Source organism: Hydrogenophaga flava NBRC 102514, assembly GCF_001571145.1.
Taxonomy (GTDB): Bacteria; Pseudomonadota; Gammaproteobacteria; order Burkholderiales; family Burkholderiaceae_C; genus Hydrogenophaga; species Hydrogenophaga flava.
The window spans coordinates 224,367-324,356 of the sequence record NZ_BCTF01000002.1; the positions used below are offsets into that span (position 1 = coordinate 224,367).

General features: G+C 66.2%; 98 protein-coding genes, 1 other RNA gene and 1 pseudogene (1 of these 100 cut by a window edge). 50 read left to right on the plus strand and 50 right to left on the minus strand.

Annotation, left to right across the window (positions count from 1 at the left end; all coding sequences use genetic code 11):
• A protein-coding gene (locus tag HFL01S_RS02820) for an NAD(P)/FAD-dependent oxidoreductase (protein WP_066254352.1) crosses the window boundary here: on the minus strand, positions 1-416 show its start. 853 nt of this gene lie to the left of the window's left edge; only the first 416 of its 1,269 coding nucleotides appear in the window; it begins with the start codon at positions 414-416; its stop codon lies off the left edge, out of view.
• Positions 417-466: 50 nt separating this feature from the next.
• On the opposite strand from HFL01S_RS02820, the gene HFL01S_RS02825 reads away from it, so the two are divergent.
• Positions 467-1,156, plus strand: a complete 690-nt coding sequence (locus tag HFL01S_RS02825) for an aspartate/glutamate racemase family protein (protein WP_066254355.1) — start codon at positions 467-469, stop codon at positions 1,154-1,156.
• A 106-nt stretch (positions 1,157-1,262) separates the two neighbouring features.
• Here HFL01S_RS02825 and lapB read toward each other — a convergent pair whose 3' ends face one another.
• The 9 genes from lapB to gyrA all read right to left on the minus strand — a co-directional run bounded on the left by lapB (position 1,263) and on the right by gyrA (position 12,772).
• Positions 1,263-2,408: a lipopolysaccharide assembly protein LapB gene (gene lapB / locus HFL01S_RS02830; protein WP_066254357.1), complete on the minus strand. Its 1,146-nt coding sequence runs from the start codon at positions 2,406-2,408 to the stop codon at positions 1,263-1,265.
• On the minus strand, positions 2,398-2,700 hold the full coding sequence (locus tag HFL01S_RS02835) for a lipopolysaccharide assembly protein LapA domain-containing protein (protein ID WP_066254362.1): 303 nt from the start codon (positions 2,698-2,700) through the stop codon (positions 2,398-2,400). The genes lapB and HFL01S_RS02835 overlap by 11 nt, the downstream gene beginning before the upstream one ends.
• A gap of 33 nt (positions 2,701-2,733) precedes the next feature.
• On the minus strand, positions 2,734-3,054 hold the full coding sequence (locus HFL01S_RS02840; protein ID WP_066254364.1) for an integration host factor subunit beta: 321 nt from the start codon (positions 3,052-3,054) through the stop codon (positions 2,734-2,736).
• Between the two features lie 84 nt (positions 3,055-3,138).
• Positions 3,139-4,941, minus strand: coding sequence for a 30S ribosomal protein S1 (rpsA, locus tag HFL01S_RS02845; protein ID WP_281179890.1), 1,803 nt, complete (start codon positions 4,939-4,941; stop codon positions 3,139-3,141).
• Between the two features lie 59 nt (positions 4,942-5,000).
• Positions 5,001-7,019, minus strand: coding sequence for a bifunctional 3-phosphoshikimate 1-carboxyvinyltransferase/cytidylate kinase (locus HFL01S_RS02850; RefSeq protein ID WP_066254370.1), 2,019 nt, complete (start codon positions 7,017-7,019; stop codon positions 5,001-5,003).
• Positions 7,020-7,034: 15 nt separating this feature from the next.
• Positions 7,035-7,931, minus strand: a complete 897-nt coding sequence (locus HFL01S_RS02855; protein WP_066254373.1) for a prephenate dehydrogenase — start codon at positions 7,929-7,931, stop codon at positions 7,035-7,037.
• Position 7,932: 1 nt separating this feature from the next.
• Positions 7,933-9,033, minus strand: coding sequence for a prephenate dehydratase (gene pheA / locus HFL01S_RS02860; RefSeq protein WP_066254376.1), 1,101 nt, complete (start codon positions 9,031-9,033; stop codon positions 7,933-7,935).
• Entirely contained in the window at positions 9,030-10,139 is a 1,110-nt protein-coding gene (gene serC, locus HFL01S_RS02865) for a 3-phosphoserine/phosphohydroxythreonine transaminase (protein WP_066254378.1), read from the minus strand. The genes pheA and serC overlap by 4 nt, the downstream gene beginning before the upstream one ends.
• Entirely contained in the window at positions 10,136-12,772 is a 2,637-nt protein-coding gene (gene gyrA / locus HFL01S_RS02870; protein ID WP_066254380.1) for a DNA gyrase subunit A, read from the minus strand. The genes serC and gyrA overlap by 4 nt, the downstream gene beginning before the upstream one ends.
• A 250-nt stretch (positions 12,773-13,022) precedes the next feature.
• Here gyrA and ompA point away from each other — a divergent pair, with 250 nt between their 5' ends.
• The 12 genes from ompA (at position 13,023) to HFL01S_RS02930 (ending at position 22,776) form a co-directional block, all read left to right on the plus strand.
• Positions 13,023-13,691 carry an outer membrane protein OmpA gene (gene ompA / locus HFL01S_RS02875; protein ID WP_066254383.1) on the plus strand — a complete coding sequence of 223 codons (669 nt, stop codon included), beginning with the start codon at positions 13,023-13,025 and terminating at the stop codon, positions 13,689-13,691.
• 554 nt (positions 13,692-14,245) lie between these two features.
• Positions 14,246-15,448: a hypothetical protein gene (locus tag HFL01S_RS02885; protein ID WP_066254390.1), complete on the plus strand. Its 1,203-nt coding sequence runs from the start codon at positions 14,246-14,248 to the stop codon at positions 15,446-15,448.
• Between the two features lie 21 nt (positions 15,449-15,469).
• Positions 15,470-16,174, plus strand: a complete 705-nt coding sequence (gene ubiG / locus HFL01S_RS02890) for a bifunctional 2-polyprenyl-6-hydroxyphenol methylase/3-demethylubiquinol 3-O-methyltransferase UbiG (protein ID WP_066254664.1) — start codon at positions 15,470-15,472, stop codon at positions 16,172-16,174.
• Complete coding sequence (locus HFL01S_RS02895) at positions 16,171-16,842, plus strand: HAD-IA family hydrolase (RefSeq protein ID WP_066254394.1); 672 nt, start codon at positions 16,171-16,173, stop codon at positions 16,840-16,842. Before ubiG ends, HFL01S_RS02895 begins: the two co-directional genes overlap by 4 nt.
• Positions 16,843-16,855: 13 nt before the next feature.
• Positions 16,856-17,244, plus strand: a transfer-messenger RNA (tmRNA) gene (gene ssrA, locus HFL01S_RS02900).
• Between the two features lie 189 nt (positions 17,245-17,433).
• Positions 17,434-18,657 (plus strand): tyrosine-type recombinase/integrase, encoded by a 1,224-nt coding sequence (locus HFL01S_RS02905; protein ID WP_066254395.1) that lies wholly within the window; start codon positions 17,434-17,436, stop codon positions 18,655-18,657.
• A gap of 28 nt (positions 18,658-18,685) precedes the next feature.
• On the plus strand, positions 18,686-19,435 hold the full coding sequence (locus tag HFL01S_RS24975; RefSeq protein WP_157538744.1) for a hypothetical protein: 750 nt from the start codon (positions 18,686-18,688) through the stop codon (positions 19,433-19,435).
• 112 nt (positions 19,436-19,547) lie between these two features.
• Positions 19,548-19,793, plus strand: a complete 246-nt coding sequence (locus HFL01S_RS24555) for a helix-turn-helix transcriptional regulator (RefSeq protein ID WP_084383058.1) — start codon at positions 19,548-19,550, stop codon at positions 19,791-19,793.
• Positions 19,794-19,803: 10 nt separating this feature from the next.
• Positions 19,804-20,097: a helix-turn-helix domain-containing protein gene (locus HFL01S_RS02910; protein ID WP_066254398.1), complete on the plus strand. Its 294-nt coding sequence runs from the start codon at positions 19,804-19,806 to the stop codon at positions 20,095-20,097.
• The gene (locus HFL01S_RS02915) at positions 20,094-20,330 is read left to right on the plus strand and encodes a hypothetical protein (protein ID WP_066254400.1); all 237 of its coding nucleotides are present in this window, start codon (positions 20,094-20,096) and stop codon (positions 20,328-20,330) included. The genes HFL01S_RS02910 and HFL01S_RS02915 overlap by 4 nt, the downstream gene beginning before the upstream one ends.
• Positions 20,317-20,811: a hypothetical protein gene (locus HFL01S_RS02920; protein ID WP_066254403.1), complete on the plus strand. Its 495-nt coding sequence runs from the start codon at positions 20,317-20,319 to the stop codon at positions 20,809-20,811. The genes HFL01S_RS02915 and HFL01S_RS02920 overlap by 14 nt, the downstream gene beginning before the upstream one ends.
• A 1,230-nt stretch (positions 20,812-22,041) precedes the next feature.
• Complete coding sequence (locus HFL01S_RS02930; protein ID WP_066254409.1) at positions 22,042-22,776, plus strand: 16S rRNA pseudouridine(516) synthase; 735 nt, start codon at positions 22,042-22,044, stop codon at positions 22,774-22,776.
• 21 nt (positions 22,777-22,797) lie between these two features.
• Here the strand turns inward: HFL01S_RS02930 and HFL01S_RS02935 are convergent, their stop codons facing one another.
• On the minus strand, positions 22,798-23,529 hold the full coding sequence (locus HFL01S_RS02935) for a DUF2726 domain-containing protein (RefSeq protein WP_066155863.1): 732 nt from the start codon (positions 23,527-23,529) through the stop codon (positions 22,798-22,800).
• Between the two features lie 223 nt (positions 23,530-23,752).
• Positions 23,753-24,568: an alpha/beta fold hydrolase gene (locus HFL01S_RS02940; protein ID WP_066254411.1), complete on the minus strand. Its 816-nt coding sequence runs from the start codon at positions 24,566-24,568 to the stop codon at positions 23,753-23,755.
• Positions 24,569-24,623: 55 nt separating this feature from the next.
• Between HFL01S_RS02940 and HFL01S_RS02945 the strand changes: the two genes are divergently transcribed.
• The 6 genes from HFL01S_RS02945 (at position 24,624) to ntrC (ending at position 31,507) form a co-directional block, all read left to right on the plus strand.
• Positions 24,624-25,514, plus strand: a complete 891-nt coding sequence (locus HFL01S_RS02945; protein ID WP_084383059.1) for an EI24 domain-containing protein — start codon at positions 24,624-24,626, stop codon at positions 25,512-25,514.
• 5 nt (positions 25,515-25,519) lie between these two features.
• Positions 25,520-26,350 carry a competence/damage-inducible protein A gene (locus HFL01S_RS02950; RefSeq protein ID WP_066254414.1) on the plus strand — a complete coding sequence of 277 codons (831 nt, stop codon included), beginning with the start codon at positions 25,520-25,522 and terminating at the stop codon, positions 26,348-26,350.
• A gap of 248 nt (positions 26,351-26,598) precedes the next feature.
• Positions 26,599-28,014 (plus strand): type I glutamate--ammonia ligase, encoded by a 1,416-nt coding sequence (gene glnA / locus HFL01S_RS02955; RefSeq protein WP_066254417.1) that lies wholly within the window; start codon positions 26,599-26,601, stop codon positions 28,012-28,014.
• 180 nt (positions 28,015-28,194) lie between these two features.
• On the plus strand, positions 28,195-28,791 hold the full coding sequence (locus HFL01S_RS02960) for a hypothetical protein (protein ID WP_369407710.1): 597 nt from the start codon (positions 28,195-28,197) through the stop codon (positions 28,789-28,791).
• Between the two features lie 53 nt (positions 28,792-28,844).
• Positions 28,845-29,933, plus strand: coding sequence for a nitrogen regulation protein NR(II) (gene glnL, locus HFL01S_RS02965; RefSeq protein ID WP_066254421.1), 1,089 nt, complete (start codon positions 28,845-28,847; stop codon positions 29,931-29,933).
• Between the two features lie 38 nt (positions 29,934-29,971).
• On the plus strand, positions 29,972-31,507 hold the full coding sequence (ntrC, locus tag HFL01S_RS02970) for a nitrogen regulation protein NR(I) (RefSeq protein WP_066254423.1): 1,536 nt from the start codon (positions 29,972-29,974) through the stop codon (positions 31,505-31,507).
• Between the two features lie 16 nt (positions 31,508-31,523).
• Here the strand turns inward: ntrC and HFL01S_RS02975 are convergent, their stop codons facing one another.
• Positions 31,524-32,288 carry an exodeoxyribonuclease III gene (locus tag HFL01S_RS02975; protein WP_066254666.1) on the minus strand — a complete coding sequence of 255 codons (765 nt, stop codon included), beginning with the start codon at positions 32,286-32,288 and terminating at the stop codon, positions 31,524-31,526.
• Positions 32,289-32,463: 175 nt separating this feature from the next.
• Between HFL01S_RS02975 and HFL01S_RS02980 the strand changes: the two genes are divergently transcribed.
• The 5 genes from HFL01S_RS02980 to HFL01S_RS03000 are packed head-to-tail and all read left to right on the plus strand — an operon-like array spanning position 32,464 to position 36,762.
• Positions 32,464-33,069: a thermostable hemolysin gene (locus HFL01S_RS02980; protein ID WP_084383061.1), complete on the plus strand. Its 606-nt coding sequence runs from the start codon at positions 32,464-32,466 to the stop codon at positions 33,067-33,069.
• A complete protein-coding gene (locus HFL01S_RS02985; protein ID WP_066254428.1) occupies positions 33,066-34,520 on the plus strand; it encodes an AMP-binding protein in 1,455 nt (484 codons plus the stop codon). The genes HFL01S_RS02980 and HFL01S_RS02985 overlap by 4 nt, the downstream gene beginning before the upstream one ends.
• A 19-nt stretch (positions 34,521-34,539) precedes the next feature.
• Positions 34,540-35,232 carry an iron-containing redox enzyme family protein gene (locus HFL01S_RS02990; protein ID WP_066254431.1) on the plus strand — a complete coding sequence of 231 codons (693 nt, stop codon included), beginning with the start codon at positions 34,540-34,542 and terminating at the stop codon, positions 35,230-35,232.
• Positions 35,229-36,050 (plus strand): SDR family oxidoreductase, encoded by an 822-nt coding sequence (locus HFL01S_RS02995; RefSeq protein ID WP_066254437.1) that lies wholly within the window; start codon positions 35,229-35,231, stop codon positions 36,048-36,050. The genes HFL01S_RS02990 and HFL01S_RS02995 overlap by 4 nt, the downstream gene beginning before the upstream one ends.
• A 31-nt stretch (positions 36,051-36,081) precedes the next feature.
• Positions 36,082-36,762, plus strand: a complete 681-nt coding sequence (locus HFL01S_RS03000; protein ID WP_066254440.1) for a tetratricopeptide repeat protein — start codon at positions 36,082-36,084, stop codon at positions 36,760-36,762.
• A 21-nt stretch (positions 36,763-36,783) separates the two neighbouring features.
• Here the strand turns inward: HFL01S_RS03000 and HFL01S_RS03005 are convergent, their stop codons facing one another.
• Genes HFL01S_RS03005 through HFL01S_RS03015 form a run of 3 tightly spaced genes read right to left on the minus strand, consistent with a single transcriptional unit; the run spans position 36,784 to position 39,068 of the window.
• Positions 36,784-37,296: a dihydrofolate reductase gene (locus HFL01S_RS03005; RefSeq protein WP_066254443.1), complete on the minus strand. Its 513-nt coding sequence runs from the start codon at positions 37,294-37,296 to the stop codon at positions 36,784-36,786.
• Positions 37,289-38,203, minus strand: a complete 915-nt coding sequence (locus tag HFL01S_RS03010; protein WP_084383062.1) for a DMT family transporter — start codon at positions 38,201-38,203, stop codon at positions 37,289-37,291. Before HFL01S_RS03010 ends, HFL01S_RS03005 begins: the two co-directional genes overlap by 8 nt.
• Positions 38,204-38,213: 10 nt before the next feature.
• Positions 38,214-39,068, minus strand: coding sequence for a thymidylate synthase (locus HFL01S_RS03015; RefSeq protein ID WP_066254449.1), 855 nt, complete (start codon positions 39,066-39,068; stop codon positions 38,214-38,216).
• Between the two features lie 85 nt (positions 39,069-39,153).
• On the opposite strand from HFL01S_RS03015, the gene HFL01S_RS03020 reads away from it, so the two are divergent.
• A complete protein-coding gene (locus HFL01S_RS03020; RefSeq protein WP_066254452.1) occupies positions 39,154-39,783 on the plus strand; it encodes a glutathione S-transferase family protein in 630 nt (209 codons plus the stop codon).
• A 33-nt stretch (positions 39,784-39,816) separates the two neighbouring features.
• Here the strand turns inward: HFL01S_RS03020 and HFL01S_RS03025 are convergent, their stop codons facing one another.
• Positions 39,817-41,238: an FAD-binding oxidoreductase gene (locus HFL01S_RS03025; protein ID WP_066254457.1), complete on the minus strand. Its 1,422-nt coding sequence runs from the start codon at positions 41,236-41,238 to the stop codon at positions 39,817-39,819.
• On the minus strand, positions 41,235-41,684 hold the full coding sequence (locus tag HFL01S_RS03030) for a DUF2069 domain-containing protein (RefSeq protein ID WP_066254460.1): 450 nt from the start codon (positions 41,682-41,684) through the stop codon (positions 41,235-41,237). The genes HFL01S_RS03025 and HFL01S_RS03030 overlap by 4 nt, the downstream gene beginning before the upstream one ends.
• Before the next feature lie 60 nt (positions 41,685-41,744).
• On the opposite strand from HFL01S_RS03030, the gene HFL01S_RS03035 reads away from it, so the two are divergent.
• Positions 41,745-42,977: a YihY family inner membrane protein gene (locus HFL01S_RS03035; protein WP_066254462.1), complete on the plus strand. Its 1,233-nt coding sequence runs from the start codon at positions 41,745-41,747 to the stop codon at positions 42,975-42,977.
• Here HFL01S_RS03035 and HFL01S_RS03040 read toward each other — a convergent pair whose 3' ends face one another.
• A complete protein-coding gene (locus tag HFL01S_RS03040) occupies positions 42,978-44,267 on the minus strand; it encodes a cytochrome P450 (protein WP_157538745.1) in 1,290 nt (429 codons plus the stop codon).
• 32 nt (positions 44,268-44,299) lie between these two features.
• Positions 44,300-45,799: an aminotransferase-like domain-containing protein gene (locus tag HFL01S_RS03045; RefSeq protein WP_084383064.1), complete on the minus strand. Its 1,500-nt coding sequence runs from the start codon at positions 45,797-45,799 to the stop codon at positions 44,300-44,302.
• Between the two features lie 195 nt (positions 45,800-45,994).
• On the opposite strand from HFL01S_RS03045, the gene HFL01S_RS25350 reads away from it, so the two are divergent.
• On the plus strand, positions 45,995-46,363 hold the full coding sequence (locus tag HFL01S_RS25350; protein ID WP_066254464.1) for a DUF2917 domain-containing protein: 369 nt from the start codon (positions 45,995-45,997) through the stop codon (positions 46,361-46,363).
• Here the strand turns inward: HFL01S_RS25350 and HFL01S_RS03055 are convergent.
• The 3 genes from HFL01S_RS03055 to HFL01S_RS03065 all read right to left on the minus strand — a co-directional run bounded on the left by HFL01S_RS03055 (position 46,347) and on the right by HFL01S_RS03065 (position 51,961).
• Entirely contained in the window at positions 46,347-49,559 is a 3,213-nt protein-coding gene (locus HFL01S_RS03055) for a ligand-binding sensor domain-containing protein (RefSeq protein ID WP_169802304.1), read from the minus strand. The genes HFL01S_RS25350 and HFL01S_RS03055 overlap by 17 nt on opposite strands.
• A 270-nt stretch (positions 49,560-49,829) precedes the next feature.
• Positions 49,830-50,648 carry an alpha/beta fold hydrolase gene (locus HFL01S_RS03060; RefSeq protein WP_066254470.1) on the minus strand — a complete coding sequence of 273 codons (819 nt, stop codon included), beginning with the start codon at positions 50,646-50,648 and terminating at the stop codon, positions 49,830-49,832.
• A 2-nt stretch (positions 50,649-50,650) separates the two neighbouring features.
• Positions 50,651-51,961, minus strand: a complete 1,311-nt coding sequence (locus tag HFL01S_RS03065; RefSeq protein WP_066254472.1) for an O-acetylhomoserine aminocarboxypropyltransferase — start codon at positions 51,959-51,961, stop codon at positions 50,651-50,653.
• A 120-nt stretch (positions 51,962-52,081) separates the two neighbouring features.
• On the opposite strand from HFL01S_RS03065, the gene HFL01S_RS03070 reads away from it, so the two are divergent.
• Complete coding sequence (locus tag HFL01S_RS03070; RefSeq protein WP_066254475.1) at positions 52,082-52,552, plus strand: CBS domain-containing protein; 471 nt, start codon at positions 52,082-52,084, stop codon at positions 52,550-52,552.
• A 60-nt stretch (positions 52,553-52,612) separates the two neighbouring features.
• Here the strand turns inward: HFL01S_RS03070 and HFL01S_RS03075 are convergent, their stop codons facing one another.
• Positions 52,613-53,830 carry a polyhydroxyalkanoate depolymerase gene (locus HFL01S_RS03075; RefSeq protein WP_066254477.1) on the minus strand — a complete coding sequence of 406 codons (1,218 nt, stop codon included), beginning with the start codon at positions 53,828-53,830 and terminating at the stop codon, positions 52,613-52,615.
• A 130-nt stretch (positions 53,831-53,960) separates the two neighbouring features.
• Between HFL01S_RS03075 and HFL01S_RS03080 the strand changes: the two genes are divergently transcribed.
• A complete protein-coding gene (locus HFL01S_RS03080) occupies positions 53,961-54,617 on the plus strand; it encodes a glutathione S-transferase (RefSeq protein WP_066254480.1) in 657 nt (218 codons plus the stop codon).
• Here HFL01S_RS03080 and HFL01S_RS03085 read toward each other — a convergent pair whose 3' ends face one another.
• Positions 54,618-55,052 carry a cupin domain-containing protein gene (locus tag HFL01S_RS03085; protein ID WP_066254482.1) on the minus strand — a complete coding sequence of 145 codons (435 nt, stop codon included), beginning with the start codon at positions 55,050-55,052 and terminating at the stop codon, positions 54,618-54,620.
• A 110-nt stretch (positions 55,053-55,162) separates the two neighbouring features.
• Here HFL01S_RS03085 and aroC point away from each other — a divergent pair, with 110 nt between their 5' ends.
• Positions 55,163-56,263, plus strand: a complete 1,101-nt coding sequence (aroC, locus tag HFL01S_RS03090) for a chorismate synthase (RefSeq protein ID WP_066254487.1) — start codon at positions 55,163-55,165, stop codon at positions 56,261-56,263.
• The gene (locus HFL01S_RS03095) at positions 56,256-57,428 is read left to right on the plus strand and encodes an MFS transporter (RefSeq protein ID WP_066254677.1); all 1,173 of its coding nucleotides are present in this window, start codon (positions 56,256-56,258) and stop codon (positions 57,426-57,428) included. Before aroC ends, HFL01S_RS03095 begins: the two co-directional genes overlap by 8 nt.
• A gap of 6 nt (positions 57,429-57,434) precedes the next feature.
• Here HFL01S_RS03095 and HFL01S_RS03100 read toward each other — a convergent pair whose 3' ends face one another.
• The 9 genes from HFL01S_RS03100 to HFL01S_RS03140 form a co-directional block, all read right to left on the minus strand.
• Complete coding sequence (locus HFL01S_RS03100) at positions 57,435-58,373, minus strand: PDR/VanB family oxidoreductase (RefSeq protein ID WP_066254489.1); 939 nt, start codon at positions 58,371-58,373, stop codon at positions 57,435-57,437.
• On the minus strand, positions 58,373-59,818 hold the full coding sequence (locus tag HFL01S_RS03105; protein ID WP_066254492.1) for an amidohydrolase family protein: 1,446 nt from the start codon (positions 59,816-59,818) through the stop codon (positions 58,373-58,375). Before HFL01S_RS03105 ends, HFL01S_RS03100 begins: the two co-directional genes overlap by 1 nt.
• Positions 59,815-60,609: an ABC transporter permease gene (locus tag HFL01S_RS03110; RefSeq protein ID WP_218008590.1), complete on the minus strand. Its 795-nt coding sequence runs from the start codon at positions 60,607-60,609 to the stop codon at positions 59,815-59,817. Before HFL01S_RS03110 ends, HFL01S_RS03105 begins: the two co-directional genes overlap by 4 nt.
• 12 nt (positions 60,610-60,621) lie before the next feature.
• Positions 60,622-61,452: an ABC transporter ATP-binding protein gene (locus HFL01S_RS03115; RefSeq protein WP_066254679.1), complete on the minus strand. Its 831-nt coding sequence runs from the start codon at positions 61,450-61,452 to the stop codon at positions 60,622-60,624.
• A gap of 20 nt (positions 61,453-61,472) precedes the next feature.
• Entirely contained in the window at positions 61,473-62,495 is a 1,023-nt protein-coding gene (locus HFL01S_RS03120) for an aromatic ring-hydroxylating dioxygenase subunit alpha (protein WP_066254498.1), read from the minus strand.
• The gene (locus HFL01S_RS03125) at positions 62,496-63,563 is read right to left on the minus strand and encodes an aromatic ring-hydroxylating dioxygenase subunit alpha (RefSeq protein ID WP_066254504.1); all 1,068 of its coding nucleotides are present in this window, start codon (positions 63,561-63,563) and stop codon (positions 62,496-62,498) included.
• Between the two features lie 119 nt (positions 63,564-63,682).
• Positions 63,683-64,711, minus strand: a complete 1,029-nt coding sequence (locus HFL01S_RS03130) for an aromatic ring-hydroxylating dioxygenase subunit alpha (protein WP_066254507.1) — start codon at positions 64,709-64,711, stop codon at positions 63,683-63,685.
• Positions 64,712-64,769: 58 nt separating this feature from the next.
• Positions 64,770-65,744, minus strand: a complete 975-nt coding sequence (locus HFL01S_RS03135) for an ABC transporter substrate-binding protein (protein ID WP_066254509.1) — start codon at positions 65,742-65,744, stop codon at positions 64,770-64,772.
• A 345-nt stretch (positions 65,745-66,089) separates the two neighbouring features.
• The gene (locus HFL01S_RS03140; protein WP_066254511.1) at positions 66,090-66,878 is read right to left on the minus strand and encodes an IclR family transcriptional regulator domain-containing protein; all 789 of its coding nucleotides are present in this window, start codon (positions 66,876-66,878) and stop codon (positions 66,090-66,092) included.
• A gap of 162 nt (positions 66,879-67,040) precedes the next feature.
• Here HFL01S_RS03140 and HFL01S_RS03145 point away from each other — a divergent pair, with 162 nt between their 5' ends.
• Positions 67,041-67,961, plus strand: a complete 921-nt coding sequence (locus HFL01S_RS03145; RefSeq protein WP_066254516.1) for a 4-hydroxyphenylpyruvate dioxygenase — start codon at positions 67,041-67,043, stop codon at positions 67,959-67,961.
• Positions 67,962-67,964: 3 nt separating this feature from the next.
• Entirely contained in the window at positions 67,965-68,876 is a 912-nt protein-coding gene (locus HFL01S_RS03150) for a sugar phosphate isomerase/epimerase family protein (RefSeq protein ID WP_066254518.1), read from the plus strand.
• Between the two features lie 7 nt (positions 68,877-68,883).
• Here the strand turns inward: HFL01S_RS03150 and HFL01S_RS03155 are convergent, their stop codons facing one another.
• The gene (locus tag HFL01S_RS03155; RefSeq protein WP_066254521.1) at positions 68,884-70,152 is read right to left on the minus strand and encodes an Hsp70 family protein; all 1,269 of its coding nucleotides are present in this window, start codon (positions 70,150-70,152) and stop codon (positions 68,884-68,886) included.
• 185 nt (positions 70,153-70,337) lie between these two features.
• Here HFL01S_RS03155 and HFL01S_RS03160 point away from each other — a divergent pair, with 185 nt between their 5' ends.
• Complete coding sequence (locus tag HFL01S_RS03160; RefSeq protein WP_066254525.1) at positions 70,338-70,802, plus strand: (2Fe-2S)-binding protein; 465 nt, start codon at positions 70,338-70,340, stop codon at positions 70,800-70,802.
• A 2-nt stretch (positions 70,803-70,804) separates the two neighbouring features.
• Positions 70,805-72,955 (plus strand): xanthine dehydrogenase family protein molybdopterin-binding subunit, encoded by a 2,151-nt coding sequence (locus tag HFL01S_RS03165; protein ID WP_066254527.1) that lies wholly within the window; start codon positions 70,805-70,807, stop codon positions 72,953-72,955.
• Positions 72,956-72,996: 41 nt separating this feature from the next.
• Here HFL01S_RS03165 and HFL01S_RS03170 read toward each other — a convergent pair whose 3' ends face one another.
• The 4 genes from HFL01S_RS03170 to HFL01S_RS03185 form a co-directional block, all read right to left on the minus strand.
• Complete coding sequence (locus HFL01S_RS03170) at positions 72,997-74,055, minus strand: beta-keto acid cleavage family enzyme (RefSeq protein WP_066254529.1); 1,059 nt, start codon at positions 74,053-74,055, stop codon at positions 72,997-72,999.
• Between the two features lie 35 nt (positions 74,056-74,090).
• Positions 74,091-74,939 carry a TauD/TfdA dioxygenase family protein gene (locus HFL01S_RS03175; protein ID WP_066254532.1) on the minus strand — a complete coding sequence of 283 codons (849 nt, stop codon included), beginning with the start codon at positions 74,937-74,939 and terminating at the stop codon, positions 74,091-74,093.
• Between the two features lie 20 nt (positions 74,940-74,959).
• Positions 74,960-75,940: a quinone oxidoreductase family protein gene (locus tag HFL01S_RS03180; protein ID WP_066254536.1), complete on the minus strand. Its 981-nt coding sequence runs from the start codon at positions 75,938-75,940 to the stop codon at positions 74,960-74,962.
• A gap of 119 nt (positions 75,941-76,059) precedes the next feature.
• The gene (locus HFL01S_RS03185) at positions 76,060-77,100 is read right to left on the minus strand and encodes an AraC family transcriptional regulator (protein ID WP_066254539.1); all 1,041 of its coding nucleotides are present in this window, start codon (positions 77,098-77,100) and stop codon (positions 76,060-76,062) included.
• Between the two features lie 139 nt (positions 77,101-77,239).
• Here HFL01S_RS03185 and HFL01S_RS03190 point away from each other — a divergent pair, with 139 nt between their 5' ends.
• From HFL01S_RS03190 to HFL01S_RS03205, 4 genes are read left to right on the plus strand one after another with little or no spacing between them, the layout of a single operon-like run.
• Entirely contained in the window at positions 77,240-78,220 is a 981-nt protein-coding gene (locus HFL01S_RS03190; protein WP_066254540.1) for a Bug family tripartite tricarboxylate transporter substrate binding protein, read from the plus strand.
• A 17-nt stretch (positions 78,221-78,237) separates the two neighbouring features.
• Positions 78,238-79,272 carry a YeiH family protein gene (locus HFL01S_RS03195; protein WP_066254542.1) on the plus strand — a complete coding sequence of 345 codons (1,035 nt, stop codon included), beginning with the start codon at positions 78,238-78,240 and terminating at the stop codon, positions 79,270-79,272.
• A gap of 57 nt (positions 79,273-79,329) precedes the next feature.
• Entirely contained in the window at positions 79,330-80,043 is a 714-nt protein-coding gene (locus HFL01S_RS03200) for a YebC/PmpR family DNA-binding transcriptional regulator (RefSeq protein WP_066254543.1), read from the plus strand.
• Complete coding sequence (locus tag HFL01S_RS03205) at positions 80,043-81,473, plus strand: phospholipase D-like domain-containing protein (RefSeq protein ID WP_066254546.1); 1,431 nt, start codon at positions 80,043-80,045, stop codon at positions 81,471-81,473. The genes HFL01S_RS03200 and HFL01S_RS03205 overlap by 1 nt, the downstream gene beginning before the upstream one ends.
• A gap of 7 nt (positions 81,474-81,480) precedes the next feature.
• On the opposite strand, the gene HFL01S_RS03210 is transcribed toward HFL01S_RS03205, so the two are convergent.
• Together HFL01S_RS03210 and HFL01S_RS03215 are read right to left on the minus strand one after the other, a co-directional pair.
• Positions 81,481-82,365 (minus strand): pirin family protein, encoded by an 885-nt coding sequence (locus HFL01S_RS03210; protein ID WP_066254549.1) that lies wholly within the window; start codon positions 82,363-82,365, stop codon positions 81,481-81,483.
• 67 nt (positions 82,366-82,432) lie between these two features.
• Positions 82,433-83,032, minus strand: coding sequence for an FMN-dependent NADH-azoreductase (locus tag HFL01S_RS03215; protein ID WP_066254552.1), 600 nt, complete (start codon positions 83,030-83,032; stop codon positions 82,433-82,435).
• A 114-nt stretch (positions 83,033-83,146) separates the two neighbouring features.
• Here HFL01S_RS03215 and HFL01S_RS03220 point away from each other — a divergent pair, with 114 nt between their 5' ends.
• Positions 83,147-84,097, plus strand: a complete 951-nt coding sequence (locus tag HFL01S_RS03220; RefSeq protein WP_066254555.1) for a LysR family transcriptional regulator — start codon at positions 83,147-83,149, stop codon at positions 84,095-84,097.
• A gap of 12 nt (positions 84,098-84,109) precedes the next feature.
• Here the strand turns inward: HFL01S_RS03220 and HFL01S_RS03225 are convergent, their stop codons facing one another.
• Positions 84,110-84,901 carry an IclR family transcriptional regulator gene (locus tag HFL01S_RS03225; protein ID WP_066254557.1) on the minus strand — a complete coding sequence of 264 codons (792 nt, stop codon included), beginning with the start codon at positions 84,899-84,901 and terminating at the stop codon, positions 84,110-84,112.
• A gap of 93 nt (positions 84,902-84,994) precedes the next feature.
• Between HFL01S_RS03225 and HFL01S_RS03230 the strand changes: the two genes are divergently transcribed.
• Genes HFL01S_RS03230 through HFL01S_RS03240 form a run of 3 tightly spaced genes read left to right on the plus strand, consistent with a single transcriptional unit; the run spans position 84,995 to position 87,180 of the window.
• Complete coding sequence (locus HFL01S_RS03230) at positions 84,995-85,450, plus strand: type II 3-dehydroquinate dehydratase (protein WP_066254560.1); 456 nt, start codon at positions 84,995-84,997, stop codon at positions 85,448-85,450.
• A 37-nt stretch (positions 85,451-85,487) separates the two neighbouring features.
• Complete coding sequence (gene dctP / locus HFL01S_RS03235; RefSeq protein ID WP_066254563.1) at positions 85,488-86,477, plus strand: TRAP transporter substrate-binding protein DctP; 990 nt, start codon at positions 85,488-85,490, stop codon at positions 86,475-86,477.
• 13 nt (positions 86,478-86,490) lie between these two features.
• On the plus strand, positions 86,491-87,180 hold the full coding sequence (locus tag HFL01S_RS03240; protein WP_066254566.1) for a DUF4286 family protein: 690 nt from the start codon (positions 86,491-86,493) through the stop codon (positions 87,178-87,180).
• 6 nt (positions 87,181-87,186) lie between these two features.
• Here HFL01S_RS03240 and HFL01S_RS03245 read toward each other — a convergent pair whose 3' ends face one another.
• The gene (locus HFL01S_RS03245) at positions 87,187-88,023 is read right to left on the minus strand and encodes a DUF3047 domain-containing protein (protein ID WP_066254568.1); all 837 of its coding nucleotides are present in this window, start codon (positions 88,021-88,023) and stop codon (positions 87,187-87,189) included.
• A gap of 215 nt (positions 88,024-88,238) precedes the next feature.
• Positions 88,239-89,177 carry a LysR family transcriptional regulator gene (locus HFL01S_RS03250; RefSeq protein WP_066254571.1) on the minus strand — a complete coding sequence of 313 codons (939 nt, stop codon included), beginning with the start codon at positions 89,175-89,177 and terminating at the stop codon, positions 88,239-88,241.
• Between the two features lie 95 nt (positions 89,178-89,272).
• Here HFL01S_RS03250 and HFL01S_RS03255 point away from each other — a divergent pair, with 95 nt between their 5' ends.
• Genes HFL01S_RS03255 through HFL01S_RS03270 form a run of 4 tightly spaced genes read left to right on the plus strand, consistent with a single transcriptional unit; the run spans position 89,273 to position 94,274 of the window.
• The gene (locus HFL01S_RS03255) at positions 89,273-91,114 is read left to right on the plus strand and encodes a feruloyl-CoA synthase (protein WP_245644726.1); all 1,842 of its coding nucleotides are present in this window, start codon (positions 89,273-89,275) and stop codon (positions 91,112-91,114) included.
• Positions 91,111-92,175, plus strand: a complete 1,065-nt coding sequence (locus tag HFL01S_RS03260) for an aromatic ring-hydroxylating dioxygenase subunit alpha (protein ID WP_066254573.1) — start codon at positions 91,111-91,113, stop codon at positions 92,173-92,175. Before HFL01S_RS03255 ends, HFL01S_RS03260 begins: the two co-directional genes overlap by 4 nt.
• Positions 92,175-93,140, plus strand: a complete 966-nt coding sequence (locus HFL01S_RS03265) for a PDR/VanB family oxidoreductase (protein ID WP_218008591.1) — start codon at positions 92,175-92,177, stop codon at positions 93,138-93,140. The genes HFL01S_RS03260 and HFL01S_RS03265 overlap by 1 nt, the downstream gene beginning before the upstream one ends.
• An 18-nt stretch (positions 93,141-93,158) precedes the next feature.
• On the plus strand, positions 93,159-94,274 hold the full coding sequence (locus HFL01S_RS03270) for a TRAP transporter substrate-binding protein (RefSeq protein WP_245644727.1): 1,116 nt from the start codon (positions 93,159-93,161) through the stop codon (positions 94,272-94,274).
• A 43-nt stretch (positions 94,275-94,317) separates the two neighbouring features.
• Here the strand turns inward: HFL01S_RS03270 and HFL01S_RS03275 are convergent, their stop codons facing one another.
• Positions 94,318-94,938 (minus strand): NUDIX domain-containing protein, encoded by a 621-nt coding sequence (locus HFL01S_RS03275; RefSeq protein WP_066254579.1) that lies wholly within the window; start codon positions 94,936-94,938, stop codon positions 94,318-94,320.
• 87 nt (positions 94,939-95,025) lie between these two features.
• Between HFL01S_RS03275 and HFL01S_RS03280 the strand changes: the two genes are divergently transcribed.
• A complete protein-coding gene (locus tag HFL01S_RS03280) occupies positions 95,026-95,784 on the plus strand; it encodes a DeoR/GlpR family DNA-binding transcription regulator (protein WP_066254581.1) in 759 nt (252 codons plus the stop codon).
• 26 nt (positions 95,785-95,810) lie between these two features.
• On the opposite strand, the gene HFL01S_RS03285 is transcribed toward HFL01S_RS03280, so the two are convergent.
• Entirely contained in the window at positions 95,811-96,368 is a 558-nt protein-coding gene (locus tag HFL01S_RS03285; protein ID WP_066254583.1) for a dihydrofolate reductase family protein, read from the minus strand.
• Between the two features lie 90 nt (positions 96,369-96,458).
• Entirely contained in the window at positions 96,459-96,803 is a 345-nt protein-coding gene (locus tag HFL01S_RS25970; RefSeq protein WP_369407711.1) for a DUF6547 family protein, read from the minus strand.
• On the opposite strand from HFL01S_RS25970, the gene HFL01S_RS24980 reads away from it, so the two are divergent.
• The gene (locus tag HFL01S_RS24980) at positions 96,797-97,351 is read left to right on the plus strand and encodes a hypothetical protein (RefSeq protein WP_157538747.1); all 555 of its coding nucleotides are present in this window, start codon (positions 96,797-96,799) and stop codon (positions 97,349-97,351) included. The genes HFL01S_RS25970 and HFL01S_RS24980 overlap by 7 nt on opposite strands.
• Positions 97,352-97,425: 74 nt before the next feature.
• On the opposite strand, the gene HFL01S_RS24565 is transcribed toward HFL01S_RS24980, so the two are convergent.
• From HFL01S_RS24565 to HFL01S_RS03305, 3 genes are all read right to left on the minus strand, one after another.
• A complete protein-coding gene (locus HFL01S_RS24565) occupies positions 97,426-97,851 on the minus strand; it encodes a GFA family protein (RefSeq protein ID WP_084383070.1) in 426 nt (141 codons plus the stop codon).
• A 128-nt stretch (positions 97,852-97,979) separates the two neighbouring features.
• Entirely contained in the window at positions 97,980-98,450 is a 471-nt protein-coding gene (locus HFL01S_RS03300; protein ID WP_157538748.1) for a hypothetical protein, read from the minus strand.
• A gap of 15 nt (positions 98,451-98,465) precedes the next feature.
• The gene (locus HFL01S_RS03305) at positions 98,466-99,005 is read right to left on the minus strand and encodes a hypothetical protein (protein ID WP_157538749.1); all 540 of its coding nucleotides are present in this window, start codon (positions 99,003-99,005) and stop codon (positions 98,466-98,468) included.
• Positions 99,006-99,113: 108 nt separating this feature from the next.
• On the opposite strand from HFL01S_RS03305, the pseudogene HFL01S_RS03315 reads away from it, so the two are divergent.
• Positions 99,114-99,990, plus strand: a pseudogene (locus HFL01S_RS03315) (IS3 family transposase); the annotation flags it as partial.

Genomic DNA, 99,990 nt, shown 5'->3' on the forward strand with positions numbered 1-99,990 from the left:
CGGCGGCGGTTTGCGATGCCCGCCTCGGCCATCCAGCGCCGGTGGACGGTGCCCGAGTGGCGGATCAGGGCATCCAGCGCGGTGGTGGTTTCCTCGAAGTCGGCTGCCCGCGCATGTCCCAGGAACGACAGACCCCAGCGCCACTGGCCCAGCACCCACGGCAGGTGGTAGCGAAAGCCCGGGTTCTTGCCGCGCAGCAGCGCCGGCAACTGGGCCCACAGCCCCGGGTGGTTGAATGGCATCAGTGAGCTGCGTGCGAGCACGCCCGCGTTGCCGTGCGAGGTGGCAGCGCCGGGACCCAGCGGGTCGAGCACCGTGACGGTCATGGCCCGCTGGCGCAGCGAGAGGGCACAGGCGATGCCCACCATGCCGGCGCCCAGCACCACCACGCGCTGCCCTGGTCTGGCCTGGGTCATGCTTCAATCACCTTTTTGTTGCTTCGGATGTGGACGCACAGCTTATCGCCATGAAGGGTTCGGACAGCGGTGAAAAGGCCTTTCTTGGCGTGATCGTGCTCGACACGCGCTTCCCGCGTCCGCCCGGCGACATCGGCTGTCCGCAGACCTGGGCGCGGGCGGGCATCCCGGTGCGCTTGCGCGTCGTGCCAGGAGCGTCGGCACGGCGCGTGGTGCAGGAACAGGACACCGCGCTGCTCGGGCCGTTCATCGACGCGGCACGCGCGCTTGCGGATGAGGGTGCGCGCCTGATCACCACCAGCTGCGGATTCCTGGCCGGGTGGCAGACCGAGCTGCAGGCCGCAGTCCCGGTGCCTGTGATCACCTCCAGCCTGCTGCAGTGTGCCGAGCTGCCTGCGTCGGGCATCGTCACCTTTGACGCGACCTCGCTGCACCCGTCGCTGCTGCGCAAGGCCGGTGTGCCCGCCGGAACACCGGTGCAAGGCCTTGCTCCGGGTTGCGAACTGCAGTCGCGCATCCTCGCCGATGACACGGTCCTGGACCTGGCGCAGGCGCAGCAGGATGTGGTGGCGGCTGCCATGGAGCTGGTGTCGCGGCACCCGCATTTGCAGACCCTGGTACTGGAGTGCACCAACATGCCGCCTTACCGTGCGGCGGTTGAACAGGCGACTGGGCGGCCGGTGCACGACCTGGAGACCTGGCTGCTGGCCAGGTGGAGAGAGCTCCGGGCGAACCTATGACACGCCAAAGGCGGGAAATCCATCCGAGAACGCGGCGGAACTGGCTTCGCCAGGCCGCACCGCGTTGCCCCCTTGAGGGGGGCGCGCGCAGCGCGGCGGGGGTGGGTCAAAGCTCTTCGACCCGGCGGGCTGGGTAGCTGTCCCAGCTCTGGCAACCGGGGCAGTGCCAGAAGTGCTGGCGCGCCTCGAAGCCGCAGGCGGCGCAACGATAGCGCTTGAGCGGCGCGGCTGCATGTTCGAGCGCCGCCTGGACCCGCTTCTGTGCAGCCGGGTCCGACAGGGGCTCGCCGGACAGCCACTGGGTGGCCGCCACCAGCGAAGGCTCCCGCTCCAGGTGGCTGAGGTAGTGGGCCCGGGCCGCTGTTGCGCTGCCGCTGAGCGTGGCCAGCGCCTCGGTGATGTCCAGCGACGGGCCGTGGGCCTGCGCCTCGTTGAGCAATGCGATGGCTTCCTGCTGACGCCCGGTGGCGATCGAAAGATCGGCGATGGGCCGCGCGGCCAGCGGGAACCCCTGCGGCGCATGGCGCACCAGTTGCAGCAGCGTGTCGAACGCACCCTTGGTGTCGCCCTGCTGCGCCTTCAGGGCCGACAGCGCCATCCAGCCGCGGACCATCTGCGGCGCGCGATCCACCGCCTTGTTGAGCAGGCGCTGGGCCTCGGCGGCGTCCCCCTGGCTCATGGCCAGCTCGGCCTCTTCACACAGGTAGTGCGCAAGGCGAGGCGTGAAGCTGCCCTGGTGGGTGTCCTCCAGCCGCTGGGCCAGGATCTGCGCCTGGGGCCAGTCGCGCGAGCGTTCGGCAATCGACAACAGCGCCATCAGGGCTTCGCCCTCGTAGGCGGAACCTTCAAGCTTGTGCAGGGCGGACTCGGCACGGTCCAGCAGGCCTGCCTTGAGGAAGTCCAGCGCCAGCGCATGCTGGGCGCGGTCGCGGTCCTTGCGGCCGATGTCGGCGCGGGCCAGCAGGTGCTCGTGCACCCGCACAGCGCGGTCGTAGTCGCCACGGCGGCGGAACAGGTTGCCCAGCGCGAAGTGCAGCTCGGCGGTGTCGGGGTCTCCCTGCACCGCCTCGATGAAGGCGTCGATGGCCTGGTCCTGCTGTTCGTTGAGCAGGTGGTTCAGGCCCCGAAAATAGGCCTTGGGCGTCTGGCGGCTTTCCATGCGCCACTGACGCAGGTCCAGGCGTGAGGCCAGCCATCCGAGCGCGAAGGCCAGGGGAAGGCCCCAGAGGAGCCAGGTCAGGTCAAGTTCCATTCGGGGGGCGGGACACGGTGGACACCGCATCCGGGACGGCGGGAGGCAAGGATGTTGGTGCAGTCACCGGTCTGGCGGCGGAACGCCGACGCGCCCGCAGCCACAGCGGCAGCATCACCACCACGCCCAGTACCACGCCCACCAGCAAGGCACACAGAAGAATCAGCACCAGCGGGGCCTGCCAGCGCGCCCCGAAGAACAGGTGCATGGTGACCGTGTCCTGATTGTTCAGCGCGAAGGCGAAGAGAACAAAAAAAATGGCTGCATTGAGCAGCCACGTCAGGTATTTCAAATCATCCCCTCTGTGGTGGGACGATTGTAGCGATCAGGCCGTATTTTTCGGCTCTCGACCCAGGATCTCCGCCGTCTTGGCATCGACCTGCTCGCGCAGGGCTTTACCGGGCTTGAAGTGGGGCACCCGCTTCTCGGGAATCATCACGCTCTCGCCCGAACGCGGATTGCGTCCAATGCGGGGCGAGCGGCGGTTGACAGAGAAGCTGCCGAACCCCCGGATCTCGATCCGGTGACCTTTCACCAGGGCATCACCCATGGCGTCCAGGATCGCCTTGACAGCGAACTCGGCGTCGCGGTGGGTGAGCTGGCTGAAACGGCTGGCCAGTGCTTCGACAAGGTCGCTGCGGGTCATGACTGAACTCGGGCGTTGGGGTGTCCGGAACAGCGCCGGGCCCTGCCGGTGCATGAAGCACCGGCAGAAGCCTCAGGCTGGATCTCAGTTGTTGCTGTCCAGCTTGGCCTTGAGCAGGGCGCCCAGGTTGGTCGTGCCGGCGTTGCCCGTGTTCTGGTTCAGGCTGGCCATGGCTTCGTTCTGGTCGGCCATGTCCTTGGCCTTGATCGACAGCTGGATGTTGCGGGTCTTGCGATCCACGTTCACCACCACGGCCGTGACTTCGTCGCCATCCTTGAGCACGTTGCGGGCATCTTCCACGCGATCGCGGGAGATTTCCGAGGCGCGCAGGTAGCCGATGACGTCTTCGCCCAGGTCGATTTCGGCGCCCTTGGCGTCCACGGTCTTGACCTTGCCGGTCACCACGGAACCCTTGTCGTTGACCGACACGAAGGTGGTGAACGGGTCGCCATCAAGCTGCTTGATGCCCAGGGAGATGCGCTCGCGCTCGACGTCGATGGCCAGCACGATGGCTTCGACTTCCTGGCCCTTCTTGAAGTTGCGCACGGCGGCTTCGCCGGCTTCGTTCCAGGACAGATCGGACAGGTGCACCAGGCCGTCGATACCGGCAGCCAGACCCACGAACACGCCGAAGTCGGTGATCGACTTGATCGGGCCCTTGACGCGGTCGCCGCGCTTGGTCTGCTCGGCGAACTCGTGCCAGGGGTTGGCACGGCACTGCTTCATGCCCAGGGAGATGCGACGCTTGTCTTCGTCGATGTCCAGCACCATGACTTCGACTTCGTCACCCAGCGACACCAGCTTGGACGGGGCCACGTTCTTGTTGGTCCAGTCCATTTCGGAGACGTGCACCAGGCCTTCGATGCCCGGCTCGAGTTCCACGAACGCGCCGTAGTCGGCGATGTTGGTGATCTTGCCGAACATGCGCGTGCCTTGCGGGTAGCGGCGGGCCACGCCCATCCACGGGTCGTCGCCCATCTGCTTCAGACCCAGCGAGACGCGGTGCTTCTCGGTGTCGAACTTCAGGATCTTGGCGGTGATTTCCTGGCCAGCCGTCACCACTTCGCTCGGGTGACGGACACGGCGCCAAGCCATGTCGGTGATGTGCAGCAGGCCGTCGATGCCACCCAGGTCCACGAACGCACCGTATTCGGTGATGTTCTTGACCACGCCGTTGACGATGGCGCCTTCCTTGAGGGTGTCCATCAGCTTGGCGCGCTCTTCGCCCATGGAGGCTTCCACCACGGCGCGGCGGCTCAGCACCACGTTGTTGCGCTTGCGGTCGAGCTTGATGACCTTGAATTCCAGGGTCTTGTTCTCGTAGGGGGTCAGATCCTTGGTCGGACGGCTGTCGACCAGCGAGCCCGGCAGGAAGGCGCTGATGCCGTTGACCATGACCTTGAGGCCGCCCTTTACCTTGCTGGAGGTCGTACCGGTGACGAACTCGCCGGACTCCAGGGCCTTTTCCAGGGCCATCCAGGAGGCCAGGCGCTTGGCCTTGTCGCGCGACAGCAGGGTGTCGCCGAAGCCGTTTTCGACGGAGTCGATCGCCACGGACACGAAATCACCGACCTGGACTTCGAGTTCGCCCTGGTCGTTCTTGAATTCGTTCAGAGGCACGTAGGCTTCCGACTTCAGACCGGCGTTGACCACCACATGGTTGTGCTCGATGCGCACGACTTCGGCGGTGATGACTTCACCCGAGCGCATTTCAGCGCGCTTGAGGGACTCTTCGAAGAGGGCGGCAAAAGATTCAGACATTGAGTTTCCTATGGCCACCTGGCGTCGAGGCGCAACCGCATCGCTATGGACGGATGCGCGGGATTTCGACGGTTGGGCGGCGTTGACATGCGGTGCGTGACACCGCGGGTTAAGTGAAAGAACCATCGGGCCTGCGGGCTGTGAACACCCGGCGGGGCCATCTGGGCCATCGTAAAAAAGGCGGGTCAGTTGCCTGGAGCCGCCGCTGTGCCTTCCCACCAGTCAAGAACCAGTTGCACCGAGGCTTCGATGCTCAGGTCCGAGTTGTCCAGCAGCTGGGCGTCTTCGGCGGGCTTCAATGGGGCATGAGTACGGGACATGTCCCGGTGGTCGCGCGCCTTGAGGTCTGCCAAAAGGTCGTCGATGCTAGCAGAAATTCCCTTGGAAATCAATTGTTTATGGCGTCTTTGGGCCCGTTGTTCGGTGCTGGCGGTGAGAAACACCTTCAGGCCTGCGTCCGGGAAGATCACCGTGCCCATGTCGCGGCCATCGGCCACCAGCCCCGGCAGGCGCCGGAAGCTTTGCTGCAGGCCATGCAGCGCCGCCCTCACCGCAGGGTGCTGGGACACCCGGGAGGCCATGCCGCCGGTGGATTCCAGCCGCAACGGATCGGTGATGTCCCGCCCGGCGAGGAATACGCGGTGGTCGCGGAAGGCCAAGGGCAAGTGGGCGGCCAGGCGGGCGAGGGCCGCTTCATCGTCCAGGTCCAGTCCTGCGTCCTGTGCGGCCAGAGCCGTGGCGCGGTAGAGGGCGCCGGAGTCCAGCAGGTGAAACCCCAGCCGTCGGGCAACCTCGGAGGCCAGTGTGCCTTTGCCGGACGCGGTGGGCCCGTCGATGCAGATCACCGGGATGCGCTCTGCCGGCGTTGCACACAGCTCGAACAGGGTTTCGAAGTAGTCCGGGAAGGTCTTGGCCACGCACTTCGGATCTTCAATGCGTACGGTGACGCCATCCGGATTGAAGGCGACCAGCGAAAAGCACATGGCGACGCGGTGGTCGTCGTAGGTGTGGATGCTCGCACCCGTCCAGCGGGCGGGCGGCGTGACGCGGATGAAGTCGGCACCTTCCTCGACCGTCGCGCCCAGCTTGCGGCATTCGATGGCCATGGCCGCAATCCGGTCGGTTTCCTTGACACGCCAGCTCGCAATGTTGCGCAGTGTGGTGGTGCCGTCGGCGTAGAGCGCCATCACCGCGAGCGTCATGGCCGCGTCGGGAATGTGGTTGCAGTCCAGGTCGATGGCCTTCAGGGGCCACTGGCCGCGCCGGATGTGCAGGCGGTTGGCTTCTCCCGTCACCTCGGCACCCATCATCCGGGCCGCCTCGACGAACCGGATGTCGCCCTGTATGGACGACAGACCCACGCCTTCGATGGTCACGCCATCGCAGCCTTCACGGGCAGGCGCCAGGGCACCCAGGGCGATGAAATAGCTCGCCGATGAGGCGTCTCCTTCGACGTGGACCAGCCCGGGAGACACATAGCGGCTGCCGGCGGGGATCGTGAATCTGGACCAGTCGTCGCGCTGTACGCGCACGCCGAACCGCTCCAGGAGGTTGAGCGTGATCTCGATGTACGGTTTGGAGATTAGTTCGCCAACCACGTCGATCACCACCCGGCGCTCGCGCGCCACCAGCGGCAAGGCCAGTAGCAGCGCCGTGAGGAACTGGCTGGAGACATCGCCCCGCACCCGGATCGGCTGGTCGAGTCGGAGCGCAGATGGCGTGCCATTGCCCAGGCGCAAGGGCGGGTAGCCCTCCTGACCAATACAGTCCACCGGACAACCCAGCTGGCGCAGCGCGTCGACGAGGTCACCGATGGGCCGCTCGTGCATGCGAGGGATGCCGCTCAGCTCGAAACGCCCGCCCTGCTCGGCGGCCAGCAGCGCGAGTGCTGCGGTGAGCGGCCGCATGGCGGTGCCGGCGTTGCCCAGGAACAGCGCAGCCTCCCGCACGGGCAGCTGACCGCCCAGGCCGTGCACACGCAGCAGGTTGTCTGGGAGCTGTTCAATGCGGCAACCCAGCTTGTCCAGGGCGGCCAGCATGACGCGGGTGTCGTCCGAATCGAGCAGGTCGGCAATGTCGGTGTGGCCGGCGCTCAGGGCCGAGAGCAGCAGCACGCGGTTGGAAATGCTCTTGGATCCGGGCAGGCGGACGGTACCGCCCGCGCTGGCCAGAGGCGGGATATCGAGATGGGCAATGGCGTACATGCGCGGGGAGGGGGGTCAGCTCTGGGGCTTGTGGGCGCTCATGCGCCACCGCGAGCGGGTCTGGCTGGCTTTGTCGATCAGGGCTTCAAGCGCGTCCGGGTTGCCTGAGGCAATGGCGGACTCGAAGGCATGCAGGGCGCGCTGGAACTGGCGGGACTGTGCGATCAGCTCCTCACGGTTGGACAGCAGGATGTCGCGCCAGACGCTGGGATCGCTGGCGGCGATCCGCGTGAAGTCGCGGAAACCAGGACCAGCGAGGGACAGGAACTGCTTGCCATGTTCGTGGCCTGCAATGGCATTCATGAGTGCAAACGCAATCATGTGCGGCAGGTGGCTGACCGCCGCATAGGCCGCATCGTGTGCTTCGGGCGACATGCGCTGCACATGGCAACCCAGCGCCGTCCAGAGCTGATCCGCCTTCTCCAGTTGGACTGTCTGGGTGCGCTCGATGGGGGTGAGGATGACCTGGCGGCCCTGGTACAGGTCGGCGTCGACGTTCTCGACCCCCGCCAGTTCCTTGCCTGTGATCGGGTGTGCGGGCACGAGCACGCCCACCTGGTCTTTGAGTACGCGCCGCGCCGCGTCGATGACCTCCCGCTTGGTGGAGCCGACGTCCATCACCAGCGTGTCCTTGGTCAGCAGATGGCGGATCGCCTTGAAGGTGGCTTCGGTGGCCGACACCGGGACTGCGACCAGCACCAGATCGGCGCCGGACACGGCCAGAAGGGCAGAGGGCGCCTCGATGTCGATGACACCCATCTGGCGGGCGCGTTCGGTGGTGGATGGCGATTTGCTGTATCCGACGACACGCTTGACCAGCCCGGCCCTCTTCATGGCCAGCGCGAACGATCCGCCCATCAGGCCGCAGCCGATCAGGCCCAGTTGTTCAAATTTGAGAGGGGGGGCGTTCATGTCATTCGCTGACCGGATAGGCACCCAGCACTTTGTAGAACGCGCACAGGCCCTGCAGTTCCTTCAGGGCCGCGGCCACGTTGGGCTGCGAGGGGTGACCCGCGAGGTCGATGTAGAAGTAGTACTCCCACTGGCCGGACTTGGCCGGGCGGGATTCGAACCGGGTCATGGAGACGCCGTTGTTCTTCAGCGGCACGAGCAGGTCGTGCACGGCACCTGGGCGGTTTGGCACCGACACAACCAGACTGGTGCAGTCTCGCCCAGAGGCAGGGGGTGTGGCCAGGGTCTGCGGCAGGCAGATCACCAGGAAGCGCGTGCGGTTGTAGGCCTCGTCCTGGATGGCGTGCGAGACGATGTGCAGACCGAACTGCGCTGCGGCGCGCTCGCTCGCAACGGCCGCCCAGGCCGGGTTGGTGGCAGCGAGCCGCGCGCCTTCGGCGTTGCTGGAGACAGCGCGGCGTTCGGCCCTGGGCAGGTGCTGCGTGAGCCAGCCTTGGCACTGGGCCAGCGCCTGCGGGTGGGCCAGCACCACCTCGACCGCGTCCAGGTTGTTCACCTGGCGCAGCAGGTTGTGGCGCACCAGCAGGCTGACTTCGCCCACCACATGCACCGGAGAACGCAGGAACAGGTCCAGCGAACGGGCCACCACGCCTTCCGTGGAATTCTCGACACCCACCACACCGAATTGGGCGGTGCCCGCCGCGGTTGCGTGGAACACCTCGTCAAAGCTGCTGCAGTAGATCAGGTTGGCGGCGCTGCCGAAGAACTCGATGGCGGCTTGTTCGGTGAAGGTGCCTTCAGGGCCGAGCACGGCCACGCGCTGCGGGGCTTCCAGCGCCAGACAGGCCGACATGATCTCGCGCCAGATGGCCGCCACATGCTGGTTCAGCAGCGGGCCCTGGTTGGCGTGCTGGATCTTGTCGATCACCTGGGCCACACGGTCGGGACGGAAGAAGGGCGAGCCTTCGGCGCGCTTGATCTTGCCCACCTGCTCGGCGACACGGGCGCGCTGGTTCAGAAGAGACAGCAGTTGCTGGTCGATGCTGTCGATCTGCACGCGCAGACCGGCGAGCGCTTCGGGCTGAACGGGTTGCTGGCTCATGCGCAGGTCTTTTCAAAATCGCGCATGTAGTCCAGCAGCGCCTGCACGCCCGCCAGCGGCATGGCGTTGTAGATGCTGGCACGCATGCCACCCACCGACTTGTGGCCTTTGAGTTGCAGCAGGCCACGCTCTTTTGCCCCAGCCAGGAAGGCCTCGTTGCGGCTCTCGTCGCGCAGGAAGAAGGGCACGTTCATGCGCGAACGGCAGTCCATGGCCACTTTGTTCACATAAAACTGGGAACGGTCGATGAAGTTGTAGAGAAGGGTGGCCTTGGCCAGGTTGCGCGCTTCCATGGCTGCGATGCCGGTGAAGTCACCCTCCTTCTGGCGCTTGAGCCACTGGAACACGAGTCCGGCCATGTAGATGCTGTAGGTGGGCGGCGTGTTGTACATGGACGCGTTGTCGGCCACGACGCGGTAGTCGAATGCGCTCGGGCAGATCGACAGGGCATGCCCCAGCAGGTCCTCACGCACCACCACCAGCGTCACACCCGCGGGGCCGAGGTTCTTTTGCGCGCCGCCAAAGGCCAGACCGACGCGCGACCAGTCCACCGGGCGCGACGCCACGTGCGACGAAAAATCGATCACCAGTGGCGCCTGGCTGCCCAGTGCATCGAGATCGGGCAGTTCGTGAAATTCAACGCCGTGGATGGTCTCGTTGCTGCAGATGTGTACGTACTTCGCATCGGCGCTGAGCTGCCAGCTGGCAGGGGGAGGCAGGCTGGTGTGGCCATCGGCTTCGTTGTTGGCGATCACCACCGGAGCGGCATACTTTCGCGCCTCTTTGGCCGACTTCTGGCTCCAGCTGCCGGTCACGACGAAGTCGACAGTCCCTCCGCGAGACAGGTTCATCGGCACGATCGCGTTTTCCGCCAGTCCCCCGCCCTGCATGAACAGGATGCGGAAGTGAGCCGGAACGGCGAGCAGCTCGCGCAGATCTGCCTCTGCCTGTGCCGCGATGGACATGAACTCCTTGCCGCGGTGGCTCATCTCCATCACGCCCATGCCGGAACCGTTCCAGTTCAGCATCTCGGCAGCGGCCTGCTGCAGCACTTCTTCTGGAATCGCGGCCGGACCGGCCGAGAAGTTGTAGGGGCGCTGGGTCATTCGGCGTCACCCGCCACTTCGTCGTTGCCTTCGACCGCTTCGGGCGCATTGGCATCGTTTTCCACGATGCGCTGCAGACCCGACAGCTCGGCCCCTTCGTCCAGCGCGATCAGCGTCACGCCCTGTGTCGCGCGGCCCATCTCGCGAATCTCGCTCACGCGGGTGCGCACCAGCACGCCCTTGTCGGTGATCAGCATGATTTCGTCATCGCTGTGCACCAGCGTGGCTGCGACCACCTTGCCGTTGCGCTCGCTTTGCTGGATGGCGATCATGCCCTTGGTGCCGCGGCCGTGGCGGGTGTATTCGCCGATCGGCGTGCGCTTGCCGTAGCCGTTGACCGTAGCGGTCAGCACGCTCTGCTGCTCGTCCTCGGCCACCAGCATGGCGATCACGCTCTGGCCATCTTCGATCATCATGCCGCGCACGCCGCGCGCGTTGCGGCCCATCGGGCGCACATCGTTTTCATCAAAGCGAACGGCCTTGCCGCCGTCGCTGAAGAGCATCACGTCGTGCTGGCCATCGGTCAGTGCGGCGCCGATCAGGAAATCGCCTTCGTCCAGGTCCACCGCGATGATGCCGGCCTTGCGCGGGTTGCTGAACTCGTCCAGCGAGGTCTTCTTGACCGTGCCCATGCTGGTCGCCATGAACACGAAGCGGTTGTCCGGGAAACTGCGGGCGTCGCCGGTCAGCGGCAGCACCACGTTGATCTTCTCGCCTTCCTGCAGCGGGAACATGTTGACGATGGGACGGCCGCGCGAGCCGCGCGAACCGGCGGGCACTTCCCAGACCTTGAGCCAGTACAGGCGGCCGCGGTTGGAGAAGCAGAGAATGTAGTCGTGCGTGTTGGCGATGAAGAGCTGGTCGATCCAGTCGTCTTCCTTGGTCGCCGTGGCCTGCTTGCCGCGGCCGCCGCGCTTCTGGGCCCGGTATTCGGACAGCGGCTGGCTCTTGATGTAGCCGCTGTGGCTCAGCGTCACCACCATGTCGGTCGGCGTGATCAGGTCCTCGGTCGAGAGGTCCTGTGCGCTGTGTTCGATCTCGCTGCGGCGTGCGCCCAGCTTGGTCTGGCCGAACTCGTTCTTCACCGCCACCAGCTCCTCGCTGATGATGGTCGAGACGCGTTCGGGCTTGGCCAGGATGTCCAGCAGATCGTCGATCTCGGCCATCACATCCTTGTACTCGGCGACGATCTTGTCCTGCTCCAGCCCAGTCAGGCGCTGCAGGCGCATCTGCAGGATTTCCTGGGCCTGCGTCTCGGACAGGCGGTACAGGCCATCACCCTGCATGCCGAACTCGCGCTCCAGGCCCTCGGGGCGGTAGTCGTCGGCGTTCACCGTGCCACCGTCGGCCTTGGCGCGGGTAAGCATCTCGCGCACCAGCTGGCTGTCCCAGCTGCGGGTCATCAACTCGGCCTTGGCCACCGGCGGGGTGGGGCTCTCGCGGATGATTTTGATGAATTCGTCGATGTTGGCCAGCGCCACCGCCAGGCCTTCAAGCACGTGGCCACGATCACGCGCCTTGCGCAGGTTGAACACCGTGCGGCGGGTGACGACCTCGCGGCGGTGCTCCAGAAAGACGGTGATCAGATCCTTGAGGTTGCACAGTTTGGGCTGACCGTCGATCAGTGCCACCATGTTGATGCCGAAGGTGTCCTGCAGCTGCGTCTGCTTGTACAGGTTGTTCAGCACAACCTCGGGCACTTCTCCGCGCTTGAGCTCGATCACCAGGCGCATCCCGGATTTGTCCGACTCGTCCTGGATGTGGCTGATGCCTTCGAGCTTCTTCTCGTGCACCAGCTCGGCGATGCGTTCCTGCAAGGTCTTCTTGTTGACCTGGTAGGGGATCTCGTCAACGATGATCGCCTGGCGCTGGCCCTTGTCGATGTCTTCGAAATGCACCTTGGCGCGCATGACCACCCGGCCGCGTCCTGTGCGGTAGCCGTCCTTGACACCATTGATGCCGTAGATGATGCCGCCGGTGGGGAAGTCCGGCGCCGGGATGATCTCCATCAGCTCGTCGATGGAACATTCCGGGTTTTTGAGCGAGTGCAGGCAGGCGTCCACCACCTCGTTGAGGTTGTGCGGCGGGATGTTGGTGGCCATGCCCACCGCGATACCGCCCGAGCCGTTGACCAGCAGGTTGGGCAGACGGGTCGGCAGCACCAGCGGCTCCTTTTCCGAACCGTCGTAGTTCGGGCCGAAGTCCACCGTTTCCTTGTCGATGTCCGCAAGCATCTCGTGTGCGATCTTGGACATGCGGATTTCGGTGTACCGCATGGCGGCGGCGTTGTCGCCGTCGACCGAGCCGAAGTTGCCCTGACCGTCCACCAGCATGTGGCGCAGAGAGAAGTCCTGCGCCATACGAACGATGGTGTCGTACACCGCGCTGTCGCCGTGCGGGTGGTACTTACCGATCACGTCACCGACGATGCGGGCCGACTTCTTGTAAGGCCGGTTCCAGTCGTTGTTGAGCTCGTGCATTGCATAGAGCACCCGGCGATGCACTGGCTTGAGCCCGTCCCGGGCGTCCGGCAGGGCTCGCCCCACGATCACGCTCATCGCGTAATCGAGATAGCTGCGGCGCATTTCCTCTTCAAGGCTGATCGGCAGGGTTTCTTTGGCGAACTGGGTCATGAGCTTTGAAGGGGTCCGTGACGGAGAGGGAAAGCGAACAATTTTAGTGGACGGGTCGGTCGCAGGTCCGGGCGGCGACATGTTGTGTGTGGGCAACGTCCCGACGGGCGTTGCGGGCGGCCTTGTCCCCGCGCCAACCTTGGTATTCCGGAGGCTTGTGGCACAATGATTTGAGCGTTACAGGTGGTGGTCACCTTGAGCGCGCTCAATCAGAAATCAGCCGTCTGCGGCTTACTCCAAGAGGAAAACCATGAAAAAACTGAACTCAGTGGCAATGCTGTTCGCAACCGCCGCCATGGCATCGGCTGCTTTCGCTGCTCCCTCGAGCGGTACTGCGACGAACGACAACTGGCGCAGCGGCCATGGCAACCTCCAGTGGAAGAACGGTGATGGCACCCTGTGCTGGCGCGATGCCAACTGGACGCCCGCCACTGCAGCCAAGGGCTGTGACGGCGCCATCGTGCCGGCTCCTGCCCCCGCACCCGCCCCGGCTCCCGCACCTGCCGCTGCCCCTGCTCCGGCCCCTGCACCGGCCCCTGCCGCCCCGGCCGCTCCCGCCGCCACCAAGGTGACCTACGCTGCCGACGCCTTCTTCGATTTCGACAAGGCTGTTCTGAAGCCCGAAGGCAAGGCCAAGCTGGATGATCTGGCTGACAAGGTCAAGGGCATCAATCTGGAAGTGGTGATTGCCGTCGGCCACACCGACGCCACCGGCACCGACGGATACAACCAAAAGCTGTCCGTGCGTCGCGCTGAAGCTGTCAAGGCCTATCTGGTGAGCAAGGGCATTGAAAGCAACCGCGTGTACACCGAAGGCAAGGGCGAAGGCCAGCCAGTGGCAGACAACGGCACCAAGGAAGGCCGTGCCAAGAACCGCCGTGTGGAAGTCGAGGTGGTTGGTACCCGTACCAACAAGTAAGACTTGCCCGTCTCGTCTCTTCCGAAAAGCCCCAGGCGTGCAAATGCCTGGGGCTTTTTGCTGGGCGTGCGATGCTGCGTCCTGGGGCTTGCCTGCATCCTGATGACCCCGTTGCGTGCAGGTGAAGCCCTCGTTCTCTCGCCCGAATGCCTCGACGTTGTGGCGCCCTTTGGCTTCCAGCGTCCGATCGTTGTGGCCGTGTTGTCGCCCAGGATGGTCTACAGCATGACCGAATGGCCCCGGATGAGGGCAGCAGCGGAGGCAGAAGGGTTCGATGCCGTCGCCTGGTGGGCGCCAGGCCTGACGGATGGCGAGGGTGCTGTGGCAGCAGAAAAGGCCGGGTGGTCGGCCGACGAGATAGCCCGTCCTGTACGGATGCCGGACGCATGTGCCGGATTGTTGGGGCATGCGAATCACTACCCATACACCAGGGTGCTGGACCGAGGTCGGCTGCACGCTTGGCCGGTCTGGGGCGTGATGCCGAATCAGGCCTGGGTTGATTCCTTGCGCTGGCGTTTGCGGTCTTTGCAGCAGTCCAGGGAGGGGCGCGGCTCATGACGCAGGCGGTGTTGCGGCGAATGGCGGTATGGATCCTGGCCTGCTGCATTGGCCTTGCTTGGTCCGCAGATGTCCCCGGGTCTTCCTGTATTCCTGTGGTCAGCTACCTGCCTCTGGACGCCGAGGCCGTGGGGACCGATTCGAACGGCATACCCGCCTTGGGCACCTATGAACGCATCAGCCCAGACGGGCGGTTCGTGTTGCGTTCGTTTTCGGGCAGACGCCTGGGGGAGGTGTCGCTGATGGAGCTGTCGTCTGGGCCGGATGGTCGTATTCGCGCCTACCGGACGCCTTTGAGCAATGAGGCTTTTCCTGTGCAGGGCAGTTGGCGATACCTCGTGGATGTCGACGGGCGCCACTTTCGTCTGCGCGACGTGCTGCGGTCTGAGGAGGGCGCCAAACCGCTGTTCCAAGGTGGTATGCGCGGCTTCTACGCGGCGGCATCCGAACTGGACGCCCGCCAGGCGCCAGATCCGTCCCTCATCTGGATCAGGTCCATGAGCTGGCCGCAAGGAGACCGGTCCGGTCAGGGCACGGGGCCGCTGCAGGTAAGGACCATTGCAATCCGCGACGATGGCCGGTCTGCAGAGGTCGTGTCCGACACCGGCCCCCAGTTCATTTGTAGCTCGCGACAGGCGGCCGATGGTGGGGTGTACACCCTGCCCATGATCTCGGTGGACGGGCGAGAGTTTGCAGCCATACCCATCAACCCAAGGGTGGGCCAGCCTTCGATGCGCGTGTACGGGCTATCGGCAGTGATTCCTGGTGCTGATCACGGTTGCGAGCCTCGGGTGGACCTCCTGGCCTCACCGGGGAAGGCCGTGTTCGCGTTCCCGGGCCGTGCCTCCGCCATGCTGGCCTACACCGACAACGCCAGCGTGTATTTCGTTGACCGGCGTTCCCCGCTGCAGGACCAGGTGTTTCGCATTGACGACGAGCGCACGCAGGTGCTGGCGAGCGCTTTTCCCGGATTCACTCGCGACGGCCGCATCGTGTTTGGCGCCACCTGGCAGGACTGCACGGCCGACCGTCGGTGTGAAAACCGGGCTGGCTACGTGGTGGCCGACCCGTACCAGAACGCCGACTACCGGCAACAGGTTCAACGCCTCGGTTTGTCGCCGGAGAAGGCCTGCATCACACACGCTGATGTCCAGAGGGAGCGCAGGCACTTCGCGTCCGAACGGGAGCTGGCGCCCTGAGCGCGCGGGACAATGAAGAACATGAACAACGTCAATGCCGACCCGGCCGAACTGGCCAAATTCTCCGATCTGGCTCATCGCTGGTGGGACCCTGACAGCGAGTTCAAGCCCCTGCATCAGATCAACCCCTTGCGACTGGGCTGGATCGATGGCCAGACGTCACTCGCAGGCAAGCGCGTGCTGGACATCGGATGTGGTGGCGGCATCCTGTCCGATTCCATGGCGCGGAAAGGCGCAGACGTCACGGGTATTGATCTCTCAACCAAGGCGTTGAAGGTCGCGCAATTGCATGCGCTGGAAGCCGGAACCCAGAATGTGTCGTATCGCGAGATCAGTGCCGAGGCACTGGCGCAGGAACAGCCCGCCGGCTTCGACGTGGTGACCTGCATGGAGATGCTCGAGCATGTGCCGGACCCCGCTTCGGTGGTCCGTGCGTGTTCCGTGCTCGTAAAGCCTGGTGGCTGGGTCTTCTTCTCGACCATTAACCGCAATCCCAAATCGTTCCTGTTTGCGATCGTCGGCGCCGAGTACCTCTTGCGCATGCTTCCCAAAGGCACGCACGAATACGCCAAGATGATCCGCCCGAGCGAGTTGGCGGCGCATTGCCGCGCAGCGGGCTTGTCTCTGGAGCAAACCCGGGGCATGGAATACAACCCCTTGACCCAGCGCTACTGGCTCAGCAACGACACCAGCGTCAACTACCTGGTGTCCAGCCGCAAGCCATGACGGTTTTTGCGGGCGTCCGGGCGGTGCTGTTCGATCTGGATGGAACCCTGATCGACAGTGCTCCCGATCTGGCGGGCGCGGCGAACGCCATGCGCATCAGCCGCCAACTGTCACCCATTCCCCCGGACCGTTACCGCGCGCATTCTGGCTCTGGTGCGCGCGGCATGTTGCGGGTGGCTTTCGACACCGGGCCTGGCGATCACGCTTTCGAAGACCTCAAGCAGGAGTTTTTCGATCACTACCAGGACCGTTTGCTGCAGCAGACCCGTCCGTTCGAGGGTGTCGACAGGCTGCTGGGTGCGCTGGTGGAGCAGGGCCTTTTCTGGGGTGTGGTGACCAACAAGGGGGAGCGTTTCACTCGGCCGCTGATCCAGTCCATGCCGCTGTTTGCCGGGGTAGCTACCGTTGTCAGCGGCGACACCACGCCACACACAAAACCCCATCCAGCACCCCTGCTGGAAGCGGCCCGCCGCATCGGGGTCCCGCCTGCGGATTGTCTCTACGTGGGCGACGACATTCGCGACATCCAGGCCGGTCGCGCCGCGGGCATGCGCACGGTGGCTGCGATTTACGGCTACCTGGGGCCAGAGGCCGATGTGTCGACCTGGGGTGCGGACGAAATCATTGAAGTGCCCCTTGGGCTCTTGAAATGGCTAGGACTGCCTTAAACTACCGTCTTCAGGGGCTGCACTGGTTTCGACGTGGGTTCGGACACGCAGCAGGGCATGTCGAGGTTCTGTCACCTCGTAAAACAGCAGAAAAAAACTAACTGCAAACGACGAACGTTTCGCACTCGCCGCTTAATTGCCGGTGAGCTTTGCAACAGCAGGCCTATGGGCTGGGCAAGGGTCTGATCGGCGCAAGCTGTGAGGGTCCAGGCTGCAAAGTTATTTACATAGGCTGGTCGCGCGACGGGCAACTTGTCGTGCGGTGAGATCAAAGGTTGCTGGCGTTCTGGGCAGCGTGCCACTGCGCGGCTCAGGGGGTGAGATTCAAAACAGACGGCTACACATGTAGAACTGCTCGAAGAAGGCTTGCGGACGGGGGTTCAAATCCCCCCAGCTCCACCATACCCTCAGACAAAGGCCGCTAGGAACATACACCTAGCGGCCTTTTTCTTTTGAAAATCAACGATCTACGCGGCAAGAACGTACAAAGGCGGCTATTGACAGGCAATCGGGGGTGGGGGAACATCCGGGGGAACAAACCCCGTTTTTTCCCCACATGGGGGAACAAAGGTCGGGGGAACAGGGAAACCCATGCTGACCGACCCCGAGTGCAAGAACGCGACCTGTCCACCAGACAAGCCCCGCAAGCGGCTGGCCGACTCCGGCGGGCTGTACCTGGAGGTAAGCCCCAACGGTTCGCGGCGCTGGTTCTGGAAGTACCGGAAGGACGGCAAGGAAGGGCGCATGGCCCTGGGCAGCTATCCGGCCGTGTCCCTGTCGGCAGCACGCAAGGCGCGCGACGTTGCCAAGCTGACCAAGGCCGGGGGAACAGACCCCGTGCAGGCGCGCAAGGTGGACAAGCTCAAGGCCAGTAACCCGGCGGGCGACTCGTTCCGGGTGGTGGCGCTGGAATGGTTCGACAAGCAGGCGCCCCACTGGAGCGAAGCCCACGCGATCCGGGCCAAACGGCAGTTTGAACGCGATCTGTTCCCGTGGCTGGGGGAGCGGCGGCTGGCAGACATTGAGCCGGTGGAACTGTTGGCGACCTTGCGCAAGGTGGAGCAACGCGGTGCGGTGGAAACCGCAGACCGGGGCTTGATGCTGGCCCGGCAGGTGTGGCGCTATGGGGTGGCAACGGGGCGCGTGCCGCGTGACGTGACGGCCGATCTCAAGGGGGCGCTGTCACCGTACCGGGGCAAGCACTTTGCAGCAATCACGGAGCCGGAAAAGCTGGGGGAACTGATCCGGGCCATCCGGGCATACAAGGGCGGGCCTATCGTGCGCGCTGCCCTGCAACTGGCGCCGATCCTGTTTCAGCGACCGGGGGAACTGCGCGCGGCGGAGTGGTCGGAAATTGACCTGGACGCGGCCCTGTGGACGATCCCGGCGGCGCGAATGAAGCGAACCAAGGACGGCAAGGAAAACGGGGCGCCCCATGTGGTGCCCTTGCCCCGGCAGGCGGTGGAAATCCTGCGCGGCCTACACGGCTACACCGGGCACGGCCGCATGGTGTTTCCGGGGGAACGCAGCCACGACCGGCCCATATCCGAAAACTCGGTGCGTACCGCCTTGATCACGCTGGGCTACACCCCGGACGTGCAAACGTGGCACGGCTTCCGGGCGACGGCGCGCACCATGCTGGCGGAGCGGCTGGAATGTGACCCGCTGGTGATCGAGGCCCAACTGGCGCACTCGGTCAAGGACGCGAACGGGCGGGCCTACAACCGAACGCAGTACATCAAACAGCGGGCCGACATGATGCAGCGATGGGCTGATTTCTTGGATCTTATTGGCAAGATTGAAGCCAGACCTTGATTGATACGAATTCTGTAAGGAGGGTAATGTGAGCAAGTTGTTTAGCCTTCGGGAGTGGTTCTATATTGAAGATGCAATACGCCACATGAGTGCTAGATTTAATGAGCCAATTACAGAAAGGGATCTGTTTGCTCTGGCTATGGATGGGCGAATAACGCTTTCGCTTAGGTTTGGTAGCTCTATACCAGTCCGAAGAGCAGTTGTGGCGGACATACGGCCATTGGGAAGTTGGGGTGCGGATTATTTACATGATGAGCGTTGCTTCTACGTTTTAGATAAAGAAGTCTCTTATGTTGATGGGGTCTTTGATCTTCCGCTTGCACTTGGGAATATGGATGTATTGCGTGCGAGTGAGTGGGATGGAGGTGAATGGTCTTTTTCGTTTAATGAAATGCTTTTGTTGAGTGCCGAAAGCGATCTAGTGGTTCCGGTTCAAGATAAAGGTGATGCTGAGATTGAAATTAAAGGACTTCCTTTCAATGATCACAGAAGGTACTCCTTTCATTATTCGCTCCCTCGTGACTGTAAATGGGTTGTGAAAACTGCGGAAATATGTAAATTGGAGGCCTCTTTGGAGAGAGAGAAAGCGCAAGCTTTAACGAGCCGCGAGCGAACAAATCTCTTAAACATCATTGGTGCTTTGCTTGAGCAGTTAGACCAGAAAGAAACTGCTTTGATCTCGGTTTTGCTTGAGCGCCACGGAGAGAAGCCAGGCATCAAAGAGAGAACGCTGCAGCAGAAATTTGCGGAGGCAAAGCGCAGCCTTCGAGGCTCCTAGTTGCAGCAATTGCGGTCGATGCTGCTGCAGTTGCGGTGCATTGTGGTGGCAGACAGTTGATATTTGACCCGTCGCAGCAACGGCATATCAAGCCGGTTAAGAAGGGTTACAGATGTCAATTCTCAGAATGCCAGCCGTCAAGGCTGAAACGGGGCACCGTTCACATGCAAGCATCTACAACGCGATCCGGGCAGGGCTTTTCACCAAGCCGGTGCCTATTGGGGAGCGCGCGGTAGGTTGGCCCGATAGCGAAGTGCAGGCGATCAATGCCGCGCGCATCGCCGGGAAATCAGAGGCTGAGATTCGGGAGCTGGTGAGCCGTTTGCACGCAAAGCGCGCAGACCTTGCCTCGGTGTAAGGGGTTAGCCATGACAAAAGAAAAGGCCACTTCCCCCGAAAAGAAAGCAGCCCTGGAAACGATCCGATCCGAGTTTAAGGGCAACGGCAGTCGTTCGCAACGCGCGCGATTGCTGGAAGCGCTGTCGCGCTATTCCGTGACCACGTTCGAGGCCATGCGCTATCTGGACGTGTACCACTGCCCGGCGCGCATTCTTCAATTGCGCAAGCAGGGCTACAAGATTGCCACCCACTGGCAAACCGTGGAAACCGAGTCGGGCGAAAAACACCGAGTTGGGCTGTATGTGCTGGAGGGCCAGCCATGAGCACGACGAATGACCTCGACACCCCCACGACCGACCGGGAACGCAAGGGCTTTGCCACGCTGGCGGCACAGTTTGCACTGCTGGGCTACGTGCTGATCAAGGGCGACCCGGCGATTGACGGGCAGGCGCTGTACTACACGATGCGCCTGGGCACGATGCAGCCCCTGGAAACCCTGGAAGCGGCGGCGCTGTACATGGCGGCGCTGGTCGGGGCTGGCGATGGCGGGGGCTAAGTCCCGATACAAGGGCAGCAAATACACCGAGCCGTTCACGGGCATTGTGCGCAGCGTGTTCGAGTGTCCGGCCTTTGCTGCCCTGAGTCCCCACGCTTGCAAGCTGCTGTTGGAGCTGGCCGGGCAGTACCGGGGCGACAACAACGGCAATTTGACGGTGGCGTGGGCGGTGGTGAGCAAACGGGGCTGGCGGTCCAAGACCACGCTTTGGCGCTGCAAGGCGGAGTTGATCAAGGCCGGGTTTGTGTACGTCACGCGCAAAGGGCACATGCCATCAACGTGCGAGCTGCTGGCGCTGACCTGGTTTCCCCTGGACGTGTCACCGAAGTTTGACCCGGAAGCCTTGCACGGTTTCCAGCCTCGCGCCTATCTCGCAAGCAGTCCTTTGCCGGTGGCCCCGATCAAGGAAAAACCGGACTGGACCCTGCCCAACGGTGGACGGAAGCAAACCGAGAAAACGCAGTCCTTTGTCCACGGGTGAAAACATGACCCCTTCCACAAGTCCACGGCGGAAAACATGGCGGACCCTTTTTGCGCTGGCACGTTTCACAGGTGGACTTGTGGCCGGGCTTTGCTGGCCTTCCGGGTTTTCAGAGGTGGACACCCTTATAGAAAAGCCATCCTATGGGAGTTCTTGCCCGGTGCTGGTGGCCTGTGCAGCAAGCAAGGAAGGGTGGATAGCCAAGTGATTTCGTTTTCTGTGGGGTGGGCACCATGAGCCGAGGCGGCGCGCGCTGGGGCGCTGGCAGACCGGGCACCAAAGCCATCGGGGAGAACCTGCAGCGGGTGGACGTGCGTTTGTGGGCGCGGCGCGGATACCTTGACCGGCCGGGGTACTTTGTATGGACGTGGCGCCGGGGTGGCGAACCCTCGGGGGCGGTGTCTGTGTGGGTCACTCCACCCCATGAAGTGACGTTGAAATTCGTTTTGACGGTCAACGGGGTGAAACAAACTCTCACCAACAGAATCGACCTTGTTAACGAGTCTTGCCGGTTCGGTGGGTCGCGCGCCTGGTTTGCCTGTCCGTGTTGTGGGCGCCGGGTCGCTTTGCTCTACCTGCGTCACTTGCGCTTCGCCTGTCGGCACTGCCAGCGGGTGGCCTACGCATCGCAATCCGAGGATGAGCTGGGGCGCCTGTGGCGCAAGCAATCGCGCCTGGAGGCCCGTCTGGGCGATCACTGGACCCGGCCCAAGGGAATGAGGCTCCGAACCTATGAGCGGCTTTTCCGGGCTGTTATGGAATGTGAGCAACGGCGGGAGGCTGCGTGGTTGGTGGTTGCTTCGCGCTTGCTGGGTGTTGACCTGGCAGGGTAGGGGGGCTGCAAAGTCTGCGGCTGGGGCACCCAGGTAACCGGCAGGTTTCCCACGCACGGAAAAAATCGTCCTGTGCGTTTTCAAATTGACATGCCCCGGCGCCCCCGAAAGTCTGGTGATGCGCGGTGGACACCGGGAGGTTATGTCTGTTTCGCTATGTGTCGTGAAAAAAGAGAACGCCGGCCGTGCCTGTTTCTCCCTCGCGTACACTGATGCCTATGGGGTTGCCTGTGAGGGCACCAAATGGAAGGCGGGGGAACAAACGGGGGAACGTTTGATTTTCCTACCTGACAAAACCTAACATTCATGCGGGTTGGCGGGCTTCTTTCAGTAGACCCCAGCACCATCTACCCAACCCCAGCCTTCACCGGCTGGGGTTTTTCATTGCCGTTTTGTCATGCTCGCGTTGCAGGACATCCTTTTCAGTCAGGGTTTCGGAACCCGTCGCGTTTGCTGTGGACTGGTTCAGCAGGGGTTTGTGGACCTGGGCGAGGCTCGGGAGCCCTGCACAGACCCCGGAGTGATGCTGGATGAGGATGGCCTGGTTTTTTGGGTGCAGGGTGTGCGCTGGACTTACCAGGAGTACGCCTACCTGATGCTGCACAAGCCGGCTGGTTTCGAGTGCTCCCAGAAGCCAGGGGCTCATCCCAGTGTGTACACGCTGCTGCCGGCCCCGCTGCGCCAGCGGGGTGGTGGCGCAGCTGCCGGCGTGCAGGCAGTGGGGCGGCTGGATCAGGACACCACGGGCCTGCTGCTGCTGTCCGACGATGGCAAGTTCATCCACCGGATGACATCGCCCAAGCACCATGTGCCCAAGGTGTACCAGGTGCAGGTGAAACATCCGCTCGATGAACGTCAGTCAGAGCGTCTGATGCATGGCGTCGTGCTGGATGATGACCCGAAGCCGGTGCGTGCGGCTGCGTGCCGGGCTCTGGGGCCGAACCAATTGGAGCTGACGCTCACAGAGGGCAAATACCACCAGGTCAAGCGCATGGTGGCCGCTGTCGGGAATCGGGTGGAGGGGCTTCACCGGTCCCGGATCGGGAACATTGAATTGACCGATGAGCTGCCTGTCGGGCATTGGCGATGGCTGACCGCCGACGAAGTTGCGGAGCTGAGCCGAAAACACTGAGTCCCTTGACGGGAGGTGCAGTCAGAGCAGGTCGCCTTTGCGGCTGTCGAGCGGCATCAGGAAGGAGTTGTCCTGCCACTGGGAGCCCAGGTCGCTGACACGCGAGTCGCCTGTGGTGCTGCCAGGCCAGGTCGACAGGGGGCTGAAGTCGCTGTGGCGGGTGCTGCGCTGGCGGTTCAAGGCTGAGCGCAGGTTGGCCTGTGCCGCGATGATGGCCCGTTCTTCCTGCTCGTGCTCACGCATGCTCTGGGCGGTGGGGGTCTCGCCGAGAAACTCACTGCGTACTTCAGAGACTGTGGGCAGGCTGGACGAGCGAACCACCCAGTAGGGGAGCCCACATTGTGTGAGCAGAGAGTGTTTGAGTTGGCGCGTGCTCCTCGGGATACCCGCCCGCCCCGGCACGTCCAGACAGCCGACCACCCGCCCGTCGGACTTGCAGATGGTGAACGTGCAGTAGACGCCACCGAGCAGCCGGTACCAGTCCATTCCTTGCTGCTTCTCCCGGGGCAGGGTGAAGCGGGTGACCGGCAGCTTGATCATCACATGGTGATCGTAGAAGGCCCGGGACAGCCAGTGCCACACCTGCAACTCTTCGGAGTTCGCGATCACCCGGGTATCCAGCGGCCACCTCTTGGGAATCCTGCGCTGGGCCCGGGCTTTGCGGCTTTCCCAGAGGCGATACATCCACGCGCCGGTCACCAGCAGAGCGGGTACCAGCACGGAAAGTAGCCAAGGGTTGTTCCAGGCGATCATGCAAGTTTCAGTGGCGGAGTGTGACCAAATGTAGTTGGATGATCGCGCAAACGGACGGATTTGTCGCAATTTGACACGTCGTTTGCGTGATTTCCTTGGGGATTGGCGCCACTCGCCGACAAGGGCCCGCAGTTGTGAGTGCGCGTTTCACGCCGGTTTCCGGACGGCCAACCCTACATTCTGCCGGTGCTCGAGGTGCGTTGCCATCCCACAAACGGGGGATTCATGGGAGCCCGGACAGAAACTCCCCAATCGCTGTGAGCGCTGCGTCGGGCTGATCCCGATGTGGGCTGTGCCCGCAAGCCTCCAGCACCAGGGTGCTGGCTGCTGCGTCCTTGGGCTGTATGTCCCGTATTTGCTGGAGTGTCCCGTACTCGTCGTTGGCTCCTTGGATGGCCAGCACCGGGCCACGGATGTTCCAGCATTCGCCGCGGATGTCGAAGCTCAGGAATGCGGGGTCGAGCCAGATGTCGTTCCATTGCCAGAACGCGTTGTCGACATTCTTGTGGTGGCGCGCCAGGCGCGACCGCAGGCCCTGTTCCCCGGGTTGCATGTAGGCGTACCTGGCCTGCTCAATGGACCGGATCGAGACCTCCTCCACGAACAAGTGGGGTGCCATGACCACGCAGGCCGTCACCGGATGCCGGCTCGCGTGCAGCAACGCGATGGTGGCGCCATCGGAGTGGCCCACCAGCACGGGCGCGTCGATGTCCAGCGTTCCCAGCAAGGCTGGCAGCACATCCAGGGCTTCTCGGTGCATGTAGTCGGGTTCGTGTCGTCCGGTGTGCCAGAACTCTCCGGCATGGGGTACTCCGCGAACGTCCGGTATAGGGTCGGAGTGCCCATAGCCTCTGCGGGAGTACACCCAGCCGGCCCGTCCGGTGGCGTTGCACAGTTCCAGCGTCCAGTCTCGGCCTCGTTGTGCCCACATGGACACGCTGCCCAGCCCTTCGTGCAGGAACACCAGCGGAGAGCGGCTGGCCGGGCCAGGGATGTGTCGAACCTCCAGACGGGTTCCATGGATGATGACGCTGCCCATCGTGTCTCCCCATCACGCACCGCCGGGCTGGCGGGAAAACCGGTATTCTCGTTGCATGACTCAGCTGTTTGATGCGTTCTGGCGGGCAGTGGCTTACTGCATGCACCCGCGGGTGATCGGTTTGTCGTTTCTGCCCCTGGTGCTGATGGTCGCGCTGTCGTTTGGCTTGGGCTATTTCTTCTGGGACACGTCTGTCGATGCGGTCACGCAGTGGCTGCAGGCGTACGAGCTGGTGCAGGGCTTTCTGGGGTGGCTGGACAGGGTCGGTCTTGGCGCCATGCGGACGGTGTTTGCGCCGCTGGTGGTCCTGGTTCTGGCGACGCCGGTGATTGTGCTGCTGTGCCTGCTGCTTGTGGCGGTGTTCATGACGCCGTCCATGGTTGAACTGGTCGAACAACGGCGCTTTCCGTCGCTCGAACGCAGGCGTGGCGGCTCCTTTGTCCTTGGCCTGTTGTGGTCGCTGGGGTCCACACTGGTGGCCCTGGTGGTGCTGGTCCTTTCCATGCCCCTGTGGCTGGTTCCTCCGCTGGTGCTCATCCTTCCGCCGCTGATCTGGGGCTGGCTCACCTACCGCGTGTTTGCCTACGACGCACTGGCGCAGCATGCCAGCAGCGCAGAGCGCAAGACCATCCTGCGCGAACACCGTGGAAGTCTTCTGGTCATGGGCATCCTCAGCGGCTATCTGGGTGCAGCCCCCAGCCTGCTCTGGGCATCCGGTGCCATGTTTGTGGCGCTGGCGCCGTTGCTGGTGCCGGTGGCTATCTGGATTTACACGCTGGTGTTTGCCTTTGCATCTCTATGGTTCGCGCATTTCACGCTGGCGGCGCTGCAGCGGATGCGAGCCGCGCAGGTGGTGGAGGTGTTGGATCCCGAGCCAGGGGGCCAACCACACATGCCGCTGGAGACCCTGCCGCCCACCACCGTTCTGCCGCCACCCGGCGCCTGACTGCCATGAACACAAGCAAAGAGAGCCTCCCGGCGTTTGGTCTGATCATTGTTGGCGATGAGATCCTGTCGGGCAAACGAGCCGACAAGCATCTGCCGAAGGTGATCGAACTGCTGGCAGAAAGGGGTCTTTCGCTGGCGTGGGTACGGTTCATCGGTGATGACCGCGAGCGCATCACCGACGCGTTGCGAGACGCGTTCGCCAGCAGCGATGTCGTGTTCAGCTGTGGCGGCATCGGGGCCACGCCCGACGACCACACCCGCCAGTGCGCGGCTGTGGCACTGAAGGTGGACCTTGCGCTCCACCCCGAGGCCCGCGAGCTCATCGAGCAGAGGATGAGAGACGTGGCTGTCGAAAAGGGAGAGATCCATGATCCGGCGAGGCCCGACAACGTGCACCGGTTGAACATGGGTGTGTTTCCGGTCGGCGCCCGGATCATTCCCAATCCGTACAACAAAATCCCCGGGTTCAGTTGCGATGGGCCTGGCGGTGGTTCCGTGCACTTTGTCCCGGGGTTTCCCGTGATGGCCTGGCCGATGATCGAAGCGCTCCTGGATGGGGCGTACCGCCACCTGCACCGGCAAGGCGCGTGGCAGGAGCGCTCGGTGGTGGTCATGGGCGCCATGGAGGCCACCTTGACGCCTCTCATGGAAGCCGTCGAGCGCGAGCACCCGGTGAAGGTGTTCAGCCTGCCCAGTGTGGACCACCCGGACTACGGGCGGCACATCGAGCTGGGTGTCAAGGGTGCCCCAGACGCCGTAACCCCGGCGTTTGCGTCGCTGCTTGACGGGCTTGAGCGGTTTGGTGCGAAGCTAGGCCCTGAATTGGTGCGGTAGTTGATAGCTCTGTTTTGGTGCATTTTTCCGGATTGCACCAAAAAAAGGCGAGGCGGGCAGGGCTTTCTGCAACCATCTTGGATGCTCGGGCTTTGCAGGCTGCTGGTGCAGGGCGCTGCGCCATAATCTGCGCCGCCTTGGGGCTTGGCGCGTCGTTGATTCAAACCGACGGCACAACTTTGGCACAGAAACTGCTTCATGCCCTTGTCAAATTCAGTTTTCCACTCACACAGCAACAGGAGTATTTGATGGCCAAGACCGTCGCAGACGTGATGCAAATGGTGAAGGACAACGAAGTCAAGTTCGTTGATTTCCGCTTCACCGACACCCGTGGTGCGCAGCAGCACACCACCGTGCCCGTGTCCCACTTCGATGAAGACAAGTTCGTTTCCGGCCATGCATTCGATGGCTCGTCGATCGCTGGCTGGAAGGGCATTGAAGCTTCTGACATGCAGCTGATTCCCGATCCGAACACGGCCAACATCGACCCGTTCTACGAAGAGACGACGCTGATCCTCACCTGCGACGTCATCGAGCCCACCGATGGCAAGGCCTACGACCGCGATCCCCGCTCCATCGCCAAGCGCGCCGAGGCCTACCTGAAGTCCTCCGGCCTGGGCGACACCGCCTTCTTCGGACCGGAACCCGAGTTCTTCCTGTTCGACGGCGTGCGCTGGAGCACTGCTCCCGGCCACACCTTCTACGAGATCGAAGAGTACGAAGCGCCCTGGAACAAGGGTGCCAAGCTCGAGGGCGGGAACCGCGGCCACCGCCCCACCGTCAAGGGCGGCTACTTCCCCGTGCCCCCGGTCGACAGCACGCAGGACATGCGCGCCGAAATGGCCCTGATCCTCGAATCGTTGGGCATTCCGGTCGAAGTGTTCCACCACGAAGTGGCCGGCGCAGGTCAAAACGAAATCGGCACCCGTTTCAGCACCCTGGTGCAGCGCGCCGACTGGACCGTGCTGCAGAAGTACGTGGTCCACAACGTGGCGAATGCCTATGGCAAGACGGCCACCTTCATGCCCAAGCCCTACGCCGGTGACAACGGTTCCGGCATGCACGTCCACCAGTCGGTCTGGAAGGACGGCAAGAACCTGTTCGCTGGCGACGGCTACGCAGGCCTGAGCGAGTTCGCGCTGTACTACATCGGCGGCATCATCAAGCACGCCCGTGCCCTGAACGCCATCACCAACCCTGGCACGAACTCCTACAAGCGTCTGGTGCCCCATTTCGAAGCCCCGGTGAAGCTGGCCTACTCGGCCAAGAACCGCTCAGCCTCGATCCGCATCCCGTACGTGGCCAATCCGAAGGGCCGTCGCGTGGAAGCCCGCTTCCCCGATCCCCTGATGAACCCGTACCTGGGTTTCTCGGCACTGCTGATGGCTGGTCTGGACGGCGTGGAAAACAAGATCCACCCGGGCGAAGCCGCGACCAAGGACCTCTACCACCTGCCGCCGGAAGAGGACAAGCTGGTCCCGACCGTCTGCCACAGCCTGGACATGGCGCTGGATTACCTGGACAAGGACCGCGCGTTCCTGACCAAGGGTGGTGTGTTCACCGACTCCATGCTGGACGCCTACATCGAACTGAAGATGGGCGAAGTCAACCGCGGCCGCATCGAAGTGGCCCCGGTCGAGTACGACATGTACTACAGCCTGTGATGACGGGCCCGGTGCCCGGGCCTCACTCTGCAGATAAAAAAGGACGGCCCGGCCGTCCTTTTTTTTGGGCCGTTCGGACGAGTGCGCGGGCATCCCGTCATGGCGGATACCATGCGGCCTGTTTTTGGGTCATACTGAAAATTGATTCTCAATGCGCCCACAGCGCCTGGAGCCCACGTGTTGTCGAAGCTGAACGTTGCCCGAAGAACCCATCGCGTCCTGATCCTTTCCATTGCCGCGGTGTGGTCGCTGCCGTCTGTGGCGCAAGAGCGCATCTATCGTTGTGGCAATGAGTACACCAACAACGCCACGGTGGCGAAGGCCCAGGGCTGCAAGTTGATGGAGGGCGGCAACATCACCATCATTCAAGGTCCGCCACCGCAGGCAGCTCCGCGGCCCGCAAGCTCATCGGCGGCGCCCCGCAGCGCGCCTCGCAACGACTCCGCGGAACAGCGTGCGCGCGACAGCGACGCCCGTCAGATCCTCGAGATGGAGTTGAGAAAGGCCGAAGAGCGCCTGGCCCAGGCCCAGAAGGCCTATGCGAACGGGCAGCCCGAGAAGGAGGGCATCGAGTCGCGCAACCATCAGCTCTACCTCGACCGTGTGGCCGAGCTCAAGGCGTCGGTGGGCCGGGCCGAGGCCGATGTGAGTGGTCTGCGGCGTGAACTGGCCCGTATGGGTGGTGCGCCGGTGGCGCCACCAGCGGCGTCTGGCCCTGCGGGACCTGCTCCTGCGATGCCGGGTGCGAGCAGGCCCTCCGAACCTGCCGCAAAATGATCGGCTTGAAAAAGCCGGACCTTTCTCCCACCCTGTCCCGTGTCGCTGCGGCCATGCTGCCGGGCAAGGCTGCGCAGCGCGCGGCTTCGGCGCACGGAAAATTCCATTCGCTTGATCTGCTGGCCACGCTGGTGGCTGTGGTCTCGCTCGACGGGCAGGTGCTCTTTGCCAACGCGGCACTCGAGGATGCCCTGGGCATGTCCCGCCGCAGCATCACGGGCACGCTGCTGCAAGACTGCTTCACCGAACCGCAACTGCTCCAGAACGCGCTCGGCGGTGCCGCGGTCAACGAGTTCGCCGCTTTGCGGTACGACGCCTGGCTGCGGCGCCTGGCCCACGAGCCGCTGCCGGTTCACGTGGTGGTGGCGCAGACCGACACGGCGGGTGAGGTCATTGTCGAGCTGCTCCCTCTGGAGCAGCAGGCCCGGCAGGAACGGGAAGAGCGGCTGATCGACCAGGCCCAGGCGAACAAGGAGCTGATCCGCAACCTGGCCCACGAAATCAAGAACCCGCTGGGCGGGATTCGCGGTGCAGCCCAGTTGCTGGAGCTGGAGCTCGACAACAAGCAGCTGACCGAGTACACGCAGGTCATCATCCACGAGGCCGACCGCCTGCAGTCGCTGGTGGACCGCCTGCTGGCGCCGCACCGCCGGCCTCATGTGGTGGGCGACGTGAACATCCACGAGGTGTGCGAACGTGTGCGCTCGCTGATCGTGGCCGAGTTCCCCCGGGGTCTGAAGGTGGTTCGCGACTACGACACCTCCATCCCCGAGTTCCGCGGCGACAAGGAACAACTGATCCAGGCAGTGCTCAACATCGCCCACAACGCGGCGCAGGCGCTTGCCGAGCGCATCGCGGCGGGTGATGCGCAGATCACCCTGCGCACGCGCGTGGGCCGGCAGGTGACCTTCGGCAAGCAGCGCTACCGCCTGGCACTGGAATTGCATGTGATCGACAACGGGCCTGGCGTGCCCGATGCGATCAAGGACCGCATCTTCTTCCCGCTGGTGTCGGGTCGTGAGGGAGGTTCGGGGCTGGGGCTGACCCTGGCACAAACCTTCGTGCAGCAGCACCATGGACTGATCGAGTGTGAGAGCGCGCCAGGCCACACGGATTTCAAATTGCTGATTCCGTTGCCATGAAACCGAAACGCCTCGCCTGAGGAAGGGAAGACGCACACATGAAGCCGATCTGGATAGTGGATGACGACCAATCGATCCGCTTCGTTCTGGAGAAGGCGCTGTTGAGGGAGAGCCTGCCCACTCGCAGCTTCACCAATCCGCAGGAAGTTCTCAAGGCTTTGGCCGACACGCCCGAGAGCGAAGGGCCGCAGATTCTCGTGAGCGACATCCGCATGCCGGGCGGCTCCGGTCTGGACCTGCTGGAGAAGGTCAAGGAAAAGCTGCCCGGGCTGCCCGTCATCATCATGACCGCCTTCTCCGACCTGGACAGCGCGGTGTCTGCCTTCCAGGGCGGTGCGTTCGAATACCTGCCCAAGCCCTTCGATCTGCCCAAGGCGCTGGAACTCATCCACCGCGCGGTCGAAGAGAGCCAGCGTGAGGAAGTGGCGCAGGAGTCTCTGACGGCGGCGCCCGAGATGCTGGGCCAGGCGCCGGCGATGCAGGACGTGTTCCGCGCCATCGGGCGGCTGTCGCAGAGCAACGTGACCGTGCTGATCACGGGCGAGTCGGGCTCGGGCAAGGAGCTGGTGGCGCGCGCGCTGCACAAGCATTCGCCGCGCGGCGGTGGTCCGTTCGTCGCGATCAACACCGCGGCGATTCCGAAGGACCTGCTGGAGTCCGAGCTGTTCGGTCACGAGCGCGGGGCCTTTACCGGCGCGCAGACCATGCGGCGTGGCCGCTTCGAGCAGGCCGAGGGCGGCACGCTGTTCCTGGACGAAATCGGCGACATGCCGTTCGACCTGCAGACACGCCTGCTGCGCGTGTTGTCCGACGGGCACTTCTACCGCGTCGGTGGGCACAGCGCTGTCAAGGCCAACGTGCGGGTGATCGCCGCGACCCACCAGAACCTGGAGCAGCGCGTCAAGGAAGGCGTGTTCCGCGAGGACCTGTTCCACCGCCTCAACGTGATCCGCCTGCGCCTGCCCGCGCTGCGCGAGCGCCGCGAGGACGTACCGATGCTCACGCGCTTTTTCCTGCAGCAAAGCGCCAAGCAGCTGGGTGTGGAGCCCAAGCGGATTTCCGACGCCGCCCTGCGGCTGCTCAGCGGTTTCGACTTTCCGGGCAACGTGCGGCAGTTGGAAAACGTCTGCCATTGGCTGACCGTGATGGCGCCGGCCCAGATGATTGAGGTGAAGGACCTGCCGCCCGAGGTGCTGTCCGCGGTCGGCGATGTGGTGCCGCCCGAGCTTCCTGCCTTTGCCGAGCCGGTGGCGGTCGCCCCGGCTGCGCCCGCGCTGCAGGTGCCGTCAGCGGAGTGGGTTCCGGCACCCGAGGTGCCAGCCGTCACGGCCTCGGGCGTGCCCGCCGTGCCGGCGCCTGCGGCGGCCTGGGAGCTGGGTCTTCAGGCCGAAGCCCGCTCGCTCCTGGAGGCCGGTCGCACCGATGTCTGGGACGTGCTCACGCGCCGCTTCGAAACCGGCCTGATCCTGACCGCGCTGGCCAACACACGGGGGCGCCGCATCGAGGCCGCCCACAAGCTGGGCATCGGTCGCAACACCATTACCCGCAAGATCCAGGAATTGAATCTGGAATGACCCCTGCGGCGCTGACTCAGTTCAGGGTCAGCACCACCGGCGCGTGGTCGCTGGGTTGCGGGTTCTTGCGGGGTGCGCGGTCGATCTCGCAGGCGGTGGTGCGGGCCTTCAGCGCGTCGCTGATCAGTATGTGGTCGATGCGCAGGCCGCGGTTCTTCTGGAAACCCAGCATGCGGTAGTCCCACCAGCTGAAGGTCTTGGGCGGGTGCTCGAACAGCCGATGGGCGTCGTGCAGTCCGAGGCCGATCAGGCCCTGCAGCTGGGAGCGTTCTTCGGTCGTGCAGTGGATGGTCTCGCGCAGACCCACCGGGTCCCACACGTCGGCGTCGTCGAAGGTGATGTTGTAGTCGCCCATGAGCACCAGCTGCGGATGCTGTTGCAGCTCAGCCCGGACCCACTCGCGCATCGCGTCGAGCCAGCGCATCTTGTATGCGAACTTGTCGCTGCCCGGCTCCTGGCCATTCGGGAAGTAGGCGCCGATCACACGCACGCCGTCGATGGTGGCGCACAGCACGCGCGACTGTTCGTCGTTGAAATCCGGAATGTTTTTGATGACGTCGGCGGCGGGTGTCTTGCTCAGCAGCGCCACGCCGTTGTAGGTCTTCTGTCCGAACCACTGCGCGTGGTAGCCGGCGTCGGTGAAGGCCTGCACCGGGAACTTGTCGTCGGTGAGCTTGAGTTCCTGCAGGGCGAGCACGTCGACCGGGTTGGCGGCCAGCCATGCCAGCACCTGGGGCAGGCGCACGTTGAGGGAGTTGACGTTCCAGGTCGCAAGTTGCATGGCGTGTCCGCGGCGTTCAAAGAGCTGCATTCTAGGGAGTGGGGCCAATATTACGTTTCGCATAAGACTCCCTTAATCTGGTCCGCAGACCATGCGTCCGTGTCTGGCCGAACCGGCTGGAAAAGGAAGCACGATGTCTCTGGCCATTGCCACCACGGGTGGACCATGTGCCCCCATGTTCCCCCCGGCGAACCTGCCGACTTCGCTGTGTGTGTGTACAGAGTCCGATCCAGGGCGCGAAGCCGTTGAGCGCTTTATCCAGCGGGTGTTTGCGCGCCGGTTTGGTGCACGCGTGCAGCGCTTCGCCCCCGAACTGGTGTGCCTGCGCGACCCCGACAGCGGCGACATCGTGGCCGCAGCCGGCTACCGCTTTGCCGACCAGGGGGCCCTGTTTCTGGAGCGTTACCTGGACCGACCCATCGAGCAGTGCCTTGCCGAGCCGGGTCAGCCCGCTGTCGCCCGTGCAGGCATCGTTGAGGTGGGACATCTGGCGTCCGAACGCGCCGGTGAAGGCCGCCGACTGATCGTGCGGCTGGCCCACCACCTGGCCGCGCAGAACACGCAGTGGGTGGTCAGCACGCTGACCGAAGAACTGCGCCACCTGTTCGTGCGCATGGGCATCACGCCGCTGGCCCTGGGCCGGGCGGACGCCACGGCGCTGGGCGAGCAGGCGGGCGAATGGGGCAGCTACTACGAACACCACCCGGTGGTGCTGGCGGGGCAGATGCAGCCGGCGCTGCGCTGGCTGCAGCGCCGCCAGGCCAGGGGGCTGGACGCATGACGGCGCGCGACACCTTGATCGCGCTGGGCAACGGCCGAGCCGGCCTGACCCGCGACGAGCTGAGCACCGAAGTGGCGGCCCTGGCCGCGCGGCTGAAGCACGCCGGCACCCGGGTGCTGGCCACGCTGCTGGACAACGGCATGCCCTGGGTGGTGGCCGACCTGGCCGCTGAGGACGCGGGCGTGGTGCACGTGCCGCTGCCGCTGTTTTTCACGCCCGAGCAGACCGCGCACGCGCTGCAGGCGGCGGGCGTCGACACGCTGCTCACCATCGAACCCCTGGCCGCGCGCTGGCCGCAGGCCCAGAGCAAGCACTGGGTCGTGGCCGGCGAACCGGTGTGCGCGGTGCGCCTGCTGGCGCAGGGCCTGCCTATGCCGCCCGGCACGGCCAAGCTGACCTTCACCTCCGGCACCACCGGCATGCCCAAGGGCGTGTGCCTCGGTGCCGCGGGCCTGCACCGGGTGCGCGACGCGCTGGTGCAGGCACTGGAGCCGCTGGACATCCGCCGCCACCTGTGTGCGCTGCCGCTGGCGGTGCTGCTGGAGAACGTGGCCGGTGTGATGGCACCGCTGGCACGTGGTGCCGAGTGCCTGGTGCCGCCGCTGGCCGAACTGGGGCTGAGTGGTTCGTCGTCTTTTGATCCCGCCGTGTTCAACGCGGCGGTGGAGCGCTATCAGCCGCACAGCCTGATCCTGCTGCCGCAGATGCTGCGCGCGTGGGCCGGCTGGCTGGCCGGGCAGGGCCGCCGGGCACCGCAGGGCTTGCGCATGGTCGCTGTCGGTGGGGCCGCTGTGGGCGCGCCGCTGCTGCACGCCGCGCGCCAGCTGGGCATTCCGGCGCACGAGGGCTACGGCCTGTCCGAAGGTTCTTCGGTGCAGACGCTCAACCTGCCGGGCGCCGACCGGCCCGGCAGCGCCGGACGCGCGCTGCCCCATGCCCGGGTGCGCATCAGCGACCGGGGCGAGATCGAGGTGGCCGGCGGCCTGATGCTCGGTTACCTGGGCCAGCCACCGCTGCAAGGCGACTGGTGGCCCACCGGCGACCTGGGCGAGATCGATGCCGACGGCTTCGTGCACGTGCGTGGGCGCATCAAACACGTGCTGATCACCTCCTTCGGCCGCAATGTCTCGCCCGAGTGGGTCGAGACCGCGCTGCGCAGCGGCCGCACCATTGCGCAGGCGGTGGTGCTGGGCGACGGCGAGCCGGCCCTCAGTGCCGTGGTCTGGCCGGTGAACGATGCGCTGCCCGATTCGGCGATCCAGGCCGAGGTCGACGCCGCCAACGCCTCGCTGCCCGACTACGCCCGCGTGGCCCGCTGGGTGCGGGCGCAGGCGCCGTTCACCGCCGGCAGCGGCATGGCCACCGCCAACGGCCGGCCACGCCGCGACGCCATCCTGACCCTTCATGCCTCTTTGCTCGGTCTCACCGCCCACGACGCGGTGACCGCCTGAGCGTTTCTCTGGAGTCCTCATGTCCTTTCACGCCCAACTGCTGCAACAGACCGAACAGGCCCGCATGGGTCTGCTCTCCGCGCCCATCATCCAGGGCTGCCTGCGCGGCGAAGTCTCGCTGCCCAGCTACATCGCCTTCCTCACCGAGGCCTACCACCACGTCAAGCACACCGTGCCGCTGCTGCAGGCCTGCCAGGCCGCGCTGCCCGCGCACCACGCATGGCTGAAGCCCGCACTGGACGAATATGTGGAAGAGGAGAAGGGCCACGAGGAGTGGATCCTGGACGACATCCGCGCCTGCGGCGGCGACGCCGAGGCGGTGCGCCACGGCCGTCCCGGCCACGCCGCCGAAGTCATGGTGGCCTACGCCTACGACACCATCCAGCGCGGCAACCCGCTGGGCTTCTTCGGCATGGTGCACGTGCTCGAAGGCACCAGCGTCTCGCTGGCCCTGCTGGCGGCCGACAACATCCAGAAGCCGCTGAACCTGCCGGACTCGGCCTTCAGCTACCTGCGCTCGCACGGTACGCTGGACCAGGAGCACACGGCCCACTTCCAGCTGCTGATGGACCAGATCAGCGACCCGCAGGACCAGGCCGACATCGTGCACAGCGCGAAGGCGTTCTTCCGGCTCTACGGCGACGTGTTCCGCGGCCTGCCGCTGCCGCAATTGGCGTCGGCACAGCCCGCGCGCGAGGCGGTGGCCGCATGAAGGCCGCGAACGCGCGTGTGGTGATCACCGGCGCGGCCGGTGGCATCGGTGCCGCCAGTGCCGAGGCGCTGCTCAAGTCCGGCGCGGCGGTGATGCTGGTGGGGCGCTCGGCGTCCCGCCTGGAAGAGCTGGCGAGCCAGCTCGGACGCAGCACCGGCGCCAATCCCGCGCGGGTGGCCTGCCGGGTGGCGGACCTGACGCAGCCGAAAGATCTGGACAGCCTGTCCGCGCAGGCGGCGGTCTGGGGCTGCAACGTGCTGGTGCACAACGCCGGGCTGCCCTCGTTCGGACGGCTGCAGGACCAAACCCCCGAGCAGATCACGGCGGCGCTGCAGACCAACCTGCTGGCGCCCATGTTGCTCACGCGCTGCCTGCTGCCGCACCTGCTGGCCCAGCCGGCATCACAGGTGATGTGCGTCGGCTCGGCGCTGGGGGCCATTGGCCTGCCTGGCTACAGCGTCTACAGCGCGAGCAAGTTCGGTCTGCGCGGCTTTGCGCAGGCGCTGCGCCGCGAGCTGGCCGAGACGCCCGTGACGGCTCAGTACCTGGGCCCGCGCGCCACGAAAACCGCCTTCAACAGCGAGGCCGTGGAGGCCTACAACCGCGCCACTGGCACCGCCAGCGACCGCCCCGAACAGGTGGCCGCCGAGCTGGTGGCCCTGCTGGAGAGCGGGGCGGGGGAGCGCTTTGTCGGCTTTCCCGAGAAGTTCGCTGCGCGCCTCAACGGCCTGGCGCCTGCGCTGCTGGACGGCAGCTTCAAGCGCCACAGCCGACACCTGCAGGCGACCGGCGATGTCCGGCCCGTCCTGAGTTCCTGAATCACCGATGTTCCCTTCCGGAGGTATTGCCATGTCCCTTTCTTCGAACCACACCCTCACCACGTTCTCGCGCCGCCACCTGACCTCTGCCCTGCTGGCGCTCGCCGGCCTGTCCCTGCTGCCGGCGGCCCAGGCCGCCACGGTCGAAGAGTCCGTGACCGAACTGCAGCAGGCCTGGGAGGTCATCAACTACAAGACGCCTGCGGCCGAAAAGGAGAAGAAGTTCGAGGCCCTGGCCGCGCGCGCCCACAAGATCAGCGAGAGCTTTGCGGGCCGCCCCGAACCCCTGGTCTGGGAAGGCATCATCCTCAGCTCCTGGGGCGGCGCCAAGGGCGGCCTGGGCGCGCTCGGCCTGGTCAAGCAGGCCAAGGTGCTGTATGAGCAGGCGATCCAGATCGACGGCAACACGCTCGACGGTTCGGCCTACAACAGCCTGGGCGTGCTGTACTACAAGGTGCCCGGCTGGCCCATCGCCTTCGGCGACAAGGACAAGGCCCGAGACCTGCTGCAGAAGGCGCTGACGATCAACCCCAAGGGCATCGACGCCAACTACTTCTTCGCCGACTACCTGGTGGAGACCGGCGAACCGCAGAAGGCCGTGGCCCACCTGGAGAAGGTGATGCAGGCCGCGCCCCGCGCCGGCCGCCAGATCGCCGACGAAGGCCGCCGCGCCGAGGCGCGCGAGCTGATGGAAAAGATCAAGTCGAAGTGACGTCCGACGGGCGGCGGACGCTCAGGCGTTCGCGCGCCGGTAGGTGACGAAGGCCAAGGGCAGGCCGCTGGCGCTGACCTGCTCGTCCCGCGCGACCTCGCGCCACTCGCCACCCAGCACGGGCGCGAAGGCATCGCCTTCGAAGTCCCGCGCGATCTCGGTCACCACCACCTCGGTGGCCAGCGGCAGGGCCTGCGCATAGATCTGCGCGCCACCGATCACCCAGGCGGTGCCGCCGGCAGGGCAGAGCCCGTGCGCGGCTTCCAGTGAGTGCGCCACGCTCGCGCCCTCGGCGACGAAATCCGTGTCCCGCGTCACCACGATGTTCAGCCGGCCGGGCAGGGGGCGGAACTTCGGCGGCAGCGAGTCCCAGGTCTTGCGGCCCATGATGACCGGGCAGCCCAGGGTGGTGCGCTTGAAGTGCGCCAGGTCCTCGGGCAGATGCCAGGGCAGCCGGTTGTCCTTGCCGATCACGCCGTTGGCGGCGCGGGCATAGATGAGGTGGAGCGAAGCGGGGGCGGTGGTCTCAGGCATCAGGCGATTGTGCCGCGCCCGCCCGCCGCTTGAGCATGCCGGCGGGCAGCAGCACGCTGGCGATCGCCACCATCACGAACACCATCGCCAGCCAGTCCTGCCAGTGCGGCACCTCGCCGGTGATGAAGGTGGCGCTGAGCGTGCCCACCAGCGGGATCGCCATCACGCTCATGGCGCTGGTGGCCGGCGGCAGGTCGCGCGCCATGCCGAACCAGATCAGCTGCGCGAAGCCGTAGTTGATCAGCACGCCGTAAGCGAGACTGATCCACATCATCGGCGTGAAGCTGGCGGGCTGTGGCAGCGGTTCCAGCGACAGCGCCAGGGCCCAGACCACGCCGCTGCCCAGCAGCAGCATCCAGACCGTGACCACCAGCGGCGAGAGCGTGAGGTGGGCGCGGCGAAACATCAAAGTGCCCAGCGCCCAGCAGGCCGCGGCGCCCAGCATCCAGGCCACACCCGCGGGCCGGCCCGAGAGGCGCTGCAGCTCGTGCCACAGCAGCAGGCCGATGGCCAGGCTCACGCACACCACCGCCAGCCGCACGCGCGGCGTGATGCGCTCGCCGAAGAAGGCGGCACCGATCAGCACGGTGAAGATGGGCATGGTGAAGCCCAGGATGGCGGCGCGGCCCGAAGCCAGTTCCTGCACACCGAAGATGGAGAGCGTGTGCCAGCCCAGCACGTTCGGCAACCCCAGCCAGGCGATGGTCAGCCATTCCTTGCCGGCGGGCCGCATGCGCTCCCCTTTGGACGCCACGTAGGCGAACAGCCAGGCCGCGCCCAGCAGCATGGTGCTGGCGCGGAAGTACAGCGGCGAGAGCTGCTGCAGCGAGAGCTTCATCATGGGCCAGTTGACCCCCCACATGAGCGTGAGGGCCAGCAGCGCCCAGAGCTGGCGGCGCGAGATCACAGAAAGATGGTCAGACTGCGACGGGCGCCTTGATGGCCGGGTGGCACTCGTAGCCGACCACCTCGAAGTCCTCGTATTCGTAGTCGAAGATCGAGGCCGGCTTGCGCCTGATGTTCAGCGTCGGGTAGGCGAAGGGCTGGCGGCTGAGCTGCAGCTCCACCTGTTCGTGGTGGTTGCTGTAGATGTGGCAGTCGCCGCCGGTCCAGATGAAGTCACCCACGTCCAGGTCGCATTGCTGCGCCAGCATGTGGGTCAGCAGCGCGTAGCTGGCGATGTTGAACGGCACGCCCAGGAAGATGTCGGCGCTGCGCTGGTACAGCTGGCAGCTGAGCTTGCCGCGGCCACCCGGTTCGGTGGCCGGGGCCACGTAGAACTGGAAGAAGGCGTGGCAGGGCATGAGCGCCATCTGGTCCAGGTCGGCCACGTTCCAGGCGCTGACGATGATGCGGCGGCTGTCGGGGTTGGTCTTAAGATGTTTGACGACTTCGCTGATCTGGTCGATGTGCCCGCGAGAACCGTCGGGATTGGGCTTGGGCCAGTTGCGCCACTGCACGCCGTAGACCGGGCCGAGTTCGCCGTCTTCGCGCGCCCATTCGTCCCAGATGGTGCAGCCGCGCTCCTGCAGCCACTTCACGTTGGAATCGCCGCGCAGGAACCACAGCAGCTCGATGATGATGGCCTTGAGGAAGACCTTCTTGGTCGTCACCAGCGGAAAGCCCTCGTTCAGGTCGAAGCGCATCTGGTGGCCGAACACGCTGCGCGTGCCGGTGCCGGTGCGGTCGCCTTTCTGCACGCCATGCTCATAGACATGGCGCATGAAATCTTCGTACTGGGAGCGGACGGGGCGGGTGGTCGGGGCGGTCATCCCCCCATTTTGCCTGCACGGTTGTGGCCCCAGAGGGCAGCGGCTAGGATCGCCCTTCGCCACCACCGACCACATGAGGAATGCCATGAGCGAGCTGGTCTTCTACACCAACCCCCAGTCCCGGGGCCGCATCGCACACTGGATGATGGAAGAGGTGGGGCAGCCCTACCGCACGGTCTGGCTCGACTACGGGCCCGATATGAAGTCTGCCGAGTACCGTGCGGTCAACCCGATGGGCAAGGTGCCCGCCCTGCGGCACGGTGATGTGGTGGTGACCGAAGCCGCCGCAATCTGCACTTACCTGGCCGATGCCTTTCCAGAGTCCGGTCTGGCGCCCCCGCCGGGCGACCCGATGCGCGGCACCTGGCTGCGCTGGCTGTTTTTCGCTGCGGGGCCGCTGGAACAGGCGATGACGGCCAGGGCGATGGGCTGGCAGGTGCCGCCCGGGCGTGAGCGCATGGCGGGCTTTGGAAGCTATGGCGACACGCTGGACGCGCTGGAGACCGCCCTGCGGCCCGGGCCGTTCATCTGCGGTGAGCGTTTCACCGCGGCCGACGTCTACCTGGGGTCGAGCCTGACCTGGGGCCTGATGTTCGGAACCATTGAGAAGCGCCCCGTGTTTGCCGACTATGTGAAACGGTTGGGCGGGCGCCCGGCGGCACAGCGTGCCGACCGCCTCAACGAAGAACGACTCAAGGCGCAGCCCGCGGGCTGACCCCGCCTGGACTGGCGTGCAGGTGCCGACCGATCAGCGCAGCACCCGGCCGGGGTTGAGGATGTTCTGCGGGTCCAGCGCCTGTTTGATCAAGCGCATCAGCGCCAGCGCCACAGGGTCCTTGTAGTCCGGCAGCTTGTCGACCTTGAGGCTGCCGACGCCGTGTTCGGCGCTGATCGAGCCCTCGAAGCGCGCGACCTGGTCGAACACCAGGTGGTTGACCCGCTCCTCCTTCTCGCGCAGGAAGGTGGCCGGGTCGCCGCCCTCGGGCGCCTGCACGTTGTAGTGCAGGTTGCCGTCGCCAAGGTGGCCGAAGTTCACCAGGCGCACGCCGGGTATCTCGCGCTGCAGCAGCGCGTCGGTCTCGGCGCAGAAGGTGGGAATCTTCGACACCGGGATGCTGATGTCGTGCTTGATGTTCAGGCCCTCTTCGGCCTGTGCCAGCGGAATGCTTTCGCGGATGTGCCACAGGGCGTGGGCCTGCGACAGGCTCTCCGCCACCACCGCGTCGCTGACCACGCCGTTCTCAAAGGCGGTCTCCAGCAGCCGCTCGAACTGGCCGCGCGCGTGGTCTTCGGACTCGCTGTCGCTGTTTTCCAGCAGAACGCAGTAGGGGTGATCGGCCCACAGCGGCACGCGCTGCTGCGCAAAGTGTTTCGCCACCAGTGAAAGGGCGAACTGGCCCATGACTTCGAAGCCGGTCAGACCCGCGCCCAGGTGCCGGTGCGCCAGGCCCAGCAGCTGCACCGCCGCCTCCAGCGAGGGAACGGCGGCCCAGGCGGTGAGCTGCGCGGCCGGCAGCGGGTAGAGCTTCATGGTGGCGGCGGTGATCACGCCCAGCGTGCCTTCGCTGCCGACAAAGAGGTCGCGCAGGTCGTAGCCGGTGTTGTCCTTGCGCAGGCCCGAGAGACCATTCCAGACCTCGCCCTGCGCCGTCACCACCTCCAGGCCCAGGCACAGCTCGCGCGCATTGCCGTAGCGCACCACCTGGGTGCCGCCGGCGTTGGTGGCCAGGTTGCCGCCGATGGTGCAGCTGCCCTCGGCCGCCAGCGAGAGCGGGAACAGGTAGCCGGCCTTCTCGGCGGTGTCCTGCAGCACCTGCAGCACGCAGCCGGCCTCGACCGTCATCGTGAGGTTGTCGCCGTCGATGGCGCGCACGGCGTTCATACGGTTCAGGCTGAGCACCACCTGGGTGCCGCTGCCATCGGGCACCGAGCCGACCACCAGGCCGGTGTTGCCGCCCTGGGGCACGATGCTCGCGCCCGCCGCGGCGCAGGCCTTCACCACCGCCGCCACCTCGGCCGTGTGGCCGGGGCGCACCACCGCGAGGGCGCGGCCGTGCGAGCGCTTGCGCCAGTCCTGTTCCCAGGCCGAGAGGTCGGTGCCCGGGTCGTCGTGTGTCAGCACCTGGGCGTGGCCGACGATGCTGCGCAGGGTGGTGATCAGTTCGTTCATGGCTTCCTCGACGGCGGAACCGGGTCGGCGGCAAAGCCGGCCTCGGCGGCCCGGCGGGCGGCGTCGGCCGCGATGGCCTCCTTGCCCGCGGCGCGCAGCCGGGTGCGGATGTGCCAGGTGCAGGCCACGAAGAGCACCACACACAGCAGCAGCTCGATGCCGGCAAGCAGGGCCGAGAGGGGGTTCTGGTCGCTGGTCAGACGCACTGCGCCTTCGGCCGCGTACAGCCAGACCAGCAGGCTGAGCCAGCGGTAGGTGTACATGCGGTTCTTGAGCAGACCCGCCAGCGGCAAGGTCAGCGGCAGCACCTTGAGCACCAGCCAGGAGCCGCCGGGCCGCAGCGGTGCCAGCCAGAGTTCCCAGGCCAGGCACAGCGCGATCAGCGCCACCAGGCTGCCGACTGCGAGCTGGCGGGAGCGGGCCACGCCCGCGGGAACCGGGGCCATGGCGGTCGCGGGGGAAGAGAGGGAGTGCGGGTCTGTCATGGCGGGTGGCATGATACCGGGATGACTGTTTCCGAGCGCCTTGCCGACGCCCAGACCCTGCTCGCCGAGCTGTGGCAGAACCTGCTGCGTTTCCCCTGGCGCACCACCGCGCTGACCCTGCGCGAGCGCTTCCGCGAAGACCGGCTGGGCGTGACCGCGTCCAGCCTCACCTTCACCACCACCATCTCGCTGGTGCCGCTGTTCACGGTGGCGCTGGCCATCTTCAGCGCCTTCCCCATGTTCGGCCGGTTGCAGATCACGCTGCAGCGCTGGCTGGTCGAGAGCCTGGTGCCCGACAACATCGCCAAGCAGGTGCTGAGCTACCTCAACCAGTTCGCGGCCAAGGCCGGGCAGATCGGCTGGGTGGGGGCGCTGATCCTGCTGGGCACTGCGCTGGCGCTGATCCTCACCATCGACCGCAAGCTCAACGACATCTGGCGCGTGCGCACCTCGCGGCCGCTGACACAGCGTGTGCTGGTCTACTGGGCCGTGCTCACCCTGGGCCCGCTGCTGCTGGCCGCCAGCCTGACCGCCACCTCCTACGCCGTCACCAGCACCGGCGTGACTCGCTCGGGCAGTGTGCGCGTGCTGCTCGACTCGCTGCAGTTTGTGCTGATGACCGGCGGCATGGCCGCGCTCTACCGCTTCGTTCCCAACACCAAGGTGCGCTGGTCGCACGCGCTGGTGGGTGGCCTGTTCACCGCGGGTGCGCTGGAGCTCGCCAAGGGCGTGCTGGCCTGGTACCTGGGCCAGGTGCCGACCTACTCGGTGGTCTACGGCACCTTCGCCACCGTGCCCATCCTGCTGGTCTGGTTCTACGTGGCCTGGGTGATCGTGCTGCTGGGCGCGGTGGTCGCGGCCTACCTGCCCAGCCTGCTTTCGGGCATCGCCCGGCGCGGCAACTACCCGGGCTGGCGCTTCCAGCTGGCGCTGGAGACGCTGGTGCAGCTGCAGCTGGTGCGCGAGGCGCCAGCGCGTGGCTTGAGCCTCGACGCGCTGGCCCAGGCGCTGCAGGTCGATCCGCTGCACCTGGAGGAGCCGATCGGCGCGCTGGTGGCGCTCGACTGGCTGGGCCGGCTGGATGAAGAGGACGAACGTTACGTGCTGCTGCAGGACCCGGCCAATCTGCCGGTGGCCCCGCTGGCCCAGCGCCTGCTGCTGCCCGATTCGCCCAGCACCGAGGCCTTCTGGGCGGTCAGCGGGCTGCGGAACATGACGGTGGCGCAGGCGCTGGCGGCGCCGTCGGTGCCTTGATCAACCTGCGCTGAAAAGCGCCGACAGGAACCCCCGGAACCGCGCCCGCCCACCGCGCACCGGTGGCGCGCTGAGTTCAAAGCGTGGAAAGCGGTCCAGGAAGCGCCCGATGGCGATGCGGCCTTCGAGCCGCGCCAGGCTCAGGCCCGCGCACTGGTGGATGCCGAAGCCGAACGCCAGGTGTTTGTTGCCCTCGCGGCGCAGGTTCAGGGTTTCGGGGTGCTCGTACACCGCGGGGTCGCGGTTGGCGGCGCCGATGCACAGGGTGACCAGTGCGCCGGCGTCCAGCACCTCGCCGCCCACCGTGGCCGCCGTCAGCGCACGCCGGTTGCCCAGCTGGTTGGACGACTCGAAGCGCAGGCATTCGTCCACCGCCAGCGTCAGCACCTGTTCCCGGGCCGCCTCGTTGGTGCCCGTCGCGAGCAGGTCGGCCAGCAGCTGTTCGCGCTGGGCCGGGAACTCCTGCATCAGGATCAGGCCGTTGCCGATCAGGTTGGTGGTGGTTTCGTGGCCGGCGTTGAGCAGGAAGATGCAGTTCTGCAGCAGCTCGACCTCGCTGAGCTTCTCGCCACTGGCCTCGCCCTGGATCAGGCGCGTGAGCACGTCGCGCTCCGGGTCACCCGGGGTCTGGCGCCGCTCGGCCACCAGCGTGCGCAGGTAGGCCAGCATTTCGGTCACGCTGCGGTTGCCGGCCGCGTGCTGTTCGGGCGTGGGCACGGGTTCAAGCGCGCCGAGGATGGCCAGCGACCAGTCGCGCAGCGGGCCGCGGTCGGCGTGCGGAACGCCCAGCAGGTTGCCGATGATCTCGACCGGGATCGCGGAGGCGAAGTCCTCGACCAGATCACCGCCACCCTGCGCCTCGATGCGGTCGAGCAGCTGGTCGACCAGGGTCACCAGGCCCGGTTCCATGTCGGCAATCGCGCGGCGGGTAAGGGCGCCCATGATCAGCTTGCGCACCCGCGTGTGCAGCGGTGGGTCGTTGAACACCAGGCTGGTGGTGTGGTGCTCGTACAGCGGCGAGTCCACGCCGTACTTGGGCGCGAACTCGACGTGCTTGTCGGAGCTGAACACCGCGGCGTCGCGGTACACCGCCATCAAATCGGCGTGGCGCGTGAGGAAGAGCGAATCATCGGGCATGCGCCGCACCGGCTCGTGTTCGCGCAGCAGGGCGTAGACCGGGAACGGATTGGCCAGGAAGTCGGCGGGCAGGGCGCGCAGGTCGAACGTTGCGGTGATCTCGCGCGCGCGCTCGGCGCTCATGGGCGGGGTGATCTGTTGCGGCTGGATCATGGTGCGGCCATTCTGGCGCCGCCGCGCCGCGCTCAGGCGCGCTTCTTCTCGGGGTTTTCCTGCAGCATCTGCCGCGCGATCTCGCCGATGCGCGCCACCGCCTGCATCTCCAGCGTGGTCCAGGGACCGGAGAAGTTCAGGCGCAGGCAGTTCCGGTAGCGGTCGGTGGCGGTGAAGAACCCGCCGGGGCCGAAGGTGATGCCTTCGGCGGCGCAGCGCTGGAACAGTTCCATGGCCGACAGGTCGGGCGCCAGCTCCAGCCAGAGCGTGTCGCCCGACGGCGGGTTGCTCACCTTGGTGCCCGGCGGGAAGTGGTGCGCGATCAGGCGGCGCGCCTCGTTGCGGCGCTGGTTCATGTAGGTGGTCAGGCGCCGCAGGTGGGCCTCGTAGCTGCCCTGGCTCAGCAGGTCGGCCAGGGCTTCCTCCAGCACCACCGGCGTGGCCGCACCCTGCAGCCGCTTGTGCGAGGCCACGCTGTCGCGCCAGCGGCCTGCCTCGACCCAGCCCAGGCGGATGCCGGGTGTGAGCGTCTTGGCAAACGAACCGCAGACCATGACGTTGCCGTCGGTGTCGAAGGACTTGGCGGCTTTGCGGCGCTCGTCGCCGGCCAGCAGGTCGTTGAACACCACATCCTCGATCAGCGGCACCCGCCGCTGCGCCAGCAGCTTCACCAGCTTCTGTTTGGCGCTGATCGGCATCACCGAACCCAGCGGGTTGGACAGCGTGGGCGCGGCCAGCACGGCCTTGACCGGCTGCGTGTCCAGCGCGAGTTCGAGCGCGGGCAGGGACAGGCCGGTGGCGGGGTGCGTGGGGATCTCCAGCACGCGCAGGCCCAGCGACTCGATCAGGTCGAGGTAGCCGAAGAAGGTGGGCGACTCCAGCGCCACCACGTCGCCGGGCTGGGTCACGGCGCGCAGGCAAAGGCTGACGGCCTGGGTGCAGCTGGCGGTGATGACGATGTGCGCCGCGTCCAGCGCGCAGCCCAGGTGCAGCGCGCGCCGCGCGACGGCCTGGCGCAGGGCGGGGCGGCCGGCGTCGGCCTTGTTGTATTCGGTCAGGCTGTGGCGGTGCACGCGCGAGGCGCGGCCGATGGCGACGCGCAGGCGCTCTTCGTCGAACAGCGTGCTCTGTTCGGGCGCGAAGCCGCCGAAGCTGGCGCGGTCGCCCGGCTGGTGCAGCATGGCGAAGCCCTCGGAACGGGTCTGCCGCTCGACCAGAAAGCTGCGCTGCGGCGGCGCGCTCAGGCCGGGCTGGGCGATGCGCTGTGGGCGCCGCACGAAGTAGCCGGCCTTGGGGCGCGCCTGCGCCAGACCCTGTTCTTCGAGCTGGCGGTAGGCCTGCAGCGCGGTGGAGATCGACACGCCGTGTGTCACTGAGGTCTCGCGCACCGAGGGCAGGCGCTGGCCAGCCTTGAGGGTGCCCCCATGAATGAGCTGTGCCAGGGCCTGCGCGATCTGCTGGTACAGCGGCGTGTCGGGGGGCGACACCGGTGGAACCGGGCGCAGCGCGGGGGGCTGGGAGGGCTCGGGCATGGACGGTCCATGCTAACCGAGCGCCGGCGGGCCGGCGCCGCCGGTGGTCTGCCGCCGACCAGCACAGTTGGGTGCCAAGCCGACCACACAGATGCGGATCTGTGTGGTGCTGAGCGGGCATGCTGCTGCCGACCTGTGTCTGTTGCGATGGGACGGAACACCGGACAGTGGGGCCTCATTCACGAAAGGTCCGACATGTCCACCAGCCAGCCCTCCGCCACCCGCCTGTTCCCGCTGCAGACCCGCGTGATCCACGCCAGCGCCGGCATGCGCCTGCGCGTGGTCAGCGGCCGGCTCTGGCTGACGCAGCCGAACATGGCGCAGGACCTGTTCCTGGGCCCGGGCGCGGTGGTCGATCTGCTGCAGGACTGGGTGGTGATCGGCGCCGATGCCGAGCCCAGGCCGCAGGACGGCGCGCCAGAGGCCTACAGCGAATACCTGCTGGTGTCCCTGGTGCCGGCGACACCGCGCCCGCGCATCCTGGCGGCGCTGCGGGACGCCCTGGCGTCGGCAGGCCGCAGGCTCGGCGCGCTGGGGCCGGCCCTGGTCAGGCGCTCTTCGTAGGCAAGGAAAAGTAGAAGGTGGCGCCGAAGTCGATGGCGCCTTCGGCCCACGCCCGGCCGCCGTGCCGGGCCACGATCCTGAACACGGTGGCCAGGCCGACGCCCGTGCCTTCGAAGTCCTCGACGCGATGCAGGCGCTGGAAGACACCGAACAGCTTGTCGCTGTACTTCATGTCGAAGCCCGCGCCGTTGTCGCGCACAAAGATCACCACTTCACCGGACCGCTCGGGCTGACAGCCGATGGTGATCTCCGTCCGCTCGCGCTTGCGGGTGTACTTCAGGGCGTTCGAGACCAGGTTCACCAGGACCACGCGCAGCATCGCCTGGTCACCCTCGACCACCGGCAACTTGGCAATCTCCCAGTGGATGTCCCGGCCGTGTGTTTCCAGCGCCATCTCCGCAAGCACGTCGTTCACCAGCGCCTCCAGGTCGACCGCAGAGCGACTCATCTGCGCGCTTCCCGCCCGCGAGAACGAGAGCAGATCGTCGATCAGCGTGCCCATGCGGCGGGTCGCTCGGGCAATCATGTCGACGTACCGGTGGTCTTCCTCACCGAGCGTGGGGCCGGCGCTGTCGCGCAGCAGCGTGAGGTAGCCGTCGATGTGGCGCAGCGGCGCCCGCAGGTCGTGCGAGACCGACGAGGAGAAGGCCTCCAGCTCCTTGTTCTTGGCGGCCAGTTCTGCGGTCCGTTCGCACACCTGCCGCTCCAGTTGCTGGTTGTAGCGCCGGATGCGGCGCATGCGAAGCCGGTCAACGCCGTACACCAGGCCCGCGAGAAACACCACCACCAGACCCATGAACCACCAGGTGTTCCACCAGGGCGGGGTGATGACAACGGTGAGGTTGGTGCCCAGGGTGTTCCACACGCCGTCCTCGTTCGATCCCTGCGACTGGAACAGGTAGTTGCCCGGCGGCAGGCTGGTGTAGACGGCCAGACGCTCATTGCTGTTGACCTCGCGCCAGCTGGATTCGAAGCCGAGCAGCCGGTAACGGTACCGGTTCTTGGGCGGCGCGACGTAGCTCAGCGCGGCGAACTCGAACGAGAGGCTGTTCTGGAAATGGGGCAGGGTCAGCGAGGACACCCGGTTGATGTTCTTCTCCAGCACCGCCGGCTCGCCACCGACCGGCACAGACTTGCCGAACAGCCGGAAATCGGTGAGCAGCACCGGCGGCACGAACGGGTTGTCCTCCATGCGGGCGGGGTCGAAGACGTTGAAGCCGTTGATGCCGCCGAAGTACATCTCCCCGGTGCGGGCGCTCTTGTGGAAGGCGGTGAAGACGTTGAACTCGTTGCTCTGCAGGCCATCGAGCACGTCGTAGTTCCGGAACGTCTTCGTCTCGGGGTTGAAGCGGGCGAGACCGTTGTTGGTGCTGATCCAGAGGTGGCCCTGCCCGTCCTCCAGGAGGCCTTCGATGGTGTTGTTCGGAAGTCCCTCCTTCTGCGTGTAGACGCTTGTGCAGATGCCACGGGCGCGGTCGAAGGCACACAGGCCGCCGGTGGTGCCCACCCAGAACCGGCCCGCCTGGTCTTCGTGCAGCACCCGCACGGCGTCGTCGGGCAGGCTGGACAGGTCCTTCGGATTGCTCCGGTACCGGGTGAAGGTCTCCGTGGCCGCATCGAAACGGTTGAGACCGCCACCTTCCGTGCCCACCCACAAGGTGCGTGCGCGGTCCTCGTAGATGTCGGTGACCGAACCGCCGCCGAGGCTGCCCGGGTTGCCCGGCTCGTGCCGGTACTGCCGGAACGTTTCCGTCGCACGGTCAAAGCGGTTCAGCCCGTTGTTCCATCCGCCCGCCCAGAGGACGCCGCTGGTGTCGCGGTAGAGCGCACGGATGATGTCGTCGCTGAGGGCCTGGGGGTTGTCCGCGGACGCCCTGTAGGCCTTGAACCGCTGGGTGGCGGGATCGAAGCGGTTCAGCCCGCCGTTGTAGGTGCCGAACCAGAGCGTGCCATCCGGGTCTTCCTGCGTGGCCGTCACCGACCCGTTGGAGATGCTGGCCGGATCGTTCGGGTCGTTGCGATAGGTTCGCCACGTGTTGGCCCCTCGATCCCATCGGTTGAGGGTCCGGTCGTTGCCGATCCACACGATGCCGTTGCGGTCTTCGAAGACAGAGAGGATGAAGTTGTCTGCCACACTGTTGGCGTCTGGCCCGTGCCGGTAGCGGGCGAACTTGGGCGGCCGTGTGGATAGCTTGTTCGCGCCGCCGCCCAGGGTGGCCATCCACAGCGTTCCGGACGGGTCTTGCCAGAACGAGCTGATGAAGTTGTTGCGCAGGCTGTGCGGGTTGCTGGGGTCGTTCCTGTACTGGATGACCTGACCCAGGGCCAGGTCCAGTTTCAAGACCCCCGCGCCTTCCGTGCCCAGCCAGAGGACGCCGTGTGCATCCTCATGGAGGTCCTTGATCGCGTTGAGACTGGCCGCGTCCCGCAGACCGTTCGCGATGGGATGTCGTGTGACACGACCGGTCTGGCGATCCAGCGAGGCCAGGCCCCCGCTGGTCAACACCCAGAACCTTCCGGCCCGGTCTTCGTGGACCGCGTGCACGCGCGGGTTGGGCAGCGAGTGCGGGTCTTCGGGTTGAGCGGTGTACCGGGTGATCCGGCCCGTGGCCGGGTCCAGCCGGTTCAGTCCTGCGTCCGCCGTGCCGATCCAGAGCATCTGTTCCGAATCCTGGTAGACGCTTTCGAGGTTGTTGCTGCCCAGGCTGTTGGCGTTCTGCGGGTCGTGGCGGAAGTAGGTCACGGCACCTGTGCGCAGATCGATCCGGTTGAGGCCGCTGTCGTTGGTGGCCACCCAGAGCACCCCCTGCGGGTCCTCCAGCAGGCCCTTTCTGGAGATGCTGTTGCTGCTCAGGCTGGTGGGGCTGGAAGGGTCGTGGCGATAGTGCGTGAAGGTCTCGGTGGCGGGGTCGAACCGGTCGACCCCGCCACCGGTGGTGCCCAGCCACAACACCCCGTCTCCCCCGGCGTGTATCGCGTGGACGGTGTTGTGTGCAAGGCTGTTGGGGTTGTCCCGGTCGAAGCGGAAGGTCCGCAGGGAATAGCCGTCGTAGCGGCTCAGGCCGTCACCGGTGGCAAACCACAGGAAGCCCTGGGTGTCCTGCGCGATGCCGTACACATTGCCCGAAGGCAGTCCCGATTCGCCTGTCAGTGCCGTGAACTGTGCGTCCCTGCCAGGCACGACGGTCAGTTGCACGACATCCGGGACCCCGCGGGCATGGACTGATGTCGCCACCGAGCCCACGAGCGCCAGCACCGCAAGAAATCGCGTGATCAGCGTTCCCAAGGATGCGCAAGCGTTCATCACTTTTGTCGCCAATCAGGTGCATTTCGATATTTACTTTTCGCTACACATTCTTCAGTATTGCAGGCCTTCCCGTGGTTGACAAATGTCACGGTTCCCGCTGCGGTGTGGACGAAGCCTGTCCGTCGGGTGCGTTTGCGTTGCGTCTGCGCCCTTTCGGCGTCAGCGTGTGAGGAAGTCGCGGATGGCGAACAGGGTCAGGTCGGGGGTTTCGGTCATCTGGTGGTGGCCGACCGGCAGGGTCACCACCTGCACCGTCTTGCCCGCTGCCTGTGCGGCCTTGAACAGCCCCTGTGCGGCCTTGGGCTGGGTCATCTGGTCCACGCCACCGAGCAGGAACAGCACCGGGCAGGTGAGGGCGGCCATGGCCGCTTCACCGCCCGCGTAGCGGTCGCAGGCCACAAAGCCGCGGTGGAACACGTTGACCTTGGGGTTGCTGCGCAGCACGCGCCGGCCCAGCGCCATGCCGGCGCCGTAGACCCAGGTGCCCGGGCCCAGCGCCGAGGGCGGCGCGGCCAGCGTCGAGCGCGAGAACACGTTGACCATGGTCAGCGCCTTCTCGGGTTCGTTGAGCGAGGCTTCGATCAGCGCGGGCGACACCTTCATCAGGAAAGCGGTGCCCACCAGCACCGTGTGCGTCACGCGATCTTTCAGGCGCGCCGCCGCTTCCATGGCGATCAGCGAACCCCAGCTGTGGCCGACCAGCGCGGCTTTCTGCACGCCGGCGGTATCGAGCAGGGCGCCGATGAAGTCGGCCGCTTCTTCGACCGTGGAGGGCGCTTCGCCGGCGCTGCGGCAGTGGCCGGGCAGATCGACAGCCAGCACGTTGAAGCCGTGGTTCGCGAGGTAGCGGCTCTGCAGGATCCAGACGCTGTGGTCGTTGAGCACGCCGTGGATGAAAACGACGGTGGGTTTGGCCGGGTCGAAGGCCTTGCCGCCGGTGTAGCAATAGGTACTGGCGCCGTTGACTTGCAGGTACATGGTCAGGCTCCCGCTTTCTCTGCAGCCTTCAAGGCGCGCTTGAGGTCGTCGATCAGGTCGTCCGCATCCTCCAGCCCGATGGACAGGCGGATGGTGCCGGGGCCGATGCCCGCGCCGGCCAGCGCCTGGTCGCTCATGCGGAAGTGCGTGGTGCTGGCCGGGTGGATCACCAGCGAGCGGCAGTCGCCCACGTTGGCCAGGTGGCTGAAGATCTTGAGCGCTTCGATGAAGGCCTTGCCCTGTTCGCGCGAACCCTTGATGTCGAAGCTGAACACCGAGCCCGCGCCTTTGGCGCCGTGCTTGAGCAGCTTGTTCGCCAGCGCGTGGCTGGGGTGCGATTCGAGCAGCGGGTGGCCGACCCGGCCCACCATCGGGTGGCTGGCGAGGAACTGAACCACCTTCTCGGTGTTGCCCATGTGGCGATCCATCCGCAGCGACAGCGTCTCCAGCCCCTGCAGGATCAGCCAGGCGCTGTGCGGGCTCAGGCAGGCGCCGAAGTCGCGCAGTCCTTCGCGGCGCGCGCGCAGCAGGAAGGCGCCCACGGTGCTTTCTTCGCTGAAGGTCATGCCGTGAAAGCCGTCGTAGGGCTCGGTCAGTTCCGGGAATTTGCCCGAGGCGTCCCAGTCGAAACTGCCCGCATCGACCACCACGCCACCGATGACGGTGCCGTGGCCACTGAGGAACTTGGTGGCCGAGTGGTAGACCAGATCGGCGCCGTGCTCGAAAGGTTTGACGAGGTAGGGTGTGGTCAGCGTGCTGTCCACCAGCAGCGGCACCTGTGCCTCGTGCGCGATCTGCGCCACGGTCGGCATGTCCAGCACGTCCAGGCCCGGGTTGCCCACGGTTTCGCCGAAGAACAGCTTGGTGTTGGGCCGCACGGCGGCTTTCCAGCCGTCGATGTCGCCCGGCTTCACGAAGGTCGTTTCAATGCCGAAGCGGCGCAGCGTGTAGTGCAGCAGGTTCTGGCTGCCACCGTAGAGCGCGGTGCTGGCGACGATGTGCGAGCCGGCGCCCATGAGCGTGGCGATGCTCAGGTGCAGCGCCGCCTGGCCGCTGGCCACCGAAATGGCGCCAATGCCGCCTTCGAGCGCCGCCATGCGCTGCTCGAACACCGCGTTGGTCGGGTTGCTGATGCGGCTGTAGACGTGGCCGGCACGCTCGAGGTTGAACAGGGCGGCGGCGTGGTCGCTGGACTCGAAGACGAACGAGGTCGTCAGGTGGATGGGCACGGCGCGGGCGCCGGTGGTCGGGTCGGGGGTGGCACCGGCGTGCAGCGCCAGGGTGTCGAAGCCGGGGTCGGAATATCCGGGCATGCGTGTGTCTCCGAAGGTCGCGTCCGGGCGAACCCGGTATGTTGTTCGCGCAGATTGTGGGCTATATTCGTTCCCACGCCTGCTCAGCCGGCGACAGCATCCATCCCGAGGAGAAGTGCCATGAAGGTCAGCGACATCCTGCGCGTCAAGGGCAACGCCCTGTACACCGTCACACCCGAGGACAGCCTGGCCGATGCCATCAAGCTCATGGACGAGAAGGACATCGGATCGCTGGTCGTGATGTCCAACGGACTGGTCGTCGGGATGCTCACCTTCCGCGAGGTCATCAAGACGCTGGTCAAGAACGGCGGCCAGCTGGGCGGCACCACCGTCTACCGCGCCATGGACCCCGGCCCGCTGACCTGCACCATGGCCACCGAGATGGACGAGGTCCGCCGCATGATGCTCGACCGCCACGCCCGCTACATGCCGGTGATCGAGAACCGAATGCTCATGGGCGTGATCAGCTTCTACGACGTGGCCAAGGCCGTGGTGGACGCGCAGAATTTCGAGAACAAGATGCTCAAGGCCTACATCCGCGACTGGCCGGAGGAAGAGTCCGAAGGCAAGAGCGAGCCGAACTTCCCCTGATCAGGCTCTTTTCATGCAAAACGCCCCGCTGGTCGGGGCGTTTGTGTTTGCGGGCCAGGTTCAGCCTTGGGCGGCGTGAATATGTTCCCGCACCCTTGGGTAGATCTGCTGGTTCCACTTGCGGCCGCTGAACACGCCGTAGTGGCCCACGCCGGTCTGGATGTGGTGGGTCTTGAGGTAGGGCCGGATGTTGGGGCAGAGGTCCTGCGCGGCCACGGTCTGGCCGACCGAGCAGATGTCGTCGCGCTCGCCTTCCACGGTCATCAGCGCGGTGCGGCGGATGGCGGCCGGGTTCACGGTGCGGCCCCGGTACTGCAGCGCGCCCACCGCTAGGTCGTAGGTCTGGAACACTTTCTCCACCGTCTCCAGGTAGAACTCGGCCGGCAGGTCGTTGACCGCCAGGTACTCGTCGTAGAAGGTCTGGATCGTGCGCGCTTCTTCGGTGCGGCCTTCGACCAGGTGCTCGTAGAGGTGGCGGAACGACTGCTGGTGGCGCTCCAGGTTCATGCTCATGAAGGCCGAGAGCTGCACGAAGCCCGGGTAGACGCGGCGCATCACGCCCTTGTGCGGCAGCGGCACGTGGCTGATCAGGTTCTTCTCGAACCATTCGATGGGTTTGCTGGTGGCCAGGCGGTTGACCTCGGTCGGGTTGACGCGGCAGTCCACCGGTCCGGCCATGAGCGTGAGGCTGCGAGGCGTCGCTGGGTGGTCGTCCTCGGCCATCACGGCGGTGGCGGCCAGGGCCGCCACGCAGGGCTGGCACACAGCGACCACGTGAGCCCCTTCGCCCACCGCTTCGGTGAAACGGATCATGTAGGTGATGTAGTCGTCTAGACCGAAGGCTCCGTGGCGCAGCGACACGTCGCGCGCGTTGTGCCAGTCGGTGATCCAGACCTCGTGGTCCTGCAGCAGGGTGCGCGCCGTCTCGCGCAGCAGGGTGGCGAAGTGGCCCGACAGCGGCGCGACCAGCAACACCTTGGGCTGTTCGGGCAGCGTGGGGTCGTCCCTGCGGAACCGCAGCAGGCTGCCGAAGGGCAGCTTGAGCATGTTTTCCTCGATCACGGGCACGCTGCGTTCGCCGATCTGCACGGTGTCGATGCCGTAGGCAGGCCGGGTGTGGGTCAGGCGCAGGCGGGAGATCACGTCGCACGCGGCGGACACCTGCCGCAGCAGGCTGCGCTCCGTCCGCTGCAGCCAGAGGGTGGCGCTCAGGTGCTGGGCCATCAGGCGCAGCGGGGAACCCAGATCGGTCTGGAGCTGATAGGCCTGGTAGAGCATGGTGGTTCCTTGTGGGATGGGTTCCCAAAGGCAATTCCCGGGCCAGACCGGATTGCACCGCGCCGGTGCGCCCTGGGCACCTGCCCATGGCACAGGGCTTGCGAGACCGCGGTGCACAGAGGAGTTCGACATGGCCAAAGCGGTACTCACGATCAGCAGCAAGAACTACGGCGCCTGGGCCTTGCGCGGCTGGCTCATGTGCAGGCTGGCGAAGCTCGATTTCGACGAGCACGTGATCCCGCCCGACGACCCGGCGATGAAGGCCGAGATGCTGCTGCTGTCGGCGTCCATGCGCGTGCCCTCACTGGACCACGACGGTATCCACGTCTGGGACACGCTGGCCATCGGCGAGTACCTCCACGAAATCAAGCCCAAGGCAGGCCTGCTGCCGGCCGACCGCAAGGCGCGCGCGCACTGCCGCGCGATCTGCGGCGAGATGCACTCGGGCTTCTCGGCTCTGCGCAGCTCGCTGCCCATGAACATCAAGGCCCACTTTCCGGGCTTCAAGGTCTGGTCGCGGGCGCAGGCCGATATCGACCGCATCGAGGCGATCTGGAACGAGTGCCTGGACACCTACGGCGGCCCCTACCTGTTCGGCGACAAGCCCTGCATCGCCGACGCCATGTTCGCGCCGGTGGTGACGCGCTTCATCACCTACGACGTGGCCATCGACCTGCCCTGCGTCGCCTACTGCGAAACCATCATGGCCTTGCCGGCGATGCAGGAGTGGGTGAAGGCCGCCGAGGAAGAACCCGACGAGATCGACGAACTGGATGCCGAGTTCTGATCAGGGTTCGGTCCAGGTTGCTGGTTCCGGGATGTCGCAGACCGGGTCCACGTCCACCGTCTTGAAGTCGGCCGGGGAGACGATCTCCAGGTACTCCATGTCGGGCGAGTAGTCGAACAGGTAGTGGCGGATGCCCGGGCGCTGGTGCACCACGTCGCCGGCCTCGACCAGGGTCACCTGGTCCTCGTACATGAACTTGGCCCAGCCCTTGGTCATGATGACGATCTGGAAGTCGGCCTCGTGGCGGTGCCAGCCGGTGCCGCCGCTGCTCTCCGGCGGCAGGTTGGCCTTCACCAGGTGCGCGATCACCTTGCCGTGCGTCGCCTGGGCCACGCCGAGGTCGCGGTAGAGAAAGAAGTCGCGCAGGCCGCCGCCCTGGAACTGGGTGTCCGTGGGTTTGACGTGCGAGAAGAGGGTGCCTGTCTTGTCCAGCATGGTGCGCTCCTTTCGGTTTTGGGGCAGCCTGGGGCCGCGGGGTGGGGGTGTTGGCTGCGATGCACGAAGCGCGCCAAAGCCCGGCGGGCCCTCGGGGATAATCCCCACCCATGAGCGGCAACACTTTCGGCACCCTGTTTTGCGTCACCAACTTCGGTGAATCCCACGGCCCGGCCATCGGCTGCGTGATCGACGGCTGCCCGCCGGGCATGTCGCTGACCGAAGCCGACATCCAGCACGACCTGGACCGCCGCCGTCCCGGCACCAGCAAGTTCGTGACCCAGCGCAACGAGCCCGACGCCGTCGAAATCCTCAGCGGTGTGTACGAGGGCCAGACCACCGGCACGCCGATTGCGCTGCTGATCCGCAACACCGATCAGCGCAGCAAGGACTACGGCAACATCCTGCAGACCTTCCGCCCCGGCCACGCCGACTACGCCTACTGGCAGAAATACGGCGTGCGCGACCCGCGCGGCGGTGGTCGCAGCTCGGCCCGCCTGACGGCGCCCACGGTGGCGGCCGGCGCGGTGGCCAGGAAGTGGCTCAAGGAAAAGTTCGGCACCACCTTCCATGCCTGCATGACCCAGATCGGCGAAGTGCAGATCGGCTTCGAGAGCTGGGACCATGTGCCGAATAACCCGTTCTTCGCCCCGGTGGCCGATGTGTCGGCGCTGGAGGACTACATGAACGCGCTGCGCAAGAGCGGCGATTCCTGCGGCGCCCGCTTGCGCGTGGTCGCGAAGAACATGCCAGTGGGCCTGGGCCAGCCGCTGTACGACAAGCTGGATGCCGACATCGCCTACGCCATGATGGGCCTGAATGCGGTCAAGGGCGTGGAGATCGGCGCCGGTTTTGCCTCGGTGGCCGACAAGGGCTCCACTCACGGCGACTCGCTGACCCCGCAAGGCTTTGTCGGCAACAGGGCCGGCGGCGTGCTCGGCGGCATCAGCACCGGGCAGGACCTGGATGTGTCCATCGCCATCAAGCCCACCAGCTCCATCCTGGTGCCGCGCGATTCCATCGACGTGGCCGGCCAGCCGACCGAGGTCATCACCAAGGGGCGCCACGACCCCTGCGTCGGCATCCGCGCCGCGCCCATCATGGAAGCGCTGCTGGCCCTGGTGGTGATGGACCACGCGCTGCGCCACCGCGCGCAGTGTGGCGACGTGCACGTGGACACACCGGACATTGCCGCGGCCGGACGTGCCTGAGCAAAGAAGACAGCTGCTGCCCTTCGCTGCCCTGTCCGCGAGCTACTTCGCGCACATCGGCTTCTTCAACCCCTACCTGCCGCTCTGGCTGAAGGACCTGGGGTTCGGGCTGCTGGCCATCAGCGTGCTGACCTCGGTGCAGTCGGCCACGCGCCTGTTCGCGCCCTACGCCTGGGGCACGCTGTCGGATCGCACGGGTGAGCGCGTCAAGCTGCTGCGCTACGGCGCCACCGCGGCGCTCATCTTCTCGCTGGCGCTGTGGTTCCAGCTCGGGCCGGTGGCCCTGTTCGTAGTGCTGCTGCTGATGTTCACCCACACCAGCGCCATGATGCCCATGAGCGAGGCAGCGCTGGCCCACCTGGTCAGCCAGGGCGGGGCGTTCGACGCCAGGCGCTATGGCCGCGTGCGGCTCTGGGGCTCCCTGGGTTTTCTGCTCACGGTCATGGTCGCAGGCTGGTGGTTCGAGCACTTCGGTCTGAACCACTTCCCGGCCTGGACACTGCTGACCCTGGTGGCGGTGGTGGCCAGCGTCTGGTGGCTGCCCGACCACAAGGAGGCAGCGCACCACGAGGACGACCACCCCGCCATCTGGCCGCTGCTCAGGCAACCCGCGGTGCGCTGGTTCTTCGCGTCGGTGTTCTTCCACATCCTGGCGCACATCGCCATCTACGTCTTTTTCTCGCTCTACCTCGACAGCCTGGGCTACAGCAAGACGGTGATCGGTCTGCTCTGGGCGGTGTCGGTGCTGATCGAGATCGGCTGGTTCTTCACCCAGGGGCGCTGGCTGCCGAAGCTGTCGCTCACCGGCTGGCTGGTGCTGGCCTCGGCGCTGATGGCGCTGCGCATGGGGATGACCGCCGGGCTGCCGCAGGCCTGGCCGCTGCTGCTGGCCGCACAGGCGCTGCACGCCATCACCTTCGCGGCCCACCACACGGTCTGCATCGCGCTGATTTCGCACCACTTTCCCGGCCGGTTGCGCGGGCGGGGCCAGGCGCTGTACACCGTGATCGGCTACGGCCTGCCGGGTGTGATCGGCGGGCTGGGCGGCGGCGTGCTGTCGTCGGCGCTCGGGCTAGCCAGCGTGTTCTGGCTGGCGGGTGCGCTGGCCGGGGTGGCCACGCTGTGCGCCTGGCGCCTGCGGACGCTGGAGCGGCCGCCACGGTGATGGCGCTCAGTGGTCGAGCACCAGCCGTGCGCCGCGGCATCGCGAGACGCAGGGCATGATGAGCCGGCCCCCTGCGCGCTCCTCGGGAGAGAGGTAGCTGTCGCGGTGGTCGGGTTCGCCCTCGATCACTTGGCTCAGGCAGGCGCCACAGACCCCCATCTCGCAGGAGCAGGGCAGGTCGATTCCGTGCTGCCGCGCCGCTTCCAGGATGCTCTGCGTGGGCGTCACCGTGAACCGCTGGCCGCTGCGCGCCAACTCGACCGTGAAAGTGTCTGCGTTTCCCTGTGCCAACGCCGGCGCGGCCGAGAACTGTTCGCTGCGCCGCCATTCGGTGGGCACCCCGGCTGCGTCCAAGGCCGCGTCCACAGCGGCCATGAAGGGCGCCGGGCCGCAGTGGTAGAAGCAGGTGGCGTCGCGCCCGGCGTGTTCGCCGACGATTCGACGGAGGGTCTGTGCGGTCGCTTCGCCGTCGAGTCCGAAATGCCATTGCGCATGACCGTCCAGACGGTCGGCGAAGGTGGCGTGCGCCGGGCTGCGGGCAAACACATGCAGGGTTGCGGCGGGGCCACCGCCTGCGCCATGGAACATGGCGTACAGCGGCGTCAGCCCGATGCCTGCGGCCAGCAGCACATGGTGCCTTGCTTCAGGATGCAGCTCGAACAGGTGGCGGGGAGCCTCTACGCGTACTGTTTGGCCGACCTGAAGCGCATGGACGGCACGCGAGCCGCCACGCGACACGGGTTCGAGCTTGACAGCGATGCGGTAGCAGCCGGTTTCCCCAGGGTGGTTGCACAACGAGTAGGCGCGGCGCAGGCCTGGCCCCAGGTGCAGTTCCACATGGGCACCGGGGCGCCATGGGGGAAGCGGCGCGCCATCGGCCATCACCAGTTGCAGCGAGCGCACGTCAGCCGATTCGAGGCGGATACCGCGCACGGTCATGTCCATCACGCCACTCCCGCTGCGGTCTTGAGCGCCTGCACGGCGGCTCGCGCCTGGGCACCGAGTTCGGCCATGTCCAGGCCGGGAATGGCGCCGTCGCGAACGCGTTCCTGGCCGCCGACGTACAGGCGCCGCAGATGGGCCTGCCCACCCGACGCCACGGGTGCGATACCCACGTCGTGCAGGCCGAAGTGGCGCGGATTGCGCGAAAGGTCATAGACGGCGATGTCCGCCGCCTGACCGGTGGCCAGTGTGCCAATGCGGGGCAGACCGAGCACGGCGGCGCCACCGGCGGTGGCCCAGCGCACCACGTCGTCCACGGAGGCCGCATCCGCGCCGGCCTCGCCCTGGCCGCCTCGGCAACGTGCGACGGCGGCCTCGCCGCCTTTGGCGCGCTGCATCAGCCAGGCCGCATGGGTCTCGCTGATCATGTCCGCCGCCTCGTTGGAGGCCGCGCCGTCCACCCCGATGGACACCGGCACACCGGCCGCCTCCAGTGCCTGCAAAGGGGCGATGCCGCTGCCCAGTCGGCCATTGCTTTGCGGGCAGTGCGCAATGCCGGTGCGGGTCGCGCCCAGCAGTGCGATCTCTTCGGCGTCGAGCTTGACGAGGTGGGCGAACCACACGTCCTCGCCCACCCAGTCGACGCTCTCGCAGAACCGCACCGGGCTGGTGGCGTGCTGTGCGAACACACTGTCCTGGTAGCCCACTGTTTCAGACAGGTGCGAATGCAGTCGCAGCCCAAGGCGCCGGGCCAGTGCGGCACATTCGCGCAGCTCTCCAGGGCGCATGGAAAAGGGGGGTGTGGTGGGCGCCACCACCACACGGCGCATCGCGTCGGGCGCTGCATCGTGGTAGCGCGCGGCCAGCCGCTCGATATCGGCCAGGTAGCTGTCCAGCGTTTCGGGGCGCAGCGCCTGTGGCAGATCGGCTTCGAGCTGGCGGGTGATGGTGGCGCCGCCGCGGCACAGAACCATGCGCAGGCCCAGCCGCTCGGCTTCTTCGAACAGGATGGCCGACGTGTCGAAGGGCATGCCCGGGTGGTACAGATAGTTGTGGTCGGCCACGGTGGCGCACCCAGAGAGTGCCAGCTCCACCAGGCCGATGCGTGCGGCCAGACGGAAGTGGTGCTCGTCGAATCCGCTGCGGAAGCGGTAGGGTGTGGCGGCCAGCCAGGGTGTGAGCGTGGCGTTGAGTCCCTGCGGCTCGCCTTTGAGCAGCGACTGGAAAAGGTGGTGGTGCGTGTTGACCCAGGCCGGGTAGATCACGCAACCGCGGGCGTCGACCACATGTTCTCCGGGCAGGGGGTCCAGGGCGCCCAGGGCGGCAATGCGGCCGTCCTCCATGCGCAGGTCCGGCCCCGCGTGCCGAGCTGCGGCACCCGGCAGTCCGGTGAGGATGGCGTCGGCACCCTGGATCAGCACGCTCTGGGCGGTGGCGGGTTCGCTCATGCGGCCTCGCTTTCGTGCCAGTGCGCCAGCGACCGGCGTGCCAGCCAGGCCATGGAGGTGAACAGCAGCACCCCGGTCAGCGAGATCAACACCAGGGCCGCGAACAGGCGCGGAATGTTGAGCTGGAACCCGGCCTGCATGATTTCATAGGCCAGCCCTGCGCCGGTGCCACCCGTGCCTGCCACGAACTCCGCCACCACTGCACCGATGAGTGCCAGGCCACTGGAGATGCGCAGTCCGCCGAAGAAGTAGGGCAGCGCGCTCGGGATGCGCAGCCGCACCAGCGTCTGCCAGCGAGAGGCGCCGTTGAGCCGGAACAGGTTGAGCAGGCCTGGGTTGACGCTGCGCAGCCCCAGCACGGTGTTGGAGATGATCGGGAACAGCGCCACCAGCGTGGCGCACAGCACCAGCGCGGCGGTGGAGTTCTTGACCCAGATGATGATCAGCGGCGCGATGGCCACCACCGGCGTCACCTGCAGCAGGATGGCATAGGGGAACAGGCTGGTTTCGATGACGCGGCTCTGCACGAACAGGAAAGCCGCGCACACGCCCAGCAGCACGGCGACGGCAAAGGCCAGGAACGTGATCTTGAGCGTGGTACCTAGGGCGCGCAGCAGGTCCGGGCCATCGCTCCAGAGGGCGCCGGCCACGTCGGTGGGTTTGGGCACCAGGTAGACGGGCACCTCCCAGGCGGTGCACAGCAGCTGCCACAGGCTGAGCAGGAGCAGACCCACCAGGGCGGGCGCGGCGATCTTGACCGCGGTGGGGTTTTGCAAGAGGGGTGTGTGCATGGTGGACATCCTTCAGGTGTGCTGTTCGCCGCTGGCGGCCAGCAGGCGGATCGACAGGTCGCGGCAATAGGCGGCGAAGGGGTTGGACAGGCGGAACTCCTCGTCGCGCACCGGTTCGGCCACGGGCAGGTCAGCCACCATGCGCCCGGGTCGGGCGGCCATCATGACCACGCGGCTGGAGAGGTAGACCGCCTCCGAGATGCTGTGGGTGACGAACACCACCGACAGGGGCTGGCCACTGCCGTTGCGCTGAGCCCAGAGCGCGCGCAGGTCGGCATCCAGCCGCAGGCGGGTGAACTCGTCGAGCGCGCCGAAAGGTTCGTCCATGAGCAGCACGTCGGGCTCGGTCACCAGCGCCCGTGCGATCGACACCCGCATCTGCATGCCGCCAGAGAGCTCGCGCGGGTAGCTCTCACCGAAGCGTGCCAGCCCGACGCTCTCCAGCGCCTTCTGCACGCGTGGGCCGCTGTCGACCGCGGGCACCTTGGCCAGGTCCAGCGGCAGACGCACGTTGGCCTGCACGGTGGCCCAGGGCATGAGCGTGGCCTCCTGGAACACCATGGCGGTCTTCAGGCCGCTCTTGGCCGGGGTGTCGGCACCGGCCCAGCGGATGTGGCCATGCGAGGGCGATTCCAGGCCGGCGAACATCTTGAGCAGGGTGCTCTTGCCGCAGCCCGAGGGGCCCAGCAGTGAAACGAAGTCGCCGCGTTGCACGCGCAGCCGCACCTCGTCCAGCGCATGGGTGCCGTTCGGGTAGGTCTTCTCGACCCGGTTGGCCAGAAGCACGGTGTCGGCATCCGGAGCGTCGACCTCCGGTTCGGCAGGAATGTCGCGGTAGGGCATCAGCATGGTGGTCTCCGGTCTCATGTGCGGAACACTTCGGCTTCGCCGTGCGCGGTCAGCAGCGCCATGAGCTGGCGGCGGATGATCAGGCCGGGTTGGTCCGAGGGCATGTGGAACTCGACCTTGCGTCGCGTGTCGATGCAGGCGTCGGGGTCGGTGGCTTCGAGGATGTCGCGGTCCTCGGCGGTGATGGCGGCGTCCCAGTCGATGAGCGCCTGTGTGGAGCAGCTCTCTTCGCTGTCGTTGCGGTAGAGCCACTGCACCAGCATGATCCTGCCGTCGTCGATGGGTGTGGCGCAGTTGTAGATGATGTGGTCGACGCCGCTGGCCGGGTAGCTGCAGCCAAAACGCCTGCAGAACGGCAGGTAGTAGCGGTTGACCAGGTGCCGGTCAGTGACCGGCTCGGTCGTGCCGGTCACGCGGTGGCTGCTCTCGGGGTTGCGGATGGGCACCGTGGTGATGGCCTCGAAGCCGTAGTCGGTCTCTCGGAACTCGTAGGGCGCCGGCCTGGGTTGCTCCAGCAGTCCGAAGTTGGCCTTGTGCACGAAGGAGAAGTGCGAGTTGTCGAACGAGTTCTCCATCACCCGCACAGGGCTCGTCTGCCACTCCTGGTAGAACTGGAAGATGCGTCGGTAGCCCGGCTGGCCGTCTTCGGGGAAGTCGGGGATGCCGGCCAGCGGCTCTTCCAGGGCGACCCAGACGTAGCCGTACTTTTCGACGCAGCGGAAGGACGGCACCTTGGCGCCGGGCGGGATCTTCTCGCTGGTGAGCTGTGGAATCTTCACGCAGGCGCCGCTGCAGTCGTACTGCCAGCCGTGGTAGCCGCAGGTGATGTGCCCCGCCTCGTTCACCCAGCCCTCCGAGAGCCTGGCGGTGCGGTGGCAGCAGCGGTCGCGCAGCGCAGCCGGCGTACCGTCCGATTGCTTCCAGACCACCAGGTCTTCGCCCAGCAGGGTGAACGGCTTGGGGCCGTCGTCGAGGTGCGTGATGGGCATCAGCGCGTACCAGAAGCGGCGCAGAACAGGTTGCTTCGTGACCAGCATTCAGGCCTCCTGGGTGTGGCGGGCCGGTGCGGCCACGATGGGTGGCAGCGCGCTGCGGAAGACCTCCTGCTCACCGTGCTCGGCCAGCAGGGCCAGGATCTGCTTGCGGATGATCAGGCCCGGCTTGTCCGAAGGCATGTGGAATTCCTCCTTGCGCCGTGTGTCCATGCACACGTCGTGGTCGGTAGCTTCCAGGATGTCCTTGTCCTCCCGCGTGACCCGGGTGTCCCAGTCGATCAGCTTTTGCGTGCTGCAGTCCTGCTCGGTGTCGTTGCGGTACAGCCACTGCACCAGCACCATGCGCTCGTCGTCGATGGGCGTGGCGCAGTTGTAGACCATGTGGTCGATGCCGGAGTCGTAGCTCACTCCCATGCGGCGGCAGAACGGCAGGTAGTAGCGGTTGACCATGTGGCGCGTGACGCGCGCTTCCGTGGATCCGGTGACGTCGTGTGCCTGCGGCGGGTTGAGGATGCTCACCGATTGCCGGGCCTCGAATCCGTAGTCGGTCTCCTCGATGTCGTAGGTCGAAGGCAGCGGGTTGTCGAGGTCGCCGAAGGTGCCTTTGTGCACGAAGCTGAAGTGGGAGTTGTCGAAGCTGTTCTCCATCAGACGCATCGGGGTGCTGCGCCAGGTCTCGTAGAGCTGGAAGATGCGGCGATAGCCAGGCTGGCCGTCTTCGGGGAAGTCGGGGATGTCGCGCAGCGGGTCGTCCAGGGCGACCCACACATAGCCGTAGCGCGCCTGGCAGTGGTAGGCGGTGATGCGTGCGCCGGCCGGGATCTTGTGTTCTGTGCCCAGCTGCGGAATCTTCACGCAGGCACCGCTGCAGTCGTACTGCCAGCCGTGGTAGCCGCAGACGATGTGGTCTCCCTCGACCCAGCCTTTGCTCAGGCGGGCGGTGCGGTGGCAGCAGCGGTCGCGGGCCGCAGCGGGCGAGCCATCGCTCTTTTTCCAGACCACGATGTGTTCGCCCAGCAGGGTGAAGGGCTTGGGGCCGTCGTCCAGGTCCGTCACTGGAAACAGCGCATACCAGAAGCGGCGCAGGACGGGTTGACGGGTCACGAGCATGGGGTTCTCCTCATTCAGATGCCGGGCTTGTGAGGTGCCCGGCGGGTCCGCCGGCGTGCCAGAACGGTCGCCTTCGCGGACGGGCGCCTGCGACCGGGCGCCGACGGCATTGCAAGCGTTCAGGTCGTGGCGGTCCGGGCCTGCGGCAACTCGCCGTGTGCACGCAGCAGTTCCAGCAGTCGCCGGCGCATGATCACGCCGGGCCGGTCGCTGGGCATGTGCTGCTCCAGGCGCAACGCCACGTCGATCGGAGCCTCCGGGTCGACCGATTCCAGGATCACCTTGTCTTCCGCCACCACCTTGGTGTCCCACTCGTTGAGCAGGGCCGCAGGACACTGTTCTTCGGTGTCGTTTCGGTAGAGCCACTGGATGATCTGGATGCGCTCATCGTCTATGGGCGTGGCGCTGGTGAAGATCGTGTGGTGGATGCCACTGGGGTAGACCAGGCCCAGGCGCCTCAGGAACGGCAGGTGCCACTGGTTGTGGAAGTGGCGCTTGGTGGTCGGCTCTGTGCTGCCCGTGATGCGGTGCGACTCGGGCGGGTTGTTGATCGGTACGATCACCTCGGCTTCGAATCCGTAGTCGGTTTCGCGGATTTCAAAGAACTCGGGCTTGGGCTGTTCGAACTGGCCGAAGGTGCCCTTGTGCACAAAGGCGAAGTGAGCTGTGTCGAACGAGTTCTCCATCAGCCGCAGCGCGCCGGTGCGCCAGGTTTCGTCGAACTGGTGGATGCGGCGGAACGCAGGGTCGTTCTCTTCGGGTGTGTCGATCAGCGGCACCAGCGGTTCGTCCAGCGCCACCCAGGCGTAGCCAAAACGGGCCTGGCAGCGGTAGGCGTTGACACGCGCGCCGGCGGGGATCTTGTGGTCATCTGCCAGCTGAGGAATCTTCACGCAGGCGCCGCTGCAGTCGTAGCGCCAGCCGTGGTAGCCGCAGACGATGTGGTCGCCCTCGACCCAGCCCTTGCTGAGCTGGGCGGTGCGGTGGCAGCAGCGGTCCTGGGCCGCTGCCGGGGTGCCGTCGGCCATCTTCCACAGCACCAGCTTTTCGCCGAGCAGGGTGAATGGCTGTGGTCCTTCGTCCAGCGCCTGCAGCGGCATCACCGCGTACCAGAAGCGCCGCAGGACCGGGTGTTGGGTCACGCGCATGGGTTCTCCTTGCCGGCGCCCTCGCGAGGGCGGCCGGGGTCTGGTGGTGCAGGGGGGATCAGGGCTTGGGCAGGAAGGCCGTGGTGTAGGCCTGCTTCCAGTCCACGTCGGGCTTGAGAATGCCGTGGCCCACCATGAAATCGAAGGTCTTCTTCCAGCGCGCCTCTGTCATCACGCCAGGGCCCATGCGGGCGGCGTCACCCGACTTCATGAAGTTGATTTCGCGCAGGCGCTTCACCGCAAACGCCAGCTTCTCGTCTTCCATCTTCGGGTTGTCCTGCCTGATCAGGGCATTGCCCGGTGCAGGGTCCTTGAGGTAGCTATCCCAGCCCTCGATCGTCGCCTTCACGAAGCGGGCGACCACGTCCGGTTTGTCCTTCGCTGTTTTCTGCAGCGTCACGATGGTGTTGCCATAGGGTGGGTAACCTTCGTCGGCCATGAGGAAGAAGTTCACCTTCTTGCCCGCCTTTTCGGCCTCGAACGGCTCCGACGTGGCGAAGCCCTGGGTGGCGGTGCTGGTGTCGGCGAAGAAAGGCTGAAGGCTGCCGGTGTAAGGCTTGGCATTGGCGTCGGTCAGTCCGAACTTGGCCTTCATCCACGGCCAGTAGGTGTTGTGGGCGCTGGTCGCGATCATGACGCTCTTGCCCTTGAGATCGGCCAGGCTCTTGATGTCCGGGTGGGTCATGATGCCTTGCGGCTCGGACTGGAACAACGCCGCCACTGTCACCATGGGAATGCCCCTCTCGATGCCCGAGAGCACCTGGAAGTCTTTGCCCATGAGGAAGTCGGCCTGGCCGGCAGCCAGCAGCTGCACCGCGTTGACCTGCGGCCCGCCCATCTTGATGGTGACGTCGAGGTTGTGCTTCTTGTAGATGCCGGTCGCTACGGCCTGGTAGTAGCCGCCGTGTTCGGCCTGGGCGAACCAGGAGGTGAGGAAGGTGACTTTGTCCTGAGCCTGGACAGGCAGCGCGAGCAGCCCGGTGGCGACGGCGGCCGCGAGGCGACCAGACAGTGAGGCGAGTAGTGAAGGCATGGCGTTTCTCCTGTGGCGATGAAGGAAACGGGGCATGCGGAAGGCCGTGAGCCGCGCGCGTGAGCGCCAGGACATTGCCACCGCTGCGTCCCCGGAGGACACACAAGCCCGTTGCCGGGCAAGTGCCCGCAAGCAGGCCTGCGGGCAGCGGAGCAATGACCGATTGGCACTGGAGTGCCAACTGACAGCTTCTACTCCAAGCGTTGCTTAGCAATGTGCGTGCCTAGCGCGGTGCGGCGGTCTTTGCCTTGTTCTGGATCAAATGCAGTGCATCGGGTGCAGGCCTGCACCGATGCGGGGAACCGGGTTGGGGGTGCGCTGCACCGATACCATGCAGCGGCGCGCCTAGATCAGGTTGCGCAGCCCGCGCGCCGCTTCCTGCAGCACCGGCAGCACGCGCTTGACGGCGTCCTCGCTGCTTTCCTGGTTGATCGGCATGGTGATGCTGATCGCGCCGTGCACCTCGTTGTTGCGGTCCAGCAGTGGCACGGCGATGCCACGGTGGTTCAGTTCCAGTTGCTGTTCCGACAGCGCCCAGCCCTGGCGCCGGCAGTGCTGGAGTTCGCTGCGCAGTTGGTCCTTGCTGGAGATGGTGAACGAGGTGAATGCGCGCAGTTCGTGCTGCTCCAGCCAGGTGTCCGAGACGCTCTCTCCGGCCGCCGAGAGGATGGCCATGCCGGCGGCCGTCACCTGCGCCGGCACGCGCGAACCGAGCATGTAGCCCGCGTACATGTGGCGCTGCGAGCCGCTGCGCGCGATGTAGACCGCGTCGTCGCCGTCGATCACGCCCAGGTAGGCGATCTCCTGCGTGCCGCCCGCGATGCGCTGCAGGAAGGGCTGCACCAGCCGCGGCAGCCGCGCCGACTCCAGGTAGGCGTGGCCCAGCCGCATGATGCGCGGCGTGAGCCAGAACAGCTTGCCGTCGGTGCCCACATAACCCAGGTGCGCCAGGGTCAGCAGGTAGCGCCGTGCGGCGGTGCGCGTGAGGCCGCAGCGCGCGCCGGCCTGGCTGGCGGTCAGGCGCGGGTGCTGGTCGTCGAAGGCTTCGATGACCGCCAGGCCTTTTTCCAGGCCGGCGATCCAGTCGCGCTTCTCCAGCGGCGGGGCGTTCCAGGTGGGCAGACTGAGTGTCATGAAAACCCTGATATCGTGCGATGAATGAAGTTCGGCGTTCGATTATCGAACCAGAGACGGCCCGCCCCAAGACCCTCCGAAACGCGGGGCGCCTACAGTGGGGGCTGGCACCGAATGCGGCGTGCGGCGTGGCCCCGCCCCAACCCTTATGGAGACCAGAACATGAGTGATCTGCTGCTCAACACCGCAGCCAGCCGAGAGCCTCTGCAGGCCTCGTTCAGTGACGCCGCCAACCCGCTGGGCCTGGACGGCATCGAGTTCATCGAATACGCCACCACCAAACCCCAGGCGCTGGGGCAGGTGCTGGAAATGATGGGTTTCCGCCCGGTGGCGCGCCACCGCTCGCGCGAGATCCTGCTCTACCGGCAGGGCGAGCTGAACATCGTCGTCAATGCCCACCCCAGCGACGCCCAGGGCGCCAGCCACGGCAGCGACGTGCCTTCGATTTCCGCGATGGCGCTGCGCGTGCGCGACGCCCGCGCCGCCTACCACTACGTGATCGAGCGCGGGGCATGGTCGGTGCCCACGCACGCCGAGGTGATGGAGCTGAACATCCCGGCCATCCACGGCGCGGGCGGCAGCCGCATCTACTTCGTGGACCGCTACAAGGAGTTCTCCATTTACGACGTGGACTTCGTGCCGATTCCCACTGTCGACCAGAAGCCCCCCGCCACCGCCGGCATCCACTTCTTTGGCGTCGTGCAGTACATCGGCCCCGAGCGCAGCAACGACTGGATCGCGTTCTACGACGAGCTGTTCGGCACCGAGCTGATCCCCGACGACCAGCGCTTTGGCATCATGCCCAAGGGCACGCTGCTGCGCACCCCGGCGCTGGACCCGTCCAGGCGTTTCATGCTGCAGCTGGTGGAGCCGCCGGTGAACGTGCACGACGCCGACGAGAAGCTGCAGCGCATCGGCCTGGGCGTGCCCGACGTGCTGGCCGCGGTGAAGGCGCTGCGTGCGCTGGGCGTCGAGTTCGTCGAGACCGAGGCGGCGCACACCGAGCAGCGCGGCGCCATCACCAAGACCTACCTGGGCTCGGTGGTGTTCGAACTGGTGCACAGCGAGCGCGCCGGAGGCTGAGCCATGAAGCCTTCCCACGCCGCCATCGTCGAAGCCATCTCCGGCTTCGGCATGGACACCATCACGCTCGCCGGCCCGCTCGAAGCCAAGCTCGCCGCCATGAAGGCCGCGGGCTTCTCGCAGGTCATGCTCAAGGCCAACGACATCAACGGCCACCCCGGTGGCATCGAGGCGGCTGTCGCGGCCGTCAAGGCCAGTGGCCTGCGCGGCACGGGCTTCCAGGTACTGCGCGATTTCGAGGGCCTCTCGGGCCACCTGCACCACTACAAGATCGACATCGCCAAGGCCATGCTGGAGATGTGCGCCGCGCTGGACTGCAAGGTGCTGCTGGCCTGCTCGTCCACCTCGGCACACGCCACGCAGGGCCTCGACCACCTCGCGCGCGACCTGCGCAAGCTCGCCATGCTGGCGCTGCCGCTGGGCATCCGGATCGCCTACGAAGGCCTGTCCTGGGGCCGCACCATCAACGAGTTCACCACCGCCTGGGACGTGGTCTGCCGCGCCGACTGCCCCAACCTCGGCATCGGGCTCGATTCGTTCCACATCTTCGCGGCCAAGACGGCGCTGGACGAGATCGACTACCTCGACCCGAGCAAGATCTTCCTGGTGCAACTCTCCGACTTCATGTGGCAAGAGGCGAAGACCTTCGAAGAGCGCATGGCGACCGCGCGCACCTTCCGCGTCTTCCCCGGCGAAGGCGTGCACAGCGAGCAGATCGTCGACCTCGTGCTGCGGCTGGACAGGCTCGGCTACGCGGGCGACTACAGCTTCGAGGTGTTCAACGACGACTACCAGCAGATGCCGCTGCCGATGGTGGCCGAGCGCGGCAAGCGCGCCGCACTCTGGCTGGCCGAGGACGTGCTGCGCCGCTCGGTGCCACTGCCCAACCAGATGCGGCTGAAGTCGGTGGGGTGAAGCGGCGTTACGGCGCTGAACGTCCGGTGCCGTACGCCAGTCCCGAAGCCACACCGCCAAACAGGTCGCCCTCGATCAGCGCCACGCCGGGGAACGCCGCGCGCAGCGTCTGCTGGAACGGCCGCAGGGCCGAGGAACCGCCGGTGAGGTAGACCGCGTCGAGCTGGTCGTCGCGCAGCCCGGCGCGCTGCACGCACTCGCGCGCGCAGGCGACGGCGCGTTCCAGCAGGGCGTCCAGGTGGTCGTGCAGCGCGGCCGTGCCCAGGGGGGCGGTGAGGGCGGCTTCGACGATGGACAGGTCCACAGTGGTGTCGGCGTCGGCCATCGAGCAGCGGATCTTGGCCTGCTCGACCTCGTGGGCGATGTGGTGGCCGTGGCGCTCGCGCAGCACGCGCATCAGCCGCTCGTGCAGGCGCACATCGCTGTAGTTCACGCGCAGCGCCTGCGCCTGGCTGACCGCCTTGGGCAGATAGAGCCACTGGATCAGGTGCCAGGTGGAAAGGTCGAAGAAGGTGCGGCTGGGCACTTCGCGGCCTTGGGGGCCGAGGTGTCGGTAACCCAGCAGCGGCATCACCTGTTCCAGGCTGAGCCGGTGGTCGAAGTCGGTGCCGCCGATGTGCACGCCGGTGGTGGCCAGCACGTCGTCTGCCCGGTCGGGCCGCGCGATGCGGTCGGGCCCCAGGCGCACGACGGTGAAGTCGGAGGTGCCGCCGCCGATGTCAACGATCAGCACCAACGATTCGCGGTCCAGCCGGCGTTCGTGGTCCAGCGCGGCGGCGATGGGTTCGAGCTGGAAGCGTACCTCGCGGAAACCCGCGGCCTGCGCGGCTTCCAGCAGCGACTGCTGGGCCGCGGCGTCGCGCGCCGGATCGTCGTCCACGAAGTGCACCGGCCGGCCCATGACGACCCGTTCGGGCGCCGTCCCCAGCGAGCGGGTGGCGCGATCGCGCAGCTCGGCCAGGAAGGTGGTCACGATCTCCAGGAAGCTGACCGGGCGGTGGTTGACCTCGGTGCTTTCGTGGATCAGCGGGCTGCCCAGCAGGCTCTTGAGCGAGCGCATCAGCCGGCCTTCGGTGCCGGCCAGGTACTGGGCCACGGCGTCGCGACCGAAGTGGGTGCGGTGGTCTTCGCTGTTGAAGAACACGGCGGTGGGCATGGAGACGGCGTCGCCTTCGAGCGGGATCAGGCGCGACAGGCCGTCGGGGGCAGCCCAGGACATGGCGGAGTTGGAGGTGCCGAAGTCGATGCCGAGGATGCCGTGGGAGTCTGGATGCATATATGGGGCCAACAAGGGGAGCGGCATTCTGCCACCGCGCCGGCTGGCCCGAAACGGAACAGCTTGTCCCCACGCCACCGTAGGACAAGGGTTTGCCCGGCCCAGGGGCCGGGCGGCTGCTCGTTACATTGCAGAACGACCCTGGCGCCTTGATCGCCGGGCGAACCCCACAGGAGACAACCCCCATGTTGAATATCACCGTCAACGGGAAAGCGGCGTCCGTCGACGCCGAACCCGACATGCCCCTGCTCTGGGCGCTGCGCGAAGACCTGCAACTCACCGGCACCAAGTTTGGCTGCGGTATGGCGCTGTGCGGCGCCTGCACCGTGCACCTGGACGGCCAGCCGGTGCGCTCCTGCTCCACCCCGCTGTCGGCCGCCACCGGCAAGAAGGTGGTGACCATCGAGGCCATCGGCAACAGCAAGGCCGGCAAGGCGGTGCAGGCCGCCTGGGTCAAGCACGACGTGCCGCAGTGCGGTTACTGCCAGAGCGGCCAGATCATGAGCGCCACCGCGCTGCTGACCGCCAAGCCCAAGCCCAGCGACAAGGACATCGACGAGGCCATGAGCGGCAACATCTGCCGCTGCGGCACCTACAACCAGATCAAGGCGGCCATCAAGGACGCGGCGGTCGCCCTGCAGGGAGCCTGATCATGAGCACCACCGTTCACAACGATTCCCACGCCTTCGAGACCAGCCGCCGCGGCTTCATGGCCGGTTCCGGCGCCGCGCTGGTCGTCGGTTTCACCCTGCCGGCCATGGGCGGCCGGGCGCTGGCGGCCACCGACACCGCCTTCACGCCCAACGCCTGGCTGCGCATCACGCCCGACAACCGAGTCACCGTGGTCTGCGGCAGCTCCGAGATGGGGCAGGGCGTGCTGACGGCGATCCCACAGCTGATGGCCGAGGAGCTGGACGCCGACTGGGCCAATGTGCGCGTGGAGCAGGCGCCGGTGAGCCAGGCCTTCAACAACCCGGCTTTCGGCATGCAGGCCACCGGAGGTTCGACCACGGTGCGCGGCCACTGGGACGTGATGCGCAACGCCGGCGCCACCGCGCGCGCCATGCTGGTGGCGGCCGCGGCCGAGAAGTGGAAGGTGCCGGCCGGCGAATGCCGCACCGAAGCCGGCCACGTCATCCACGGCAGCAAGAAACTCAGCTACGGCCAGCTCGCCGAGGCGGCGTCGAAGCAGAAGGCGCCCGAAAAGGTGGCGCTGAAGGACCCGAAGGACTTCAAGATCGTCGGCCAGCGCAAGGCACGGCTGGACACGGCGGGCAAGACCAACGGTTCGGCCAAGTTCGGCATTGACGTGAACCTGCCGGGCATGCTGGTGGCCGTGATGGCGCGCGCGCCGCTGCCGGGCGTGAAGGTGGCCAAGGTGGACGACACGGCGGCCAAGGCGGTCAAAGGCGTGAAGCAGGTCATCACGCTGCCGACCGGCGTAGCGGTGCTGGCCACCGGCTACTGGGCGGCGAAGAAGGGCCGCGACGCACTCAAGGTGGACTGGGACTTCGGCGACAAGGCCGGGCTGGACTCGGCCAAGGTCACGGCCATGCTGACCGACGGTGCGGCCAAGGCCGACGCGGTGGCGCGCAAGGAAGGCGACGCCGGCGTGTCGGCGGCCAAGATGGTCGAGGCCACCTACGAGGCGCCCTACCTGGCCCACGCCTGCATGGAGCCGATGAACTGCACCGCCTGGGTCAAGCCCGACGGCGTGGAGGTCTGGGCCGGCACGCAGAGCCAGGGGCCGGTGCAGGGCATCCTCAGCCAGGTGGCCTCGGTCGACCCGGGCAAGGTCAAGGTCAACACCATGATGCTGGGCGGCGGTTTCGGCCGGCGCTTCGCGCCCGACTTCGTGATCGACGCGACCCTGCTGTCCAAGATCAGCGGCGCGCCGGTCAAGCTGGTCTACACCCGCGAGGACGACATGGCCGCGGGCTTCTACCGCCCGGCCTCGGTGGCCAAGTTCACCGGCGGCCTGGACGCGCAGGGCAAGGCCGTGCTGCTCAAGGCCGGCGTGGGCTCGCCGTCGATCATGGCGGCCTCGGGCTTCATGAAGATCCCCGAGAGCGGCGTCGACAGTTTTGCGATGGAGGGCATCAACGACCACCCCTATGGCGTGCCCAACCAGCTCATCAGCTACGGCCGGCGCGAGCCGGGGCCCAGTGTCTGGTTCTGGCGCTCGGTCGGCCATTCGCAGAACAGCTTCTTCATGGAAGGCTTCATCGACGAGATGGCGCACGCCGCGGGCAAGGACCCGTTCGAGTTCCGCCGCGCGCTGATGGACCAGCAGCCGCGCTACAAGCAGGTGCTCGAAGTGGCGGCCGAGAAGGCCGGCTGGGGCAAGCCGCTGCCGGCGGGCGTGTTCCGCGGCATCGCGGTGGTGCAGAGCTTCGGCAGCTACGTGGCCGAGGTGGCCGAGGTCTCGGTGGCGGCCGACGGTACGCCCAAGGTGCACCGCGTGGTGGCGGCCGTGGACTGCGGCATGACGGTGAACCCCACCATCATCGAGCGCCAGGTCGAGGGCGCCATGGTCTACGGGCTGTCGGCCGCGCTGTACGGGAAGATCAGCCTCAAGGACGGCCGGGTCGAACAGGGCAACTTCCACGACTATCCCGTCCTGCGCCACAACGAGATGCCCAAGGTCGAGGTGCACATCGTCAAGAGCACCGAGAAGCCCGGCGGCATCGGCGAACCCGGCACGCCCCCGGTGGCGCCTGCGGTGGCGAACGCGATCTTCGCGGCCACCGGCAAGCGCCTGCGCAGCCTGCCGTTCGACACGGCGCAGCTCAAGAAGGCCTGACAAGCCTGATCGCACAGGGGGGCCGATGGCCCCCCTTTTTTTCAGGCCACCTTGCGCAGGAACCCCTGCTGGCGGCCCGGCGCGTTGGGCGAGAAGCCGTTGGCGGCCAGGGTCTCTTCCACGGTGTCGTAGAACACGCCGATCTTCAGGATCTCGCGCGCCTGCTGGCCGGTGGCGATGGGGCGGCCGAACTCTTTGGCCATGCGCACCAGCTGCTTAATCTGCTGCACGGTGGTCATCTTCTCGGTGCGGCTCTGGTTCCAGAGGTTGTCTTCGATGCCGCAGCGCACGTGCAGGCCCATGGCCAGTCCCATCATGTTGATCGGCAGGGTGTTGCGCATGCTGCTTTCCACCGTGAGCATGGTGCCGTCGGGGATGGCGCGCAGGAAGTTGGCCAGGTTGTAGATGTTGGGTGCGTCCATGCCGCCGCTGATGGCGACCCAGTTGCACACCAGCGGGCCCTTGTAGACGCCGCGGCGGATCAGGCGCTCCACGGTCTCGAAGCTGTTGAGGTTGTAGAACTGGAAGGCGCTCTGGATGCCGGCGGCGCTTAGGCGGCGCACATGCTCCTCGACGAAGCTGGGCGTGGAGGGCACCACCATCTCGGTGTAGGCGCGGCGACCCTCGGGCGTGGCCATGGAGGTGCCGGCGATGTCGGCCTCTTCCATGTGCTCGGTCACGTTCATCTGCGTGGTGTTGACGGTGACGGTCACCTGGTCGGGCTTGGGGGTCAGCTCGGCCAGCATGTGGCGCGTGTCGTCGGACAGCCACTTGGCGACCTCGCCTTCGCCGACCGGCGCGAACGAGATCGAGCCGCCGACCTGGATCACCATCTCGGGCACGGCCGCGCGCACACCGGCGATCAGCTCGTTGAACTTGGACAGGCGCTTGCTGCCCTTGCCGTCCAGTTCGCGCACGTGCAGGTGCAGCACGGTGGCGCCGGCGTTGTAGCAGTCCACTGCTTTCTGCACCTGCTCTTCCATGGTCACGGCGATGTCCTCGGGGAAGTCCGAAGGAATCCACTCGGGACCGTAGGGGGCAGCGGTGATCACCAGGGGTTGCTGGTTCTCGGGGAAGAGGTGGCCGTCGAGGAAGTTCATGGTTGTCTCCGGGGGCGTTGAATGGGAGTAGGGGGTCAGAAGGTGGGCGTGCCGACGATGCCGGCGCGCTCCATCTTTCGGTGGCAGGGCGGGTAGTCCATCACCGCATAGTGCTGGGTGGACCGGTTGTCCCAGATGGCCACGCTGTTGGGTTGCCAGCGCCAGCGCACCTGGTATTCGGGAATGGCGGCCTGGCTGATCAGGTACTGCAGCAGGGCCGAGCTGCCCTGGGTGAAGTCCTGCCCATAGCGCACGTTCTCGGGCGTGTGGTAGTTGGTGAAGTGGGTGGTGAAGCCGTTGACGAACAGCACCTTCTCGCCGGTCTCGGGGTGGGTGCGAACGACCGGGTGCTCGGCGTCGGGGAACTGCGCCTTCAGCGCCAGCCGTTTTTCGACGGGCATGGCGGCGCCGAAGGTGCACTCGATGCTGTGGCGCGCGCGCAGGCCGGCGATCTGCTGCTTGACCTGCTCAGGCAGGCGCTCATAGGCCAGCGCCATGTTGGCCCACATGGTGTCGCCGCCCACCGGCGGGCACTCCACGCAGCGCAGCACGCAGCCCATGGCGGGCGCCTCGCGCCAGGTGCCGTCGCTGTGCCAGGAGTTTTCGTAGCGGTCGTTGGGCGCGTCCGGCGTCTTGTAGATGCGCACCAGGCCCGGGTGCTCCGGGTCGCTGCCGGCCACCGGGTGGTCTTCCAGCTCGCCGAAGCGGCGCGCGAAGGCCACGTGGTCGGCGCGCGAGAGGTCCTGGTCGCGCAGGAACAGCACCTTGTGCTTGAGCAGCGCGGCCTTCATCTCCTCGTACAGCGCGTCGTCGCGCGCCGCGTCGGCCAGGCTCACACCGCTGATTTGTGCGCCGATGGCGCAGGTCAGTTGCTCAATCTTCATGGTCTTGTCTCCTGATCGGCTCAGATCACGAACACCGACGAACCGGTGGTCTGGCGCGACTCCAGGTCGCGGTGCGCCTGCTGCGCGTCTTCGAGTGCGTAGCGCTGGTGGATGTCGATGCGGATTCGGCCGGCGGCCACGTGGCCGAACACCTCGGCGGCGAGCTCGGCTTTCTCGGCCGGGTCGGCGATGTAGTCGGCCAACGCGGGGCGGGTCAGGTAGAGCGAACCCTTCATCGCCAGCAGGTTGGGGTTGAAGCCTTCGATGGGGCCGCTGGCCGTGCCGACGCAGACCATCAGGCCGCGGCGCTTGAGCGAATCGAGCGAGGCCATGAAGGTGGTCTTGCCCACGCTGTCGAACACCACGTCCACGCCGCGCCCGCCGGTGAGTTCCTTCACCCGCATGGCCACGTCCTCGTGGCTGTAGTTGATGGTGTGGGTGCAGCCGTGGGCCCTGGCCACCTCGGCCTTGGCGTCGGTGGACACGGTGCCGATGACGGTGATGCCCAGCAGCTTCGCCCACTGCGCCACGATCAGGCCCACGCCGCCGGCGGCCGCGTGCAGCAGCAGCGTGTCGCCGGCCTTGAAGGGGTGGATGCGGCGCATCAGGTAGGCCGAGGTCAGGCCGCGCATGGTCATGGCAGCGGCGGTCTCGAAGCCAATGCCATCGGGCAGCTTGATGAGCGGCGCCGCGGCGATGAGGCGCTCGGTGGCGTAGGCGCCCAGGGTGTTGAGAAAGCCGGTGTAGGTGACGCGGTCGCCTACCGCCACGTTCGTGACGCCTTCACCGACCGCTTCCACAACACCCGCCGCCTCCACGCCCATGCCGGCGGGCAGGGGCATGGGGTAGGTGCCGTTGCGGAAATAGGTGTCGGCGTAGTTCAGGCCGACGGCCGCCTGGCGCAGTCGGACCTGGCCCGGGCCTGGGTCGCCCACCTCGACCTGTTCGATCTCCAGCACCTCGGGGCCGCCGGTGCGGTGCATGCGGATGGCAGTGGCCATGGGGGTTGTCTCCTGGTTGCGTTCGGGGGGCCGGGTGTCCGGGCCATGGAACGCATCGTAGGAGTCACCACCATTCGGTGCTTGTCAAACTGGGACACTGACTTTCGAATGTGGGACAGTCAGGGTTGACCCTGACGCACCGCTGCTTTCGCTTTTTCCTGGGTCCGCCAGGCCGTGACGCTGCAGCCGAAGGTGTGGCGGAACCAGTGCGAGAACGCGGCCGGCGCGGCAAAGCCCAGCAGCTGCGCCACCTCGGACAGCGGCAGGTCGCTGTCCTGCACCTGGCGCAGAACGAGTTCAGAACGCACCGCCTGCAGCAGCGTGGCGAAGCTCTCGCCCTCGCGCGCCAGGTGGCGGTGCAGGGTGCGCCGGTCCACCCCCAGGTGCTGCGCCACCTGCTGCGAGGTGCAGCGCCCGCCGGGCAGCAGCGCGGCCACCAGCTGCTGCACCGTGGCCTTGGTGCTCTGGTGGCGGCCCGAGAGCGCGCGGTCCAGGTACTGGCGGGCAAAGCGCGCCATCTCCGGGTTGTTGCCGGGCAGCGGGGTCTGCAGGTCGGCGGCGGTGCAGACGATGCCGTTGAACTCGCTGTTGAAGTCCACCGCTGTGCCGAAGAAGGCCTTGTGTGCCTTCGTGTCCTTCGGCGGTCGGTGCTTGAAGCAGACGCGCACCGGCTTCCACGGCCCGCCCAGCAGCTCGCGCACGATGCGGTACATCACGCCCACCGCCAGCTCCATCGACTGCCGCGTGCTGGCCGACTGCTCGACCAGGATCTCCTCCCGGATGATCACCATGGGCCCGTGGTCTTCCACCCGGGTCAGCAGCGAGGCGTTGAGCAGGCGCAGGTAACGGCACAGCGTGTCCAGCGCGGCGCGCGCGGTGGGTTCTTCCTTGAGCACCAGGCTGATCGGCCCCAGGTTGGAGAGGTGCCGCCGCGCCGCCATGCGCAGGCCGAAGTCGTCCGCCCCGCTGGCCTGCGCGCTCTCTTCCAGCAGCGCGCGCACCGCCGCCGTGCTCAGCGGCGTTTCGGGGTCGTCGAGCGCGCGCGACGACAGGCCCGCCTTGCGCAGCATGGCGCGTGCGTCCAGACCGAGCGACTGGGCCAGATCGACGTAGCCGGCGAGGCTGGCGCTGCGCACCACGGGCACGTAGGGGTAATCCATGAATGTCCCAATTTCGAAAGTCGCTGTCCCAATTGGACAAGCACAGTCGAGGGAGCGCACCTAGTATTTGCCCCACGGTCCGGACCCCCGGGCCGCGACAGGCCCGCCCGATGGCCTGCGCCACACTGGAGACAACCCCATGCATGCTTTCCCCTTCTCGCCGCTGCGCCGCGCCGTCTGCGCCGCCACCCTCGCGCTCACCCTGCCGGCCGCCATGGCCTGGACCGACAAACCCGTGCGCATGCTGGTGCCCGCGCCGGCCGGCGGCACCATGGATGTGGTGGCCCGCATCGTGGCCGACCAGCTCGCGGCCGACATCGGCCAGCCGGTGGTGGTGGAGAACAAGCCCGGCGCCGGCGGCGCCATCGCGGTGCAGGCCATGCTGGCCGCGCCGCCCGACGGCCACACCATCATGATGACGGCGAGCAACATCCTCACCGAGATCCCGCACGTCATGAAGACGGCCTTCGACCCGCTCAAGGACGTCAAGCCGGTGACCGCCATCGCGCGCGCCACCATGGTCCTGGTCGGCGCGCCCAATGTGCCGGCCAAGGACGTCAAGGGTGTGGTGGCCTGGGTCAAGGCCAATCCCGGCAAGGTCAGCTTCGCGTCCTACAGCGCGGGCACCAGTTCGCACTACGCCGGCATGATCCTCAACCAGAAGGCCGGGCTGGACATGCAGCACGTGCCCTTTGCCGGTTCGCCGCCGGCGCTGGCCCAGCTCATGGGCGGGCAGGTGCAACTGATGTTCGACGGCATGGCCACGTCCAAGAAGATGGTCGAGGCCGGCAAGATCCAGGCCTTCGGCGTTGCTGCGAAGAAGCGTTCGCCCCACCTGCCGAATGTGCCGACCATGGCCGAGCAGGGCTACCCCGATGTGGACTTCAGCAACTGGGTCGGCATCATCGTGGCCAGCAGCGTGCCACCCGCCCTGGTGCAGAAGATCAACGCCGCGGTGGACAAGACGGCGGCCTCGCCCAAGGTGCGCGACCGCCTGCTGGGCGCGGGCTTCGACGCCGGTGGCGACGAGACCGCCGAGCAGATGGCCCAGTCGCTGCGCGCCGACTTCGAGCGCAACGCGGCCATCGTCAAGGCCTTCGACATCAAGCTCAACCAGTGAGCCCGCCGGTGCCGACGATGAGCACATTCCTCGCGCCTGCGCGCTGGCCCCGGCTGCGCGCCCAGGTGGCCGAGCTCGGCCCGGGCATCACCCTCAGCGCGGTGGTGGCGGTGGCCGCCATGGCCCTGGGCGCCCACTACGGCGCGCCGGTGATGCTGTTCGCGCTGCTGCTGGGCATGGCGCTGAACTTCCTCTCGGCCGAAGGCAAGGCCGGCCCCGGCATCCAGTTCACCGCGCGCACCCTGCTGCGCCTGGGCGTGGCCCTGCTGGGGCTGCGCATCACGGTGGCACAGGTGGCGGCGCTGGGCTGGTCGCCGGTGCTGATGGTGCTGGTGTCGGTGGCCGCGACGATTGCAGTGGGCATGGTGCTGGCGCGGCTGATGGGTTTCCGCCTGTTCTTCGGCCTGCTCACCGGCGGCGCGGTCGCCATCTGCGGCGCCTCGGCGGCGCTGGCCCTGTCGGCGGCCATGCCCGCGCACCCGCTCAAGGAGCGCGCCACGCTGTTCACCGTGATCGGCGTGAGCACGCTCTCGACCCTGGCCATGGTGCTCTACCCCATGCTCACCCACGCGCTGGACATGCCGCCGGTGATGGCCGGCTTCTTCATCGGCGGCACCATCCACGACGTGGCCCAGGTGGTGGGCGCGGGCTACAGCCTCTCGCACGACGCGGGCGACGCGGCGACGCTGGTCAAGCTGATGCGGGTGGCCATGCTGTTGCCGGTGATCGCGCTGGCGGCGGTGCTGGCGCGGCGCTACGAGCGCGTGCAGGGCGGCGATGCGCCGGCCGGCCCGCGCCCGCCGCTGCTGCCCTGGTTTGCCGTGGCCTTCGCGGTGCTGGTGCTGGTCAACAGCAGCGGCTGGCTGCCGGCGGCGCTGGTGCAGGCGGGGCAGGGCGGCTCGCAGTTCCTGCTGGTGGCCTCGATGGCGGCCATCGGCATGAAGACCCAGCTGCGCGAGATCGTCACCGTGGGCTGGAAGCCGGTGGCGCTGATGGTGCTGGAGACCGCCTTCCTGGCCGCGCTGTTCTGGGGGCTGCTGCAGCTGTCGTAGCCCGGTGCCGCGCACCCGGCCCACTACACTTCCGGGTTCACACGGAAGGGGAACCCCATGGGCGCGCAATGGAAAGCCAAACACAAGGACATCGCGGCGAACGCGAAAGGCAAGCTGTTCGGCAAGCTGGTCAAGGACATCATCATTGCGGCCCGCAACGGCCCCGACCCTGCGGCCAACGCGCGGCTGCGGCTGGTGGTGGAGCAGGCGCGCAAGGTCTCCATGCCCAAGGACACGCTGGAGCGCGCCATCAAGAAGGGCGCCGGCCTCACGGGTGAGGCGGTGCACTACGAACACGTGATGTACGAAGGCTTTGCGCCGCACCGCGTGCCGGTGATGGTGGAGTGCCTGACCGACAACGTGAACCGCACCGCACCCGAGATGCGCGTGCTGTTCCGCAAGGGCCAGCTGGGCACCAGCGGCTCGGTGTCCTGGGACTTCGACCACGTCGGCATCATCGAAGCCGAAGCGGCGAACAAGGACGCCGACGCCGAGCTAGCCGCCATCGAGGCCGGCGCGCAGGACTTCGAACCCGCGGACGACGAGGGCGTGTGCGTCTTCCTCACCGATCCGACCGACCTTGATCTGGTCAGCCGCGCGCTGCCGGCCCAGGGCTTCACTGTGTTGTCGGCCAAGCTGGGCTACAAGCCCAAGAACCCGGTGGACCCGGCCAGCCTGAGCGCCGAGGCGCTGGAGGAGGTGGAGGCCTTCCTGGCGGCGCTCGACGAACACGACGACGTGCAGAACCTCTTCGCCGGGCTGGGCGGCTGATGGTCTGGCGGCTCGTCCGGTGGACCGGCATCGCGCTGCTGGTCCTGTTGATCGGTGTGCCGGTGGTGTTCGCCATCGCCTTCCTGGGCATCCAGGAGGCGAGCGAGCGCCAGTGGCTGGGCCAGGCGCCGCAGCACGCCGCCATCGACGTGCGCTCGCGCGAGCCGCACGCGGTGGCCCTGCTGGACGTGGGTTTCGACTCGCTGGCCGCGCGCCTGAAGCTGATCGAAGAGGCGAAGCAGTCCATCGAACTGGAGTTCTTCATCTACGAGCTGGACGAGTCCAGCCGCCTGATCAGCCAGGCGCTGGCGCGCAAGGCGGCGCAAGGCGTGAAGGTGCGCATCCTGGTGGACTTTGCGATGCCGGTGTTCAAGCTGGCGCCGCAGGTGGCGCGCACGCTGGAACAGGTGGGCGTGCAGGTGCGCTACTACAACACCTCGGGCATTGCGCGCTTCTTCGCCATGCAGCACCGCACCCACCGCAAGCTGCTGGTGGTGGATCGGCAGAAGGCCATCATCGGCGGTCGCAACATCGGCAACGACTACTTCGACCTGTCATCCCACTACAACTTCCTCGACAGCGACCTGCTGATCCAGGGGCCGATCGCGGCCGCCATCGTCGACAGCTTCGAGTTGTACTGGGCTTCGGACTGGGTGAGCCACCCGAAGGACATCGCGGTGGACGAAAGCGATGCGCCCCGCATCAACCTGCTGGGCAACCGCACGGTGGCCGAAGAGCGCATCAGCGCCGAGCTGCGCCAGCACACGGCGGCGCCGCGGTTCAGCACCTGCCGCGACACGCACTTCGTCACCGACTACCCCGGCTCGGGTGTGGAGCGGCGCAAGGTCTACACGGCGATTGCCTCGCTGGTGCAGGAGGCGAAGCAGCACATCGTGGTCGAGAGCCCCTACCTGGTGCTGCGCGACGACGGCGTGGCGCTGATGCAGGGCGTTCTGCAGCGCGGCGTGCAGCTGCAGTTCCTCACCAACACCCTGCATTCCACCGACGCGTTCTACGCTGTGGCCAGCCTGGCCGATTCGCTGGACCGCTTCGCGCTGGCGAACCTGGAGGTCTGGGGCTACGACGGGCGGCCGCTCAAGCAGAACGCCCGCCCGCCCGCGTCCGAGCGCTGGGGTGTGCACGCCAAGCGCGCTGTGTTCGACGACCGCACCGTGGTGGTGGGCACCTACAACATGGACCCGCGCTCGGCCAACCTCAACTCGGAGCTGATCGTGATCTGCCGCAACAACCCCGAGCTGGCCGCGGCGATGACGGCGAGCCTGAAGGCGCGGCTGTCGCAGTCGCGCGCCATCACCGGCGCGCCGGGCGCGCGCGGCTACGACGCGCTGATCGAGGGCGCGGACACGGACACCATCTTCCAGATGCGCATGGTCCGGCCCTTCGCCAGTTTCCTGGACTTCCTGCTGTAGCCGCCGCTCAGGCCGTGGCGCGCTGCTCGCCCAGGCGGCCGTCGCGGAAATCTGCCAGCGCCTGGTAGATCTCGTCGGTGGTGTTCATCACGAACGGGCCGTACTGGGCGATGGGTTCGTTCAGCGGCTGGCCGGCGATCAGCAGCACCCTGGCGTCGGCGCTGGCCTCGATGCGCACACCGTCGCTTGCCGGGTCGTTGGCCAGCAGCGCCATGCGCTGCACCGGCACCGATGTGCCGTTCACGCTCACCTCGCCGCGGTAGACGTAGACGAAGGCGTTGTGCGTGCCCGGCAGCGCCTGCTCGAAGTGCGAGCAGGCGCCCAGGTGCAGGTCCAGGTACAGCGGCTGCGTGCCCTCGCGGATCACCGCGCCGGTCACGCCGTGGCTTTCACCGGCGATCACCGTCACCGCCACGCCTTCGGGCGTGGTGAACTGCGGCAGCTCGGCGTTTGAAAAATCGCGGTACCAGGGCGGGCACAGCTTGTCGCGCGCGGGCAGGTTCAGCCAGAGCTGGAAGCCTTCCATCAGGCCTTCTTCCTGCTGCGGAATCTCGGAGTGGATCACGCCGTGGCCGGCCGTCATCCACTGCACGCCGCCGTTCTCCAGCAGGCCTTCGTTGCCGGCACTGTCGCGGTGCAGCATGCGGCCCGCGATCATGTGGGTCACGGTCTCGAAGCCGCGGTGTGGGTGGTCGGGGAAGCCGGCGATGTAGTCGTCGGCCTGGTCGCTGCCGAAGGCGTCGAGCATCAGGAACGGGTCCAGCCGGCGCTGCAGGTTCTGCGTCAGCACGCGGGTGAGCTTGACGCCCGCACCGTCGGAGGTGGGTATGCCGGCCACCAGCCGCTCGACGCGGCGGGGCTGCTGCAGGCGGGGGGTGAGGGTGGCGGTCATGGTGGTCTCCTGAAGGTGCGGGGTGTCAAAAGCGGCCACCCCGCGCAGCCGCTGTGAACGCGTGCGCTCAGCCGATGGCGGCGGCCAGGTCGGCTTCGGCCTGGGCGAAGCCCTTGGCCACGGCCTCGGGGCCCATGGCCAGGCCTTCGGCGTAGATCAGGCGCACATCGGTCAGGCCCAGGAAGCCCAGCACCGTCTTCAGGTAGGGCGTCTGGCTGTCGTGAGGCTGGTCGCGGTAGAGGCCGCCGCGGGCCAGCGCCAGGTAGACGGTCTTGCCCTTGACCAGGCCTTCGGGGCCCTTCTCGGTGTAGCGGAAGGTCACGCCGGCGCGGGCGACAGCATCGATCCAGGCCTTGAGCTGCACCGGGACGCCGAAGTTGTACATCGGCACGCCCAGCACGATGGCGTCGTGCGCCTGCAGCTCGGCGATCAGCGCGTCGTACTCGGCCACCACGGCGGCCTGCTCGGCGCTGCGCTGCTCGGCGGGGGTGAACAGGGCGCCCAGGGCGGCCTCGTCCAGCACGGTCACGGGCGTGGCGCCCAGGTCGCGCAGGGTGACGGTGCTGCCCGGGTGGGCGGCCACCAGGCGCTCGCTCACGCTGTTGGCGAGCTTGGTGGAGTTGCCGGCTTCGCGGCGGGGGCTGGCATTGATCTGCAGAATCTTCATGGCGGGCTCCTGGGAGTTGGGGGATTCGGAAACGACCAGTAGTTGATCGATGGACTAAACTTTATGGCTTGCCAATTCCCCTGAAAAGCCATCGAAATGGATAAGATTGTTTCCATGGTGGAACAATCACTGCGCGAATGTGGCCCCGACGCCATCGAACCGACCGACCTGCTCATCTTTGCCCGCGTGGCCGAGCTGGGCAGCTTCAGCCAGGCCGCGGTGCGCCTGGGCCTGCCCAAATCCACGGTGTCGCGCCGCGTGGCCTCGCTGGAACGGCTGATGGGCGAGCGCCTGCTGCTGCGCACCACGCGGCGCCAGTCGCTCACCGAGTTCGGCCTGCAGTTGCTGGAACACGCGCGGCAGGTGGTGGCCGAGCTGGAAGCGGTGCACAGCCTGCGCGAGCAGCGCCGCGCCGCGCCCAGCGGCCGGCTGCGCGTGTCCATGCCCAGCGACTTCGCCAACATCATGCTGGCCGACAGCCTGGCGGCCTTCACCGCGCTGCACCCGGCGATCACGCTCGACATGGACCTCTCGCCGCGCCGGGTCGACCTGCTGGGCGAGGGTTTCGACGTGGTGCTGCGCATGGGCGACCTGCCCGACGACAACCTGCTGGTGGCGACGCGGCTGGCGGTGTTTGCCAATGGCCTCTACGCCGCGCCCGACTACCTGCGCGCGCGCGGCGAGCCGCAGCACCCCGACGATCTGGCCGGCCACACCGCGCTGCGGCTGATGCGCGGCAACGGCGAGCCCGCGGTCTGGCCGCTGCGCCGGGGCGACGAGCGCTGGTCCGCGGTGCCGGCCGGGCAGGTGAGCGCCAATTCGCCCGAACTGCTGATGCGCATGGCGCGCGCCGGCGCCGGCATCGCGGCCCTGCCGGAACACTTCGCGCTGCCTGAGGTCTCGCGGGGCGGCCTGCGCCGCGTGCTGCCCGACTGGTGCCTGCCCGAGGCCCCAGCCTGGGCGGTCTACCCGGGTCGCAAGCTGGTGCCACCCAAGACCCGTGCCTTCGTCGACATGCTCAAGGCGGCGCTTGCGCGCTGCGACGCGGCCGGCACCGGACCCTGAGCCTGCGGGGCCTCAGCCCTTGCCCAGCGGCGGGCGGCCCATCAGGCTGTTGGTGATGAAGATCGGCCCCAGCTCGGCCGCCGCGGCCAGCAGTTCGGGCGCGAACTCGTGCATGCGCTCGGTGGTCAGGCGCTGGCGCGGCCCGGCCACGCTTATCACGCCGATGGCCTCGCCGCGCCGCAGCACCGGCACCGCCATCGCGCTCATGCCGGGCGCGAACACCTCGTCGATCACCGCGTAGCCGCGCACCCGTGCCGCGTGCAGAAACCCCAGCAGCGCCTTGACGGTGGTCGGTGCCCTGGGGCCGTATTCGGCGGGCTCGCCCAGGCCCTGTTGCATCACCAGCGTCAGGGCCTGCTCGTCGCTCATGGTCAGCAGCCAGGCGTGGCCCGAGGCGGTGCAGGACAGCCGCGCCGCCATGCCCATGTCGGGGTCGTAGCGCAGGCCCTTGCGCACCCCTTGCGCCTTGGCCACCCAGACCAGCCGGTCGCCGTCCACCACCGACAGGCGCACCAGCTCGCCGGTGTGCTGGGCCAGCCGTTCGAGCAGGGGTTCGGCGATGTCCACGACGCCCGAACTGCTGAGGTAGCCCAGGCCCAGCGACACCAGCTTGGTGGTCAGCATGTAGTCGCCCTGCTTGCGCTGCTGCCGCACATAGCCCCGCTGCTGCAGCGCCGACAGCAGCCGGTGGCAGGCGCTCAGCGGCATGTCCAGCTCGCTGGCCAGATGCGCCAGCGGCAGACCTTCGGGGTGGGCAGCGAGCTGCTCCAGCAGCGACAGGCCGCGGTCCAGGGCCATGCTCATGCGGTTTCCTTTTTGTATTAAGAAAACAGTTTCCAGAAAAGAAACACTTTCTTCTCGCGTCCGAACAATGGTCGCACAACCGGAGACCGCCGAATGCCGACCGAACCCCTGACCGTCCATGTGCTCAACGGCCCCAACCTGAACCTGCTCGGCCTGCGCGAGCCGCACCTGTATGGCAGTGAGACCCTGGCCGGGGTGGAGGCGCGCTGCCGCCGCGTGGCCGACGGGCTCGGCCTGGCCTGCGAATTCCGCCAGACCAACCACGAGGGTGTGCTGGTGGACTGGGTGCAGGAGGCGCGTGAGAAAGCCGCGGCCGTGGTCATCAACCCGGCCGGCCTGTCGTTCCGCTCGATCCCGCTGCTGGACGCGCTCAAGACGCTGGACTGCCCGCTGGCCGAGGTGCACATCACCAACATCCACCGGCGCGACCCGATCTACCAGACCTCGCTGGTGTCATTGGCCGCCACCGGCGTTATCTGCGGCTTCGGCCCCTTCGGCTACGAGCTGGCCATCCGCGCGGTCGCTGATCGCCTGCGCGCCCACCCTTGATCCGCTTGCCTTTCAACCACAACCCCAGGAGACCGCCATGACCTTCCAGACCCGCCGCCGCGATGCCCTGCGCATCGGCGCCTCGCTCGCCGCCGCTTCCGTGCTGCCCGCCTGGTCGCAGACACCGCAGACCCTGCGCTTTGCCGCCGTGTTCTCGGACCGCGACATCCGTGCCGAGATGATGAAACAGCTCGCTACCGCGGTGGCGGCCGATTACAAGATTGAGACCTTCCTGAACTCCACGCTCTACAAACAGGGCACCGAGCTGGTGGCGCTGCAGCGCGACAACCTGGATATGGGCAACATCGGCCCGCAGGACTTTTCCAAGCAGGTGCCGGCGTGGTCGCTGCTGACCTCGGCCTACCTGTTCCGCGACGCCAACCACCTCACCAGGTTCTTCGCCAGCGACCTGGGCACCCAGATGAAGAAGATGGTGGAAGACCAGGTGAAGGTGAAGATCCTTGGCCCCACCTTCTTTGGCACGCGCCACGTCGGTCTCAAGGGCAAGAAGAAGATCAGCACGCCGGCCGACCTGGTGGGCGTCAAGCTGCGCATGCCGCCGGGCGACGCCTGGCAACTGCTGGGCAAGTCGCTGGGCGCCAACCCCACACCCATGGCCTACGCCGAGACCTACACCGGCCTGCAGACCGGCGCCATCGACGGCCAGGACAACCCGCTGCCCAATGTGCAGAACATGAAGTTCTACGAGGTGATGCAGCAGATCGTGCTGACCTCGCACCTGGTGGGCTACGACCTGCTGACCATCAACCTCAAGGTCTGGCAGGCCATGTCGCCGGCGAAGCAGCAGGCCTTCCAGGCCGCGGCCGACAAGGCGATCGCGTGGAGCAACGCCGAGCACCTCAAGCGCGAAGCCGAGCTGGCCGAGGAGTTCCGCAAGGCCGGGCTGGAGGTCTACGCGCCCAACGTCAACGCCTTCCGCGAGTACGCCCAGAAGGTCTACCTCTCGTCCGAACAGGCCAAGGACTGGCCACCCGGCATGCTGGAAAAGATCAACGCGCTGAGCTGAAAGGAGTTCCCGTATGACCCGCCGAGGACAGGCCCAGCTCGCCATCTGGAGCGACATCGAACCCGGCCAGGAAACCGACTACCTGCATTGGCTCACACGCGAACACGTGCTGGAGCGTGTGGGTGTGGACGGCTTCCTCTCGGGCCGCGTGTTCCGCGCCGAGGCCGGCGGCAAGCGCCGCTTCTTCATCACCTACGAGCTGCAGGACACCGGCGTGCTGGCCGGCCCGTCGTACCTGGCGCGGCTGAACGCGCCCACGCCCTGGTCGCAGCGCACCATGCCCATCCTGCAGAACTTCGCGCGCGGCGGCGGGCCGGTGGTGGCGCGCTCGGGACTGGGCTGCGGGTCGGTGGTGGCCCCGCTGCGGCTGGACCTCGAAGCCGCGGGCCTGCAGGACGCCGCAGCCCAACAGGCGCTGGTGCAGAAGGTGGCCGGGCTGGACGCCGTGGCCCAGGTCTGGCTGATGCAGGTGGACGCCGCCGGCACCGGCGTGCAGACCAAAGAAAAGTCCATGCGCCGCAGCGCAGAGGGCGTGTTCGACGGCGTGCTGGTGGTGGAGGCGCTGCACACCGCGGCCGCGCAGGCGGCGCTGGAGACCTTGCTGAACGGCGAGCTGGCGAACGCGGGGGTGAGCGACCGGCAACTTTTCAGCGCCTGCTACCAGCTCGACCGGCGGCTGGCCGGGCTGGACGGCGCCAGCTGAGCAGGCTCAGTTCATCGGTGCCGACATCGTCAGCTGCAGCGGCCCGTACCAGGCCGTGACGGCGGCGCCCGAGTTGTTCGAATCGGTCATCAGGCCCAGGCCGATCATCGGCCCCGGCGCCTCGCCGAACGCGAGCCGGAAATCGGCCTCCACGTCGCGGTCGAAGTCCACCCACTGGTTCAGCCGCGCCGGCCCCGACTCCACCACGATCTGACGGATGCGCCCGGTGTAGGGGTTGGGGATCACCGTGCCGGCCGGGTAGCGGTTGTCCCACACATACATGATCGACGCGTAGGGCAGGGGCTTGCCGGCGATCAGGCCCGACAGCTCCGAGACGATGTGGTCGCGCGCCTTCCAGCTGCCGTTGTGGCGGTCGCCGTCGAAGCTCAGGATCAGCCGCGCCACCGAATCGTCCTCGCCCTTTTCGCCCAGGTTGAACGCCGGGTTCAGCGCCGGCACGAAGAGCGAGAAGTGCAGCCGCTTGGCCTGCACGCCGGGCGCCGGCTTGAGCAGCAGGTTCAGCGTGCTGTTGGACCCCATGGCCTCTGCCCGCAGCGCCGGCCGCCCGGCGTGCTCGGTGGCCTGGTAGCGCGTGGGGCGGCGGCTCACGAAGACCTGGTGCTCCCAGGGCGTGGCCGGGGCGGCGCCGTCGATCTGGTTGCTCGCCTGCCAGGCCGTGCCGTCGAGGACGACGGGCCGCTGCTTCTGGCGGGTGTCGTCTTCCGCGGTGGGGTCGTCGGCGCCGTCGGCAGAGGGCGAAGGGGCGGTGGCGCAGGCGCTCAGCAGCAGGGCCAGCAGGGACGCCCAGAGGCGGGGCGAGCGGGAGGAGAAAGCAGAAGACATGGAAGACGCGTGAGGCAGCGGCGAAAAAGCCGGGCCATATTGTGACGCCGCGGCACGGGGGGAATGGGTTACGAGTTGTGCATGGAAAAGGTGTCGAGCTTGAACGTTCGCGGGTGCCTCGACCAACACCTAGCCAACCGGGTCCCTGTGAATGCCTGTCCACGCCAGGGGCCACCTGGCCAAACAGACACCTTCCTTCGAAACGGGCACCTTTCTCAATACAGCTTCCGTTCAAGGTTTTTCCAGCTGTCGGTGTCGTCATTGAAGAGGGACGAAACGGTGTGTTGCAGCCATCGAACCCTTGGGTCGTGGTGGCTGCGACGGTGCCAATACTGCTGCACGTCGAAGCGTGGAGGCTTGAATGGCAGGGGCAACACCTCGACCTGGGTGGTTGCTGCAAACCGGGTAGCGGTGGCCAGCGGAACCGTGGCGATCAGGTCGGTCGAGGCAATGATGTCGGGCAGGCTCAGATGGTGTGGCGTCCTCAGCACAATCTTTCGAGTCATGCCTTTTCTGGCCAGGAAGTGCTCAAAAAGCTCATCGCTGCGCGAGGGGGTGTTGACGACTGCATGGCCGAGTTCGCCGTAGCTTGAGAGCGTGAACCGCTTGAGAACCCAGTGACCTGGCCGGACGATGCATGCGTAGGTGTGGGTGTAGAGGCGCTGCTTGAAGATGCTGTCCGAGCTGAGGTCGGGAAAGTAGCCCAGCGCCAAATCAACCTGACCGGTTTCCATCGCGTGCTGCAACTCACCTCGGGGCCATGGGTCGCTTCGCAGGCGCACATGAGGTGCCTCCCGACTGAGGTGCGCCAGCAGTTGGGGGAGGAAGACCACCTCGGCCACGTCGGCCATGGCCAGGCGGTATTCGACCTGCGCCAACTGCGGGTCGAAGGTTGGCTGCTCCAGGATGCTGGTCTGCACGTTCGTCAGAATGGATTTGGCCACATTCACCATCGCTTGCGCTCTGGGCGTCGCCTCCATCCCGCCCTGGGTCCGCACGAACAGAGGGTCGCCGATCCGGTCGCGCAGACGTGCCAGGGCGGTGCTGAAACCCGACTGGCTCATGTCGAGCGACTGGGCTGCCCGCGTCACGTTCCTGTGCTTTTCCAGAGCCACCAGCACGCGCAACAGATTCAGATCAAATTCTTTTTCCATCGTTTTGGCAGATAGTGCTTGTCCTGGAATTTCTGTAGAAGCGTATTAGCACTCTTCCTACACTGGCCGTCAATAACGATGTAGGAGACAAGCCGATGGGTCAGCGATCCTTCGCGCAGCACATGCCCCTTGCCGACCTGGCGAGAGGCGAAGCTGCCAACAAAAACCATGTTCCCGTGAGGTTGGCGCCAACGGCGCTGACGATTGAGCGACGCAGCGACGCGACCCTGGTACTGCGCTCGGCCATACCCCTTCCCGAACCTGTGCGCTGTGTGACCGACTGGCTTGCACAGTGGAAGCAAAGGGCACCCGATCGGTGCTTTCTTGCAGAACGACAGCAGGGGCAATGGACTCGACTGAGCTACGCAGAATCTTTGGCGCAGGTCGAGCGCATCGCATCGGGCCTTCTCGGCCTGGGTCTGACAGGCGATACGCCTTTGCTCATCCTGTCCGAAAACAGTGTGGAGCACGCTCTGCTGGCGCTGGCCGCCATGCACGTGGGCATCCCGGTGGCACCAGTTTCTCCGGCCTACGCCTTGTTGAGTCAGGACCACCAGAAGCTGAGGCAGATCACCGCCGCACTTCAACCGGGTGCCGTGTACGTGTCCGACCCGGACAAGTACGCGCACGCGCTTCGGGCGATCGGCATGACCGCTCTCGATACGGCGGCGGTGCGGCGGGGTGTGCCGGGTGCCGATGTCGAGTGCGCGCATCGGCGCGTTGGTCCCGACACGGTCGCCAAGATCCTGTTCACCTCCGGCTCGACCGGCTCACCCAAGGGTGTCATCAACACCCAGCGCATGCTGACGGTGAACCAAATGCAGAGCCTGCAGGTGTGGCCTTTCCTGGCCGACATGCCACCCGTGTTGCTTGACTGGCTGCCGTGGAACCACACCTTTGGCGGCAACTACAACCTGCACATGGTGCTGAGCAACGGGGGGACCCTTTACATCGATGCGGGCAAGCCCGTGCCTGGCCTGTTCGATGCATCGTTGAACAACCTGCGAGATGTCGAGCCGACGGTGTACTGCAATGTTCCAAGGGGTTTTGACCTGCTGCTGCCTCAACTGGAGCAGGACACTGCATTGCGGAGTCATTTCTTCAGGCACTGCCGGTTCTTCTTCTACGCCGGGGCTGCGTTGCCGCAGAACATCTGGGACCGGTTCCAGGCACTGGCGCGCGAAGAGACCGGGCACAACGCGACGCTGGTTTCGTCGTGGGGTTCGACCGAAACCGCACCCCTGTGCGCGGCGGTTCACTTCCCGATCGACCACACCGGCGTGATTGGTCTGCCAGTGCCGGGATGCGAGCTCAAGTTGCTGCCCAATCAGGGCAAGCTCGAAGCACGGGTGCGTGGCCCCCATGTGACCCCCGGATACTGGCGAGAGCCCGCGCTGACCCAGGCCGCATTTGACGAAGAGGGCTTCTACCGGATGGGCGATGCCCTGCGATTCAACAACCCCGCCCAGCCTGAAGAGGGCCTGGTTTTTGACGGACGCACGGCAGAAAACTTCAAGCTCAACACAGGCACCTGGGTGCATGTTGGCGAGCTGCGCATGGCGATGGTCGCTGCGTGCAACCCCTTGATCCAGGATGCAGTGGTCACCGGCCACGACCGCGACGAGATCGGGGTCCTTCTGTTCTTGCACCCGAGCGCGGCGGAGGTGCCAGCCACCGAGGTTCGGCAGAAGGTGGCCCAGGCCCTGCTTGCCATGAATCAAGGTGCTGCTGGCAGCTCCGCGCGGGTGGCCCGCGCCCTGGTGTTGAACCAGGGGCCTCGTTTGGACCTTGGCGAAATCACCGACAAAGGCTACGTCAACCAGCGCATGGTTCTGACGCTGCGAGCCGCCGCCGTGCAGCAACTCTATGACGACAACGCCAGCGATGTGATCCTCCCCTCGGGGACCCCCTCAAAACAGAAAGCCATCACACCATGAACTACCTTCGCAATGTCTGGTACGTCGCAGCCTGGGACCACGAAGTACCGACCAAGCAGCCGCTGGCCAGAACCCTGCTGGGTGAGCCGGTGGTCCTGTTTCGCAACGAAGAGGGTCAGGTGCAGGCCCTGATGGACCGCTGTCCTCATCGATTTGCGCCGTTGAGCAAAGGCAGCGTCATCAACGGCGTGATCCAGTGCGCCTACCACGGGCTCGAGTTCAAAGGAGACGGAGCCTGCCACCGCAACCCGCACGGTGATGGGCGCATCCCTCGCGGCGCGGTGGTGCGTTCATATCCGGTGGTGGAGCGCCACAGCATTGTCTGGATCTGGATGGGGGCACCTGACCGCGCTGATCCGGGTTCCATTCCCGACTTTCGCAGCATGGACCCCGAGACGCGCTGGGTCGGAAAGGACTACCTGCTGGCCAGGGCCGAGTACCAGCTGGAGACAGACAACATCCTCGATCTCAGCCACATCGAGTACCTGCATCCGGGCACCCTGGGCAGCGATGCCGTCAAGGCTGCCGAATCGGATGTGGTGCAGGAAGGGAACACGGTCTACTCTCGCCGCCTGACCCGCAATGAGCGCCTCATGCCGTCTCTGGAGCAGCGCTACGGGATTCCCGAAGGACAGCTGGTTGATCGTTGGCTCGACACCCGCTGGGATGCCCCCGCGGTCATGGAACTTTGGGTGGGTGTGGCGCCTGCTGGCGGGCCCGATCCACGGTCCAACGGCAAGCGGGTGCCCTTCGTCCATCTGTTCACACCCGAAAGCGCCACAACCACGCATTACTGGTTCGGCACCAGCTATCCCCGTCGCATGGGCGAAGAAGGGAGGCTGCGGGCCGAGTCCGATGTGAAGTACTTGCGTGGGCCGTTCGAGAGGGAAGACCTGCCCATGCTGGAGGCGCAGCAAAGAGCCATTGGAGAACAGGATTTCTGGGCCATGAAGCCCGTGCTGCTCAGCGGCGACGCCGCCGCAGTGCGGGCGCGCCGGGTCCTCAAGGCCATGTTGGAGGCCGAACAAGCCACCAAAGCCACGACCACCATGAGCGCGTGATGACCATGACCACGCTGTCTGTTCGCGTTGCGTGCAAACGCCAGGAGGCTTTGGGCATTGCCAGCTTCATGCTGACAGCGCTGGACGGAGCCCACCCGCTACCAGCGTTCGATGCGGGCGCCCATATCGACGTGCACGTTGCACCTGGGGTGGTGCGGCAGTATTCGCTGTGCAACGACCCGCAGGATCGAGGCCACTACCGCATCGCCGTTCTGCGCGAACCGCAGTCCCGTGGCGGCTCCGCGGGCATGCACGAACAGGTGATCGAGGGAAAGGTGCTGACCATCAGCACGCCCCGAAACCACTTTCCGCTGGCGCCTGCCGGGCCTGCGCGTCTCATGGCGGGTGGCATCGGCATCACGCCTCTGCTGTCAATGGCAATGGTGCTCCACGCGCAAGGTCGCTTCTTTCAGCTGCACTACGCCTGTCGCAGCGAAGACCGCGTGGCTTTTCGTGACCAGCTGTCAGTGGCACCCTTCGCCGACCGGGTTCATTTGCATCTGGACGATGGAGCGGCCTCACAGCGGCTGGCAGCCGACACACTTTTGGCGAATCCCCTGCAGGACGAGCACCTGTATGTGTGCGGCCCCAAGGGCTTCATCGACCATGTGTTGGCCGCGGCGCGCACGAATCACTGGCGTGAGGAACAACTGCACAGAGAGTACTTCGGGGCGGTGACTTCCAGCGCACCCGATGGCGCGGCGTTCGAGGTCGAGCTGGCCCGCACCGGCCGGCGACTTCAGGTGCCGGGCGACCGCTCCGTGCTGGAGGTGCTGCTGTCCCACGGCCTGGATCTGCCTTATTCGTGTGAATCGGGCGTGTGCGGGACCTGTCTGACCCCTGTTCTGGGTGGTCAGCCAGACCACCGTGACAGTTTTTTCACCGACGAAGAGCGCGCGGCCGGCACGCAGTTTCTGCCCTGCTGCTCCCGGTCAAAAACACCGGTGCTGGTGCTCGATCTCTGACCACATGACCTTGCTTCAATGACCCGCGATCTGGACGAAGTCGGAAGCACAAACGTCCATCGCCTTTTCCGTATCCCGCTTCAACCACAAACTCAGGAGACAGACATGAACACATGGAAAACCAAGATCGCGGCCTTGGCGCTGGCCGTTTCGGCCAGCGTGGCCGCACACGCGCAGGAAGTGACCCTGCGCCTGCATCAGTTCCTGCCGCCACAAGGCAACGTGCCGGCCAAGGCCCTGGTTCCCTGGGCCAAGAGGATTGAAGAGCAATCCAAGGGCCGCATCAAGATCCAGATCTACAGCTCGATGCAATTGGGCGGGACTCCCGCGCAGCTCTACGACCAGGCACGCGACGGCGTGGTCGACATGGCATGGACCCTGCCTGGCTACACACCCGGCCGCTTCCCAAAATCCGAGGTGTTCGAGTTGCCCTTCATGGCCAGCCTGTCGGCCGAAAAGACTTCCCGGGCGCTCTGGGACTACGTGCAGAAAAACGCGATGGACGAGTACAAGGAGGTACAGGTTCTGGCTGTGCACACACACGGTCCTGGCCTGTTTCACACCAAGGCGCCAGTCATCGGCCTGGAGAGCCTGCGCGGAATGAAAATCCGTGGGGGCACACGCATCGTCAACAACATGCTGAGCAAGCTGGGCGCCACGCCGGTGGGCATCCCGGTGTCCGGCGTGACCGAGGCCTTGTCCAAGGGCGTGCTAGACGGCACCACGATTCCATGGGAAGTAGTACCCGCGTTCAAGGTTCAGGAACTGGCCAGGAACCACACCACCTTTGCTGGCGACCGCGCGCTGTACGTCACCACGTTTGTGCTGGCCATGAACAAGTCTGCCTACAACAAGCTGCCAACGGATCTCAAGAAGGTCATCGACGATAACTCGGGGCAGGAGTTCAGCGTGCTGCTGGCGCGCACATCGGACGACGGGGACATCTTGGGGCGCGATCTGACGGCCAAGCTGGGCAACAAGATCACCGTGCTTGAACCGGCAGAGGTTCAGCGTTGGCGCCGCACTGCCGGCGCGGTGGAGTCGGACTGGGTGAAGGAAATGCAATCCAAGGGCATTGATGGTGCCAAGCTTTTGTCGGAAGCCAAGGCGCTGGTTGCCCAATACGACAAGTGAGTCCTTTCAGGCGCGTGCCTGGAGTGCCGGTTGCACGCCCACCCTACAAGCGCTCCAGCCCCACCAGCGCCGCGTGCTGCAGCAGCATGATGGTCTTGCCGTCCTGGATCTCGCCGCTGCCGATCATGGCGAGGGCGCGGTCCAGCGGCAGCTCCAGCACCTCGATGTCTTCGCCCTCGCTGGCGTCGCCGCCGCCTTCGCCCGTGCGGTCGCCGGCCTCGTATTCCGCCACGAAGAAGTGCAGCCGCTCGGTGACGGAGCCCGGGCTCATGAAGGCCTCGAACACCTTGCGCGGCATGCACACCGCAAACCCGGTCTCTTCCTGCACCTCGCGCCGGATGGCGACCTCCGGCGCCTCGTTGTCCAGCAGACCGGCGCAGGCTTCCACCAGCATGCCGTCGGCCAGGCCGTTGGCGTAGGCCGGAAAGCGGAACTGGCGGGTCAGCACCACCGTGCCCCGCGCTCGGTTGAACAGCAGCAGGGCCGCGCCGTCGCCGCGGTCGTAGGTTTCGCGCTGCAGCCGCTGCCAGTGCCCGCGGCTGTGGCGGTAGTCAAAGATGTTCTTCTTCAACACGAACCAGTCGTCGGCCAGCACGCGCTGTTCGACGATGCGCACGCGCTCGTTCGCGGGCAGCGGGATCTCTCGGTGGTTGGGTCTGGTCATCGTTTAATTTCGTGCAGTGTCGTGTAATATCGTGCAATCGTAGCGCGTCCGACTTCATCGCACAAGACATTGCAAGAGAGGCCCCACATGCTCACCGCCCAGCGCAAACAGCTCATCCTCAGCCGCCTCGCCACGCACGGGCAGATCGTGGCCGGGGAACTGGCCGTGGAACTCGGCACCTCGGAAGACACCATCCGCCGCGACCTGCGCGAGCTGGCGCAACAGGGCAAGCTGCAGCGCGTGCACGGCGGCGCGCTGCCCGCGTCTGTGGCCACGGGCGACCTGCGGGTGCGGGAACAGGTGTCGTCCGATGAAAAGCAGGCGCTGGGGCGCTTCGGTGCGCAGCTCATCAAGCCCGGCCAGGTGGTCATGCTCGACGGCGGCACCACCGCCATCCAGGTCGCACGGCAGCTGCCGGCCGACCTGCGCGCCACGGTGATCACCCACAGCCCCAATGTGGCCGTGGAACTGGCCGCGCACCGGTACGTGGAGATCATCGTGCTCGGCGGCCGGCTGTTCCGCCACTCCATGGTGAACGTCGGCGCGTCGGTCATCGAAGCCGCCTCGCGCTTCCGGGCCGACCTGTTCTTTCTCGGTGTGACCGGCGTGCACCCCGAAGCGGGGCTGAGCACCGGCGACGCCGAAGAGGCCGATGTGAAGCGTGCGCTGCACGCCCGCGCGGCGGAAACGGTGGTGCTGGCGTCCAGCGAAAAGCTGCTCAGTGCCTCGGCCTTCGTCATCGCACCGATGAAGGCGCTGTCGCTGCTGGTGGTGCCCGACGGCACGAAGCCCAAGACGGTGGCGGCGCTGCGGGCGGGGGGCGTGGCGGTGCAGAAAGCGGTTTGACGCCGCCCGGCCTGCGGGCGACTCGGTCAGCGCTCGCGCCGGTAGTGCATGGCGACCGCGCCGCAGCGCAGCGGCGTCGCAGAGATCAGCTCCAGCCGGCGCGTGCCGGGCAGCCCACCCTCGTACAGCCTCGGGCCGTGGCCGGCGATCCTGGGGTGCACGAGCAGCTGGTACTCGTCGATCAGATCCAGCCGGTCGAGTGCGGTGGCGAGCAGGCCGCTGCCGACGAGCACGCCATCCGGGGTCGCGGCCTTGAGCGCCTGCACAGCCGTGCGCAGGTCACCTGCGAGGTGGTGGCTGTGGGTCCACGGGAAGTCCTTGCGCGTCGACGACACCACGTACTTCGGCTTGGCCTCCAGCTTCACCGCCCATTCGCGCATCGACGGTGGTGCCTCGACTTCGCCACGGGCCACCGCCGGCCAGTGGCTCTCCATCATCTTGTAGGTGGTGCGGCCCCACAGCATCGCGCCGCACTCGTCCATGAGGCGCGTGAAGAAGGCGTGCGTCTCGTCGTCGGCAATGCCCTCCTGGTGGTCGACGCAACCGTCCAGGGTGAGGTTGAGGCTGAAGGTCAGGAGTCCCATGGTGTCTTCCCTTCGGGATTGGTGACAAGCTGCTCACAGTCTGGTTCCGAGAACGTGAGCGCAATGCCGAAACGCTGGGGCGAACTGCGACTAGGAACTCTGTGATTCTGTTTGTGCCAGGTACTCTTCCGCCAGTGTGTACCCCCGAGGTTCCAGATTCAGGACGGTGCCTTGCGCCTCAACCTGCCATTGGTACTTGGAGATCGATTCCTGCAAGTACACGAGTGCGTCAAAGAGCGTTGCCTGCCTCTCCCGCTGGAGGAGCTGTGCCAGAGATTCGCGCTGCAGTGGGTCGAGTCCTGAAACGAACTGATTGACCTGTGAGGCGTTGGCAGCTCTTGAGGCGATGCCCACATTGCGAACGAGTTGAGCCGCCGTGGAGGGCGTACCGTCTACAAAACGGGACACAAGGAGGGATATCGGAGCATGTGGCATCGGTTGATGGTTTTGTGACGACTTGCGATATAGCAACGTTGGCGGTGGAGCCGTTCTATCGAGTGACGGGTTGGGCGTCGTTCATGAAAAAACACGCTGATTGCGCTGGTAAGGATTTATCACGGGTGAAAAGCGAACTGAACCGCACTCGCGATGCCAGCAAAGACCAAAGCAGCCGCACCCCACCGCGCAAACTTGGCACGATGCACTTGACCTGTCGAATCGAGTGCATCTGGTTGCGCGAAGGCCAGGAATGGGACGAGATTTACCCACCACTCGGACGTTGGCCGAACACCGCGAACCATTCCAAACGCGTGCCAGATGGCTTTGCCAAAGCAAATGATGGCGGCCACCAAAGCGGTCAGCAAGATGATCGGTGGAACAAGGTTCATATGGACGCTCAATCTGTGTCTGCACCCGCAGATCGAAAAGCATGGTTCAGTCTAAGGCTCATCAATGCTCGGCGAGCAGCTTGCAGAACACCCAGCTCCCGCAGAAACCGGGTGATCTGCGCGACCAACTGGTTCTCGATGTCGCTCATGTCCTGATTTGGCGTTCTTCTGGTTCGATGATTGAGGCGGAATTGCCGGGGGTGTTTCCCTCCTGATAGAAGGGCGGGGCATCACGTCTTGGGCTGCGGAGCCACCACTGGAGGGCCCTCGAATTGCTCCAGCGATGGATCAACGCAAGCCCAGCTGGGCGCACTGGCCACCCAGATGTTGGTGGTGGGCCTGACGGCCGATGGCTCGTCCAGTGTGCCCACCCGAACCACCGTCAGTCCCGGACGACCACTGGAGTCAGAGAACAGCTGGGTGCCGCAGCTCGCGCAGAACCGGCGGGTCACCGTGTTGCCGCTGTCGGCGGTCTTCTCGTGCTGGCCCGGTTCTCCCGAGACCTTGATAGCATCGCTGGGGAAGATGACGTTGACCGTTCCGTTGGACGAGATCTTCTGGCAGTCCCTGCACCAGCAGATCCTGGATGGACCGGCATCAGCGGTGATCTCGTATCGAATCTCGCCACAGAGACAACCACCGGTGAATGACTTCATGTGAGCTCCTTGTCAGTTTCAAATTCGGCACCTGCGGGAGAGCCTACAGACCGGAAGGGCGCGCGTCTACCGGGCCAACGGCTTGCAGAGCACACGGTTCTCATAACCCACGCCGTCGATGACGTTCGTTAGTCCCACCACAGCAAGACCAAGCCTTGCCCGACGTCTCGCTCAGCAGAAAAGCCTTCTCGTTGTGCCTCAACGGCAAACACCCTGAACAGAGCTGCGCGCGCGGATTTCTCCTTTGGCAGGCTGACGATCAGGGTGTCCGCGTATGGGCCACCTTCCTGTTTGACGGTGTGCTCGTCCTCTCTTGGATCAGCCACGAACACCTGCACAGCACCCAGACGATGAAGCTCCTTCACAAACTCCCGTGCCTTGGCGGTGGAGCCAAACCTGTTGGAAGCAAGTGCATATGGATTCTTGTTGGCATCCAACCATGCGAGGGCGGGCACCTTGCGCATGGCCTTCAGCTCGCCATCGGGGTCAGCATTCGGTTGTGTGGCGCATGCAACCTGGGAAAGGAGCACGCTTGTCGAAAGGGCAATGACAGTGATGAGCCGACGCATGTTGTGAAGTTTTTGTTCAGGTTGAGACAAACCAGGGTGCTGGGCTTATAGAGGGCCGGGAGCCTCTGGCGACCGGCTATCGACTTGACTGCCCCTCGGCCGCATTTCTCTTCCAGTGGGGTCAGTGACCAGTACTGACTCGTGCAGGCACGACATCATCTGCTTCGTTGGCTCTGACTCGCTGTCGGTCTCAACCAGCGCCCAGCCGATGTCCTCGACTCTCGGCTCAGAATCTTCTGGCCCGTCCAGCAGGTAGCAGATATCAAAGAGCAACTGGGCTTGCATGCCACGAGCCAGATCAACGATATCTTCTCGGGCAACCCCAGCGGCGAGCATTCGATGAATGGCCTGCCCGACGCCTGCATATGGCCCATCCGCATACCGCTCGGATTCGGACACTTGCTTGTCAATCCACGTGTCGTCGCTCTCCGAAACCACTCGCGCCCACGCCTGGCGGAGAAACAAAAATCGATGCAATTGATGAATGCCTTCTGACACCTGCGAGGATGCCCAGGCTTCAGGGTTTCGAGCGCCCAGCTCGCGGAAGAGTTTTGTCAGGTCTTCTTTGTTTTGTGGAACAGGCATTGGTGCTCCTTTGCTCTGGATTGGTTTGATTGGATCGCGTGCTTCTATGGGCTGCTGCCGGTTTCACAGACACCTTGTTAAGGTGGAATATGAAACCGGAGGTGGTTCATGGAGAGAAGAAGGACATTCAGTCGCGAGTTCAAGCTCGAGGCGGTCAAACTGGTCACTGAGCGTGGGGTGGCTGTGGCCCAGGCGGCCAAAGACCTGGACGTTCACGAGAACGTGCTGCGGAAGTGGGTGCGTGAGCTGCGAGAGGAGCCTCAGGAGGCGTTCCCCGGCAACGGCAAGCAAAAGGCTCAGGACATCGAGATAGCGCGGCTTCGCAAGGAAGTGGCCAAGCTCAAGATGGAGCGCGACATCCTGAAAAAAGCCGCGGCCTACTTCGCGAAGGAGTCGATGTGAAGTTCGGCTTCGTGGCGAAACACCGGGGGGCCTGGCCGGTCAATCTGATGTGTGAGGCGCTCGGTGTCTCGCGAGGTGGCTTCTATGCGTGGCTCACGCGGCCCAGGAGCCGGCGCAGCCTCAGCGACGAGGTGCTGGGCGCGCAGGTGCGCCAGAGCTTCGTGCGCAGTGACCGCACCTACGGCGCACGCCGCGTGTGGCACGACGTGCTGGAGCAAGGCCAGGCCTGTGGTCTGCACCGCATCGAGCGACTCATGCGAGAGCAGGCACTGCGTGCTCGACCCCGTCGTCGCGGGCTACCCAAGGACCGGGGGGAGCGCAGTGCGGTGGCTGACAACGTGCTGGACCGCCAGTTCCAGGCCGATGGCCCGAACCAGAAGTGGGTGGCCGACTTCACCTACATCTGGACGGCAGAAGGCTGGCTGTATGTAGCGGCGGTGCTGGACCTGTACTCCCGTCGCATCGTGGGCTGGTCGATGCAGGAGAGCATGACCTCCCAGCTCGTGGTGGATGCGCTGATGATGGCTGTCTGGCGACGGGGCAAGCCAGTGGCCTTGCTGCATCACTCGGACCAGGGCAGCCA

Excerpts from the sequence above, each read along its gene's own strand:
- HFL01S_RS03000 (WP_066254440.1), top strand. The coding sequence starts at position 36,082 with ATGTCCCTTTCTTCGAACCACACCCTCACCACGTTCTCGCGCCGCCAC.
- HFL01S_RS24565 (WP_084383070.1), bottom strand. The coding sequence starts at position 97,851 with ATGAAGTCATTCACCGGTGGTTGTCTCTGTGGCGAGATTCGATACGAG.
- HFL01S_RS03270 (WP_245644727.1), top strand. The coding sequence starts at position 93,159 with ATGACCCGCGATCTGGACGAAGTCGGAAGCACAAACGTCCATCGCCTT.
- HFL01S_RS02840 (WP_066254364.1), bottom strand. The coding sequence starts at position 3,054 with ATGACCCGCAGCGACCTTGTCGAAGCACTGGCCAGCCGTTTCAGCCAG.
- HFL01S_RS03250 (WP_066254571.1), bottom strand. The coding sequence starts at position 89,177 with ATGGAAAAAGAATTTGATCTGAATCTGTTGCGCGTGCTGGTGGCTCTG.
- HFL01S_RS03115 (WP_066254679.1), bottom strand. The coding sequence starts at position 61,452 with ATGCCCTACCGCGACATTCCTGCCGAACCGGAGGTCGACGCTCCGGAT.
- HFL01S_RS03195 (WP_066254542.1), top strand. The coding sequence starts at position 78,238 with ATGAGCACATTCCTCGCGCCTGCGCGCTGGCCCCGGCTGCGCGCCCAG.
- HFL01S_RS02920 (WP_066254403.1), top strand. The coding sequence starts at position 20,317 with ATGGCGGGGGCTAAGTCCCGATACAAGGGCAGCAAATACACCGAGCCG.
- HFL01S_RS03240 (WP_066254566.1), top strand. The coding sequence starts at position 86,491 with ATGACCCGCCGAGGACAGGCCCAGCTCGCCATCTGGAGCGACATCGAA.
- HFL01S_RS03215 (WP_066254552.1), bottom strand. The coding sequence starts at position 83,032 with ATGAAGATTCTGCAGATCAATGCCAGCCCCCGCCGCGAAGCCGGCAAC.
- HFL01S_RS03130 (WP_066254507.1), bottom strand. The coding sequence starts at position 64,711 with ATGCGCGTGACCCAACACCCGGTCCTGCGGCGCTTCTGGTACGCGGTG.
- HFL01S_RS03135 (WP_066254509.1), bottom strand. The coding sequence starts at position 65,744 with ATGCCTTCACTACTCGCCTCACTGTCTGGTCGCCTCGCGGCCGCCGTC.
- HFL01S_RS02885 (WP_066254390.1), top strand. The coding sequence starts at position 14,246 with ATGACGCAGGCGGTGTTGCGGCGAATGGCGGTATGGATCCTGGCCTGC.
- HFL01S_RS03230 (WP_066254560.1), top strand. The coding sequence starts at position 84,995 with ATGCCGACCGAACCCCTGACCGTCCATGTGCTCAACGGCCCCAACCTG.
- HFL01S_RS03020 (WP_066254452.1), top strand. The coding sequence starts at position 39,154 with ATGAGCGAGCTGGTCTTCTACACCAACCCCCAGTCCCGGGGCCGCATC.
- ubiG (WP_066254664.1), top strand. The coding sequence starts at position 15,470 with ATGAACAACGTCAATGCCGACCCGGCCGAACTGGCCAAATTCTCCGAT.
- lapB (WP_066254357.1), bottom strand. The coding sequence starts at position 2,408 with ATGGAACTTGACCTGACCTGGCTCCTCTGGGGCCTTCCCCTGGCCTTC.
- HFL01S_RS03180 (WP_066254536.1), bottom strand. The coding sequence starts at position 75,940 with ATGGCCACTGCCATCCGCATGCACCGCACCGGCGGCCCCGAGGTGCTG.
- HFL01S_RS02940 (WP_066254411.1), bottom strand. The coding sequence starts at position 24,568 with ATGGGCAGCGTCATCATCCATGGAACCCGTCTGGAGGTTCGACACATC.
- HFL01S_RS02995 (WP_066254437.1), top strand. The coding sequence starts at position 35,229 with ATGAAGGCCGCGAACGCGCGTGTGGTGATCACCGGCGCGGCCGGTGGC.
- HFL01S_RS02980 (WP_084383061.1), top strand. The coding sequence starts at position 32,464 with ATGTTCCCCCCGGCGAACCTGCCGACTTCGCTGTGTGTGTGTACAGAG.
- HFL01S_RS03190 (WP_066254540.1), top strand. The coding sequence starts at position 77,240 with ATGCATGCTTTCCCCTTCTCGCCGCTGCGCCGCGCCGTCTGCGCCGCC.
- HFL01S_RS03035 (WP_066254462.1), top strand. The coding sequence starts at position 41,745 with ATGACTGTTTCCGAGCGCCTTGCCGACGCCCAGACCCTGCTCGCCGAG.
- HFL01S_RS02975 (WP_066254666.1), bottom strand. The coding sequence starts at position 32,288 with ATGCAACTTGCGACCTGGAACGTCAACTCCCTCAACGTGCGCCTGCCC.
- HFL01S_RS03185 (WP_066254539.1), bottom strand. The coding sequence starts at position 77,100 with ATGGATTACCCCTACGTGCCCGTGGTGCGCAGCGCCAGCCTCGCCGGC.
- HFL01S_RS03200 (WP_066254543.1), top strand. The coding sequence starts at position 79,330 with ATGGGCGCGCAATGGAAAGCCAAACACAAGGACATCGCGGCGAACGCG.
- HFL01S_RS03285 (WP_066254583.1), bottom strand. The coding sequence starts at position 96,368 with ATGGGACTCCTGACCTTCAGCCTCAACCTCACCCTGGACGGTTGCGTC.
- HFL01S_RS03265 (WP_218008591.1), top strand. The coding sequence starts at position 92,175 with ATGACCATGACCACGCTGTCTGTTCGCGTTGCGTGCAAACGCCAGGAG.
- HFL01S_RS02930 (WP_066254409.1), top strand. The coding sequence starts at position 22,042 with ATGCTCGCGTTGCAGGACATCCTTTTCAGTCAGGGTTTCGGAACCCGT.
- ntrC (WP_066254423.1), top strand. The coding sequence starts at position 29,972 with ATGAAGCCGATCTGGATAGTGGATGACGACCAATCGATCCGCTTCGTT.
- gyrA (WP_066254380.1), bottom strand. The coding sequence starts at position 12,772 with ATGACCCAGTTCGCCAAAGAAACCCTGCCGATCAGCCTTGAAGAGGAA.
- HFL01S_RS03125 (WP_066254504.1), bottom strand. The coding sequence starts at position 63,563 with ATGCTCGTGACCCGTCAACCCGTCCTGCGCCGCTTCTGGTATGCGCTG.
- HFL01S_RS02915 (WP_066254400.1), top strand. The coding sequence starts at position 20,094 with ATGAGCACGACGAATGACCTCGACACCCCCACGACCGACCGGGAACGC.
- HFL01S_RS03245 (WP_066254568.1), bottom strand. The coding sequence starts at position 88,023 with ATGTCTTCTGCTTTCTCCTCCCGCTCGCCCCGCCTCTGGGCGTCCCTG.
- HFL01S_RS03005 (WP_066254443.1), bottom strand. The coding sequence starts at position 37,296 with ATGCCTGAGACCACCGCCCCCGCTTCGCTCCACCTCATCTATGCCCGC.
- HFL01S_RS03155 (WP_066254521.1), bottom strand. The coding sequence starts at position 70,152 with ATGCATCCAGACTCCCACGGCATCCTCGGCATCGACTTCGGCACCTCC.
- aroC (WP_066254487.1), top strand. The coding sequence starts at position 55,163 with ATGAGCGGCAACACTTTCGGCACCCTGTTTTGCGTCACCAACTTCGGT.
- HFL01S_RS03065 (WP_066254472.1), bottom strand. The coding sequence starts at position 51,961 with ATGCCCGGATATTCCGACCCCGGCTTCGACACCCTGGCGCTGCACGCC.
- HFL01S_RS03120 (WP_066254498.1), bottom strand. The coding sequence starts at position 62,495 with ATGCTGGTCACGAAGCAACCTGTTCTGCGCCGCTTCTGGTACGCGCTG.
- HFL01S_RS03280 (WP_066254581.1), top strand. The coding sequence starts at position 95,026 with ATGCTCACCGCCCAGCGCAAACAGCTCATCCTCAGCCGCCTCGCCACG.
- HFL01S_RS03070 (WP_066254475.1), top strand. The coding sequence starts at position 52,082 with ATGAAGGTCAGCGACATCCTGCGCGTCAAGGGCAACGCCCTGTACACC.
- HFL01S_RS02910 (WP_066254398.1), top strand. The coding sequence starts at position 19,804 with ATGACAAAAGAAAAGGCCACTTCCCCCGAAAAGAAAGCAGCCCTGGAA.
- HFL01S_RS25970 (WP_369407711.1), bottom strand. The coding sequence starts at position 96,803 with ATGCCACATGCTCCGATATCCCTCCTTGTGTCCCGTTTTGTAGACGGT.
- HFL01S_RS03150 (WP_066254518.1), top strand. The coding sequence starts at position 67,965 with ATGAAGCCTTCCCACGCCGCCATCGTCGAAGCCATCTCCGGCTTCGGC.
- HFL01S_RS02945 (WP_084383059.1), top strand. The coding sequence starts at position 24,624 with ATGACTCAGCTGTTTGATGCGTTCTGGCGGGCAGTGGCTTACTGCATG.
- HFL01S_RS03255 (WP_245644726.1), top strand. The coding sequence starts at position 89,273 with ATGGGTCAGCGATCCTTCGCGCAGCACATGCCCCTTGCCGACCTGGCG.
- pheA (WP_066254376.1), bottom strand. The coding sequence starts at position 9,033 with ATGAGCCAGCAACCCGTTCAGCCCGAAGCGCTCGCCGGTCTGCGCGTG.
- HFL01S_RS25350 (WP_066254464.1), top strand. The coding sequence starts at position 45,995 with ATGTCCACCAGCCAGCCCTCCGCCACCCGCCTGTTCCCGCTGCAGACC.
- HFL01S_RS03105 (WP_066254492.1), bottom strand. The coding sequence starts at position 59,818 with ATGAGCGAACCCGCCACCGCCCAGAGCGTGCTGATCCAGGGTGCCGAC.
- HFL01S_RS03085 (WP_066254482.1), bottom strand. The coding sequence starts at position 55,052 with ATGCTGGACAAGACAGGCACCCTCTTCTCGCACGTCAAACCCACGGAC.
- HFL01S_RS02985 (WP_066254428.1), top strand. The coding sequence starts at position 33,066 with ATGACGGCGCGCGACACCTTGATCGCGCTGGGCAACGGCCGAGCCGGC.
- glnL (WP_066254421.1), top strand. The coding sequence starts at position 28,845 with ATGCTGCCGGGCAAGGCTGCGCAGCGCGCGGCTTCGGCGCACGGAAAA.
- ompA (WP_066254383.1), top strand. The coding sequence starts at position 13,023 with ATGAAAAAACTGAACTCAGTGGCAATGCTGTTCGCAACCGCCGCCATG.
- HFL01S_RS03165 (WP_066254527.1), top strand. The coding sequence starts at position 70,805 with ATGAGCACCACCGTTCACAACGATTCCCACGCCTTCGAGACCAGCCGC.
- HFL01S_RS02990 (WP_066254431.1), top strand. The coding sequence starts at position 34,540 with ATGTCCTTTCACGCCCAACTGCTGCAACAGACCGAACAGGCCCGCATG.
- glnA (WP_066254417.1), top strand. The coding sequence starts at position 26,599 with ATGGCCAAGACCGTCGCAGACGTGATGCAAATGGTGAAGGACAACGAA.
- HFL01S_RS02950 (WP_066254414.1), top strand. The coding sequence starts at position 25,520 with ATGAACACAAGCAAAGAGAGCCTCCCGGCGTTTGGTCTGATCATTGTT.
- rpsA (WP_281179890.1), bottom strand. The coding sequence starts at position 4,941 with ATGGTTCTTTCACTTAACCCGCGGTGTCACGCACCGCATGTCAACGCC.
- HFL01S_RS03210 (WP_066254549.1), bottom strand. The coding sequence starts at position 82,365 with ATGACCGCCACCCTCACCCCCCGCCTGCAGCAGCCCCGCCGCGTCGAG.
- HFL01S_RS03100 (WP_066254489.1), bottom strand. The coding sequence starts at position 58,373 with ATGGACATGACCGTGCGCGGTATCCGCCTCGAATCGGCTGACGTGCGC.
- HFL01S_RS03145 (WP_066254516.1), top strand. The coding sequence starts at position 67,041 with ATGAGTGATCTGCTGCTCAACACCGCAGCCAGCCGAGAGCCTCTGCAG.
- dctP (WP_066254563.1), top strand. The coding sequence starts at position 85,488 with ATGACCTTCCAGACCCGCCGCCGCGATGCCCTGCGCATCGGCGCCTCG.
- HFL01S_RS24555 (WP_084383058.1), top strand. The coding sequence starts at position 19,548 with ATGTCAATTCTCAGAATGCCAGCCGTCAAGGCTGAAACGGGGCACCGT.
- HFL01S_RS03110 (WP_218008590.1), bottom strand. The coding sequence starts at position 60,609 with ATGCACACACCCCTCTTGCAAAACCCCACCGCGGTCAAGATCGCCGCG.
- HFL01S_RS02825 (WP_066254355.1), top strand. The coding sequence starts at position 467 with ATGAAGGGTTCGGACAGCGGTGAAAAGGCCTTTCTTGGCGTGATCGTG.
- HFL01S_RS02905 (WP_066254395.1), top strand. The coding sequence starts at position 17,434 with ATGCTGACCGACCCCGAGTGCAAGAACGCGACCTGTCCACCAGACAAG.
- HFL01S_RS03305 (WP_157538749.1), bottom strand. The coding sequence starts at position 99,005 with ATGCCTGTTCCACAAAACAAAGAAGACCTGACAAAACTCTTCCGCGAG.
- HFL01S_RS03075 (WP_066254477.1), bottom strand. The coding sequence starts at position 53,830 with ATGCTCTACCAGGCCTATCAGCTCCAGACCGATCTGGGTTCCCCGCTG.
- HFL01S_RS03040 (WP_157538745.1), bottom strand. The coding sequence starts at position 44,267 with ATGATCCAGCCGCAACAGATCACCCCGCCCATGAGCGCCGAGCGCGCG.
- HFL01S_RS02935 (WP_066155863.1), bottom strand. The coding sequence starts at position 23,529 with ATGATCGCCTGGAACAACCCTTGGCTACTTTCCGTGCTGGTACCCGCT.
- HFL01S_RS03140 (WP_066254511.1), bottom strand. The coding sequence starts at position 66,878 with ATGACACTCAGTCTGCCCACCTGGAACGCCCCGCCGCTGGAGAAGCGC.
- serC (WP_066254378.1), bottom strand. The coding sequence starts at position 10,139 with ATGACCCAGCGCCCCTACAACTTCTCGGCCGGTCCGGCCGCGATTCCA.
- HFL01S_RS03045 (WP_084383064.1), bottom strand. The coding sequence starts at position 45,799 with ATGCCCGAGCCCTCCCAGCCCCCCGCGCTGCGCCCGGTTCCACCGGTG.
- HFL01S_RS03025 (WP_066254457.1), bottom strand. The coding sequence starts at position 41,238 with ATGAACGAACTGATCACCACCCTGCGCAGCATCGTCGGCCACGCCCAG.
- HFL01S_RS03225 (WP_066254557.1), bottom strand. The coding sequence starts at position 84,901 with ATGAGCATGGCCCTGGACCGCGGCCTGTCGCTGCTGGAGCAGCTCGCT.
- HFL01S_RS03170 (WP_066254529.1), bottom strand. The coding sequence starts at position 74,055 with ATGAACTTCCTCGACGGCCACCTCTTCCCCGAGAACCAGCAACCCCTG.
- HFL01S_RS02855 (WP_066254373.1), bottom strand. The coding sequence starts at position 7,931 with ATGAACGCCCCCCCTCTCAAATTTGAACAACTGGGCCTGATCGGCTGC.
- HFL01S_RS03175 (WP_066254532.1), bottom strand. The coding sequence starts at position 74,939 with ATGAAGATTGAGCAACTGACCTGCGCCATCGGCGCACAAATCAGCGGT.
- HFL01S_RS03030 (WP_066254460.1), bottom strand. The coding sequence starts at position 41,684 with ATGGCCCCGGTTCCCGCGGGCGTGGCCCGCTCCCGCCAGCTCGCAGTC.
- HFL01S_RS03160 (WP_066254525.1), top strand. The coding sequence starts at position 70,338 with ATGTTGAATATCACCGTCAACGGGAAAGCGGCGTCCGTCGACGCCGAA.
- HFL01S_RS02850 (WP_066254370.1), bottom strand. The coding sequence starts at position 7,019 with ATGTACGCCATTGCCCATCTCGATATCCCGCCTCTGGCCAGCGCGGGC.
- HFL01S_RS02895 (WP_066254394.1), top strand. The coding sequence starts at position 16,171 with ATGACGGTTTTTGCGGGCGTCCGGGCGGTGCTGTTCGATCTGGATGGA.
- HFL01S_RS03260 (WP_066254573.1), top strand. The coding sequence starts at position 91,111 with ATGAACTACCTTCGCAATGTCTGGTACGTCGCAGCCTGGGACCACGAA.
- HFL01S_RS03275 (WP_066254579.1), bottom strand. The coding sequence starts at position 94,938 with ATGACCAGACCCAACCACCGAGAGATCCCGCTGCCCGCGAACGAGCGC.
- HFL01S_RS03080 (WP_066254480.1), top strand. The coding sequence starts at position 53,961 with ATGGCCAAAGCGGTACTCACGATCAGCAGCAAGAACTACGGCGCCTGG.
- HFL01S_RS03015 (WP_066254449.1), bottom strand. The coding sequence starts at position 39,068 with ATGACCGCCCCGACCACCCGCCCCGTCCGCTCCCAGTACGAAGATTTC.
- HFL01S_RS03060 (WP_066254470.1), bottom strand. The coding sequence starts at position 50,648 with ATGTACCTGCAAGTCAACGGCGCCAGTACCTATTGCTACACCGGCGGC.
- HFL01S_RS03205 (WP_066254546.1), top strand. The coding sequence starts at position 80,043 with ATGGTCTGGCGGCTCGTCCGGTGGACCGGCATCGCGCTGCTGGTCCTG.
- HFL01S_RS03220 (WP_066254555.1), top strand. The coding sequence starts at position 83,147 with ATGGTGGAACAATCACTGCGCGAATGTGGCCCCGACGCCATCGAACCG.